We start from the raw sequence: 112,915 nt of genomic DNA on the forward strand, positions 1-112,915 counted from the left end.
CGACGTCCCCCCGCATTGAGTAGCAGGAAGGTTTAGAGTCCGGGGTCACTTTAACTGTTTCGCGTAGGCGGCAGGTGTCAAGCCGCCCAACGCTTTCTTCGGTCGTTCCTCGTTGTATTCCCGACGCCAGCGTTCGATCTCGGCGCGTGCATGCAGCAGGCTGGGAAACCAGTGTTCGTTGAGGCATTCGTCGCGCAGGCGGCCGTTGAACGATTCGATGTAGGCGTTTTGGTTCGGCTTGCCTGGCTCGATCAGGCGCAGTTGCACGCCACGCTCGTGCGCCCAGGTCACCATCGCCTTGCCGCAGAACTCCTTTCCATTGTCGCTGCGGATGACCTTGGGCAGACCACGCGTCTGCGCCAGGCGATCCATCACGCGCGTCACGCCCAGACCGGAGATGGCTCGCTCCACCTCGATGACCACCGCCTCGTGGGTGGCGTCATCAACGACCGTCAGGCACTTGATGACGCGCCCTTCGGCCGTGCGGTCGAACACGAAGTCCATCGACCAGACCTCGTTGGCTGCCTTCGGTCGAACCAGCGGCTGTCGGTCGGCGACAGGCACCTTCTTCCGCTTGCGTCGACGCACCTGCAACTTCGCCTCCCGATACAGCCGTTCCACGCGCTTGTAGTTCACCAGCAACCCCGCCTGCCGCAGCTTCAGATGGATCATTCCCACGCCATAGCGCTTGTGCCGCTGCGCCAGCGCCACGATGCGTTGTCGAAGCTCCACGTTGCGATCCGGCTGTGTCGCGTAGCGATACGCGCTGGCACTCATGCCCACGACCGCCAGCGAGCGCCGCTCGCTCAACCCCTGGTCGATCATCCGCCGCACCAACTCGCGCCGAGCCGGTGCGCTTACCACTTTTTTCGCAGGGCGTCCTTGATGACCTCGTTCTCCAGCACCTGCTCGGCCAGCAGCTTCTTCAGCCGCCCGTTCTCAGTCTCCAGCTCCTTCAACCGCCTGGCGTCGGGGACGCTCATGCCACCGAACTTGCTACGCCACAGGTAATACGAGGCCTCGCTGAAGCCGTGCTTGCGACACAGCTCCTTCACCGGCATGCCGGCCTCCGCCTCACGCAGGAAGCCAATGATCTGCTCTTCGGTAAACCGCTTCTTCACGTCCAATCTCCTTCGGATGGGGGATTGGACTCCAAACCGACGTGCTACTCAAAACCGGGGGGACGTCGNTCTGCTCTTCGGTAAACCGCTTCTTCACGTCCAATCTCCTTCGGATGGGGGATTGGACTCCAAACCGACGTGCTACTCAAAACCGGGGGGACGTCGATGTCACAGAACCTGATTTCGCTGGCCCTGACGGCCGAGCAGCTGACCGCCATCGAGGGTGCGCTGGCGACGCTGGAAGAGAACCTCACCGGGCTGATCGCCTTGCAGCCGGCGCAGCGCCGGGCGTTGGCCAAGATGGGGGACAAGTCGGAAGTGTTTTGCCGGCAGACGCTGAAGCTGCTGCAGCAGAATCCGCAGGTGGTGCCGCCCAGTCTCAATGTGACCGAAGCGGTGGCGGATCTGGTCGCGTATGACCAGGTCGGCACGTTCCTGATGCGGCTGACCCGGCTCAGCGAACGCGCCGAGGACACGTCCACGGCGCTGGGCAGCGACCTGATGAGCTTTGCGCTGGAGGGCTACGGGATATTGGGCGTCAGCGGCAAGAACCAGGGTCTGGGAGACCTGCGCCGCGAACTCGGTGCCCGCTTCAGTCGCAGCACCAACCGCACCGCGTCGGAGTCGACGCCAGTCACTGCTTGATGCTCCAAGACTGAACGCAACAGGGTGACCACACGGCCCGGTGCCTGAGACGACCTGACTCATGCACCGGGCCTTTTCATGTCCGGGCCGCCACAATCCATCCGCACGCGTGGTATCGCCATGCCACCACCGCGCTTTGCGGTAGGTGCATCGGGCAACCAACTCCACTCGCCGAGTAATTTTCTCGGCCCGCCGAGAAAAGAGCTCGGCCACCCGAGCAAAACACTCGACCCGTCGAGAAATTTTCTCCACCGCCCGAGCTTTTTTCTCGGTGCCCCGAGCAAGCGAACTTGGCCCACCGAGCTTTTTGCTCGGCCCGCCGAGAAAATTTCCCGGCGCACGGAGTTATTTTCTCGGCCGTTGCAGTTATTTTCCCGGTCCGCCGAGCTCCTGCACTCGACGCGCCAAGCAAAAAGCTCGGAGCGTCGGGCGATTTTCTCGGCAGGCGCACCCGCAAAGGTGACGGGGGAAGTCAAGAACGTCGGATTTAACTTCCTCCGTCCCGGTTTCGCCGCTCCCGCCGGCGTCCTGACCGTCGCAGCCTCGCTCGCCCGGACGCCTATACTTCGCGTACCTCTCCGCGAACCTCGTCCATGCAACAGCGCATAGAAAAACAGGGGTCAGAGTGCACTTTCTTGGAGCTTGCTCGAGGAAAGTCGACTCTGACCCCTGTTTTTCAGCTTTGGTGATTAAAAGGGACGTGGCGAATTAAATCCATGGGCGAAACCAAGGCGGAGACTGCAGGAATAGGTGTCAGGGACTTTTTTTGGGCAGGGACATTTCCGGCGTGTTCACAGTGCTCAAAAACGGGGCCAGATCAGGTTCACTTTCTGGGCCTTGGAAAATTCGACTGGCCCGTTGGGCGCGTCGGTGGCCGACCGGCGTGCGCATGGCACACTGCTGCCATCCCCACGGGTTCAAGCCCAGGAGTCGAGCCATGACTGACGTGCACATAACTCGGGAAGAACATGGCCGGCATGGCCGCTATGTCGCAACGGTGACCGGTATCGAGGCCGAAGCCGAACTGGTTTTCACCCATCGCGGGCCGGGGCTGATCAGCGCGGACCACACCTTGTCCCCGGAGAGCCTGAAGGGCACCGGCGCGGCGTCGGCGCTGGTCGATCGGCTGATCGCCGACGCGCGCGGGCAGGGCTTCCGGATCATTCCGTTCTGCCCCTACGTCCGTGCGCGCTATCTGAAGAACCCGGCCTGGCAGGACGTAATGACGGTGGCACCGGGCGTAGTGCCGGAACCCTGCACCGACGAGACGTGACGTCCGGTGCCGGCGCATCCGTGCCGCGTGGGTCGTCCGAAACGCCGACCGCTCCGTCGAATCGTTGCGCACGACGGTTTGAACCTTGCGTGCGAGGTGGATGACCCTCGCGGTCCAATGCTTCGAACCTTGCGCTTCAGGGTTGTTGGCTTGGGTGCAAGCCTGCGGCCTTCGCGCTTGGGCGTTTTCTCCTGGTGATCGGCTGGAGAACGGTCGAAGGCTCCCCGGTGAGGGGCGGCGGTGAGCCCCAGGGAGCCGGCCGCCGCTGCGCTGGTTCTCGCCACCCCACCTAGGCAAGACCACCGCATCACGGCAAGATGCAGCGGACGATAGTCGGGGATCGGTCAGGGGAAGGGGGCAGGGGAAGCTGGGCAGGTTCATTGAACCGCTTTGCTGCTCGACTGCGAGACATGGGGGACATGGCTCATCAGATTCACGAACCGTCTTCCGGGTCGGACTCGGCCGTGCCGTCCTGATTGGCCACTTTCCGTTTCGATCGGCTCGATTGCGATGCAGGTGTTTCGGAATTCCATCCACCGACAGGAGCTCCCATGCTGTTCAATCAACCCAATTCATACCGGGGCAAGATTCCCCTGGAGTTGTACGTCGAACTGCAGAACAAGTTCCCGCAGGACGAGCTGGAGTCCGATCTGGTGTGGCTTCGACGCATAAAGAAGGACCCGTCGCTGTACCAGAAGATGTTCGGGACACCGCAGTTCAAACTGGAGTTGATCCAGGCCGTGCAGCGTCGGGCGGCGATTGCAAAGATGGCCGCCGCCGGGGCGACGCGTCAGGGAAAGGACTGGAAGGCGTGGTCTCCCGCTGCGCGTTATCAGGAGGATATGGCGCGTGAGGTCCAGAAGTCCGGCAAGCAACCGTCGGAGTATGCCAAGGAAGCCTACGCACAGTTGCTGGAGCAGTTCGACGCCACGACTCCAGTCAACGGGAGCGTGTTCTGGAACGGCATCAACGAACTTGCCCTCATGAAGAAGATCGACAAGTGGAACAGCAGTGGGGAGATCTTCGGCCAGCTGGAGGCCACCACGGCCGCCCGCTATGTGAACAAGCAATTCGTGTGGGAGCCGGGCGGTGCTTTCGCCAACTACTTCACGAGTGTGTCCGGCAAACTCGGGCACGCGGCACGAGGGCATGTCACCGCAGTTTGCCGGTGTGGACTTCGCAACGATTCCATCCTGACCACGACCGAACTTCCGGCCATGGTCAAGTTGATGACTGACCAGATCAAGGCGAAGAAGGAGCCCGTCATCACCGATTTCACCATCGTCGTGATCGAGCCCATCCTGCTGCCGGACCAGCCGTACGCGATATACACCAACAATGATCTGGCGAAGGTCTCGGTCGTCAGCCCGAAGCCCGGGAAGCGCATCAGTGGTCGAGACGATTGCAACGTGGACGGCCAGCTTTCCATCAGCAATCCCTTCCTTCAATACTACTGGGCTGCCCGGGGACGCCGGCCCGAAACCGCGGCTGTGACCAAGATCAAGGAAGACCTCAAGTCCCTGATCACGTGGCCGTGACTCGGGCGAACGGAAACCGGGATCCGGTTCACTTGCGGGCGTCCGAATATTCAAGGAAATGATCGGCGCGCGCGCCGAGGAATAGATAGGGGGCGAAATAAGGAAAAATGCGCACTCTGCCGCCTGCGTTTCCCTGTTGCTTTTCAGCCTGAGAGGAGTACCCCGATGAGCGCGTCGAGGAAGTGGATGTTCGGCGTTCTAGCGATGTGTGGTTTGAATGTCTCAGGCGCGGTTCAAGCCTATCCAGAGAATTCGGTCGAGGCAGGGGCAAAGCCGGTTCCCTCGTGCGGGCCGCATCAGCTTGATGGCGTTTCTGCAGAGGACAACATCGCGGCGCATCGCCAGTTCGAGCTGCCCACGCTGTCCTACCCAGGTAATGCGGTTCCCTCCCACTGGAATGTCCCTTTTACGCTGCTTGTTGACGCGTCCGGGCGTGTTGCCTGCCAAGTGATGGATAGCGAGTTCGGGCAGCCGCGTACACTCAACAACACGCGGCGAGAACTTCTTCGGGCGATGTCTGGCTGGCGCTACCGGCCATTTTGGGTCGACGGCAAGCCCTCTGCTGTTGTCATCAGCGAGCGGGTCGCCGAGCAACAGGTCCCCTCGAAGCACCAAACATTACCCGATGTTCCGCTCGACCAAGTGACGATTTCGCTATCACGTAGCGGGTGTTTCGGAACGTGCCCAAGTTACGAAGTGAGCATTCACGGAAACGGGAAGGTGGACTATGAGGGTGTCGGCGATGTAGACGTGCAGGGAAAGCACAGCTTTTCGATTCCGCCGGCTGATGTGGCGGCGCTTGTGGAGAACGCGCGACGCGCCGATCTCTGGTCCATGAGAACCAGTTACAGCGCACTTATCACTGATAGCCCGACCTATGTGCTCATCTTGAAGATGGGACAGCAAAGGCATGAGATCGAAGACTATGTGGGTCGCATGGTTGGCATGCCTGTCTCGGTTGGCGACTTCGAGGAAGAGGTGGATCGTGTGGGACGCACGTTCGAGTGGACGAGTCTGTCCATGGCGGCTGTCGAGCAATTGCAACGTGAAGGCTTTGATTTCGACTCGCAACAGGCCGCGGACACTCTGGCGCGAGCCGTAGCCAATGAGCGGGGCAGCGACGAGGCGGCGATGTTGCGCATGATCGATCTGGGCACGCCCTTGAAAGGCGGGAATGCAGCACGGCCACCACCAGGCGTGCCCGTACTGACGGAATCAACATTGCTGAACGATGCGCTGGTTCACCATCGCGCAGCGCTGATCGGCCCGCTCGTGGCGCGTGGGTTGTTGAACACTCATGGGGTGCTCGACAGGAACAAGCTCGACAAGGCTTTTCAGGACGCGATACGGGGCGGCCGTCTGGCAGCCGTGCGGAAGATATGGAATACGGGTGATGGCAAGGTCCAACCTTCGCTTTGGTTCGTGGACGAGAGTGACGAGGGTGCAAGCGCAACCCGCAAACGGGTGCCGGTTGCCCTGCTCCTGTCGCGCTCCTACCGTGATGCGCACTGGGACGGGCAGGCAATTGCCGAATGGCTCGCTGCAAAGGGCTGCGACCTGAAGGCGCGTGCAGCTGATGGCGATACTCTTCTGCACAGAGCGGTCGATGCAGGTGATATCGGATTCGTCCGCTATCTGCTGCTGCATGGCCTGGATGCGTCAACCCCAGGAGCTTACGGGTTGCCTGCGTTGGGGAGCGCGCAGAATGAGGACATCGCGCTACTGCTGCTGAGGGCTGGTTCAAGCTGGCATATGGACGATGGTGGAGCGGGCTTCGGGCGCTACGCGAAGGAACAACATTGGGCACGAGTGCTTGCCTATCTGGAGCAGCACAAGGACGAAGCGCGCTGAAGAGAAGAGACCCCAATTAAAAGGCAATCAAAGATAGGTGGCTAATTAAACTCGGGTCAAAAAAACGGGCTCGGGTTCACTTGCAAGCGTTTTAATCCGCCAGAACCGGTATCGGGATAAAAAGGTGTCGAAAAGAAGGGTGCCGGCGTGCTCAAGCGCGGATTAGCTTCAGCCCCCGAAGGGAGGGGCGTCCTTCGTCTTGCGGCGGCGAGCTGGTGGTTGGTGGCTTTCGCCGGGCAGCTGGTGTTCGGGGCGTACATCCTCGCCACCTACGGCTCGGCGACGCTGCACGACGCCGCGGCGGCCTGGAACCGCGTCTGGCCTACGGGCTATCTGCCTGGGCAGCCGCGGGGCAATGCCATCGTGATGGTTCACGTACTGCTGGCTTCGCTTGTGGCGATCCTGGGATCGCTGCAGATGATCCCTCTACTCCGACGACGTGCGCCTTGGTTCCATCGGTGGAACGGCCGTATCTACATCTCGGTGGCCATCGTGGTGGGGGTGGCCGGTCTGGCGATGCTGGCGACCGGTCGTGCCTTCGTCGGCAGCTCGCAAAACACCGGTGTCGCCATCAACGGCGTGCTGCTTCTGATTTGTGCGGTACTGGCTTGGCGGCGCGCGCGACAGCGCGACTTCACTGCGCACCGCCGCTGGGCACTGCGGATGTTCGTGTTGGCAGCGGGGGTCTGGCTGTTCCGTATCGGTCTGGCGGCCTGGATCGCGGTCAACGGAGGCATCGCCGGGTTCGATCCAATGACGATGCGGGGACCCGCGCTCTTCACCCTGGCAATGGGCGAATGGGCATTGCCGCTGCTCGTGGTGGAAGCTTACCTACGCGTGGAAAGGGCAGCTGCGGCGGCAGGGCGCTATGCCGTGGCCGCGTTGCTGATGGCACTCACCGCCGCGACGGCCTTTGGCGCCTACCGGGCGACGCTCGGCATGTGGTGGCCAGCAATGTAAAGACGCAAAGAACAAAAAGAGAAGGCGGTTCACTGGATCGGGCTTGTCTGGACATAGTGGGAGGTATGGAAACGAGGCAGTTGCTGGAATGCCGCATGGCTGAACGTGGCGGTTTTGGCGTTTCCGCAGGGATCGCAGTTGTCGTCATCTTCGTTCGCGCGCCATGACGCCGTCTTTCCGTGGTCCATTATGCGGACCGTGTGCTACTTCACCCGCGTATCCGTCGCCACCCAGTTGACCTCCCAGGTCTTGCCGCCGTCGTCCGAAAACGCCTGCTCGAAGTGGATGGTATTGGCGTCGGGCCGGGTGATCACGAACCGGACAAAAATCGCGCGGCCATCGAAGTCCTCCTGGTCGTAGAACTCGCCGCGACCATCGATGAATTGGCCGATCGTCGGTTGCCCCAGCGTCCCGCTCCGGCTGCTGGCGAAGTTGAGGCTCCATTGCCGCGACTGCGGGTTGTAGAGGCGCAGGTTCAGGCCTTCGAAATGGCCGGCCGGACCGTCGGCCGTCAGCTCGACCAGGTTGGCGCGCCCGTCCCAGACCTTGCGCACGGTGGTGATGCCTTCGTAATGCGCCCATTCGTCCGATCCGGACAGCGGATGCACGAGCCGCTTCAGCTTCGTCTTCCAGGTGCCGATCTCGAAATCGAAATCGTGCTGGCCATCGCGCGCGGGCGCTACCGCGTGTCTGGCAACCTGCGCCTGCTGTGCGGAAACATGGGCGGACGGCAGACCGGACAGCCCCGTGCTGACTACCCAGAACAGGAACACACGAACATGGCTTGGCATGGCATCCTCCAGCACTATCGGTTGGCTGACGCTAGAGGCACCCATGTCCAGCGACAAGACGGCACGTCAAGGTGCGTATCTGTTGGCGAAGTCCCATCCGCTTGCCGAGTGTCCGCTGCACGCGGCCTTCGTGGCGGTCGGCGGCAAATGGAAGCTCACCATCCTCTATTGGCTCGCCCGCGAGACCCATCACTTCTCCGCGCTGCTGCGCCGGGTCGCGCCGATCTCGCACAAGGTGTTGACCGAGCAACTGCGGGAGCTGGAAGCAGACGGACTGGTCGAGCGCCTGGCAACAGCGCCCGTACCCGCGCCGGTGCAGTACCGCCTGAGCGATTACGGCCGCACGGTCCTGCCGCTGGTGGAGAACGCCCGGATCTGGGGGCAGTCACACCTGCAGCGCGTGCGCGGCGCGGACATGAGGTGGTCGGCGGCGACCTCGCTGAGCTGTTCGGAGGCACTCGTGACCGGCACGAGAGCAGGAAGCGCGGGCACCTCAACCTGACCGGAATGGCGCTTGCTCGTTGCACGTATTTTTCCTGGAGGGGGATGCCTGTTTGAACGAGGTGGAACTTCAACCCGGTGGTGCTGCGGCATGAGCAGCTTGAAATTTCAGGCGACAATCGAGATCAACGGGATCAACCCGTACGTGCGGGTCAGTGCAGCGCAGGCGAGCCGTTTGAAGGCGGGCTGGCGCAAGCCGCTGCCGGTTCGGGTGCAGGTGAATGGCCAGCCGGAAACGCCGTGGCGCGTCAACATGATGCCCATGGGTAATGGCGACTTTTATCTGTATCTGCATGGCCAGGTGCGTGAAGCCTCGGCAACTGTCGTGGGCGATCTCGTCGAGGTGGATGTGGCTTTTGACGAGAGCTATCAGGCCGGTCCCGCACATCCCGTGCCGGCATGGTTTGCCGAGGCGCTGGCCGCGCAGCCTGCAGCCGCAAAAGCCTGGGACGCGCTGGCGCCCAGTCGCCGGAAGGAGATCCTGCGCTACTTCGCGCAGCTCAAGTCGGTCGAGGCCCATGCTCGGAATCTGCAGCTGGCGATGCATGTGCTGTCGGGCGGGCAGGGACGTTTCATGGCGCGCTCGTGGAATGTCGAGCCCGAAGGCGCTGGCTGAAGCCGGCGAGGGAAGCCAGGTGAAAGGCCAGGCGAAAGGGGACGTGGCCAGGCAAGTCCAGTTGTTGCCTCCACCCGGGCATCGGGCAACCGCTCCTGCGTTGCCTCCACTCGGGCATCGGGCAACTGCTCCTGCGTTGCCTCAACTCGGGCATCCATGCCCTCGCCATGCCCTCGCCATGCCGTCACCATGCCCTTGCCATGCTCTCGGTCAGGTCGGGTTTCGAACTAGAAAAACTCGCAACCTCTCAGTGCGTGCCTGAGCGCAAATCGTCGAAGTACGCGGCGATCTCTTCCGGAAATGCGTAGCGCTCTTCGGGCAGTGGCGAGCCGGCGTCGATCAGGGCGTTCGCGCAGGCCAGCCAGTCGCCGCCGGGCGTGGTTTCGGCCTGGGAGGCGAAGCTGAGCGTGCCGTAGACGTTGTCGTTGAAGCCGTGGCGTTCGTCGTAGCGCGCACCGTGGGCGAGCAGGAAGCGGGCGAGCGAGGCGTTGCCGCGGAACACCGCCCAGTTGAGCGCGCTGCCGTCGATGTCGCCGCCGCGCGCCGTGATCGGCCAGCCCGCCTCGACCATCACGCGCACGGCTTCCTCGCCGTTGGCGGACGCCATTTCCGGCAGCAGACGCAATGCGACGGGCGGCAGTTTGCCGATGAGGCCCGGCTCGTCGGCCAGCATCGCCTGCACGGTGGCACGATCGCCGTGCGCGCAGGCGCCGAGGAAGGCGTCATGCGGTTGGTCGTCGGGCACGGCGCCGGCCTGCGCCAGTTGCCCGGCCACTTCGGTGAGGCCGAGGCAGCAGGCGAGGCGATAGGCGGAGACTCCGTGTCCGTTGCTGGCCGAGGCATCGGCGCCGGCGTCGAGCAGCAGGCCGATGGTCGCCGGCGAGCGACGGCGGCGGATGGCGTGCAGCAGGGGGCTGCCGCCGGGGCCGGGTTCGTTCGGGTCGCCACCGTGGGCGAGCAGCAGGCGCAGCGTGTCGGGATGCTCATGGTCGAGCGCGCGGAACAGCGCATTGCAGCCGGTCACGCGGGCGCCGGCGTCGAGCAGCAGGCGGACGATCGTGCTGTCGGCGATTTCGGTGGCGTGGTAGAGCGATTCGTTGTCGTTGGGATCGGCGCCGGCCCGCAGCAGTCGCTGCGTCAGCGCGGCGTCGTGGTTGCGACCAGCGGCGCCGTACAGGACGCTGAGCGGATCTTGCGGCAGCTGCGGATCGGTCCATCGCGCATCCGGATTCGCACCCGCGGCGAGCAGCAGCTCCACGCAGGCGCGAATGCCTGACGCGTACGCGGGCAGCGCGATCATTCCGGAGAAGGTGGCGCAGGCCAGCGGCGGCATGCCGTTGTCGGCGCGGGCCGTCGTGGCCCAGGCGGGGTCGGCGGCGAGGGCGGCCCGTACCGTGGCGACGTCGCCGATGGCGCAGGCCAGCACGGGCTCGCCGGCCAGCAGCTGCGGATGTTCGCGCAGCAGGCGCTCGGCCAAGGCCGGCCTGGCCGTCTGGTAGCCGTGGCCGAAGGCCCAATGCATCCATTGGCGCTTTCGCGTGGCCGCGTCGACCGAAGCGGCCTGCAGCGCGACGTAGTCCTTCAACTGCGACCACGAACCGAAACCGTATTCGCGCGCGATGCAGGACTGCGCGTCGTGCAGGCGCAGTGGCATCGCGGCGATGGCAGGGTGATCGAGCCGGGCGGCGGCGGGCAGGGCAAGGCGGACGCGTTCGAGCGCATCGGGTGCGCCGTGGCGGACATCCTCGAGCAGCTGCTTGGCCTGCTTCTTCAGATGATCCAGGTGCGGACGGACGGGCAGGTTCTTCATGACAACCTCCATGCAATGAATGCCGAAGGTCCGCAATCCCGGCTGCACAAAGGTTGATGGTGGCACGCCATCGACAAGTGGGTTGAACCCTTCCCGCGGACCCGGAGGCGGCTTGCGACGCCGGGTGCAAGCATAGACCAGCAGGGAAGCAATCCAAACCTCGGGGGCGGAACGCGCTTTCTTCGGGACGAATTGCAGAAAGCCGGTTTTGCCCGGGTTTCCCGTGCCACAGGAGCGCGTGCTTGCGACGGCGTTCACACCCCACGCACGGCATGACGGATGGCGGGTACCCCGGGGCTTCCCGTTGCGCGAGGATGCGTGCTGCGTGATTCCTTTGGACGAGGACATCCCCATGCCCCGACTGCTCCGCTGGCCCGCTTCGCTGGCCCTGTCGACCGCCGCCTGCCTGCTCGCACCGGTCACCCTGTCTGCCTTCGCCGCACAAGCTGGCGCTCCGCCACCGGCGCGTACGGTCGACGTGGTCGAGCACCTGTTTGGCCACACCGTGCACGATCCTTACCGCTGGATGGAGGGCGATGACAACGCCGGGTTCCAGCGCTGGCTGGTCGCCCAGGGCGAGTACACGCGGGGCAAGCTGGACGCCTTGCCTGCCCTGAAGGGCTGGCAGCAGGCGCTGGCCAGCACCGATGGCGCCACCGTCATGCATCGCCGCCAACGCCGTGCCGGCGGCAGGCTGTTCTTCATCCGCCAGGACGCGAAGGGCAGCGGCACGCTGATGGTGCGTGACGCGGATGGCACCGAGCGCGTGCTGCTGGATCCGGCGACCCTCCAGGGCGACGGCGGCCACGCCTCGATCACGCTGTACACGCCATCGCCCGATGGCAGCAAGGTGGCGGTGAACGTCGACCACGGCGGCAGCGAAGTCACCCGCCTCGAAGTGCTGGACGTGAAGACCGGCAAGCCCACCGGCGATGCGGTGGAGCCGGTGTGGGGCGAGTTCGGCGCCGAGTGGCTGCCCGACGGCAGCGGCTTCGAGTACACCCAGATGGCGCCGCCTGCGCAGCGTACCGGCGGCGACCCGGTGCAGGACATGCGCGCACGCCTGCATCGGCTGGGTACGCCCTCGTCGCAGGACCCGATCCTGCTGCGCGCCGGCCAGGGCGAAGGCGTCAATCCGTCGTTCGCGATGCCCTCGCGCAGCTTCCCGGTGATCGAATTTCCCGCCGGTTCGCGCTGGGCGCTGGGCGAGTCGCTGGGTGCGCAGGCCGACCAGCGCTACTGCGTGGCGCCGCAAGCCGAGGCGGTGAAGCCTGGCGCGGCCTGGCACTGCATCGCCGACCTGGACGACCACGTGCAGTCCGCGGCCATCCGCGGCGATACGCTGTACCTGGTCTCCACCCGTGCACGCTCCCTTGGAAAGGTGCTGGCGCTGGACTTGTCACGCCCGGGCGCGTCGATCGGGCAGGCTCGTTCCGTCCTGCCGCTGCAGGGCGACGACATGGTGGCCGGCACCAGCCTGTACGATGTCCAGCAGGTCGCGCCGGCCCGTGATGCGCTGTACGTGAAGGTCTCCCGGAACGGCATCGACGAGATCCGCCGCGTCGACTACCGCAGCGGCAAGGTGGACGCCGTGCCGATGCCATTGCCCGGCGTGGCCTCGCTGTTCCGCGCCAACCCTGGCCAGGACGGTTTCCTGCTGGAACTGCGCGGCTGGACCACGCCGCCGAAGTCCTGGCGCTACGACCCCGTGGCCGGCACCCTGCACGGCCTGGGCCAAGACGAAGGCAGCCCCGTCGACTACAGCATGGTCGAAGCCACCGAGACCGAGCTGGTCAGCGAGGACGGCACCCATGTGCCGCTCACCATCCTGCATCGCAAGGACGCCACGCTGGACGGTTCGCACCGGGCCATCGTGTTCGCCTACGGCAGTTACGGCATCTCCGTGCTGCCTTCGTTCAAGCCCGTCCGGCTGGCATGGGTCAAGCAGGGCAACGTCTTTGCCTACGTGCACATACGCGGCGGCGGCGAAAAGGGCGAGGCCTGGCACCAGGCCGGCAAGGGGCCGAACAAGCACAAGGGCGTGGAAGACTTCGTCGCCGCCGTGCAACGCCTGAGCGAGCTGGGCTACAGCCGTCCGCAACGCACCGCGCTGCTCTCCGGCAGCGCGGGCGGCCTGGTGGTCGGCGGTGCGCTGGTGCATGACCCGGACAAGTTCGGCGCGGCCGTGTGCCTGGTGGGCGAGCTCAATCCGATCCGCCTGCTGCATGCACGCAATGGCGCCAACCAGATCGGCGAGATGGGCGACCCGCGCAAGGCCTCGGACTTCCCCTGGATGCTGGCGATGGACCCTTACCAGCAGATCACGCCGCACACGGCCTACCCGGCGGTGCTGCTGGCCGTGGGCCTCAACGACAACCGCGTGTCGACCTGGCAGACCGGCAAGTTCGCCGCGCGCCTGCGCAGCGCCGACACCAGCGGACGGCCGGTGTGGATCCGCACCGATGCCAACGGCGGCCACGGCATGCAGACCTCGCTGGGCGCCGAGGCCGCGCAGTTCGCCGATATCTACGCCTTCCTCGATGCGCAGTTGCCGGCGCAGTGAGCAAAGGGATGCGGCTGGCGCCGCAGTGCTCGGCTGCGCCGGGGCTCACCACGTTCGGCAACACCGCACTGCGCCGACTACGGGAAACGGGCTCGGCTGATTCGGCGAATCATTTCGGCGTGAGGTGGTACAGGCCGCCGGGGCTGGCGTCTTCCACCATCCAGAGCGAGCCGTCCGGCGCCTCTTCGATATCGCGGATGCGTTTGCCGATCGTCCAGCGCTGGACGGCGGTGGCGCCACCCTTGCCGTCGAACGTGACGCGAATGATGCCTTCGCTGACCAGCCCGCTGAGCAAGGCGCTGCCTTGCCAGTGCGGAAACAGGCGACCCTTGTAGAACATGAGGTTGCCCGGCGCGATCACCGGCACCCAATAGATCACCGGCTTGACCAGGTCGGGCCGCGTATCGGGGCCGGGGATCGGCACGCCGTTGTAGTTGATGCCGTAGGAGACCAGCGGCCAGCCGTAGTTCTTGCCGCGCTTGATCAGATTCAGTTCGTCGCCGCCGCGCGGGCCATGCTCGAGTTCCCACAGTCGACCATCGGGGCCGAAGGCGAGGCCGTAAGGCGTGCGGTGGCCGACGCTCCAGGTTTCGGCCGGTGTCAGGTTGGGCCCGGGGAACGTATAGGTGCTGACCACCGGCGCTGTCTTGGCTTTCTCGGTGTCGGTTGCCGGATCGATCAGTGCAATGGTGCGCGCACCGACCTTGCCCGCCCACGGATTGCCCGGCGGGGGCTTGCCGTCCAGCGTCAGCCGCAGGATTTTGCCCACCGGCTGATCGGGGTCCTGCGCGGGCGTGAGGCGCTGGCGGTCGCCCACGGTGAGGAAGAGGTACTTGCCATCCGGTGAGAACGCCACCGCCGCGCCGGCCTGGCCGCCCTTGCCGGTGGGCATCTGGCGCCACAACACCTGGAAGTCGTCCAGCCGGGGCTGCTTGCCGTCCAGCACGAGCCGGCCGCGGCCCAGCGCCAGGCCGCCGCCGTAGTCGCCCGGTGCGACATAGGTGAGATAGACGTTGTGGTCTTTGGCGTAATGGGGGGAGAGGAACACGCCCAGCATGCCGTTCTGGCCCTGGAACCAGCTGGGCGGGACGCCCTCGAGTTCGGTCTTGGCGCCCTGCGGGGTGACCAGCTGGACGCGGCCGACCTTTTCGGTCACCAGCATGCGGCCATCGGGCAGGAAGGCGATGCGCCATGGCAGGTCGAAGCTCGCCACCCTGGTAATGGTGAAGGGAAGGTCGGGGTCGGCTTTCTGCTCGCCTGCATTGGTCTGCGCATGGGCGGCGCCTGTCAGCAAGGCCACAAGAAAGGCCGCGGTTGCCAGCTTCATCATGTGCATGTGTCCTTGCGTCCGGATGACCCGGGGCATCTTAGTGGTCTGAAGTTGTGTCGGTGTGACGGCGCCTTTCAATCCGGTGGCGTGGATGCCTTCCGTTTCCTTTGAGCGGGATCGGGAAAGTCCTAACATGCCCGGATGTCGCCGATCCATCCGAAGGCATCGCGAGCATGGCCTTTCCGGTTCACACCCACAGGTACGAGGGAAGCACGCCGCTTCATGCTCCCCTGGCATGGCCGACCATGCGGATCGAGCACCGGCTCCTGAACCCCGGTTTCCTTCGCCCCGTCACCTGCACATGCACCACGGTCAGTGTGGCTCTTGGCGGTAGCGCACTTGCCCGCTGGAGGGACGGCACGTTCCGGCCGGTGGCGGTGCGTCCAGGGATAGCGACCCTCCAGCCCATCGGCCTGGAAGAGACGGAAGTCGAGATCACTTCGCCCGTCGAGTCCCTCCTCATTTTTCTCGCGCCCTCGGTGACTGACTCCAGCGCGCTGGGTGATTACGATATCGATCCGGCGCGAGTGGAACTGGTGCGGTCGGCGGGAATGTCGGACACGCTTCTGTACGAGGTTGCCGCCGCCTTTCGCGACATGGGTTCCCGGCCGCCCGAGTCGACGGACCTGCTGTTTGCCGAAGGCGCGAGTTGCATGCTCGCGGCGCACCTCATAGCCAGGTACTCGAACATCTGTTCGCGCCCCGTGCCCCTCCTGCCGGGTCTTCCGGGTCACAAGCTGAAGAAGGTGATCGACCTTGTGGAGTCCCGCTTCGCGGAGGCGCTCAGCTTGAGCGAGCTGGCCGCCGAAGCCTGTCTCAGCCCGTTTCACTTCTCCCGGCTTTTCCAGGAGGCCACGGGCCTCTCGCCGCACCGATACATCACGCAGCGCCGCATCCAGGACGCGAAAGCCAGGCTTGCCGAAGGTCGACTGTCGTTGGTGGAGATCGCCCTGGAGGCGGGGTTCGGGTCGCAGGGAAACTTCAATCGCATCTTCCGGAAGCACACCGGGCTGACCCCGTGCCAGTTCCGGGCGCTGCGGCGCAATTCACCCAAGACGCACTCCTGATTGCACCGTCTGAGCAAGAACGGCCTTCGATTGCGCAAGATCGGCAAATACGGCCGCCTTTCAAGCGTGGATGCTACGGCTCGGCCCTGAGTTCAAACGCTGCCGCCGGTGGGCGTGAAAGCCACACGTCTCACGACGGCCATCTTTCGGAGGTGCAGCATGTCGAAGCAACCCACCATCGTTTTCTGTCACGGTATCTGGGCGGACGGCTCGTGTTTCAGCAAGGTGATCCCGGCCTTGCATGCTGATGGGCACGAGGTGATCTCCGTGCAATATGGCCTGGATTCGTTCGAGGAAGATGTGGCGACGGTGAAGCGGACGCTCAACCGCGTCGGCAGCCCGGTCCTGCTCGTCGGTCATTCCTATGGCGGAGCCACCATCACGGCCGCGGGCGTCGATGAGCGGGTGGTCGGCCTGGTCTATATCGCCGCGGTCGCTCCGGACGCCGGCGAGACCGTGCAGGATCAACTGGACAAGTTTCCGTCGGACATCTTCTCCCGCGTCGAAGTCGCGGACGGTCGCGCCTGGATGCTGCCGAACGGCACCGAGTTTTTCGCCGGAGATCTCTCGGACGAAGACCAGAAGCTCGTGTGGGCGACCCACTATCCGCCTGTCTTCGACCTGTTCCATCAACAGAAGCTCGGCGCCGACGACATTGCCTGGAGGTCGAAGCCGAGCTGGTACGTTCTGGCGACGCAGGACCACACCGTGCATCCCGATTTGCAACGCTGGGTTTCCGGGCGCATGGGGGCAACCGTCACCGAGGTGGCAAGCAGCCACGTGCCGATGCTTTCCCAGCCGGCCGTCGTCATCGACGTCATCCGCAAGGCCGCCGCTGCGGTGCGGGAAGCCAGCCCGCAAAAGAAGGTCGCCATCGTTTGACTTGCCGGAAGTGCACCTGACCTTTTCGTTTGGAGCGGATCCTGTCGCAGGCGCCGGACGGGGCATGTCGCAGTGAACATGGAAGGACAGCGCATCGCCAGGGTTGCGTCCTGATCGACTACAGTTCGCGCGCTTCGGCTCCCCTTGTGGGCATCGCTTTCGCTGCTTTGCGTGGCGACTTCGTGCAGGGCAGCTGCGCCTGCAAACACGCAGCTGCCCGAATGCGCCGGTGGGTCACTTCGCCGATGGGCTGATCCGTCATGCCCATGACGACGGCCCCGTACGGATCACGCAATGGGCGCCGACGGAAACGGTGTTCGGGAAAATTCTGATCGGTCAGCGAGCCATTCGGATTGTTCCCGGCGCTTTTCGTCCAGGGCCGCTGGTGAACGGTCGCCCCGGTTCCCGCTGACCTCGGGTCCTGTCCGTGCGGACGGTGTTTCTGTCCGCGGACAGTGCCGGCGCGACCGTGGGGCGCGGCCGCAGACGTCTGGAACGTTATGTGCTAGGAGCACGGGACCTCGATACCGTGGAAGCACGCCCATGTTCGTCACACCGCCACTGCCACCGCCAACCATCCCGGCCCCGGTCATCCAGGAGGATGCCCGCTACTACGTGATCGAGGGTCGAAGCGAATCCGAACTGGTTGCGCAGATGAACGCGAGGGGTTACCAGGATAAGGGTGGCCGTTACTGGGGCTACACCTCGCCGCAGCTGAAGTGGAGTTTCGACACGCAGCCCGTCGAAGGACGCTGCAATCTGGTCGATCCGAAGGTGGTGCTGACCATTACGACCACCTTGCCGGCATGGACGCCGCCTGCCGGTACGTCTGCCGCCATGACGGCCAAGTGGCGTGCGCTCGATCGGGCAATACGCCACCACGAGGCAGAGCACGCGCAGATAGCCCGCGACGCGGCCCGCGAGCTGGTTGCGTTGATGCGAGCGCATCAACGCGACGTTTCCTGCGGTGACCTCGATGCATCCCTGCAAGCGCAAGGGAGGGTGATCATGCGCAGGGCCGAAGCGGCAAATGTCGAACTGGACAAGCGCACGGGACACGGTGCAAGGGAAGGCGTGACGATGAGCTGGTGAGGTATCCGCCGCCCGATCTGATTTAAGGGGATGCGGAATCAAAGGGGAGCTGACTGATCAAACCCGGAAGTGGAGGCCGGGTTCATTGGGCTCTACTCCGACGGATGAAGCGGGTTTCCTTCTTGCCGGCCTTTCGTTCGCCTGCTGTACGATGGCCCCTGCATCGCAGCTCAGGCCCGGCGCGCAGCCTGCATGTCAAGCAACGAAGGAGGTGTATCCCGATGGGACGAAGCCCCGAGGCGCTGCTGCGCAGGCTGTCGGTGCGCCAGCGGATGATGGCCATCATCGCGTTGCTGTTGCTGCCACTTGCCGTGCTCAGTGCCGTCAGCATGATGGTGTTGAACGAACAGGAGATGGCCTTCCGCGATTCGGTCGAGGAGTCGGTACACGGGCTGCTCCCGTTGACCACGCTGGAGCACTACCTGCAGCAGGCGCTGGTGGATGAGTTGCTGGCCGAGTCGCACGACTCGGTGCCCGACTTCGCCGGACTGACCCAGAGCGTGGACAACAGCTTTTCGAGCATCCTGTTGGGCACGGACGGCAAGGACGTGCCGAAGCAGGTCATCGACGATGCGCAGAAGGCCTGGGTGCAGGCACGTCCATCGATTCGCCGCCTGGTCGAACACGTGCACGCCCAGCACGTGAGCGGGGCGGCGGCCAGCGCGAGCACGCGCGCCGAGCTGGAGCGCGCCATACAGGACGTGTCGAATGCGCGGGCCAGCCTGTCCGGCGTGCTCAAGGCGCGCTACGAGCATGCCGCGGCCCAGCGCACCCGTCAGTTGCACTGGCTGATGTGGAGCTGGCTGGTCACCCTGGCGGCGGCCGGAGTGCTGATCGTGATCTTCCTGCGCTCTCTGCTGCGGCCCCTGCAGGCCTTGACCCAGGCCGCCCGGCATATCGAGGAGGGCCAATCCGGTGTACGCGTGGACGTCGACGGCCGCGACGAACTGGCCGTGCTGGCCGAGTGCTTCAACCGGATGACGGCCAATTGGGAGACCACCCAGAGTCACCTGCAGACCGAGGTGATCAAGGACCCTCTTACCGGCGTGCTCAATCGTCGCGGCATTCTTTCGCGGCTGGACGCCGAGCTCGACCTGCATCGGCTTCGACAGCAACCGCTGAGCGTGCTGGCGATGGACCTTGATCGCTTCAAGTTCATCAACGATCACTACGGGCACAGCACGGGCGACCGTGCGCTGACCTGGGTGGCCACCACCATGCGCGGGCTGTTGCGCGAGCACGATCATCTGGGACGGCACGGCGGCGATGAATTCATCGCGGTCCTGCCGAACACGAGCCATGCCGTTGCGCTGGAAATTGCCGCGCGCATCAGCCAGCTCGTGCGCGAGGGAGCGGCGCGCGAAGCGGCGTACCCGGAAATAACCATCGGCGTCGCCACCGCGCCGGAAGATGGCGACCTGGCAGCATCCCTGCTGGAAGCGGCCGACGCCAGGCTCTACACGCAGAAGAAGCATCGCCACACGGGCAGTCCGGCGAGTGCAACGTCGCCCCCGACGCAGTAGCGCGCGAGCGGAAGGGTGCCAGTGAAAGACATCATGTGTGGCCGTACGAACACGCTGTCGAGGCTTGGATCTGCCTTTTGGGATGCCGGAGCGTAATATCCATCCGGTTCATGCAAGGGAATACGCCGAACCTGAAAAAATGTGGTCGGTGTCGAAAACGGCCCCGCGCTGGGTCGCGGCGCCCTGAGCAGGCTTCGGACATGGATCTGCCGATCCGATGGAATTGCCAATTGATCAAACTAAGGAGAGCGTGATGGCAAATATGGTGTTTCCCAGTTTTGAGCTTGCTCGCAGGAGTCTGGAAGACAACAAGTTCACGTATACCACTTGGGTGAAAGGCGAGGGCGCAAAAACAGCCACACACCCCCGTGCATCGGACTACCTCGATGGTTATGCGAGGGTCGCGGCATTTCTTTGCGATCCGGCGTCATTTGAAGCAGCACTGCAGAGGGTGTCCAGCCAGCTTTGGGATGCATACCGCTTGTTCAATCCGAACACCCGCAACAAGTTTACGCGTGCTTTGAACAAGGTGGCATCTGCCAAGGGCTTCAGCTTCCAGAACCGGTTCGGCGCCGATACCAGTCATACCAGCCCAATCGGAATCAAATTGATCGGTGGCGATCCTCAACTCGGCTTCATGTTGCGCAACAAGCTTTTCTGGAAGGACAGCATGGATCTTCGCCATGGCGAGCACACGCACAGCTTGCAATGGCTGGCCATAGCAGAGGGAAACCTGGGTACGGTGATTCCGATCGCTGATCTCTATGCCGAGACCGGCAGCTTTCGTGCTTCATCCGACGCCGATCAGGACGGCAAGCGCTCGCTGCTGATGTGGCAATGGATCGCTGATTGCTTTCCTACCGACATGAGCAATTTGGCGGCGACTTTCAAGGGGAAAAAAGGCTCGGTGCAGGAGACGCTGGAGTCACAGTCGTATCGTTCACCCCAAGTCATCACGGACTTTTTGCTCCGCCGTTCTGGAGGCCCCATAGCAGATCACTTCGTCTCCAATTATCTGTTCTATCGATACAAAAATCGGAAATGGCTGACCGTCAAGCCGGTTTGGAATCAGGATCTGAATGTTCATCAGGACAAGCTGGACAAGATTTACAGCGGCGATCCTTCGGTGGCTCGCGAAGGCAGCATGGGTGCCAAGTCCTGGAAGAAGAGCCAGGCCGTGCCAGAGGCACGGCTGCTGCGAGATCCCACGTCTTACGTTGGCAAACACGGTGCCGATGGTGTGCCAGTAGCATACGACGTGAATTTTCATGGGAACGCCGGTCAGCTTTGCTATTACTACTTGGAGTGAGGAGAAGAAGTGGCTGGTCGATAGCACGGGCCATCCAAATCGCTCGTCGTCCAGCTGACGAGTGACTCGTCGTGTTCAGTTGGCCATGACGTTTTCGGCTGTAGACGGGCCGTCCATCGTGATCCGCGATTGGGGCATGAGGATGGAGACAGGCGGATGAACAAAACGATGTCGCGCGGCTTATTGTTCCTGTTGCCGTGCTTTTCGCTTCTGCCAGTGGCCCGAAGCCCTGCGACTATTTTTCGTTTGGACGATGCACGCCATGCATCCCGACGCTTCCACGATGACCTTCATAGAGCCTTCCGACTGGGACGCGATGCGGGCAGCGCTGACCTGGACAAAGACTTCCTCGTTTCGCCACGATTGACCTGGGCAGCGCATTCACTCGCGCGTGGTCGGACGATTGGAAGGGTGGCGCCATGGCGCACGGTGCCGTGTTCAGCCATCCGTAGTTGAACCAGAGGCGTAGCCGATCAAGCGAGCGTCGCGGGATGGCGGTCGGTGGCGATTCCGGTTTTGCGGATAGGTGGATCGCGATTGACCGCCGACGGCGCGGCCGGCCGCGCTCTCGCGCGATATCGATATCGGTACCTGCAACAAGGGGAAACTGAAATGACACTCGACCGGAAGTTTCTGCTCTACGGTTTCGCCTACGCGGTCGCGGGCGTGGGTCTGGGCATGTACATGGCGGCTTCGCACGACCATGCCCGGTTCGTCGCGCACGCGAGATTGCCCTGACCCGGTCGCCATTCCTCGCTGACGGAGGCAGCCATGCGATTTGCAGGTCGGATCACGGAGTGGAACGACGACAAGGGGTTCGGCTTCGTCGTGCCGAACGGCGGCGGCACGCGCACGTTTGTGCACATCAGCCAGTTTCCGCCAGGCGCGCGTCGACCCGCGGCGGGCGATCTCATTTCGTACCTGCCCGTCGTCGATGAACGCGGACGCAGCAACGCGCAACAGATCCGCCATGCCGGAGCAAAGGCAGCCGTGGCTCGGCCGTCCCCGCGGCAACCGCGCATGCCGCGCGCCGCGCTCGGGGTCGGCTCGCTCGCGATCGGCACGGTCGCCTGGGCGGTGGGTGTCCGCTCGTGCTGCTCGGGGTCTACCTCGGCATGAGTCTGCTGTCATGCCTGATGTACCGGGCGGACAAGTCCGCGGCGCAAGAGGGTCGCCGCCGTAGCCGCACGCCGGAAAGCCATCTGCATCTGGTCGACCTCATCGGCGGCTGGCCGGGCGCGTTGATTGCCCAGCAACAGTTCCGCCACAAGACGGAAGCGCACTTTTCATTTCGCTTTCTGGGTGACCGTTGCGGTGAATCTGGCGGGCTGTGCCTGGCTGATCAAATCCGGCTTCGCAGCCGACCTGCTTCGATCGCTTGCAGGGTGACGGCGGCTGCCAAGAATAGTTGGATGCATCGCCTGTCATTGCAAATCTATCGTTTTACGATATATTGCGATCTCCAGACGATAAGTGGAGAGCGGCGATGGGGAATCTTGCGGTGCTGGCGTTGCGGGTCGTGATCGCGATCGCCCTGGCGGGTTCGCTGGTGGTGCAGGGGGTGATCGCACCGCTGTTGTGGCAGGACCTGGAATCGGCGCGGGCGGACGTGCGGATTCCGCTGGTGGTGATCGTGATCCTGGGCGTGTTGACGATGCAGGTGACCGCGGTGTGCATCTGGCGACTGCTGACCATGGTCCGGCGAGGCACGGTGTTTTCGCTGGCGGCATTCCGTTACGTCGACATCGTGATCGGCGCGATCGCGGCGGCCTCGGTGCTGACCTTCGGCATCGCGGTGGTGGCCGCGCACAGCAACCGGACCACGCCGGGCGACGAAATCGCCCCCGGCCTGGTGGCGATGGTCTGCGGCGCCTCGCTGGTGATCGGCGGCGTGGCGCTGATCGTGCTGGTGCTGCGGATGCTGCTCAAGCAGGCGGTGGCGCTGGATTCCCAGGCCAGGCATCTGCAGTCCGAACTGGACGAGGTGATTTGATGGCCATCGTGGTGGACATCGACGTCATGCTGGCCCGGCGCAAGATGGCCGTCGGCACGCTGGCCGAACGCATCGGCATCACGCCCGCGAACCTGGCGGTGTTGAAGAACGGACGGGCCAAGGCTGTTCGCCTGGCCACCCTGGATGCGCTGTGCCAGGCGCTGGACTGCCAGCCGGGCGACCTGCTGCGCTGGGAACCGGATGCCGCGCCCCTGCCGCAGCAGCAGTGAAAGCGTTCGCGTCGACCAGCGGCTGTGATCCGGCGGATCGGCCGGCGCCGAGCGGGTCGCGATTGCAGACACGGACACGGCGTTTGATGATGGACAGCATCGAACGCAGCGCATGTCGTGCGGGCGACATGGTCAAACGAACGGCGAAGGTCGGGAGGCAACGTGCATTTTCCTGTCGGAAGGTCTGCAGTCACGTCGGTGCTGATGCTGCCTTGCGTGGCGGCGTTGGCCCTGGCGCTGACCGCCTGCGGCGCGATGCCGGTGCGGGATCGCCTGGTGCCGGTGCGCGTCGACCATCATGTGCACCTGAACTCGCCGGCGATCCGCGACTTTCTGCCGGGCTACTGCAAGAGCGTCGAGCGTTATGGCGGCTGCGATCCGGCCATCACCGCGCCGCTGACGCCCGACGACTTGCTGAAGGCGATGGATCGTGCCGGTGTCCGGCGCGCGCTGGTGATGTCGACGGGCTACCTGGCCGAGAGCCCGATGATGGTGCCGCAACGCGCCGACGCCGCGGCGCTGCTGCGCGCCGCCAACGACTGGACCGTGAATCTTGCGCGCGAATCCGGTGGTCGCCTGGGCGCCTTCGTGGCCATCGATCCGCTCAGGCCCGACGCCCTGCCGGAGATCATGCGCTGGCGCAGCAACCCCGACGTGACCGGCATCAAACTCCACCTCACGGCGTCCGGGGTGAGCCTTCGACGCGACCGCGACCTGGCGGCGTTGAGGGCGGTGTTCCACGCGGCGGCCGATGCCCGGCTGGCGATCATGATCCATCTGCGCACCGCAACCATGGACTACGGCGCGCGCGACGTGCAGCGATTCCTGGCTGACGTACTTCCCGCTGCCGGCGATACGCCGGTGCAGATTGCCCACGCGGGAGGTTGGGGCGGGCTGGACCAGGCCACGCTGTCCGCGCTGGGCGCGTTTGCCGATGCTTTCGACAAACACCCCGAAAGATTCAGGCACGTCTGGTTCGATCTTGCCGACGTGTGGAGGGACAACAGCAGCCCCGCCGACAAGCAGGCGCTGGTGGCGCTGATCCGGCGCATCGGGCTCCGCCATTTCCTGCCTGCTTCGGACTGGCCGTTCAGCGGCGACCTTGCCGACTACTACAGCCGCCGATACCCGGAGCTGCCGCTGACCGCGACGGAATGGAAAACCCTGCGCAGCCAGGTGGCGCCGTACGCGAAGCGCTGAAGACGCCGGCGAACAATGGCCAGAGGCCCGATTCGATGCGAATCGTCGCTGGCCCTCCTGGCTGAAAGCGTATTCGGCGGTTCAGGGGACCAGACGAACGGAGCTGCACGCGATGCAAGGGAACGGATGCAGCAGACTACGCAGGCATCCCGTCATTGCTTCGGCGACGGGCCGAAGCGCTCGATCAGGAAGTCGATGACGGTGCGCAGCTTGGCGGTGGGATGCAGGTTCTGCGGATAGATCAGGTACATCGGCGAGGGCGCCAGCGACCACTCGGGCAACACCGGCAACAGGCGCCCGGAGGCCAGGTCATCGGCCAGCACCGCCTCGGGCTGGAGCACGATGCCGATGCCGTTCAGCGCGGCGATGCGCAGGGCATCGCCCTGGTTCGCCGTGAAGCGGCCCCGCACGGCCACGTTGCAGGTGGCTCCGCCGGGCCCGACCAGTCGCCAGAGGTCGTGCCGCCGCCAGTACGACAGGCCCAGGCATTCGTGCGCAGCCAGTTGCTGCGGATGATCGAGCTGGCCATGTCGCGCCAGGTAGGCCGGTGCCGCGGCCAGGCGTCGACGATAGGGCTGCAGCGGGCGGGCGACCAGGCCGGGCTCGTTGATGTCGCCAATGTGGATGCCCAGCTCGAAGCCTTCATCGACGAGGCTGGGACGACCATTGTCCAGCGTCAGTTCGACGCCGACTTCGGGATAGCGCGCCATGTATTCGCCCAGTGCCGGCACCAGGCTGTGGCTGCCGAAACTCACCGGCGACACCAGCCGCAGGCGGCCGCGCGGGCTGGATTGCAATTCCGACGCGCTGGCCTCGGCCAGTTCCACGTCGGCCAGCGCCTGCTTGCAGCGCTCGTAGTAAAGCCGGCCCACGTCGGAGAGCTGTTGCCGGCGGGTGGTGCGGTGGAGCAGGCGTGCGCCCAGTCGATCCTCGATGGCGCGCACGTGCTTGGCGACCATGGTGGGCGAGACCCGGCTGAGCTCGGCGGCGGCAGTGAAGCTGCCGCTTTCCACCACCCGGACGAACATCTCCATGCCGGCCAGCTTGTTCATGATTGACAACCTGCGGGTTTGAAATGGGTCAAATCATGGCATGTTTATCAAGTTGCAAGCAGGGCGCACCATGGCGCCGCCTCGATCCGGGGCCTCATCGGAGAACACCATGCCCACCTTGCACCTCGAAATGCTTCCCGGCCGCACCGTGGAACAGAAGCGCGCCTTCGTGCGCGAAGTGACCCGCGCCACCGCCGAGACGCTGGCCTGTCCGCCGGAAAGCGTGGATATTCTGATCAGCGAAGTGCCGCGCGACGGCTGGGCCAAGGCCGGCAAGTTGATGGCGGATGCGTGAGGCCGGCGAGCGGAGGATCGACATGAGCGAACACGAAGCGCCCTGGCACGCGCACATCTACTGCACGCCCGCAACGCGTGCCGCGGTCGAGGCCATGCGGCGTGACCTGATCGATCGCATGGACTCGGGTGCGATCCCCCGGCTGCTCTTCGTCGGCCAGCTCAAGGACGGCAAGGCCGGCCCGCATCCGATCCCGCAGTTCGAGATCCACTACACCGGAGAAGCACTGCCGGCCATCCTCAGGCTGATCGAAGCCTCCGGCCTGACCGCGCTGGTCCATCCGCTCACCGATGACGACCTGGCCGACCACACGACGCTGGCGCACTGGATCGGCACGCCGATCGAACTCGACCTGAGCACGCTCGATCCGCCGGGCATCAACCAGGGTGTCGCGCGTTTCGCCAGGTCGGACTTCTGAGGCCGGGGAACGTTTGGCAGTCGTCGTGCCTGCATCCCCGGAAACTTTCGCCCGATCCCGCCACGGCGGATCACCGGGACAGTTTTCAGGTGGGCGATGAACAACGGTGTCTGCCTCGCCTCGATTCGGGGGGGCAACGGCTCTGCGTTGCCTCGACCCGGGCATCCATGCCCTCCCCATCCATTGTCTTGCCGTCTCCGGCTTCGAGGCTGTGAAGTCGCAACCTCAGGGCACCAGCAGCCAGTTCGCCTGATGCGTGTTCGGCGGGGGCGGCAGCCACCAGCCGGCGGCGGGGTAGCCGTACTCGTAGGTCGTGGTGTCCTGCATGGCGAAGGAGTGCATGGGTTTGGCCTGGCAGACCACGTCGCGGGCAGGCATGTCGCCGGAGCTCAGATAGGCGAATTCCGCGTTGGTGGTGCAGGTGTTGTCGTCGAACATCACGCCGTGGGTGGTGGCGTTGTTGACCAGCACCATCCGCGCGGCGGGGCCATCCAGGAGGCGATCCTTGAGCGCCTCGGAGTAGGGCGTGGACGGATCGAATTCGTTCTGCACCATCAGGGCATGCACCCTGGTGCGCGATTCCAGCTGGCGGTCGAGCGCCGGCTGCCACGGCCAGTGCTGGCACTTGTCGATCAGGGTGGAGGCGCCGATGGCCCAGTGGGTGCGGACGTCCGCGATCTTGCGGGCGATGCTGCGCGTATCGGTGGAGCCGGAGTCGTTGCATTGCAGGACATCGGCCATCGGGTTGAAGCCGGGCTGGCTGCGCAGGTCGACCGAGGTCATCGCCCCCATCTGTTCGGCGGCGGCGATGTGGGCCGGATCGCCATCCAGCGCCTGCGACATCGCGCTCAGCGACGGCGACACCAGCAGATCCCAGAACACCCACATGCCGGTGCCATCCAGCGAAGCCAGCGCCTGGTCCGGCGTCACGCTGCCCATGCGGTGCTGCGAGGCGGCCTGGTAGATCCGCTGGAAGGTGGTCATCACCTGCTGCGGCGTCGTGCCCATGTGGAACTGGTCGTCGTGCCGCGCCACGAAGGGAATGAATGCCTGTTGCACATTCAGCTGATCCATCGACATCCGCTTCAGGTCCTGCTGCTGCCAGTCCAGGTGCAGCCAGTTCATGTTGCTGTCGAGCACCACGCGCTCGAAGCGGTCGGGAAACAGGCGGTTGGCATACGCCATCAGGCTGCTGCCGCTGGACACGCCGAGCAGGTCGGCGCGGGGGAAACCCAGCACGGCACGCACCAGGTTCAGGTCGCGGGCGTGGTTGGGCGTGTTGATGCTCTTGAGGAAGGCGGCGTGCTGTTGCAGGCAGGCGCTGATCGAACGATGCCACCAGTCCTGCTGTGCCTGCACGCTGGCGGCCGTGGGATTGCGGCTGTCGCCGTCCATGAAATTCTCGGCGCCGCTGCGCGGTGCGTAGTCGCAGCTCACCTGGGTACCCAGGCCATCGGTGATGCCGCGCAGGTCGACGCCGACCACCAGGTGATTGGCCTGGACTTGCGGCTGCAACTGCTCGAGCATCTCCGCCTGCGAAGCGCTGGAGTTGTCCGGGCCGCCGGCGTTGACCAGCAGCAGGCGTGCGCCAGGCGGTGAATGCAGCGGCCGGGAAATGCCGATGGTGATGTCGCCCTGGCTCGGATCGGCCCAGTCGATCGGCACGGTGATCAGGGCACACTGGATCGTGCTTCCATCGGTGAACAACGAGAGCGGGCAGCCGCCCCAGTTCACCGCCTGCTGGTAGTACCTGGCGTAGGCCGGATCGGTCGAGTGATCGTCCGTAGCCCTGGCATTCGCCAGCCCCGAGCACGCTACGCAACCGATCAACACCGCCAGCTTGCGTGCGGACAACTTGAACAACTTCATCGTGATGCTTCCCCGGTCAGTGGCCATGGCATGATGATCTGCAGGGTTGGCGGGGGCGTAAATGACCGGTCGCCCGCTTTTTCGATGTAACCACTTCGAGCCGCCCCGGGGAGCATGGATGGCGAACATGCGGCAAGACGACAAGCCGATGTATGTCCGGATCGCCGAGTCGATCCGGCGCGATATCGATGCCGGTCGTTTCCAGGCAGGCGCGTGCCTGCCCGGCACCCGCTCGATGACCGTCGCCCTGGGTGTTTCCCGCACGGTGGTCCTGATGGCTTATGACCAGCTGGAAAGCGAGGGCTACCTGGAGTCACGCTCGGGCAGCGGCACTTACGTGAGTGCGCGTCGCATCGATGCATCCGCCGGCGGCGCGCCGCTCGACGAGTTGGTCGCGGCGCCGGGAGAGCCCCGGCTGTCCCGCCTGGCCCGGCGCGCCGTGCTGCCAGCCACGCCCGAGAGGAATCCGCCGGCGCTTGACACAGGCGTGATCGAAGGAGGGCTGGTCGATCTGGCGCAGCCGCGCGTGAAGTCCGATCCGCGCAGCCTCAAGGCGTGGAAACAGAATCTGGTGGCGCTGCTGCGTCGTCGCGACACACCCGACTTCCCCGAACTGCAGGGTGCCATCGAATTGCGCGAGGCGGTGGCCAGCTATTTGAATGTCGAGCGGGCGATCGAGGTCGACCCGGACGACATCCTGATCGTCAGCGGCGCCCAGCAGGCACGCGATCTGATCGCCCGCGTTCTGCTCGACGAAGACGACGGTGTTGGCGTGGAGGAGCCCTGTCACTGGAGCGTGCGCCACACCTTCGAGGCGATGGGCGCGCGGATCGTGCCGTGTCCCGTCGGCCCGCACGGCGTGGACATCGACCGCCATGCCGCGGCGCTGGATGGGGTGCGACTGGTCAACCTGTCGCCGTCATTCCAGTTCCCGACCGGCGTGGTCATGCCCGAGGATCGACGCCGGGCACTGCTGCATTGGGCCTGCACCCACGACGCCGTGCTGGTCGAGGATGATTTCGATTGCGAACACCGTTTCGGTGTGCGCACGGCCCCGTCGTTGTGGTCGCTGGACCGGCATGGCCGGGTCATCCACGTCAGCAGCTTCGCCCGCTCGATGTTTCCCGCCTTGCAACTGGGCTACATGCTGGTGCCACGCCAGCTGCGCGAGCGGTTCCTGGCGGTCAAGTGGCTGGCCGATCGCGGCAGCGTATCGATGCAGCAGCACGTGCTTGCGGCGTGCATCAACAGCGGCCAGTACCTGCGCGATCTGCGACGCATCGCCCACCGCCTGGCGCCCCGCCATCGGGCGCTGCACGCAGCCCTGCATGCACGTCTCGGCGACGCGATGACGGTGACCGACGCGGTGGCGGGAGGATCGCTTTTCGTGCACTTGCCCCGGTTGCCACGCCATGCCACCGCGGCATTGCTGGCCGAGGCGCTGGCGCGCGGCGTACACATCCGTTCCGCCGAGTGCTTCCATCGGACGCCGCCCGATCACGTGACCCTGGTGCTTAGCTACGCCGGGGTGTCCGAGTCGGCCCTCAAGCGGGCCGGGGCACGGCTCGCCGAGGCCTGCCTGGCGGTCGGGGAAAAATTCGCCATGTCGCCGAAGCGAAACCGGCGGATCGAACTGGCCAGTGCCTGACGGGGCAGCGGGAGCCCGAGCGCTTCCCGATGGCTGCTTCATCCTGCGCAACGCCGGGGATCTACGGCCCCACTGCGTGTTGCGCGGGGAGCCAGGACGAATGACGGTCAGCCCGCCGCGCGGCTGTTCTCGAACACGGCCAATTGCGCTGCAAACGCCTGCCTGAACGCAGGCCGTGCTTCGGCGCGTGCCACGTAGGCGGCGAGATTCGGGTAGTCGTCCAGTATTCCCGTGGGCTTCGCCCGGAACAGCACGCCCACCATCATCAGGTCGCCCGCGCTGAACGCGCCGTCGAGCCAGTCGGCCTCGCCAAGGCGGCTGGACAGCAGGCCCAGTGTCTTGCGCACCCGCTCCTCGAGCATCGGCTGGCGTTGCTCGTACCAGGGCTTGTTGCATTCGAATACCTTGGCCATGCTGAACTCGACCAGCGGCGGCTCCACCGTGTTCAGTGCGGCGAACATCCAGGTGATCGCGCGTGCGCGGGCATTCGCCTCGCCCGGCAGCAGGCCCGGGCGCGTCTGCGCGAGGTGGAACACGATGGCGCCCGACTCGAACAGGGCGAGCTCGCCTTCTTCATAGGTGGGGATCTGCCCGAACGGGTGCAGCGCCAGATGCGCAGGCTGTTTCATCGCCGCGAACGAGACCAGCCGTACCTCGTAGGCCTGGCCGACTTCTTCCAGCGCCCAGCGGACGCGCATGTCGCGGGCCAGGCCACGGCCGCGATCGGGCGACGATTCAAAGGCGGTGATGGTGGGATTCATGGTGGGGCTCCTGTGTATCGCATGACGCCGTGTGCGTCACGGGTAGATGGCGGGAAAACTTCATGATGTTCAGAGATAGCTGAGCCACCAGTCCCTGCGTCGCCGCTTGATGTCGGCATACCAGCGACACAACGGATACAGGGCAAGCACGACGATGACCCAGAGCAGGTAGATCACGGGCAGGCTCGCGGCCCAGCCCGCCGGCGCGGTGAACGGAAAATGCCCCAGGTCCGGCGACCGGAACATGCCGTCGACGTTGCCGAAACGCAGGTAACAGGCGACCACCGCCAGCAGGTGGATCAGATAGAAGTGCAGGACGTAGAAGAACAGCGGCACCTTGCCGATGATCAGTGCGGGGCGCAGCCAGCGCGGAGCGCCACCGTCGAACACGCGCAACAGCAGCAGGGCAGGGCCCAGCGTCATCAGCAAGAACAGCAGCGACGGCGGGTATTTGTTGGTGTCGAGGAAGGACAGCAGCGTCCACAGCGGCGACTTCTGCATCGACCAGGCGAGCGGGTCGCCGTACACGTTCAGCAGTCGCAGCAGTACGAAGCCCGCGACGAGTCCGGTGCCGAATCGAAGCAGCAGTGCGCGGCGACGCTCGTCGCTCCAGCGATACGCCTGTCCCAGCGTGTAACCCAGCGCGGTCACACCCAGCCACGGAATCAGCGGATAGGCGATGAACACCACGTGCCGCGGGGTGTTGATCAGAAAGCCCGGCGCATGCAGCACTGACCACAAGGGGGCGAAGGCACCGAAGGCAGTCGCCGGGATGCCGTCCAGCAGGTTGTGGCCAGCCACCAGGATCACGCCGAACGCCACGATCGCCCGGTCCGGCAGATGGATCAGCCCTGCCAGCACGATCATCGACCAGCCCAGCGCCCACAGCACGGTGATGATGGTCACTTGGTAGTCGAGGTTGAATTGCAGCGCGAAGCGCATCACGACCACTTCGAGGAACAGCAGCCACAAGCCGCGCGTGAGCAGGAAACGCGACAGCTCGTTCTTCGACAGTCGCTGCAGCGCGAGCCGGGCGCCGGTGCCGGTGAGCAGGAAAAACACCGGCGCGCAGAAATGGGTGATCCAGCGGGTCAGGAAGAGCGGCGCCGTGGTGGTGGCCAGATCGGTGGGGTTGGCACCGGGCGCGCCGAAGAAATCGTGTACGTGGTCCAGCGCCATGATGACGATGATGATGCCGCGCAGCAGGTCGACCGATTCGATGCGGAACCGGCCGGAAGGATTGCCGGAGGCCGTCCGGCCTTCGTTGTGCATCGTGGTGATGGTCGTTGCCATGGTCAGCCGCGCACGGCGGCTTCGATCGCGGCGATGTCGATCTTGCCCATCTTCATCATTGCCTCGAACGCGCGCCGGGCAACGGCAGGGTCCGGGTGGGTGACTGCAGCGATCAGCATGCGGGGGCTGATCTGCCAGGAAACGCCCCACTTGTCCTTGCACCAGCCGCAGGCGCTGGCCTGGCCGCCGTTGTCGATGATCGCGTTCCACAGGCGATCGGTTTCAGTCTGGTCGTCGGTGGCCACCTGGAACGAGAAGGACTCGTTGTGCAGCATGCCCGGCCCGCCATTCAGGCCCACGCAGGGGATGCCCATGACCGTGAAGTCGACCATCAGCACATCGCCCTGCTTGCCGGCGGGGTAATCGCCTGGCGCGCGATGGATCGCCCCCACCGAGCTGTCCGGGAAGGTCCTGGCGTAGAACGTAGCGGCCTCCAGGGCGGCGCCGTCGTACCAGACGCAGATGGTGTTCTTGGCGAGCATGGGATTCTCCTGGCTTGGGGGTGGGATGCTTCCTTGTTGCGACGAACGAGGTTCAGACGGATCGACACCGGGATCGGGCCGTCGCAACACCATCTTCATGGAGCGCACACACCCTTGCCAGCATCTTTGGCGTCGACGCCGGCGTGGCACCGGCAGTGACGAGATGGACGGGAGCAACCCCATGCAGACGAGCAGAGGCATTTCCCTGGTCACGATCCTGGTCGTCCTGGCGATCCTGGTCGTGGTGGCGGCGTTCGCCATCCCCGCGTGGCACGACCGGGTCGCCCGCGACCATATCGAGGAGGCCATGAAGGCCACCGATGCACCCAAGCTGGTGGTCATGGAGGCGGCGACGACAAAGGGCGGCCTGGCTCATGTCACCCTGAGCGACCTCGCCTACAACGCCGGGCCGCCCAGCGACTACGTCGACAAAATCGAACTGGCGGACGGTGGCCGGATCACGCTGACCACGCGAAACACCGGCATCAAGCCCGACCCCGTGCTGGTCCTGCTGCCGGTGGAACCCGCCGCTGACAACCCCAGCCGCACCATCAGCTGGACCTGCACCATGGTGGTCGGCAACCAGTCGGCGGCACCCGGCGCATGCGCGGGCACCGGTCAGGCGGCGGCCGCGCCGCCGGCCACGGCGCCCGCGCCCGCGGCGACCAGCGTGCACTGACCGCCGCGCGCCCTGACCGCCGGGGAGTCGACTGCATCGCGGTGCGCAGCACGCGGCCCCGGCTCACGCGAGGTCCCGCCGAAAGCCCATTGCAGCCGGCTGTGCCGCGCGCGATGCTTGCGCACCTGAGAGCGTGGTTCGGAGTGAACCGGGGAGCGCAAGGTGCACGAGCATTCGGATACCTGGACGGCGGCGGACCTGCTGTCCTATGAGAAGTACATCGAATCGACCACCGGCCTGGAGCGATTGAGCCGTGTGGCCACGGCAGACGAGGAGTGGGTGCTCAGCGACTGGGATGGCGAGCGCTACACGATCCGCTTCGACAAGAATTTCTCCAAGAAGCACCTGGCCACGTTCTCCAAGGATCGCGAGCGCACCGAGCGCGAGGCGTATTTCGAATGGCTGAACTCGGGCAAGACCCGGGAGGCCGGCGAAAACTGGCAGCGGGCCGAGCATGGCTTGATGAACCAGAAGATGAAGACGACGGCGGACAATCGCAACGTCGCCGACCTCTGCGGCTGCGGCCATCGCTTCAACAGGCATCCCGGCGCCGGTGCCTGCACCCAATGTAGCTGCCCGCGATTCGTCACCACATTTGCGGCCAGCCGCATCGTCCAGGGCAAGCCGGTGGAGGATCCGCTGGCCGGCATGAAGACGGCCCGCACCACCTTCATCGTGCTCAACTGGGTGCCGAAGGCCGACTTCGAGAGTGTCGTCGTGCAATCGATCCAGGCGCACGAGAAGCCGAGCGGCTGGAAGCGTGGTGATCCGCTGGCCAAGGCGGTCAATGACGAAGCGGTGCTGAAATGGGACTTCGGCGTTGCCCGCGTCGGCGCCGTGGTCCAGGCCCAGGCCGGCACCGATCCGGCGACCTGGGTCAGGAAGCAGGGCTGCTACATCAAGGCCAGGAAAATCGCCACCGACTGGGGCCGGCAGACCTGGCAGGTCTTCCACATGGAAAGCGGGCCGGCGCATCCGGCGTTCTGAGCGGTGCGGCGGCAGGATCGTGCCTGTCACGACGGCTCATTGACGATCCACCGTAGAGGGCTGCGATGAAAGAGCACGCCGCATGAAGTCCTTTGGCAAGCCGCCGCAGGGCGAGCGGCTGGAACGGCTGCACGATCTGCCGCTGTGGGACGGCGAACGTCTGCGCAACATCCATCCGGTCCTGCCGGGACTGCGCGATCCGGATGCGCCGCGGCCCACGCTGCGGGATTTCTTCTGCGGCGACGAGAGCCGCACGCCACCCGCGCCGCTGCCTGCGCAGGACCCGCGCAGCGGCTGGGCGAGAAAGCCGGCCAGCAGCTTGCGGGCCACCTGGCTGGGCCACTCCACCGTATTGCTGGAGATCGACGGCTTTCGAGTGCTCACCGATCCGGTGTGGGGGCAGCGGGCCTCGCCCTTCACCCTGCTGGGGCCCAAGCGCTTCCAGCCGGTACCGATCGGCTTGCGCGATCTGCCGCCGATCGACGCCGTGGTCATTTCGCACGACCACTACGACCACCTGGACTATCCGACGATCCGCGCGCTGGCGAAATCGAAGGTTCCGTTCGTCACCTCGCTTGGGGTCGGCGCCCATCTCGAAAGTTGGGGCATCGCGCCGTCACGCATCACCGAACTGGTCTGGTGGCAAAGCCATCGCGTGCCGGGCACCGGGCTCACCATCACCGCGGCGCCGTCGCAGCATTTCTCCGGCCGCGGCCTGAAGGATCGCAACCAGACCTTGTGGTCATCGATGGTCATGGCCGGCGACCGGCATAGGGTATTTTTCAGCGGTGACACCGGGCTCACCACCGAGTATGAAGTCATCCGCGACCGGCTCGGTCCGTTCGATCTGGTGATGCTCGAAGTCGGTGCGTTCCATCCTTCCTGGGGCGATATCCATCTGGGGCCCGCCAACGCGCTGGCCGCTCACCGCCTGCTTGGCGGCGGCGTGCTGATGCCGGTGCACTGGGGCACGTTCGCGCTGGCCACGCATGCCTGGGACGAACCCGTCGAGGATCTGCTGAAACTGGCCGCTCCGAGCGGCACCGATCTGCTGTTGCCGCGTCTCGGCGAACCGGTCGAACCCGTCGAGCACCGGGAAGTGCAGCCTTGGTGGCGTGGCGGCAAACCCGCCGGCAACAGGCGTTCGATGGAACGGGAACCCGCCGAAGCCGCCGTCGCCGATCAGCTGGGTGACCAGTTGCCTTGGCCACTGGATTGAACACCGCGGCAGCAAAAAGCAAGGTCAGGGCGCGCGCTTTTATTTGAGCGTGGCCCGTGAAAAGTCACCTCGGATCCTGTTTTCCACCCACGACTGCTCAGTCTTCCGCACGCGATTCCTGATGCGCCGCTACTTTGTCCAGGATGCGCCGCAGCGTCTTGATGTCCGTGGCTGACAGATCCTGCAGGGCAGGTGGAGTGGCTTCGACGACTCGGCGGGTGGTGGCCATGACGCTGCGGCCCGCCGCCGTGAGCGACACCAGTTTGGCGCGCCGGTTTTCAGGGTGGGGATAACGTTCGACAAGACCACGGCTTTCCAGGTCGTTGATGGCGACGGTCGCCGCCGGTGCATCGGTGGACATGGCGTCCGCGAGGTCCTTCAGGGTCATCGGGCCGGCGCCGAGCCGCTTGAGTGCGCGGATCCGGCTGAAGGGCAGCCCGGTGGCGTCGGTGACCTTGCGGCGCCAGTCGCCGCGGCTGTCCATCACCCATGCCACCAGGGTTTGCCAGATGACGTCGGAATCATTCTGTTTCGGTACTGCCTTGCTCACACCGCTGCTCCCGAGGGCGCCTCCTCCAGCAAATGCGCAGCGTGGCGCCTGCTGTCGTGGGCCCACGATGTGCTGGAAAGCCAGCCCAGAAAAACGACTGCCGCACCGCCGGCAACGACCAGCCACCAGAACGGATGCGTTGCTTGAGGGAAGTTGCGCAGCACTCCCCGGGTTCCGGCAATGGTACCGGCAATGGCCACGCCCAGCGACGCCCCGACCTGCCGGCTGGTGGAAGCCACCGCGGCAGCCAGTCCGGCTTGTGCCTTGGGCATGCCTGAAACGGCGGTGTGGGTGATGGGCGCATTTACCATGCCGAAGCCGATGCCGAAGATCACGTAGCCCGCCACCAGCAGACCCAGCGGGGTCGTCGCGGTCAATTGCGTGAGCATCAACGCGCTGATGGTGGTCGCGGTGCCGGAGATCAACAGGGATGGCCGGGTGCCGTGGGTGCCGAGCAGTCTTCCGGAGAAGGGTGAGCAAAGGATGGTCGCAAGAGCCATCGGCAGCGTGCACAGCCCGGTTTGAAAGGCGGAGTAGCCACGAACTTCCTGCAGGTAGATGGCATTGAGGAACAGGAAGCCGGAAAACGCGGAGAAGCTGCAGATGGCGATCAGAGTGGCACTGCTGAAGGGGATGCTGCGGAAGAAGCGCAGGTCGATCAGCGGCTCTCTCCGTCGCGGTTCATAAACCAGCAACGCCACGACGGCAAGCACCGCCAGGGCGAACAGGCCGGTGATGGTCAGCGTATGCCAGCCGATGTGCGGACCCTCGATAACGGCATAAGTCAGCGCAGCGAGTGCAAGAAAGACCAGCGTCTGCCCGACCGGATCCACCCGTCGCGCCTGGGCCGCCTTCGATTCGGGTATGTAGAGGGCCGCCAGGATCATCGCCGCCGCACCGATCGGCAGGTTGACCCAGAAGATCGAGCGCCAGCCGATGCTTTGCGTGAGGGCGCCACCGATCAACGGGCCCAGCGCCATCGAGACACCGGCCACGGCACCCCATATGCCGATCGCGCGGGCGCGTGCCTTCGGCTCATGGAAGGTATTGACGATGATGGACATGGCCACCGGGTTCAGCATGGTGGCGCCCAGCGCCTGCAGGATGCGGAAGGCGATCAGGCCGTGGATGTCCGGGGCCAGGCTGCACAGCAGCGAGCCGAGCATGAAGATGGCCATGCCGGTCTGGAAGACACGTCGGCGCCCGAAGCGATCCGCCATCGAGCCTGCCAGCATCAACAGGCTGGCCACCACCATCGTGTAGGCATCGATCACCCACTGCAGTCCGGATATCGACGCGTCCAGGTCGCGGTGAATCGAAGGCAGCGCGACGTTGACGATCGTGATGTCCATTCCGACCATCAGCAGGCTGAGGCAGCAAATGGCAAGGATCAGGTTCGGGTGCGACCTGAACTGCCGGATGGGGTCATGGATTGTGTTCATACAAAAATTGTATAAATACAATTATTGTAAGTCAACAATTATTAGTGTCGAAGCGCCTGCGCCGGGAGAGGGGACGTGGACAAACGCCGGGCGAGATCTCTTGTGGATTTCCCCGCGGTGAGTGAATCTGACTTCGCTGGTGCGCATCGTCATTGATCATGCGGCCATGGGCATATCTCGGGAGATGCATGTGTCGATGGGTGGAAGATTCGCGCGCTGGCTTTTCGCGCCATCGTTGTGCTGGATTTCACTGGCTGGTGCGCAGCAGGCGCTTGCTCCGGTGGAAGCGCGCGTGCCGTTTGCCCCGGCCGCGGTGACGGGCAGCGATGACCGGATACACCTTGCCTACGAGCTGCATGTCACCAGCATCTACGATGACGCCGGCCCGCTGACGCCGCGGGAGCTGGAAGTGTATGCGGACGATGACCGTACGCCGCTCGCCCGCTTCGATGCTGAAGATCTGGCGGGGATGACTCGACCGGCACCGGCTGAACATGCGCCGGTGACCATCGACGCCGGCAAGCGCGTCGTCTACGTCTGGCTGACCCTGCCCACGGCGAGCCCGTTACCACGGACCTTGCGCCATCGGATGACCTTCGCCACCGCGAAGCAGAAGACCGAGTTGCTTGATGGCGTGCGTGTATCGTTGAGTGCCGAGGCACCCGTGCTTATCGGGCCACCGCTGCGCGGCGGACTCTGGCTGGCACACGAGGGGCCGGGCAATGCGCATTCGCATCACTGGGGCAGCCTGGTGGCAGTGAACGGGCAGGTGACCATTCCGCAACGCTACGCACTGGACCTGGTGGGGATTGATCCGCGCGGGCAGGTGGTGCGTGCAGGCGTGAAGAATGTCGGCAAGTCGCGGCATGCGGACTGGGTCGGCTACGGTGCGGACGTGCTCGCGGTGGCGGACGGGGTCGTGCGCGATGCACGCGACGGCGAGCCGGAACACCCGCCACTCAACCCGCAGTCGGAGCCGGAGTCATTGACGGCACATGGCCTGTTCGGCAATTACGTGGTGCTGGAGATCCAACCAGGCGTGTTCGCCAGCTACGCGCACCTGCAACGCGGTAGCGTAAAGCTGCGTATCGGCGATCATGTGCGCAAGGGACAGCTGCTGGCGCGTCTGGACCAGTCCGGCAGTTCCAGCGCGCCGCATCTGCATTTCCAGCTTTCCAGCGCGATGACGTTCGAAGGTTCCGAAGGCCTGCCGTTCCTGTTCGACCGCTTCGACTTGCTCGGGCCGGAAGCCGAGGCGCAGCTGTTTGGCCAGGGCGAGCCATGGGTACCGCTGCCGCTCCGGCACCGGCAAGCCGAGATGCCGCTGGACGACATGGTGATCGGATTCCCCGCCTTGCGTTGACGTCCCTGGCGGGGCGCAAGGCGACCACGCTGGCTTGGCCGATGATCCCTACAATTGCATGTAGTGGTATCCCTGTTGCTCGTACACGACCGGAGCGGTGAGCGCCGACAGGGTGACGGTGACGGCCGGATCGAGCTCATTGTCCTGGATGCCGCGTTCGGCCAGGGCCTGGCCGCAGACGAGCAGCTTGACGCCGGCCTTCTTCAGCGCGTGCAGGATTTCCAGGTTCGGATTGCCCTTCTTCAGGTGTTTGCGCGAAGCGGCATCGGTCAAGCTCGCGGCGCCCGCTCGTTGGTCGAGCAACGCCACGATGTGCATGCGCTCCGGCGGCACACCGGAGTAGGCCAGCAGATTCACCAGTCGCGCCAGGCGCTCCAGCGATGGATACGGTTTGCTCTTGTCGGTTCCGGTGGAAATCACGTCGACGAGGATCTTGTAGTCGGCCTTCGGGTCGGGCTGGGCGTCGGCATCCGGACGCGGATGCACGCCGCCGAATTTCGGGATCAGCGGATACACCCAGGTCGTGGTGGGCGAGGCCTTGGCGGCAGCCGCGGCTGGCTCCGCAGCCTGCGCCGGCAGCGACATCGCCACCAGCGCCATGCAGGACAGTACCCGGGCGAGCGAAAGCTTGATCTTCATGATTTTCCCCTTGCCGCGGGCTGCGGCTGGCGCATCATGCTAATCCCCTTGCGGCTCGTCCGGTAATCCGCTCAGCCCGACGTCGACGCACGGTCCTTCGCCCGACTGCGGTGACCGCGATGATCAGTCGTCGTCCGCGCTGCTTTCTTCGCTCTGGCGGAGGCCGCTTTCGCGTGACGACTGCTGATGCTTGACGGCGTACATCGCACGGTCGGCCTGGGCCAGCAGGGCTTTCGCGTTGGCTCCATCGTCGGGAAAACAGGCGATGCCGATGCTGGCGTCCAGCCGGAACAGGCCGTCGGGCAGGCTGAAGGGAATGGTGAGACGGGCGCGCAGGGTTTCGGCAACTGCCCGGGCGGTCTGTGCGTCGCGGCAGCCGGGCAGCAGGGCGACAAACTCGTCGCCACCGACCCGGGCCACCAGGTCGCCCTGCCGAACGCCCTGCTGCAGGCGCGCGGCCACCTCGCGCAACAGATGATCGCCGGCATCGTGGCCGCCACGGTCGTTGACGTCCTTGAACCCGTCGAGATCCAGATACAGCACCGCCACGCCATGACCGGTCTGCCTGGCGTGATCGATCGCGGACTGCAGTTCGATGCGCAGGCGGTCGCGGTTGGCCAGTCCGGTCAGCGAGTCGTGGTTGGCGCGGTGCTCCAGTTCGCGCTCCAGGCGGCGCAGTTCGGTCACCTCGCGGCCGACGCCGATGCGCACGCCATGCTGCGGCAGCCAGCGCGCCGACCACTGGATGTCGACGCTGTGGCCGTCCTTGTGCAGGTAGCGGTTGCGGAAATGCAGTTGCAGCTTGCCCGACATGACCTGCTCGGCCTGTGCGGCGGTGGCGGCGCGATCGTCGGGGTGAACCAGCTCGAAGATGCGCCGGCCCAGCACTTCCTCCGGGGTGTAGCCGAAGATGCGCTTGAAGCTCGCGTTGACGAACAGCAGGTGTCCCTCGGTGTCCACCACGCAGACGGCATCGGGCATCAGGTCGAGCACGTCGGCGAGTGGAGGAAGCGTCGGGATCATCTGCCTGCGGTGGTCGTCTGTTCCGGTGGTGTGCGCAGAAAGGCGTCATCACCATCGTGCGTCCCGTCGCAAGCTATCAGAATCACCGTGCCTGTGGGTGAAGGCAGGGCGCAGGCGCCACGCGCATGGGGCCGGAAGCCATCGGCGGCGCGATGGCTCCCGACATCATCCGGCAAACGCGGACGGTTCCCGCCGGTGGTCAGCCCGGCAGGCTGACCACCGGCACGAAGCCGCCGAAGATCATGCGCTTTCCATCGAAGGGGCAGGCGCTGGCCGCTTCCATGCGCGGGTCCTGCATGAACTTTTCCATGCCGGCATCATGGGTGGCCTTGTCGGGCCATTCGACCCACGAAAACACCACCGCTTCATCGGCCTGTGCCTGCACGGCGCGGCGGAAATCGGTGAGCTTGCCATCGGGCACATCCTCGCCCCAGCACTCCATCACCCGGGTGGCGCCGAATTCCAGGAAAATGCTGTCGAACGTGCGGGCGTGTTCGATGAACTGCGCGCGGTTGGCATGGGGAACGGCGATCACGAAACCATCGATCCAGGACATGGTTGTCTCCTTGCGGGAATGGGGGCCGACAAGGCCACCTTCACTACAGCGACGAACCGGTGCCCGGGATATCGACACGCGCGCGGCTTCCGTTGCAGCGTCGATATACTGGCCCGACCTTTGCCGGGAACAGGCTTCATGCGCAGTTTCGACGATACCAACGGCAATCCATGGCAAGCGGCAGTGCTGGATGCGTCCTACGGCAACATGCTGCTGGTGTTCTCCCACGCCGGCGACCTGACGGTTCGCAAGACCGTCATGGCCGCGGAAAACCTTCGCCTGGCGGAGCAGCAGCTGCTGGACATGGACGAGGCGCAATTGCGTGATCTGCTGGCCGAATCGGTGCCGTGGGACTAGCACGGCAGGTATCGGCAATCAGTCCGGAATGTCCACCTCGACCAGCCGGCCGAGCTGTGCCAGCGATTCCTGCCAGCCGACGTAGCACTGCTCCAGCGGAATCACTTCGGGCAGGCCTTCCTGCACCACGTGCAGTTCGGTGCCGCAGGACACGGTCTTCAAGGTGATGGTCACCGTGATTTCACCGGGCAGGTTGGGATCGTCGAACTGGTCGGTGTAGCGGATGCGTTCGAACGGCGTGAGCTCGACATAGGTGCCGCCGAAGACGTGGCTGTGGCCGGTCGAGAAGTTGGTGAAGGACATCTTGTAACTGCCGCCGACGCGGGCATCCAGATGATGCACCCTGGCGGTGAAGCCGTTCGGCGGCAACCATTTGACCTGGGCCTCGGCATCGAGGAAGGCGCGATAGACGCGCTCGGCCGGCGCGCGCAGTACCCGATGCAGGCGGACAGTGTTGGACATGGCGGTTTTCCTGGCTGGAGGAGTAGCCCTCATGGCAGCAACGAACGGGCGGGGCGGAAATCGACAGCCGGTGTGTCCGATGGGTTCATCGCCCCGGTCGATTCGATATCGCGTTGTCTGCGAGCCAGGTCCCGGCCGTTTTGCAGTAGCCTGAAGCGCGGTCACCGACACCCGCGATGACCGGCACATTCCCGCGCAGTGATGAAAGGTGGTTCCATGATCGACACTTCGATGGCAACTCATCCGCATGGCCGGCCGTGGCCGGAACCTGCAGGCGCACGACGGGCGGTGACGGCATGAGCACGCGCGAGGTCGACATCGCCATCATCGGGTCCGGCACCGCGGGCATGTCCGCCTATCGCCAGGCGCGCAAGCGCACCGACCGCATCGCCCTGATCGAAGGTGGCCCGTTCGGCACCACCTGCGCCCGGGTCGGCTGCATGCCCTCGAAGCTGCTGATCGCCGCGGCCGAGGCGCGGCACCGGCTGGCAGTGTTGCCCGCGTTCGGTATCGCCAGCGACGCGGGCAGGGTCGATGGCCGCGCGGTGATGAAGCGGGTGCGTGACGAACGCGACCGCTTCGTGGGCTTCGTGCTCGATGCGGTGGCGGGTTTCGACCCTGCCCACGTGCTGCGGGCGCACGCCGAATTCGAGGACCCGCATACGCTGAAGCTGTCGCCAGCGATGGACGGCAGCGTGCCGCCGGTCGAGCGGGTCCGTGCCGGGCGCATCATCATCGCCACCGGTTCGCGGCCGGCAATTCCCGCGGTGCTGCGGGCGGCGGGCGACCGACTGATCATCAGCGACGACGTGTTCGACTGGCAGGACCTGCCCGGCTCGGTGGCCGTGTTTGGTGCCGGCGTGATCGGCCTGGAGCTGGGCCAGGCCCTGCATCGGCTGGGGGTCCGCGTGCACCTGTTCGGTCGTGACGGACGGATTGGCGCGATCAGCGATCCGGTGGTGCGCGCCGAGGCCACGCGGCTGATCGCGGCGGAACTGCCGCTCAGCCTGGATGCCGCTGACGTGCGCGTCGAGCGGGACGGCGAGGCGGTGGTCGTGCACTTCACCGACCCGGGCAGCGCAGCGACCAGCGAGCGCTTCGATTACCTGCTGGCTGCCACCGGGCGCACGCCCAATGTCGAGATGCTGGCGCTCGAGCATTCCGGGCTCGAGCTCGATGCCAGGGGTTTGCCGGTGTTCGATCCGCAGACCACCCGGGCCGGCGACAGCCATGTCTTCATCGCCGGTGATGCCGATGCCGATCGGGTGTTGCTGCACGAAGCGGCCGACGAGGGCCACCTGGCCGGCGAGCAGGCCGCGCGGTATCCGGCGGTCTACCGGCATACCCGGCGCACCCCGCTGGGCGTGGTGTTTTCCGATCCGCAGATCGCCTACGCCGGGCGACGGCATGCGCAACTGCTTGCCGACGGCGTCGATTTCGCGGTGGGCGAGGTGTCCTTCGAGGACCAGGGGCGTTCGCGGGTGATGCTGGTCAACCACGGCCTGCTGCGCGTTTATGGCGAGCAGGGCAGCGGCCTGCTGCTGGGCGCCGAGATGATCGGCCCGCAGAACGAGCACATCGCCCACCTGCTGGCCTGGGCGATCCAGGCGCGCATGACGGTTGCCGGCGTGCTGCAGATGCCGTTCTACCACCCCACGATCGAGGAGGGCCTGCGCACCGCGTTGCGCGAGCTGCTCACCGCGCTGGGCATGGGCGCCGCGCCGCCGCTGCACTGCATCGACTGCGGACCGGGCGCCTAGGCCACGGAACCGGCGCGTGCCGGATGTATCCGGACGCTGGCTGAGGCACACTGCGCGTCGGCCGGCGATGGGGCCTGATCGGGAGACAACAGGTGGGCAAGGGCAGGCTGGAAGCATTCAGTGACGGCGTCATCGCCATCATCATCACCATCATGGTGCTGGAGCTGAAGGTGCCGCATGAAACCACGCTGGCGGCGCTCGGTCCGCTGGCGCCGGTGTTGCTCAGCTACGTGCTGAGCTTCGTCTACGTCGGCATCTACTGGAACAACCACCATCACATGCTGGCGATCACCCATCGGGTATCGGGCACGGTGCTGTGGGCGAACCTGCACCTGCTGTTCTGGCTGTCGCTGTTCCCGTTCACCACGGCATGGATGGGCGAAAACCACTTGGCCCAGGCGCCGACCGCCGTTTACGGCTTCGTCCTGCTGATGGCCGCGGTGGCCTACTGGATACTGGAGCAGGTGCTGATCGCGGTGGCGGGTCCGGACTCGGCGTTGCGCGGGGCCATCGGCTACGACTGGAAGGGCAAGATCTCGCCGCTGCTCTATCTTGGCGGCATCGCGCTGACGTTCTGGCGGCCCTGGGCGGCGCAGCTCTTCTACGCCCTGGCAGCGCTGCTCTGGCTGGTGCCGGATCGGCGCATCGAGAAGCTGGCTGCCCATTGAGCCCGCACACTTTTCAGCCGTCCATCGGGGAGGCGTCATCATGAACGCAGGAAGGCTTCTGATCGCGCTGCCGATGGTGGTGGCGCTGTGCATCGCCAGTCCGCTTCGTGCAGCCACCCCCGACGCGGACGCCGCCGCCATCCGGCAGGTGCTGAACCGGCAGCAGGCGGCCTGGAACCTCGGCGACGTCGACGGGTTCATGCACGGCTACAAGGACGCCCCCGACACGACCTTCGTGGGCAGCAGCGTGCGCAAGGGCTACCGCGCGATCCTGGAGAGCTACCGCAAGCATTACGCCGGCAAGGCCCAGATGGGCAAGCTCACTTTCTCCGATCTCGACGTGCGCCTGCTGCCCGGGCGCGATGGCGAGGTGCGTTATGCCGTGGTCACCGGCCGCTTCCACCTCGATCGCGCTGCCCACGGCGAGGTTGCCCAGGACGATGGCGTGTTCTCGCTGCTGTGGGAAAAGACCGCGGACGGCTGGAAGATCATTCTCGACCACACCAGCTGATGTCAGGGCTGATGCAGGAAGGCCAGTGAGGTGTCGCAGGGCGCGTCGACCTTCAGGCTCAGCAGCGCATCGGCGCGCGTGCGGCCGAGCGTGACGGCGGCGATCGGCTTGCCGGCGCGCGCGGCGGCATCGACGAAGCGGTAGCCCGAATAGACCATCAGCGACGATCCCACCACCAGCACGGCGTCCGCCGCCTGCCAGGCGCGCGCGGCGGCCTCCACCCGTTCGCGGGGCACTGCCTCGCCGAAGAACACCACGTCGGGTTTCAGGATGCCGCCGCAATGCGGGCAGGGCGGAACCTCGAACTGCGCGAAGTCATGGCCTTCCAGGTCGGCGTCGCCGTCCGGCGCATCGCCGGCATCCAGTGACAGCCATGCCGGGTTGCGCTCCTCCAGCATCTGCTGGAACGCGTGGCGGCCCAGTCGTGCCTCGCAACCCATGCAGCGCACTTCGTCGAGGCGTCCGTGCAGGTCCAGCACGCGCTCGCTGCCGGCGTGCTGGTGCAGACGATCCACGTTCTGCGTCACCAGCAGCTCGACCTGGCCGCGCCGCTCCAGCGCGACCAGCGCACGGTGGGTGGCGTTCGGCAGCGCACGACCGAAACGCCGCCAGCCGACCAGGCTGCGCGCCCAGTAGCGCTGGCGCGTGGCCGGCTCATGCATGAAGGCGGCGTAGTTCACCGGCGGCGGGCGTTTCCACTGGCCGTCGCGGTCGCGATAGTCGGGGATGCCCGAATCCGTGCTGCAGCCCGCGCCGGTCAGCACGAACAGGCGCGGATGGTCGTCGATGAATTGCTGAAGCGGAGTCATGGCGCAGATATGGGTGCTGGCGGTACGGAAAAACAGGCGGCCTGCAGGGCGGGCTTGCCGTGTCGGGAAGCGCCGACGATGATGGCGATGGACTGTAGCGCGTCCGCCTTGCGGCGGGCAGGGTCACGGACACGGGGAGCAGGCACATGGATCACGCTGGAACGGATGAAGTCACCGCCGCCCGGGCGGCGAAGCTTGACGATGACGCGTACAAGATGTGGCACGAGAAGCCCGCGGGGAAATTCGTGCTGGGTTTTTCCGTGTTCGTGCTGGCCGAAGTGCTGGTCTACGGAACCCTGCACTGGATCTTTCCGCTGATCTGAACCGGAAGCCAGTGAGCGACGCCAGGACGGTGGTCGACCCGAGGCATCGGCGCGTTAGCATGGCCGGATGAAGCTCATCGCGATCGACTCCGCGTTCTCCTCGCCGTGGCGAGTGCCGGCCTGGCTGTTGGCATTGCTGCTGGTCGGCTGCGCTTCGCAGCCCGTGCAGAACGCGCGCAGCCCGGCGCAGGTGCGCAGCGACCTGCTGCGGCTGATCCCGGCCAGTGCCGACGATCGCGCCGGCTGGGCCACCGACATCCAGGTGGCGTTTTCCGCCCGGCAGATCGCGCCGAGCACGGCCAACCTGTGCGCGGTGCTGGCGGTGACAGAACAGGAGTCGGGGTTCAAGGTGGACCCGGTGGTGCCCGGACTGGGCCGGATCGCGCGCCAGGAAATCGACCGTCGCGCCGCGGCGAAGCACATCCCCGGGTTCCTGGTGGATGCGGCGCTGTGGCTGAAGTCGCCCGACGGCCGGCGTTACAGCGAGCGGCTGTCGGCGGCGCGCACCGAGAAGCAGTTGAGCGGGATCTTCCAGGACTTCATCGGCATGGTGCCGCTGGGCAGGCGGCTGTTCGGCGAGCTCAATCCCGTGCATACGGCCGGCCCGATGCAGGTGAGCATCGCGTTCGCCGAGGCGCATGCCCGGGACTATCCGTATCCGATCAAGGGCTCGATCCGCGACGAGGTGTTCAGCCGGCGCGGCGGCCTGTATTTCGGCATCGCGCACCTGCTGGGATATCCGGCGGACTATCCCGCGCCGCTCTACCGCTTCGCCGATTTCAACGCCGGCTGGTACGCCAGCCGCAACGCCGCGTTCCAGCATGCAGTGAGCGTCGCCTCGGGCATCCCGTTGGCGCTGGACGGCGACCTGCTGTCGCCGGATGCCGGTTTCGGCGATCGCCCGGGAGCGACGGAACTGGCGGTGCGGACCCTGTCTTCGCAGCTGGACATGAGCGACTCGGCGATCCATCGGGCTCTGGCACAGGGCGAGCGTCAGGACTTCGTGGACAGCAAGCTCTACGCCCGCGTGTATGCGCTGGCCGAGGGCATCGAACGCCAGCCGCTGCCGCGCGCGCAGCTGCCGGGCATCACCTTGAAGAGCCCGAAGATCACCCGCAAGCTCACCACCGCCTGGTTCGCCAAACGCGTCGACGAGCGCTGGCAGCGCTGCATGCGGCGCGCCGGGAAGTCACCCGGATAACGCCGGGGCAGTGTCGGGCGCAGCCTTTGCGCGGCTTGAAGCGTTCGCCTGACGTACCCACGTTCAAGCGTTCCCCCCAGCATGCAGGAGTGTCACGTGAGCAAGCTTGTCGACTTTCCGATCACGGCGCGGTGGCCGGCCGCCCATCCCGAGCGCATCCAGCTGTACTCGCTCAACACGCCGAACGGGGTGAAGGCGTCGATCATGCTGGAGGAAACCGGGCTGCCGTACGAGCCGCACCTGGTCGACATCATGAACAACGAGAGCCACACGGCGGAGTTCCTCGCACTGAATCCGAACGGCAAGATTCCCGCGATCATCGACCCGGACGGCCCCGGCGGCGAACCACTGGCGCTGTTCGAATCGGGCGCGATCCTGCTGTACCTGGCGGACAAGACCGGCCAGTTCATCCCGGCCGATGCGGCGCGGCGCTGGGAAACGATCCAGTGGGTGTTTTTCCAGATGGCCTCGATCGGCCCGATGTTCGGTCAGGTCGGTTTCTTCAACAAGTTCGCCGGCAAGAGCTACGAGGACAAGCGTCCGCTGCAGCGCTATGTCGACGAATCGAAGCGCTTGCTCGGCGTGCTCGACGCGCAGCTGGATGGTCGCGACTGGATCATGGGCAACGACTACACCATCGCCGACATCGCCACGCTGGGCTGGGTGAACAACCTGGTGACCTTCTACGAGGCGCGCGAACTGGTGGCGTTCGACAGCTTCGGGAATGTCTCGGCCTGGCTCGAACGCGGCCTGGCGCGGCCGGCCGTGCAGCGCGGCCTGAAGATTCCGGCGCGGGCCTGAGGCCTGTCAGCATTTCGCCTCCCCGAAGGCCGCCGGGCGCCTGCCTGGCTGACTAGCCTCTGGCGTACCGGACCGCTGGCGTCCCATCACGAGGAGATCCGATGAATCGTCGAAACCTGTTGCAGGGCATCCTGCTGGGTGCGGCGGCGCTGCCGCTGCATCGCGTGGCATTCGCGATGCCGGCGGCGTCACCTGCGGTGGATGCCATCGCGGCACGCCTGGCGGCGCTGGAGCGAAAACACGGCGGGCGACTGGGCGTGGCGATGCTGGATACCGGCAGCGGGCACCACGCCGGGCGCCGCATCGACGAGCGCTTCCTGATGTGCAGCACCTTCAAGCTGCTGGCAGTGGCTGCGGTGCTGGCGCGGGTGGATCAGGGCAGCGAGCAGCTGGATCGACGCATCATTTTCGGCAAGGACGTGCTGCTGGCATGGGCGCCGGAAACGTCGCGCCACGTGGGCGCGCCGGGCATGACGGTCGGCGAGCTCTGCCAGGCCGCGATCACGGTGAGCGACAACACCGCCGCCAACCTGCTGCTGGCCAGCCTCGGCGGTCCCGCGGCGGTGACCGCGTTCGTGCGCACGCTGGGTGATCCGCTGACCCGGCTCGATCGCACCGAGCCCGAGCTCAACGTCGGCGGTCCGGGCGAGCTGCGCGACACCACCACGCCGCAGGCGATGCTGGGCGACCTGCGCGCCCTGCTGCTGGGTGATGCGCTTTCTGCCGCGTCACGCGCACGCCTGACCGGCTGGCTGCGCGCGTGCACCACGGGTTTGCACAAGTTGCGCGGCGGCCTGCCATCGGGCTGGCAGGCGGGCGACAAGACCGGCAGCGGCACGCAGGGCGAGAGCAATGACGTGGCGATCCTGTGGCCACCGCAGCGCGCGCCCGTGCTGGTCACCGCCTATTACGCACCCACATCGCCTGATGCCGACGTGGGCGCCCGCGTGCTGGCCGAGGTGGGTCGCATCGCGGCCAGCCTGTAAAAAAAGCCATTCGGGCTGCCGTGAAGGCGGCCCGGTCGCGCTCCGTCATTCTCCCGGGTGATAGACCCGCTCGGTATGCCCCTGCAACTGCTCGGGCCAGAAGTACACGGTGCGCAGGTTGCCGGTGGTGTAGCGCTCGGCCTCGTCGTTGAAGTGTTTCGAGGCGGGATGGCCGCTTTCGCCGCCGGCCGTGATCGCGCGGGCGCTGACCTTGGGGCCGAACTCGACCACCGCCACGAAGCTGTTGCCGCTGGTGCCGTAGTAACGCTTCGTGCCGGGCCAGCGATGCGCGCCGAACGAGGCCAGCGAGCCCCAGCGCGAGGAGACGAACGGCACCGGGATGCTCGGCTTGCCGTCGTCGAAGCTCTGCACGATGGCGCCGTCGTTGCGCTGGAAGCGGTTGATCTCGCCCCACGGCACGCCCCAGCTGCCGAAGTCGTGTTCCAGTCGGTCGGAGGCGGCGACCAGCGCGTCGAGGCGCGCCTTCGGGCCCGCGTCGCCGGCCATGAAGTCATACACCGACTGGTCTTCCGATTCGGCCTGGGCATGCACGCGATCCCACAGCGTGTCGCCCCAGAACACCGCCAGCGAGGTCGGCATCGAGGCGATGCCCCAGCGATAGTCCCAGCCCCGCAGCAGGGCGATCTGGCCGGCCAGGCGGGGTTTCAGCGGATCGTTGTCGGGCAGCCTGTCGTAGTCGGACACCAGCACCGGGATCAGTTGCGCGAAGGCGGGCAGATAGGAGTCGAACGCCGCGGTGATCAGCGAGGCCTTGCTGAAGTCGCGTACCCGATCGAGCACGCGGGTGGCGTGGATGCCGCGCGGGTTCTCGCCGAAGGTATCCATGTAGCGCGGGTAATCCTTCTGCTGCGGGCTGAACTTGCCCGCGGCGGAGTAGGGCCAGTTGTTGGTGTTCATGATCCAGCCGTTCGGCGGATCGAGCAGGTGCGGCGCCTCGTCCAGCGTGTGCAGGCCCTGCCAGTCGGTGGCCGGGTCGCTGCCGTCGACCGGCTGGGTGTAGTCGAAGCGGTTGTCGCGCCTGGGGATGAATTGCGGATGCATGTACGCGATCTCGCCCTTGTCGTCGGCGAAGATCGTGTTGTTCGAGGAGTTCGCCTTGAGCTCGGCCACCTTGCGGTAGCTGGCGTAGTCGCTGGCCTTGGTGCGCAGCCAGCTCTGTTCGAGCGCCTCCATCGGCTTGTTCATCAGCGCGATGGCGATCCACTTGCCGTCGGCTGCGCGCACGATCGGGCCGTGATGGGTGAAGCGGGCGGTGAAGCTGCGGCTGGCCAGCGAGCCGTCCTTCGCCCGATAGCGCAGCCTGATCGTGCGCGAGGTGAGCGGACGCAGTTCCTTGCCGTAGCGATAGAACAGCTGGTCGCCCTTGTGCACGATGGTCTCGGCGAATTCGTCGACCACGTCGGCGCCGGTGGAGGTATGCATCCAGCCGATGTGCGGATTGAAACCCTGGTAGATGAAGAACTGCCCCCACGTCACCGCGCCGTAGGCGTCCAGCCCCTCGTCGCTGGACATCTGCAGTTCGGAGCGGAAGAAGAACGAGGTGTGCGGGTTGATCCACAACAGCGCATGGCCGTCCACGGTGAGCTTGGGCGCGATCGCGAAGCCGTTCGAGCCGCTCGGCTCGACCCAGCTCGACGGCGTCTGCACGCTGGCCAGTTTCGTTCCGGCCTTGTCATAGAACGCGGCGAGCCGGTCGAGCGAGACACGCTCGATGTCGCCGCCGATGCTGCCTTCGCTGAAGCTCAGCGCCATCCACGGCTCGAACTGCCTGATCACCCGCGGATGCGCGTCGGGATGGGTGGCCAGGTAGTAGTTGAGGCCAGCCGCCCAGCTGTCCATCAGGGCCTGCAGCCAGGCCGGACTCTTCGCGTATTGGGCCTTGAGGTCGACGGGATCGATGAACAACTGCTGGCGCAGGTCGCTCCAGATCGCCGACTCGCCCTCGGCTTCGGCGAGCCAGCCCAGCGAGTTCAGGTAATTCGTCTCGACCCGGTTGAAGTCGTCCTCGGCCTGGGCGTAGGCCATGCCGAAGACGGCGTCGGCATCGGTCCTGCCGTGGACGTGGGCAATGCCCCAGTCGTCGCGGGTGATCGTGATTGCCTGGGCCTGGCGCTGCCAGTCGGCCAGCTCCGGCGGTGCGCTGCGGGCGGTGGACAACAGGGTCGTCAGCATCAGCGTGGCGGCCAGCAGGCATCGCGGCAACAGGGTGGATGGCGCCGATCGGCGCAGCTTGTTCAAGATGGTTGCATGCATCTGTTTGCGATCCCCCGGGTTCGTTGGCGCCGCCGTACCGCGTGGAGTTGAGCACTACCGGGCCGTCTGTGCAAAGCCTGGTTCGACGGAGTCGACGGCGCTCCCGGATGCCGCTGATCGAATCGCATCGCTCGCGGAGCGAACCCGCATCTGCTGGCGATCGGGACCGCAACTGAACTCGGCATTAATTCGCGCGGGCAAAATACGTCGCCGGGTTCGCAGACTGTGCAGCTTCGCTGGGGCAGGATCGGACAGGTTGTGGCGAGGCTTCGTGCATCACCGCCGCAGCATTCCGATATGAAGAGGAGAACTCCCCATGTTGAATCGATCTTCCCGAGGCGCCTGTCTCGCTCTCGCCCTGGTGGCAGTCACATCCCTTGCCGGCTGCAGCGGCTACGTCAAGCGCACCGACTTCGACGCCGCCATCAGCAAGCTGCAAAGCACCGATGTCCAGATGCAGCAGCAACTGGACGCCCTCACTGCCGACATGCAGCAGCGATTCTCCAAATACGATGCCACCCTGACGGAAATGCAGGGACGCCTGCGCGTGGACACGGTGGCCCATTTCGATTTCAACAAGGCCGACTTGAACGAACAGGACAAGGCCATGCTGAAGGACTTCGCCCAGGTGATGCAGGCGCACCACTCCAGTGCGGTGGTGACGGTGGAAGGCTTCACCGATCCGGCCGGTTCGCGTGCCTATAACCAGCGGCTGGGCCAGAAGCGCGCGGACGCCGTGCGTGACTATCTGGTTTCCAGTGAAGGCATGGCCGCCGGCCAGGTTCGGGCGGTCAGTTATGGCGAGGCGAGCAACCGCCAGGTGGAGAAGGGTGCATCGCGCGACGCAGGCACGAGCAACCGCCGCGTGGCCCTGGTGGTCGATTACGCCGGTTGATCAGGGCGGGGCGCGTGAGCCGCGCCCCGTTCCAGTGGTGCTGCTTGCCGCGCAGGCGAGCATCGTCTGCGCGGCAAGCGCGACGGCTTTCCGAGTTTCCCGAGCTGTACCGAGGCGGTTGTGGGGTTTGTCCAGACCGTCATGTAGGCGTGTGACCGGCGTCCACGCAGGACACGGCCCAATTTCGATCCGGCCTTGCGCTCGCCCTGCAAATGGGCGTTCCGGGGCCTCATGCCGTGGCTATAGTCCGCCTGATCGTGGGGACGTTCGTTTCGATGCCTTGTCGCCACGTTCTTCCGGCCGAGGATACGAACATGCCCAATTCCAGCGATTACCGGCAGAGCGCGAATTTCTTTCGCAGCCGCCTGAACACGATTGCCGCCCGCACCCGGGTGGGCAAGAGCCGCATCCATATCGATTCGGGCGGCAATCACACCCGACGCCAGCCTTCGCGGTCGATGGAAGAAAAGCTCAGGAATTACGGCGAGCGCCGCTATCACTCGGTGGCGCGCATCCTTGCCTTGTTCGAGATCGTCAGGAAGACCGAGCGGCTGAGTGCCCCGGTGCTGGTCGAAAGCAAGGGCGCGGTGTGGCAGGCCTACGTGGATCGCAGCGGCGGCGTCGACAATGCCTGCCACACCTGCCCATGCCATCTGCAGCTCGATGGCAAGCTGCCGACGATGATCGCCGGCAACAGGGGCCTGCGTCGGCATCTGGTGCTGGAGTTTGCCGACTGCGTCTCGTTGCCCCGCAGCGTGAACAACATCGACAGCATCGTCGACGAGATCGCGGGCCGGCAGGCCTTTGTCCGGGCGGCCAGTCTGGTGCTGAACCAGCCGGACACCGGCTGGGCGGAGGGGCTGGATCTGTTCCGCGAGGACATGCGCGAGTTGCTCGGCGACATGGTGGAGACGATCACCCGGCCGCCCGGGCCCGAGTACCGGGCCTCGAGCGAACTGAATCAGGAGCGGCTGGACGTGCTGCTGGCGTATTACGAAGGCATTTTCCTGACCAGCACGGCCTCCATCCGGATGGGTCATTTCATCGGGCAGGTCGAGGCGGAGATGCGCGTGCCCTGAGCGCCCGCGCTTTCCATTCGACTTTTTCGCGTGCCCTGATGCCTGCCGCTGCCTGACGGCGGGCCGGCTGGGAATGCCTGCGCCGCGGTGCCGGCCCCCGTTCATTCCGAAACACGATGCTGCCCGCCATCGGCGGTCTTCTGCATCCTCCCCCTGTCGCCGGTTTTCGCGATGCCGCGCCCGGCGCCGACGCCGCCGTGCGCGCGTCTCACGACAGGTTCAGTCGCATGGCGTGACGGTCGAAAGTACAAGTCCCGCAGGATTGCGGCATCGTAGGCCTCTGGCCTGCCTTCACGAAGGCAGTTTTCCCGCCGTGATCAGCGGCGCAGGAAAGCCGCTGCCGAAGCTGGCAGTGCCTTCGGCGAGTGGCGGATGCAGATTTTCCGGTGGTGCCCAGCGGCATGCCGGGGAAACGGCCGGCGTCGGGATTCCGGGTCGGTCGAATGACAGTGACTCATGAACCGCCCAAACCGAGGAGAACGCAATGCACAACGAATTCAAACTGACCGGCCCGCAGACCGAGCTGACCAGCTACCCCCAGTGGGCCCAGGACATGGTGGCCGATTGCGAGAGCACCAAGCGCAGCGTGATCGAGCACCCGCTGTGGGAATCCATGATCAATGGCAGCCTGGGCAAGGCCGGGACCACCAACTTCATGGTCGGCATCTGGCCGGTCATCGAACGGTTCCCGGCGTACATGGCGCAAAGCCTGCTGAAGACCCAGTTCGGCCGCAGCGCCGGTGACAACCTGGCGCGACGCTGGCTGGTACGCAACATCCGCGTCGAGCAGAACCACGCCGAATACTGGCTCAACTGGGCCGAGGGCGCGGGTATTGCCCGCGAGGAAGTGCTGCAGGGGGTGGCCCCACACGGCACCGAGACGCTGGCCAACTGGTGCGAAGACGTCAGCCGCAGGGATACACTGGCCGCGGGCATCGCCGCCACCAACTATGCGGTGGAAGGAGCTACCGGCGAATGGTCGCAACTACTCTTCGACAGCCGTCGTTATGTCGAGCGCTTCCCGGAGAAGAGCCGAGCCGGATCGCTGCGCTGGTTGCAGTTGCATGCGGCCTACGACGACACCCATCCGTGGGAGGCGCTGGAGATAGTCTGTACACTGCTGGGAACGGAACCTTCCGCCGATGAAGTGAGTCACGTCGGCGAATGCATCAAGCGCAGCTACACCAGCATGCGGATTCTTGCTGATCGCTGCGTCAAACCGCATCGTGTTCTGGATGTACTGAACGAAGCCGCAGCCTGAGGGAACCAGGTTCCGGGCAGTGTCTTGCCAGAACGTGATGTGTCGATCACGAACCAAGGGACGCCATGCGAAGTTCGCGACTCAGCTTGCAACGACCGTTGTCACGACGCTTGATGCCGTTGGTGTACGGGCTCGTGGGCATGCTGGTGCTGATCCTGGCACTGACCTGGGGCGCACTGCAGCTGCAGGTGGCTCTCGCCGGTTTTCTCAACGGCGAGAGCATCTGGTCGAAGGCGCAGAAGCAGAGCGTGATTGCGCTGGAGAGTTACGCGATCTCCGGCGATCCGGCCGACCTGGCCAACTACCGCGAGAATTACGGCGTGCTGATGGCCGATCGCTCGGCCCGCGACCAGATCCTGTCCGGCAGCTACGACTACGAGGAAGTGGCCGGCGCCCTGCGCCGCAGCAATACCGTCACCATCGCGATCCCCGGCGTCATCTTCATGCTGCATCATTTTTCCGGTGCGCCCTACATGCGCGACGCGCTGGATGCCTGGCGTTCCACCGATACCTCGATTCAGGACCTGAACACGATCGCCGACGCGCTGGCCGCCGGTTACGCGAGCGGCACGCCGGGACAGGCGGAGATTGCCCGCCAGCGCGCGCGCATCCACGCGATCAACAGTTACATCGAGCCGCGCAGCACGCTGTTCTCGCGCAAGATCGCCGATGGGGCGGTCTGGATGGGCCAGGTGCTGTTCTGGGGCGTATTCGGCGCCGGACTCATCGCCGCGCTGCTCTGGCTGGACATGGCGCGGCGGATTCTCGCCAGCGTGCGCGGCAGCGAAGAGCGCTATCGGCTGCTGTTCGACAGCGCCGCCGATGCGATCGTGATGATCGACGAGTCCAGCGGACGCATCCTGGACGTCAACCGCACCACCTCCAGCTGGACCGGCCGCAGCGCCGGCGAACTGGTCGGTGACCGTTTCGTGCACCTGTTCGTGCAGTCGATGGCCGGGCAGCAGGCCGGGCGGGCAGCCAGCAACCTGCTGCTGGGCGAGCAGGGCAGCACGCGTCCGGTGGAGTTGCAGACCAGCCTGGCCAACTGGGGCAGCCAGCCGGTGCGCCAGGCGATCATTCGCGACATCTCCGAGCGTCTGAAGATGGAGCAGGAGCGGCGCATCGCGGCAGAGGCGCTGGCGGGCATCGCCGAGGGCGTGATCATCGCCGATGCGGAACGACGGGTGCTTTCCACCAACGAAGCCCATGTGGGGCTGACCGGGTTTTCCAGCCAGGCGCTGATCGGCCGCCGCCTGGACGAGCATCGCCGCCTGCTCGATGGCAAACCGTTGCCGCAGTCGATCTGGGAGGGCGTGGCGGCCGGACAGAACTGGAGCGGGGAGGTGCTCAGCAACCGCAACGACGGCAGCAGTTACCCCGAACACCTCAGCATCAGCGCCATCCGTGACGGGGAAGGGCAGCCGCAATATTACGTGGCAGTGTGCACCGACATCCACGAGGCCAAGGCCAGCCAGCAGCGGCTGGAACACATGGCGCGGCATGACCCGCTGACTGGCCTGGTCAACCGAGCCGAATTCGAGCGCCATTGCAGCGAGGCGATCGCGGTGGCCGAACGCGAGCGGCTGGCGGTGGTGGTGCTGTTCATCGACCTGGATGCATTCAAGATCGTCAACGACAGCTACAGCCACGCGATCGGTGACCGGCTGCTGGTCAAGGTGGCCGAGCGGATTCGCCGGCAGCTTTCCGATGGCGACGTGGCTGGCCGCATCGGTGGCGACGAGTTCACCGTGCTGATCCCGCGGCTGATCCTGCGCGAAGACGCCCGCGCCATCGTCAACCGCCTGCTGGTCAGCCTGTCCGAACCCCTGCTGATCGACGATTACGAGATCGTGCTCAGCGCCAGCATCGGCGTGGCCGGCTATCCGCTGGACGGCGCCAACGCGGCGGCGCTGATCACCAACGCCGATGCAGCGATGTATGCGGCCAAGGCGGAAGAGCGCAACGCCTGCCGCTTCTATACCCCGATGATGCACGCCGACACGCGTCGGCGCCTGCAACTGGCCACCGAGTTGCGCCAGGCGCTGGCCCGCAATGAATTCCACCTGGTGTTCCAGCCCAGCGTGGAACTGCGCAGTGGGCGCATCGTGGCGGTGGAGGCCCTGCTGCGCTGGCAGCATCCGGAGCGCGGCGAAATACTGCCGGGTGAGTTCATTCCGGTCGCCGAAGGGCTGGGCCTGATCCGGCGCATCGACGAGTGGGTGATGCAGACCACCTGCGCCCAGATCCAGGCATGGGACCTGGCCGGGGTGCCGCCGATCCGGGTGGCGGTGAACATCTCGGCCCGCTGGTTCGGCCACCCCGCCTTTGTCGACGGGGTCAACCGCGCGCTGCAGTCGAGGCAGCTGTCGGCGAGCCGCCTGCTGCTGGAGATCACCGAGAGCGCGATGTTGCGCCTGGGCGACGACATCGAACGCACCATGCAGACCCTGCATGCGCTGGGGATCGAGGTGGCGATCGACGATTTCGGCACCGGTTATTCGTCGATGGCTTACCTGAAGCTGCCGGCGGTGGCCTATCTGAAGATCGACCGCTCCTTCGTCACCGGTCTGCCCGGCGACGCCAACGATGCGGCGATCACCGAAGCGATGCTGGTGATGTCCAAGAGCCTTGGCCTGATAACCATCGCCGAGGGCATCGAGACCGAGGCACAGCACGACTTCCTGTTGCGCAGTGGTTGCGTCGAGGGGCAGGGCTACCTGTATTCCCGTCCACTGCAACCGGACGAAGTACGTCATCTGTTGTGCCCGAACCAGCCGCTCGTGCCCGCACGGCTGAAGCTGGTGCCGCCCAAGCGCAGCTGATCCTTCGCGCCTGCGCGCGATTCCGCGCGCAGGCAGCGCTCAGAACCGGTTGATCTGTATCAGTGCGCCCGTGCACCGTGTGCGCGACAGTGCATGAAAACCATCGGGAGGTGGACAGACATGGTCAGCCACGATTGCATGCCACTTCGCCACCGGCCGACTCCGCGCCAGGCTGGCGCTCCCCTGATTGCGGCGCGGTTTGGTCGTGATCGCGATGCCGAAGTGCAAGCCCGCGAGCGACGCATCGACGAGGAACTGGCGCAGAGCTTTCCCGCCAGCGACCCGCCGGGCTGGGTGCAGGGTACCGCGCCCCCGCCGCATTGATACCCGTCGACGACGAGGCCGAGCCACCCCATTACGGATCATCGAGGAGGATGAAATGGACGTATTGATGTATCCGCCTGCCACGGCGGAAACCGCGCGCAAGCGGCGCGAGCTGGCGCCTGCGCCGCTGCAGGCCTTCAAGGCTTTCAGCGCGGCAGTCTTTGCCGATGGCGCCTTGCCGAATGTCACCAAGCAGCTGATCGCGGTGGCGGTGGCGCATGTCACCCAGTGTCCCTACTGCATCAAGGGACACACCGCCGAGGCGTTGAAGCAGGGCGCCAGCGAGGCGCAGATCATGGAGGCGATCTGGGTGGCTGCCGAGATGCGTGCCGGCGGGGCGTACGCGCACTCCACGCTGGCGCTGGACGTGATGTCGCACCAGCATGGAGCCGCCTGACATGGCCACGCGTTACGCCGGAGTATCTGCCAACATTCTCGACGCGGTGGGCGACACGCCGCTGCTGGAGATCGAGGGCGTCTACGCCAAGCTCGAATTCCTCAATCCTTCCGGCTCGATCAAGGCGCGCATCGCGAAATACATGATCGAGCGCGCCGAGCAGGAGGGCCTGCTCAAGCCCGGCGACACCATCGTCGAGGCGACCAGCGGCAACACCGGCAATGCGCTGTCCATGGTGGCGGCGGTGAAGGGCTATCGCATGCTGGTGGTGATGCCCGAGGGGCTGTCCAGCGAACGGGTGGCGATTTCGCGGGCATTCGGGGCCGAGGTGCTGTTCTGCGGCAACTTCCACGTCAACGAGGCGCTGAAGCGGGCGCGCGAACTGGGCCAACAGCCGGGCTACTTCGCCCCGGCCCAGTTCGAGTCGGAATGGAATGTCGAGGAAAACCGGGTGGTGCTGGGGCCGGAGATCCTGGCCCAATTGCCGAGTGGCCGGTTGCCCGATGCGCTGGTGCTGGGCGTCGGCACCGGCGGCACCCTGATCGGCGTGGCCAGGCGTTCCGCGCGGTCAATCCGGACGTGCGGCTGTTCGCGATGGAGCCGTCCGAGTCGTGCACGATCCTGTGCGGCGAGATCGCCACGCATACCATCGAGGGCATTTCCGACGGCTTCGTGCCGGGCATCTTCCAGCGCCACGCGAGCCTGGTGAACGAGGTGCTCAGCGTGTCCAGCGCCGACGCGGTAGCCGAGATGAAGCGGCTGGCACGAACCCACGGCCTGTTCTGCGGGCCGAGTTCGGGAGCGCACCTGCTGGCCGCCAAGCGGATCCGGCAGAACTTCCCCGAACTGAAGACCGTGGTGACGGCGTTCTGCGACGAGGGCGAGAAGTACCTGCCGAATACTTCATGCAGCCCGCAGCGGCCGAGGTCGACGCGACGCACTTTCGCTGAGCGGTGCCTGCGGCACTCCCGCAGGCACCGCCCGCCGGCGTTTCGAGCAGGACCTACAGCGCTGCGCAGTGGCGGTTCAGCCACTCCAGGTCCGCTTCTTCCAGCAACGGACTGAGCGCGGCGCGCACGCTGGCGTGATAGTCGTCCAGCCAGGCGCGTTCTTCCGGATTGAGCAGGCCCGGCTCCAGTGCGCGGCGGTCGAACGGGCACATGGTCAGCGTCTCGAAGGCGAGGAACTCGCCGAACTCGGTCTGCTCGGCCTCGACCACCACCGCCAGGTTCTCGTGGCGGATGCCGTGCCGGCCTGGCTTGTACAGGCCCGGCTCGATCGAGCTGATCATGCCAGGCTCCAGCGCCACCAGCGCCCCGCCAGGTACCGGCGCGCGGATGCCGTGCGGGCCTTCGTGCACGTTGAGGAAGTAGCCCACGCCGTGACCGGTGCCGTGGCCGTAATCCATCCCGGCCGCCCACAGCGGCGCCCGCGCCAGGGCATCCAGCTGCGGGCCGCTGGCGCCTTTCGGGAAGCGCGCCCGCGACAGGTTGATCATGCCCTTCATCACCAGGGTCGCATCGCGGCGTTGCTCGGCGGTGGTCTCGCCCAAGGCCAGCACGCGGGTGATGTCGGTGGTTCCGCCGAGATACTGGCCGCCCGAATCGATCAGCAGCAGGCCCTTCGCCTGCAGCGTGCTGTGCGCTTCGGGCGTGGCGCGGTAATGCGGCAGCGCGCCGTTGGCCTGGTAGCCGGCGATGGTGGCGAAGCTCTCGCCCACCCAGCCCGGCTGGGCCGAGCGCTCCTCGCGCAGCACTGTGTCCACGTCCAGTTCGGTGACCGTCATGCCCGCGGCCAGGCGCTGCTCCAGTCGGCGGAATCCGCGCACCAGGGCGGCGCCGTCACGGCGCATCACGTCGCGGACATGTTCGAGTTCGGCGGCGCTCTTCACGGCCTTGAAAGCAGTGCTGGGGTTGGCCGCCTCGATCCGGGTCACCGCTGGCGCGATTGCCGCCGCGATGGTGTCGACCACCCGACTGCTGTCCAGCAGCAGGCGCTCGTTCGCCCCCAGCTCGTTCAGCACGGAGGTGACCGAGGCGTAGTCGGCGATGGCGATGCCGTCGGCGGCCAGCCGCGCGACCAGGGCATCGGTGAGCTTGGCGCGTCCGACGAACAGCGTGGCTCGCTGATCGGCCTGGACCAGCAGGTGGGCCAGGAACACCGGATTGCACTCGACGTCGCTGCCACGCAGGTTGGTCAGCCAGGCGATGTCGTCGAGGCTGGACAGCAGGTGATGGGTGGCGCCGAGCTTGTGCATCGCCTTGCGCAGTCGGCTGAACTTGTCCGCGCGCGCAATGCACGCGTAAACGGGGTCGTGTTCGACCACCGCCGCCTGCGGCAGCGCGGGTCGATCAGGCCAGATCGCACCGGGCAGGTCCAGGTCGGTGCGCAGGCTGGCACCGGTGCCGGCCAGATGCCGTTCGATCTGCTGGCGCGTGGTGACGGACACGCTGTCGCCGGCCACGGCCAGCACGTCACCCTGGTGCAGGTGCTGCTGCAACCACGCCAGGTGTTCGGGGGTATGCGGCACGCGCAGTTTCATCAGGCGGATGCCGCTGCCCGTCAGCTGCTGCTCGGCCTGGGAGAAATAGCGCGAGTCGGTCCACAACCCGGCCTCGTCGCGGCTCACGATCAGGGTGCCGGCCGAGCCGGTGAAGCCGGACAGCCATTCCCGGGCGGACCAGTGCGCGGGCAGGTATTCGGACAGGTGGGGATCGGCGCTGGGAACCAGCACGGCGGCAACGCCATGCTGCTGCATGGCCGCGCGCAAAGCGGCAAGACGGGCGGGGACGGGGCTGTTCATCCGGTCATGCTAGCAGGCCGCCCACGGCTGTTTCACGCTCCCGGGGGGGCGCGTAAATGAACTGATCGCGAGGAAAATTCATCTGCCATCTCGCAGTGAAACGCTTCTGCAGCTAAAATGCCTAATTTCCGCACGGCTGCTTTCCATGACCCCCCTGATTTTCGTCACCGGCGGTGTGGTGTCCTCGCTTGGCAAGGGCATTGCTGCGGCGTCGCTCGCTTCCATCCTCGAAGCCCGCGGCCTCTCGGTCACCATGATGAAGCTCGATCCCTACATCAATGTGGATCCGGGCACGATGAGTCCGTTCCAGCACGGTGAGGTGTATGTCACCGACGACGGCGCCGAGACCGACCTCGACCTTGGCCACTACGAGCGCTTCCTGCGCACCCGCCTCACCGGCAAGAACTCGATCACCACCGGCAAGATCTACGAGAGCGTGATCCGCAAGGAACGCCGCGGCGACTATCTGGGCGCCACCGTGCAGGTGATCCCGCACATCACCGACGAGATCAAGCACTGCATCCACGAGGCCACCCGCGGCTTCGACGTAGCGCTGGTGGAGATCGGCGGCACCGTGGGCGACATCGAGTCGCTGCCGTTCCTGGAGGCGATCCGCCAGCTGCGCATCGAGCACGGCCCGGAGAAGGTGGTGTTCATGCACCTGACCCTGGTGCCGTTCATCAAGGCTGCCGGCGAGATCAAGACCAAGCCCACCCAGCACTCGGTGAAGGAACTGCGCTCGATCGGCATCCAGCCGGACATCCTGCTGTGTCGCTGCGAGCAGCCGCTGCCCGAAGGCGAGCGCCGCAAGATCGCGCTGTTCACCAACGTGCCGGAGCAGGCGGTGATCAGCGCCGCCGACGTGGACATCATCTACAAGCAGCCGCTGTACCTGCATGAGCAGGGGCTGGACGACATCGTGGTCAAGCGCCTGAACCTGGACGCCAAGCCGGCCGACCTGTCCGAATGGCAGCGCACGGTGGACGCGGTGGAGCATCCGAAGGACGAGATCACCGTCGCCATCGTGGGCAAGTACGTCGAGCACAAGGATGCCTACAAGTCGCTGGGCGAGGCGCTGCGTCATGGCGGCATCAAGCAGCAGACGCGGGTGAACCTGGACTGGATCGACTCCGAGCAGATCGAGGCCGATGGCGCCGCCAGCGTGCTGGGCAAGGTCGATGCGATCCTGGTGCCCGGCGGTTTCGGCAAGCGCGGTTTCGAGGGCAAGGTGCTGGCCGCGAAGTACGCCCGCGAGCACGGCGTGCCGTATTTCGGCATCTGCTACGGCATGCATGCGGCGGTGGTGGACTTTGCCCGGCATGTCGCCGGCCTGGCTGACGCCGACTCCAGCGAGAACGATCGCAATACCGCCAATCCGGTGATTGCACTGATCACCGAATGGACCACCGCCACCGGCGAGGTGGAGCAGCGCAGCGACCGTTCCGACCTCGGCGGCACCATGCGCCTGGGCGCGCAGGAATGCCGCCTGAAGGCGGGCACGCTGGCGCGCGAGATGTACGGCCAGGACGTGGTGCGCGAGCGGCATCGCCATCGCTACGAATTCAACAATCGCTATCGCCAGTCGTTCGAGGACCTGGGCCTGGTGATCTCGGGCAAGTCGATGGATGACCTGCTGGTGGAGATCGTCGAGCTGCCGCAACAGCAGCATCCGTGGTTCCTCGGCTGCCAGGCGCATCCGGAGTTCACCTCGACCCCGCGCGATGGCCATCCGCTGTTCAGCGGCTTCGTGCACGCCGCGCGCGAGTTCAAGGCCGTCCATGCAGGCGACAAACTGGCGCAGGAGTCCGTGGCATGAAGCTTTGTGGCGTTGAGGTAGGCCTGGACCAGCGACTGTTCCTGATCGCCGGCCCCTGCGTGGTCGAGTCCGAACAGTTGCAGCTGGACACCGCCGGCACGCTGAAGGAGATCACCGGCCGGCTGGGCGTCCACTTCATCTTCAAGTCCAGCTTCGACAAGGCGAACCGGTCGTCGGGCGACAGCTTCCGTGGCCCCGGCCTGGAAGAAGGCCTGCGCATCCTGGCCGAGGTGAAGCGCCAGATCGGCGTGCCGCTGCTCACCGACGTGCACGAATACACGCCGATGGACGAGGTGGCTTCGGTGGTCGACGTGCTGCAGACGCCGGCCTTCCTGTGCCGGCAGACCGACTTCATCCAGAAGGTGGCGCGCGCCGGCAAGCCGGTGAACATCAAGAAGGGTCAGTTCCTGGCGCCGTGGGACATGAAGCACGTGGTGGCCAAGGCCAAGGCCGTGGGCAACGACGACATCATGGTGTGCGAGCGCGGCGCCAGCTTCGGCTACAACAATCTGGTGTCGGACATGCGCTCGCTCAGCGTGATGCGCGAGACCGGCTGCCCGGTGGTGTTCGACGCGACGCATTCCGTGCAGCTGCCGGGCGGGCAGGGCGCCAGTTCGGGCGGCCAGCGCGAATTCGTGCCGGTGCTGGCGCGTGCGGCGGTGGCCGTGGGCGTGGCCGGCCTGTTCGCCGAGACCCATCCCGATCCCAGCAAGGCGCTGTCCGATGGGCCGAATGCCTGGCCGCTGGGCAAGATGGAAGCGCTGCTGGAAACGCTGCTGGAGCTGGATGCCGTGACCAAGCGGCACCGCTTCCTGGAGCAGGATGTTTCCTGAAACACCGGGCGCAGCGATGCGCCCGTTCCAACTCTTTCACCATCAGCTTACGGAAACCGCATGAGCACCCAGATCACCCGCATCCACGCCCGTGAAATCCTCGACTCGCGCGGCAATCCCACGCTGGAAGCCGAAGTTACCCTGGCCGATGGCAGTTTCGGCCGTGCGGCCGTGCCCAGCGGCGCCTCCACCGGTTCGCGCGAGGCGGTCGAGCTGCGCGACGGCGACAAGTCGCGCTACGGCGGCAAGGGCGTGAAGAACGCGGTGGCCAACGTCAACGGCACGATTGCCGACATGCTGAAGGGTTTCGACGCGGCCGACCAGAAGGGCCTGGACGGCAAATTGATCGCGCTGGACGGCACGCCGAACAAGGGCAAGCTGGGCGCGAATGCGTTGCTCGGCGTTTCGATGGCGGCGGCGCACGCGGTGGCCGATTCGCGCGGCGAGCCGCTGTGGAAGTACCTGTCCAGCTTCAATCAGGCTGGCGGCAAGCCCGGCGCGCTGCCGGTGCCGATGATGAACATCATCAACGGCGGCGAGCACGCGGACAACAACATCGACGTGCAGGAGTTCATGGTGCTGCCGGTGGGCATGCCCAGCTTCGCCGAGGCGCTGCGCGCCGGCGCGGAAATCTTCCATGCGCTGAAGAGCGTGCTGAAGGGCAAGGGCCTCAACACGGCGGTGGGCGACGAGGGCGGCTTCGCGCCGAACCTGCGTTCCAACATCGAGGCGCTCGACACCATCCTCGAGGCGATCCACAAGACCGGCTACAAGGTCGGCAGCGAGATCCTGCTCGGCCTGGATGCCGCCAGCTCGGAGTTCTACAAGGACGGCAAGTACGACTTGGCGGGCGAAGGCAAGCAGTACAGCTCGGCCCAGTTCGTCGACCTGCTGGCTGGCTGGGCGAAGCAGTACCCGATCGTCACCATCGAGGACGGCATGGCCGAAGGCGACTGGGACGGCTGGAAGCTCCTCACCGACACCATCGGCGATCGCGTGCAGGTGGTCGGCGACGACCTGTTCGTGACCAATCCGACGATCTTCCGCGAAGGCATCGAGAAGAAGATCGCCAACTCGATCCTGATCAAGGTGAACCAGATCGGCACGCTGTCCGAAACGCTGGAAGCGATCGCGATGGCTGACGCGGCGAAGTATTCGGCGGTGATCTCGCACCGCTCCGGCGAGACCGAGGACACCACCATCGCCGACATCGCGGTGGCCACCACGGCCACCCAGATCAAGACCGGCTCGCTGTGCCGCAGCGATCGCGTGGCGAAGTACAACCAGTTGCTGCGCATCGAGGAGGCGTTGGGTTCGGCGGCACGCTACGCCGGGCGCGACGCCTTCCCCAACCTCAGCCGCCTGCCGGGCTGAGCGGGCAGCCCGCTCCCATGCTGCGCTGGATCGCCGTCATCCTGATCCTGCTGCTGATCGGTCTGCAGCTGAAGCTGTGGACCGGCAACGGCAGCATGCGCGAGGTGGACACCTTGCGCGTGGCGGTGAAAAAGCAGACGGACGACAACGCAAAGCTGCTGCAGCGCAACCAGGCGGTCGGTGCCGATGTGCAGGATCTCAAGCACGGCGACCAGGCGGTCGAGGCGCGGGCGCGCACCGAACTGGGCCTGATCAAGCCGGGCGAAGTGTTCTACCAGGTGGTCGAGCCGCCTGCCGGTGCGGGCAGCAGCACGCCACCGCCGGTCGCCCAACCCGCCGGATCGCCATGAGCGCGGCTCGGCTGTGGTGCGTGGTGCCGGCCGCAGGGCGCGGTACCCGGGTCGGCGGTGACTGCCCCAAGCAGTACCTGCCGCTGGCCGGACGTCCGTTGATCGAGCACACCCTGGAGCGGCTCGCCGCGCATCCGCGCATCGCTGGCCTGCTGGTGACGCTGGCCGCGACGGATGCGCACTGGTCGGGCATGGAAACGCTGCACGGCAAGCCGGTGCGGGCCGCGATCGGCGGAGCGGAGCGCAGCGATTCGGTGCTGGCCGGGCTGCAGGCCTTGCCCGCATCGGTGGCGGCCGATGATTTCGTCTTGGTGCACGACGCCGCGCGGCCGTGTGTGCGCACGGCGGATATCGACAGGCTGATCGAACTGGCCAGTGCCAGGGACGGCGGCCTGCTGGGCGCGCCGCTGCGCGACACGCTGAAGCGGGCCAATGCCGGCGGGTGCAGCGAATTCACCGAAGCACGCGACCTGCGCTGGCGCGCCTTCACGCCACAGATGTTCCGTCGTGCTCAACTGTCGGCGGCGCTGCGTGACGCGGCGCGGCGCGGCGTGAATGTCAGCGACGAGGCGATGGCGATGGAACAGGCCGGCTTCGCACCGCTGCTGGTCGAGGGCGCCGAGGACAACATCAAGGTGACTACGGCAGCGGATTTCGCGCTGGCCGAATTCCTGCTTTCAAGGACTGCATGATGCGCATCGGTACAGGTTTCGATGTCCACGCCTTTGGCGAAGGCGACCATGTCGTCCTCGGCGGCGTGCGCATCGCGCATCGACGGGGCGTGGTGGCGCATTCCGATGGCGACGTGGTGATCCACGCGCTGTGCGACGCGATCTTCGGCGCGCTGGCGCTGGGCGACATCGGCCGGCATTTTCCGCCCACCGACGAACGCTGGCGCGACGCCGACAGCCGCCAGTTCCTGCGGCATGCGGCGATGCTGATGGCCCAGCACGGCTACCGGCTGGGCAACGCCGACATCACGGTGATCGGCGAGGCGCCCAAGGTCACCCCGCACGCGCAGGCGATGCGCGAGAACCTGGCGGTCGACCTGGACTGCGGGGTCGGCTGCATCAGCGTGAAGGCAACCACCACCGAGAAACTCGGCTTTTGCGGCCGTGGCGAAGGGATCGCGGCCCAGGCCTGCGTCCTGCTGGAGCGCGCGTGAGCGAGATCGAGACCCGCAGTGCAGTCGGTCGCCTGCATGACCAGCTTGAAGCCATTCAGGGCGTGCTTCACCGGCAGGACGACGATGTTCCGCTGACCGAAGAACTGCAGGCCGAGTTGCGCCTGCAACTGGATGCGCTGCATCCGGCCGATATCGCCTTCATCCTCGAATCGCTGCCGCTGGACGACCGTCTCGCGGTCTGGCAACTGGTCAAGGCCGATCGCGACGGCGAGATCCTGCTGGAAGTGTCCGACGCGGTGCGCGAGTCGCTGATCGCGGACATGGACCGGCACGAGATCCTCGCCGCGGCCGAAACGCTGGACGCCGACGAACTGGCCGACCTGGTCGAGGACCTGCCCACGGCGATGCTGCCGGAGCTGATGGCCGGCCTCGATGCGCAGCAGCGCGAGCAGGTGCAGTCGGCGCTGTCGTGGGAGGACGACCAGCTCGGCGCGTTGATGGACTTCGAGATGGTCACCATCCGCGAGGACGTCAGCCTGGAAGTGGTGCTGCGCTACCTGCGCCGCTGGGACGAACTGCCGGCGCAGACCGACAAGCTGTTCGTGATCAACCAGGACAACCTGCTGACCGGCGTGCTGCCGCTGCACTGGTTGCTGGTGAATCCGCCGGAGAAGATGGTCAGCGAGGTGATGGCGCCGGACGTCAACACCTTCCATCCGGCTGATGACGCGTACGACGTGGCCCAGGCCTTCGAGCGCTACGACCTGGTGACCGCGCCGGTGGTCGACGACCGCGGTCACCTGATCGGCCGCATCACCATCGACGCGATGGTCGACGTGATCCGCGAGGAGAGCGAAAGCGAGGCGCTCAGCCGCGGCGGCCTGCGCGAGGAGGAAGACATCTTCGCCTCGGTGTGGGCCTCGCTGAAAAACCGCTGGTCGTGGCTGGCGATCAACCTGGTCACCGCCTTCATCGCCTCGCGGGTGATCGGCCTGTTCGAGGGCTCGATCGAGCGGCTGGTGGCGCTGGCCGCCCTGATGCCGATCGTGGCCGGCATCGGCGGCAATTCCGGCAACCAGACCATCACCATGATCGTGCGCGCGCTGGCGCTGAACCAGATCACCGCCGAGAGCGCCAAGCGCCTGTGGCGCAAGGAACTGACCGTGTCGCTGGTCAACGGCCTGATCTGGGGCGGGGTGATCGGCCTGGTGGCGTGGTTGCTGTACGACAGCCTCTCGCTGGGACTGGTGATGACGGCGGCGATGACACTGAACCTGCTGCTGGCGGCGTTTGCCGGCGTCGGCATTCCCGTGCTGATGACGAAATTCGGGCGCGATCCGGCGCTGGGTTCCAGCGTGCTGATCACCGCGATGACCGACAGCGGCGGCTTTTTCATCTTCCTCGGACTGGCCACGATCTTTCTGGTCTAGTCCAGGCCTGGCGCGCCCGCCGCTGCACGCCTTCCGATTCATCGTTGCCGGGAAACCCCATGTCTGAACTTCCCCAAGCCTTCGGCCATCCTCCGCTGACTGCCCGAATGCGCGTCAGCGCCGAGGATTTCCAGGTCGAGGAAGTGCTGGGCCATGACGCCGACGGCGCCGGCGAACACGCCCTGTTGTGGGTGGAAAAGCGCGGCGCGAATACCGACTGGGTTGCCCGCGAACTGGCGAAATTCGCCGGCGTGCCCCCGCTGGCGGTGGGTTTTGCCGGACTGAAGGATCGCCACGCGGTGACCCGCCAGACCTTTTCGGTGCAACTGGCCGGCAAGCCCGATCCGGACTGGTCGGCCTTTCCCCATGCCGAGGTGAAGGTGTTGGCCGCCACCCGCCATTCGCGCAAGCTCAAGCGCGGTGCGCTGCGCGGCAACCGCTTCGTGCTAGTGTTGCGCGAGGCCGCGGGCGACCGCGCTGCCGCCGAGGTCGTGCTCGCGCAGATCGCCGCCCGGGGCGTGCCGAACTACTTCGGCGAACAGCGCTTCGGCCGGGAAGGCGGCAACGTCGCCCAGGCCCGCGCGATGTTCGGCGGGCGCCGCGTCGACCGCGACAAGCGCTCGATGCTGCTGTCGGCGGCCCGCTCGCAGATCTTCAACAACGTGCTGGCGGCGCGGGTCGAGCGCAACGCCTGGGATACGCCGCTGCAGGGCGAGATCTGGTCGCTGGCCGGCTCGCGTTCCTGGTTCGGGCCCGAGCCGTTCACGCCCGAGCTGGCCGGGCGCCTGGCCCGCGCCGACATTCATCCCTCCGGCCCGTTGTGGGGGCAGGGCGAGCCGCCCTCCGAAGATGAAGTGGGTGAGCTGGAGCGCGGGATCGCCGCGCAGGACAGTGACCTTGTGGCGGGTCTGGTGGCGGCGCGGATGGACCAGGAACGCCGGCCGTTGCGCCTGCTGCCGAAGGACTTGCGCTGGCATTGGCTGGCCGACGATGCGCTGGAGCTGTCGTTCGAATTGCCCGCGGGCGCCTATGCCACGGTAGTCGTGCGCGAGTTGGCCACGATCGTGTAGCGGATGGTGCTGCCGGGGTCAGCCCTTGAGCAGCACGACGACCGCGCCGGTGCCGCCCAACGCCGGCCGCGCCGAGGCGAACGCGATCACGTCGTCGCGCCGGCGCAGCATGCGATCGGTGAGTCCCTTCAGTACCGGCCCGGCGGATTTCGAGCGCAAGCCCTTGCCATGCACGATGCGCACGCAGCGCAGCCCGTGTTGCTTCGCTTCGGCGAGGAAGGCCACGATGCTGGCCTGTGCGGCGGCGGCGTTCATCTGGTGCAGGTCGAGGTCGTCCTGCACGCTGAACTGGCCACGCTTGAGCTGGCGCAGCAGCTTCGGCGAATAGCCATCGCGCAGGTAGGCCAGCTCTTCGCCGACTTCGAGCACGGCCGGGTCGAACGCCATGTCCAGCAGCTCGCCCGGCACGGCCGCTTCGTCGGCCTCCAGCATGTGCGGGTACGGCGCCGGCCGCGCCGCAGCCGGCGGTGCAGCCACCGGGTCGAGCACGCGCACCTCGCCGATCGCCTCGCGAAACAGCTGGCTGTCGGCATCGGTGATCGGAGCGGGCGGACGGCGCTTCATCGGGCCATGCTAACCAATGCGGCGCGGCCGGGCGAATGGCGAAAGCACCGGGGAACGGCGTGAAACCGGGGGCGCGCTCCGGTAGACTTCGAGGCTTCAGCAGTGCGCTGCCGCAGGATGGCAATGAGCACCTGCGTGTCGCTTTCCACGGAGCATCATGCGAGTTCTGGTAAGTAACGACGATGGCGTGGATGCCCCGGGCATCCGCGTGCTGGCCGAGCGTCTCGGCGAAGTGGCGGACGTGACCGTGGTCGCGCCCGACCGGGACCGGTCAGGTGCAAGCAATTCGCTGACCCTGGACGCACCCTTGCGGGTGTTGCCGATGGCCAACGGCTACTACCGGGTGGCGGGCACGCCCACCGATTGCGTGCACCTGGCGCTGGCCGGGCTGCTCGATGAAGAGCCGGACATGGTCGTGTCGGGCATCAACAACTCGGCCAACCTCGGTGACGACGTGATCTATTCCGGCACCGTCTCGGCGGCAATGGAAGGACGCTTCCTGGGGCTGCCGGCGATCGCCGTGTCGCTGGTCAGCCACGACCACAAGGGCGTGCACTACGACTCGGCCGCGAAAGCGGTGCTGCTGCTGATGAACCGCCTGCTGGTCGATCCGCTGCCCGCCGACACCATTCTCAACGTCAACGTGCCCGACCTTCCCTGGGCCGACATCCAGGGTTTCGAAGTCACCCGGCTCGGGCGTCGCCATCGCGCGGCCCCCTGCATCGCGCAGACCGATCCGCGGGGTCGGCCGATCTGGTGGATCGGCCCGGCCGGCGAGGCCGATGACGCCGGCCCCGGCACCGACTTCAACGCCGTGCGGCGGGGTTTCGTCTCGGTGACGCCGATCCACGTCGATCTGACCCGGTTCCAGGCACTGGAGAAAGTCAGCAGCTGGATGCAGCCGCTCAGCGACGAGATGAGCACCGCGATGGCCGAAGGCCGCAATCCCACGAACGAGGTGGCCTGAGCCATGACGGTCTATCCACTGCCGGCGGCAGAGCTGAAGGGCGAGGGCATGACGTCGCAGCGCGCCCGCGACCGGCTGGCCGCGATGCTCAAGGACAGCGGCATTCGCGATGCGCGGGTGATCGAAGTGATCCGCAACCTGCCGCGCCATCACTTCATCGATCAGGCGCTGCATTCGCGCGCCTACGAGAATGATGCGTTGCCGATCGGCCATGGCCAGACCATCTCGCAACCGTGGGTGGTGGCGCGCATGACCGAAGCCCTGCTCGAGCATTTCGACGCGAAGCAGGGCATGCCGCAGAAAGTGCTGGAGATCGGCACCGGCTCGGGCTACCAGGCCGCGGTGCTGGCCGCGCTGGTGCCGCAGTTGTTCACGGTGGAGCGGATCGAGGCGCTGTTGCGCCAGGCCCGGCGCCGCTTCCGCCAATTGGGCCTGACCAACCTGCGCTCGCGCCACGACGACGGCAAGCTGGGCTGGCCCGACGAGGCACCGTTCGATGCGATCATCCTCACCGCCGCCGGCGACACCATTCCCACCCGCATCCTCGATCAGCTCAGCCCGACCGGCGTGCTGGTGGCGCCGGTGGGTTCACCCAGCCGGCAAACGCTGATCCGCATGCGTGGCGACGGGCAGGGCGACTTCATCCAGGAAGAACTCGGCCCGGTCAGCTTCGTGCCCCTGCTTGGCGGTATCGGCTGATGCGCCTGTTTGCCGGGCTGTACGCGCGTGCACTGAGCTGGGCGCGCGATCGCAGAGCGTTGTACTACCTGTCCGGGCTCAGTTTCGTCGAGGCGTTCATCTTCCCGATTCCGCCGGAAGTGATGCTGGCGCCGATGATGCTGGGCAAGCGGCACAAGGCGTTCTTTTTCGCCAACATCAGCCTGCTGTTTTCGCTGCTGGGCGCCCTGGTCGGCTACGTGCTGGGCCACTGGGCCTTCCACGCGCTGCGGCCCGCGCTGGATGCGCTGCATCTGCTGACGCCGATCGAACAGGGCGTGGCGGTGCTGAGCAAGCAGATGGTCGAGCATCACTGGGGCATGTTCGGCGTGCTGATCCTGGCTGCGCTGCAGCCGGTGGTGCCGATGAAGTTCGTCACCTGGGCCTGCGGCATCATCGGCGTGCCGATCCTGCCGTTCCTGGCCTGCATCGGGCTCGGCCGCGGCAAGCGCGTGTGGCTGCTTGCCCTGTTGATCCGCCTGTTCGGCGAACGCGCCGAGCGCATCCTGCACAAATACGTCGAGTGGATCGGCTGGACGGCCTTGCTGGCGCTGGCGTTGCTGCTGGTGTGGTGGTTCGTCCTGCGCTGAAGTGGTGAATTTTCCAAGCCGGGCGAGCCTGGCGGCCTCCCGCCATGGTGACGTCGCATGAAAATCACTGTCTGCCTCGGTATGCTGATGCCCATGGATCGATATCTTCAATGGCCGGCGTTGCTGGTCGCAGCCTCGCTGCTTGCTGCCTGCGGCACCATGCGCAGCTCGGTCGTGGTTGAGCCGGCGGCCGGAACGACTTATCGCCACGCCGCCGTGGTCACCCCGCCGCCAGCTCCCGCGCGTACGCCGATACCCGGTGGCAGCTACCAGGTGCAGCATGGCGACACGCTTTATTCGATCGCGTTCCGCAAGGGCGTGGACTTCCGTGACCTGGCCCAGTGGAACGGGATTGCCGAACCGTACACGATCTGGCCGGGGCAGCGCCTGACGCTGGCGCCGCCGGGCAGGCGTGCGGTGACACCGTCGAGCGTTGCCGCGCCCGTGCAGGCGGCAGGTTCGAGCGTCGCCGCCGCGCCGGTGTTCGAGTCCGTGCCGACGCCGGCATCGCCCGCCACGGCGTCGGCCGGCGGGGTATCGGCGTCCGCGCATTCGCCTGCTGCCCCGGCAGTTTCGCCGGTGGCCACGGCGGCAAAGCCGGTCAAGCCCGTGGGTGCCGCGGCGGCGCCCAGTGTCGTGCCGGTCGCCGGCGTTGCACCGGTGGCACCGGCCGCCATGCCGCCACCGGCCACGCCGGCGGCGGGGGTTTCGCGGGTGGTCAGCGGGGTGCAGTGGCACTGGCCAGCCGAGGGCAACCTGGTGGGTCGCTTCAACAGCGCCGATGCGATTCCCGGCATCGAGATTGCGGGCAAGTCCGGCGATCCGATCCGGGCGGCCGCCGACGGCGTGGTGGTCTACAGCGGCAACGGCCTGGTCGGCTATGGCGAACTGGTGATCATCAAGCACAGCGACAGCTTCCTGTCGGCGTATGGCCACAACCGCAAGCGGCTGGTCAAGGAGGGGCAGCAGGTGAGCAGGGGGCAGCAGATCGCCGAGATGGGCTCGACCGGCACCACCCGCAACGAGCTGGAATTCCAGATCCGCAAGGACGGCAATCCGGTCGATCCGCTGGGCTATCTGCCGCAGCGTTGATGCGGCCGGTCACCGCCCGGGCCGCGGCCCGGGTGCAGCGGCAATCAGCTTGGTGGCAATCAGCCTGGCGGCAGGATGAAGGCGGCGACCACCCGGCGGCCTTCGTCGGCCAGCAGGTTGTAGGTGCGCGCCGCGGCGGCGTTGTCCATCACCTCGATGCCGATGTTCTTGCGCAGGAAGCCCGCCATGAACGCGGCCGCCGGAAAGGTCTGGCGCGCGCCGGTACCCAGCACGACCAGCTCGGGGTTCAGCGCCAGCAAGGCTTCGACATGGCTGGCATCGAGCGTTTCGGGAGCCGTGACGGGCCAGTTCTCGATCGCCCTGTCCGGTGCCAGCAGGAAGCTGGAGGTGAGTTCGCGATCAATCAGGGTGATGCCGTGCGCGGCCACCCGGCGCACGTACAGATAGCCTTCGGGGCGTTCCAGCGACAGATCCATCAGCGTGGCAGGGCGATCTTCGGTTCGTCGACATTGCGGCGGAACAACACCACGACATGGCCGATCTGCTGGATCTGCTCGGCGCCGGTGCCGCCGGTGAGCACGTCGATCTGCGCCTGGCGCTCTTCCTTGTCGCCGCCGGAAAGCTTGATCTTGACCAGTTCGTGGATGTCCAGCGCCTGGTTCAGTTCCTTCACCACGGCCTCCGTGGCGCCCTTGTTGCCCAGCAGGACGACCGCGCTCAGGTCATGGGCGAGGCTGCGCAGGTAACGGATCTGCGAGGAGGAGAGGGCCATGCGGTGGGACTCGATTCACGGTTGATGAACGGCAAAGGGTATCATGCGGGTATCCCGTTCCCCAATCGACGATTGCACGACATGGCCCGCAGCAAAAGCAGTGCAGTATGGCTGCGCGAACATTTCAACGACGAATACGTGAAAAAGGCCCAGGCCGAAGGCCTGCGCTCGCGTGCCGTCTACAAGCTGGAGGAACTGCTCGAACGCGACCGGCTGCTCAAGCCGGGCATCAACGTGGTCGACCTCGGTGCGGCGCCGGGCAGTTGGTCCCAACTGGTGCGCAACCGGCTGGGTGACAGCGGCAAGGTCTTCGCCCTGGACATCCTGCCGATGCAAAGCATCGCCGGGGTGGACTTCCTGCAGGGCGACTTCCGCGAGGAAAGTGTGTTGAAGGAGCTGGAGTCGCGCCTGGATGGCCTCAAGGTCGATCTTGTACTGTGCGACATGGCCCCCAATATGAGTGGAGTGGCCCTGGCCGACCAGATCCGCGCGATGGCTTTGTGCGAACTGGCGCTCGACTTCAGCCGGGAATGGCTGAAGCCGGGCGGATCGTTTTTGATCAAGTTGTTCCAGGGTGTCGGCTTTGACGATTACTTGCGCAGCTTGCGCGCGGACTTCAGCCGCGTGACGATGCGTAAACCTAAGGCCTCCCGCGCGCGTTCGCGTGAGGTATATGCGCTGGCGACGGGCCGCAAGCCCGTCGCGGCGTCACCGGGCGAGAACCGTGCATGAATGAAACAGCGAAAAATGTGTTGCTCTGGGTAATCATCGCGGTGGTGCTGTTCACCGTGTTCCAGAACTTCAACCCGCGTGGCGCCGCTTCCACGGACATGGCCTACAGCGCGTTCGTGCAAAGCGTGGACAACGGCAACGTGGCCAACGCCACGATCGGCGCCGACCAGCCCGCCACGATCAGCGGCAAGCTGAAGGATGGCAGCGCGTTCCGCACCGTCGCCCCGATCCTGGGCTTTTCCACCAGCCAGGTGGTCAAGCAGATGCAGGACAAGGGCGTCGAAGTCCGGCAGGACCCGTCCGAAGGTTTCTCGCTGATCGGCCTGCTGGTGAGCTGGCTGCCGGTGCTGCTGATCGTGGGCGTGTTCATCTGGTTCATGCGCCAGATGCAGTCCGGTGGTGGCGGCCGCGGCGCGATGAGTTTCGGTCGTTCGCGCGCGAAGCTGCAGGGCGAGGACCAGATCAAGGTCAACTTCGGCGACGTGGCCGGTTGTGACGAAGCCAAGGAGGAGGTCGGCGAACTGGTCGAGTTCCTGCGCGATCCGTCCAAGTTCCAGAAGCTCGGCGGCAAGATTCCCCGTGGCGTGCTGATGGTCGGTCCTCCGGGCACCGGCAAGACCCTGCTGGCGAAGGCCATCGCGGGCGAGGCCAAGGTGCCGTTCTTCTCGATTTCCGGTTCGGACTTCGTCGAGATGTTCGTCGGCGTCGGCGCCAGCCGCGTGCGCGACATGTTCGAGCAGGCCAAGAAGCATGCGCCCTGCATCATCTTCATCGACGAAATCGACGCGGTCGGCCGTCATCGCGGCGCCGGCCTCGGTGGCGGGCACGACGAGCGCGAGCAGACCCTGAACGCCTTGCTGGTCGAGATGGATGGCTTCGAGGGCAGTGAAGGCATCATCGTGATCGCGGCGACCAATCGTCCCGACGTGCTCGACCCGGCCCTGTTGCGTCCGGGCCGCTTCGACCGCCAGGTCGTCGTGGGGCTGCCCGACGTGCGCGGTCGCGAGCAGATCCTCAAGGTGCACATGCGCAAGGTGCCGACCGCCAGCGACGTCAACGCCATGACGATCGCCCGCGGCACCCCCGGTTTCTCCGGTGCCGATCTGGCCAACCTGGTCAACGAGGCCGCCCTGTTCGCCGCGCGCGAGAACGCGCGTGAAGTGCGCATGAGCCACCTCGACAAGGCGCGCGACAAGATCCTGATGGGTACCGAGCGTCGCTCGATGGCGATGAGCGAGGACGAGAAGAAACTGACCGCCTATCACGAGGCAGGTCATGCCATCGTCGGCCGCCTCGTCCCCGAGCACGACCCGGTCTACAAGGTCACGATCATTCCGCGAGGGCGCGCGCTCGGCGTCACCATGTACCTGCCCGAAGGCGACAAGTACAGCATCAACCGGGTGGCGATCCAGTCGCAGCTGTGTTCGCTGTATGGCGGCCGCGTGGCCGAGGAGCTGATTTTCGGCGCCGACAAGGTCACCACCGGTGCCTCGAACGACATCGAGCGGGCCACCAAGATGGCGCGCAACATGGCCACCAAGTGGGGCCTGTCGGACGAACTTGGGCCGATCACCTACGGCGAGGACGAGGACGAGGTCTTTCTCGGCCGCTCGGTGACCCAGCACAAGAGCATCTCCAACGAAACCGCGAGCAAGATCGACGGCGTGGTGCGGGGCATCCTGGATCGCGCCTATGCGCGCAGCACGGAACTGCTGACGGCGAACCTGGACAAGCTGCACATGATGGCCGACGCCCTGCTGCAGTACGAGACGATCGACGCACACCAGATCGACGACATCATGGCCGGGCGCGTTCCCGGACCGCCGGCGGACTGGACGAAGAGCGCCTCCACCGGCAGCACGCCGCCACCGCCGCCGCCGAAGGGCGACACCGGCTCGGCCGTGGGCAAGGTCGGTGATCCGGCGCCGCAGAGCCGCGACAGGTGGAATGGCTGATCGTCGTTTGGACGGCTATTCGGGCAACAGGGAAAGGGCGGCCGATGGTCGCCTTTTTCATGGCCGGACCATCGGCGACGAATTTGATGAAGAAATTTTGCGAAAAGGGTTGACGCAAGAGGTCGGAGTCTGAATAATTCCGCTTCTGGCTTCGCCGGCTTGTTCCCCAGACAACCGCCGGTTCGGCTGAAAAGTTTTACAGTGCGCCCGTAGCTCAGTTGGATAGAGTACCTGGCTACGAACTAGGTGGTCGGGAGTTCGAATCTCTCCGGGCGCACCATTTTTATTCCGGGACAGGGTGTCTGCATCCGTCCTGTTTTCAACCAGGAGCCTGCAAGGTCCGCGTTGGAAACGGTGGTGAGGAAATACCAAGGTGTGCTTCGATACGATTGACTGGGCGAGGCGTCACCCGTAACATTTCAAGGCTTCGGTGGCGACATGACCGGGGATTCGAAAGCGGGGTATAGCTCAGTCTGGTAGAGCGTTGCGTTTGGGACGCAAAAGTCGGGGGTTCGAATCCCTCTGCCCCGACCAGCGACACGTTCTGCCGACAGGACGGCGCCTGTAGCTCAACCGGATAGAGCATCGGCCTTCTAAGCCGACGGTTGCAGGTTCGAGTCCTGTCTGGCGCACCAGTATCAAACGATGGTGGATGTAGCTCAGCTGGTTAGAGTCCCGGATTGTGATTCCGGTTGTCGTGGGTTCGAATCCCATCATCCACCCCAGTTTCAAATCCGTCCATGCGGATACAATCAGTTCATGGGCCGTTAGCTCAGTTGGTAGAGCAGTTGACTCTTAATCAATTGGTCCACAGTTCGAATCTGTGACGGCCCACCAATAAAACAGCCACCCAGGGAAACCCGGGTGGCTGTTCTCTTTGCGGAATCCGAAAGCCGCGACCGTGATGAAGTCACGAGGCTGGCGGTGCGGGGCGAACCCGAGGGTTCGCTCTGCACCGCCATGGCCGAGGTGGTGGCCTCGTCCTCAGATGGTCTTTGCCAGTCCGTCGGCCACGCCGATGTAACTGCCAGGCGTCAGTTCCAGCAGCCGCTGTTTCGCCTCGGCCGGAAGATCCAGGCCGGCGATGAATTCGCGCATCGAGTCCCTGGTGATGCCGTGGCCACGGGTCAGCGCCTTGAGTTGTTCGTAGGGCTGCGGCAGGCCGTAGCGGCGCATCACGGTCTGCACGGCTTCGGCCAGCACTTCCCAGCTGGCGTCGAGGTCGGCGCCGATGCGCTCGGCGTTGACGTTGAGCTTGCCCAGACCCTTCTTCAATGACTCCAGCGCCACCAGGCCGTGACCGAACGCGGTGCCCAGCGCACGCAGCACGGTGGAGTCGGTGAGGTCGCGCTGCCAGCGGCTGATCGGCAGCTTTTCGGCGAAGTGGCCGAGCAGCGCATTGGCGAGACCGAAGTTGCCTTCGGCGTTTTCGAAGTCGATCGGGTTGACCTTGTGCGGCATGGTGGAGGAGCCGACTTCGCCGGCCTTCAGCGTCTGCTTGAAGTAACCCAGCGAGATGTAGCCCCAGATGTCCCGGGCCAGGTCGATCAGGATGATGTTGGCGCGGCGCACCGCGTCGCAGTATTCGGCCACGTTGTCATGCGGCTCGATCTGGGTGGTGTAGGCGTTGTAGTCGAGGCCGAGGCTTTCGACGAAGCGCTGCGAGAACGCGCGCCAGTCCACTTCCGGGTAGGTGATGACGTGGGCGTTGTAGTTGCCCACGGCGCCGTTGATCTTGCCGGAGACTTCGACCGCCACCAGCTGCCGGCGCTGGCGCTCCAGCCGCGCCACCACGTTGGCGATTTCCTTGCCCAGCGTGCTGGGCGAAGCTGTCTGGCCGTGGGTGCGCGAGAGCAGCGGCAGGTTCGCGTTGTCGTGGGCCATCTCGCGCAGCTTGCCGATCACGGCGTCGAGCTGCGGCAGCAGCACGCCGCTGCGGGCGTCGCGCAGCATCAGCGCGTAGGACAGGTTGTTGATGTCCTCGCTGGTGCAGGCGAAGTGCACGAATTCCTTCGCCTGCGCCAGGCTGGCGTCGGCGCCGATCTTTTCCTTGATGAAGTACTCGACCGCTTTCACGTCGTGGTTGGTGGTCGCCTCGATCGCCTTGATCCGCTCGCCGTCGGTCTCGCTGAAGTTGTCCGCGATGGCCTTCAGGGTAGCGATCTGGGCGTCGTCGAAGGCCGGCAGCTCGACGATCTTCGGTTCGGCGGCCAGCGCCAGCAGCCATTCGATCTCCACCTGCACGCGGCGGTGCATCAGGCCGAATTCGCTGAAGATCGGGCGCAGCGCTTCGACCTTGCTGGCATAGCGGCCATCCAGCGGCGACAGGGCGGTGAGGGCGTGGTTGGACATCGGGGCGTTCCGGCGAGGGGAAACCGCCATTTTACATTGACGGCGCGTCCGTGCCCGGCGGCTTATAGTGGACGGATGTATCCGTTCTCCCTTGTATCCCGAACGTGGCGCCGCCCCGATCCATCCATTTCCCAAGGATCTTCCCATGAGCAATTTCCGCATCGAACACGACAGCATGGGCGAGCTGAAAGTCCCCGCCGACGCGCTGTACGGCGCGCAGACCCAGCGCGCGATCGACAATTTCCCGATTTCCGGCCTGCACCTGCCGCGTCCGTTCATCCGTGCCCTGGGCCTGATCAAGGCGGCCGCGGCCGAGGTCAACGTCGCGATGGGGCATTTGAAGAAGAACCAGGCCGCGGCGATCCGCAAGGCGTCGATGGCAGTGGCGGAAGGCCAGTATGACGCGCAGTTCCCGATCGACATCTTCCAGACCGGCTCGGGCACCAGCACCAACATGAACGCGAACGAGGTGATCGCGCACCTGGCGGTGGCGGCGGGCGCGAAGGTGCATCCGAACGACCACGTCAATTACGGGCAAAGCTCGAACGACGTGATCCCCACCGCGATCCACGTCAGCGCCACGCTGACCACCAGCGAGCAATTGCTGCCCGCGCTGAAGCATCTGAAAAAGGCGATCGACCAGCGCGCCCGCGAGCTGAAGAACACGCCCAAGACCGGCCGTACCCACCTGATGGACGCGATGCCGATCACCTTTGGCCAGGAGCTGTCGGGCTGGGCCGCACAGATCGGCTCGGCGATCGAGCGCATCGAGGATGCCCTGAAGCGCATGCGCCGCTTGCCGCAAGGTGGCACGGCGGTGGGCACCGGCATCAACGCCGACCCGAAGTTCGGTCCGGCGATGGCGCTGCAGTTGAAGAAGCTGACCGGCGTGAAGTTCGAGTCGGCGGGAAATTATTTCGAGGGCATGGCCGCGCAAGACGCAGCGGTGGAACTGTCCGGCGCGCTGAAGACGCTGGCGGTGGCGCTGATGAAGATCGCCAACGACCTGCGCTGGATGAACTCGGGTCCGCTGGCTGGCCTGGGCGAGATCGAGCTGCCGGCGCTGCAACCGGGTTCGTCGATCATGCCGGGCAAGGTCAACCCGGTGATTCCCGAGGCGGTGGCGATGGTCGCCGCCCAGGTGATCGGCAATGATGCCTCGATCACCATCGCCGGCCAGTCCGGCAACTTCCAGCTCAACGTGATGCTGCCGCTGATCGCGCACAACCTGCTGCAGTCGATCGGGATACTGGCCAACGTCAGCGTGCTGCTGGCCGACAAGGCGATCGCCGGGTTCAAGGTCAACAAGGCGCGGGTCGACCAGGCACTGGCGATGAACCCGATCCTGGTCACTGCGTTGAACCCGGTGATCGGCTACGAGAAGGGCGCCGCCACGGCCAAGCTCGCCTACAAGCAGCATCGGCCGATCATGGACGTGGCGTTGGAAACCACTGGGTTGTCGAAGAGCGAATTGAAGAAGCTGCTTGATCCGCTGACGCTCACCCGCGGCGGCATTCACGGCGAAGGCAAGTAGCCTGTCTGCTGCCTGGAAAGAAAGTGGCCCGCACCATGCGGGCCACTTTCGTCGACTTGTCGTTGTCTTCAGTTGATCAGCAACGGACGCAGCGTGGGCCATGCGTTGTCGAGCATGCGCACTTGGGCGACCGCCGTCGGATGCACGCCGTCATCCAGCAGCAGGGTGGGCTTGTCCGAAATGCCGGCCATCAGGGACGGCAGCAGCGTGACGTGCTGATCCTTCGCAACCCGGGCATAGACCTGCCGCAGGGTGTCTGCGCAGTGATCCTTGTCGAGCTTGGGCGGAATCTCGAAACCCAGTACGGCGACCTTCGCTCCCGAGGCCTGGGCCAGGTCGATCAGCTGGGTCATGTGCTGTTCCAGCGTTTGCCGATTGGCGCCGAGGATGGCGTCGTTGGCACCCAGCTCGAGGATGATCAGCCGCGGGTGGTGGGCGGTGATCAATGCGGGCAGTTCCTTCAGCGCGTCATCCATGGTCTTGCCACCGCGGCTGGCGTTGACGATCGAAGGCGGAGTCGTCGTGGCGTGGTCGACGCGTTGCTGCAGCAGGTTTACCCAGCCTGCCTCGGCCGGGATGCGGTGCGCCGAGCTCAGGCTGTCACCGACCAGCAGAACGGTCCCGGTCCGTGCCGTGGCATCGCTGGCGGGGGATGGCGAGGCTTGCGCCAGCGGTGCGGCGAGAGTCAGTGCAAACAGGAGGCAGGGGAGGAGGCGCATGGTGGTTCCTCGGGGTGCGGGAGGCCGACGCAGTCGGGACGACTTCGTGGAATGAACGGTGGAGCGGAAGGGGTGGATACAGGCGGTATCCGCGCGGGAAGGGTCCCGTCCGGCACACGTGCCGGATGGTCCGTCGTCAGTCCTTGGCGTCGCTCTCGCAATCGGCCACGTCGGATGAGCTGACGATCGAAGCGTAGGGCTTGAAGGACGCCAGTTGCGTGGCCAGCTGATCCTGCGCGGTCTTGATCGAAGCCTGCGCTTTGCAGATGTCGAGGCTCAGCTGCTGCATTTGCCCGGCTCCCGCCTCGGCTGTGTCGTCCGCATTGCCCGGCGCGGAGGACGTGCTGGCCACGACCGCTTTGGCCGCCATGCGGACGCCGGCCTTGCCCATGGCCAGGCCGGTTTCATGCACCGAGCGCACGCACTGGGCCAGCAGGCTGCGTTCGGCGGGCGTGGTGACGACAGGCTTGCCGTCGACGGTGAACGCGCCGTCGGCATCGATCGTGGCCTTCGACGCGCCGATGACGCGCAGGGTCACCTGGTTTCCATCCAGAGTGATCGCACCATTGGCCATGATGGCGTCGGGCGTATTGCAGGCAGCGAGCGTGCATGCCAGTACGGCGAGAAGGAGCGGGCGGGCGAGAGCTTTCATGACAGGTCCGTTGTTCGGTTCAAGAGAGCGCCTGTGATCATGGTGCAACTCCGCCCGCCGCCGGGGCGGCCGACGGAGGCGGGTTCGCTCAGTCGGAGAACACGGCAAAGCCCTTCTTGCCATCCTTGTCGGTCATCTCCTTGCCGCAGTCGTCGATGTCCTTTTGCGTCATCGTGGCGTAGGGCCTGAATGCCGGCATCGCCGCGGCGAGCTTCTGCTGCGAGACCAGCAGGTCCGGCAGCCGCTTGCACAGGGCCATGGCGGCGGCCTGGATCTTGTCGGTCTGCGGCTTGATGCTCGCCTCGATCTCCTTGTCGTCCTTGCCGCTGAGCGCACCCCAGATGGCCTGCTTCGCCGCAGTGACGCCGATGTCCGCGCCCTGTGCACCGATGTCCATGCCGGCCTCGGCGATGCCGAGGACCTGCTGTCGGTAGTCGACCAGCATGACGTGCTGCTCCGGCGTGGCATCGATCGGCTTGCCCGCGATCACCAGGTTGCCTTGCGGGGTGATCGCCGCCTTGGGCAGGGAGGAGTCGTGGTGGACGCCCGGTTCCGTGTTGAAGTGGACGTCGCCGATGCTGATGTCCTTGGTGGCCAGTTCCTGCTTGGCCTGCTCGATGCCCTCACGGACTTTGGCGGCGATCGACGAGGACGAGGTCTGGGTGCTGGCTTCCTTTGCCGCCGGGATGTCCTGGTCCGAGTGGCTGCAGGCGGCCAGCGGCAGCAGCAGAGCCGATGCGAGGATGCCGCTGGCGAAGAGATGGCTTTTCATCGTGTGTTCTCCCTTGTGATTCGTCAGGATGGGTCAGCTGTCGTCGCGCCAGCGGCGGAACCAGGTCGCACCGGCCAGCAGGGCGGCGCCGATCACCACACCGATCCACAGGTTCGGCGAGGCTGCCAGGTGCCAGGTGTTGACCAGGTCCAGGACGTCGCTGCCGTTGCCGGTGACGTGGCTGACCATGTTGTCGCTGTCCGCGCTGAAGATGCTGCCGGTGCCGGGGAACACGCTGAACAGGGCGCGCTGCACGATGTTCTTCCAGAACCAGGTGGCCGGCAGGTTGAACAGGCCCATGATGCCGAACCAGCTCACCAGCAGACCGGCGCCGACCGGCAGTGCCACCGCCCACAGGAACGGCTTGCTGCGTGCCCAGGCCGAACAGATCAGCAACCAGCCCACCGCGGGCGCAGCCCACAACACATACAGCGGGATGTAGCCGATCAGGTTGAACATGACCTTGAACGGGTGCGCCAGTACCAGCAGCTGCCACACGTTGACGCCGTGGAAGGACAGCGTGATCGCCACGATCAGCAGTTGCAACATGCCCACGATGATGCCCACGATCACGGCCACGATGGGTGCGACGACGGTGGCGCTGACGACCTTGGACAACACGGTGCTCGCGTCGGAGATCGGCAGCGATTTCCAGAACAGGATGCTGCGGTCACGGCGATCGTCGTACAGCGCGCCGAGGCAGTAGAAGAACACCACGAAGCCGAGCACCACGATCAGCAATCCCATTGCCGAGTACATCGCGATGTCCAGGGCGAACCCGACCTTGCTCATGTCGCCGGCGTCCATGCCCTCGATGACCTTGCGCAGTCCGCCGCTGGCGCCGAAGCTGATGCCCTGGCGGGCGCCGAGCACCTCGGCGGTGATGATGCCCATGATGTTCAGCAGCAGGAAGATGCCGCCGGTGATGATCGGCGCCCAGAAGAAGCCGCCCCGATGTTCCCAGAATTCGCGCTTTACCAGCCAGTAGAAGGTTTTCATGCGTAGGTTCCCTTCATGGTGGCGACGAACAGGTCGCTGATGGACGGCCGGCGGGTTTCGCCCAGCTGTTCCAGCACCGCGCGGTTCGCGCCGTCAAACAGAAAAATGCTCTTGCCGAAGACCTGGCGTTCGTCGATGGGCTTCAATGCCCGGGCCGCATCGGCCTTGTCGGCGCCCACCATCACCTCGATGAAGCGTTCGCCCACCGCGTCCATGTCCGCATCCAGCACGATCCTGCCATCGCGGATGAACATCAGGTCGGTGAGGATGTGTTCGACTTCCTCGACCTGGTGGGTGGTGACGATGATCGTCTTGTTCTCGTCGAAGTAGTCTTCCAGCAGGTTCTGGTAGAACTGCTTGCGGTAGAGGATGTCCAGGCCCAGCGTGGGTTCGTCCAGGATCAGCAGGCGGGCGTCGATCGCCATCACCAGCGCCAGGTGCAGCTGCACGATCATGCCCTTGGACATCTGCCGCACGCGCTGGTCGGGCTGCAGCTTGGTGCGAGCCAGAAAGGCCTCGCACTTCTTGCGGTCGAAGCGCGGATGCACGTTGGCGACGAAGTCGATCGCCTGGCTCACCTTGATCCAGCGCGGCAGCACGGCCACGTCGGCGATGAAGCAGACTTCGCCCATCAGCTTGTCGCGCTGCTTGCGCGGGTCGAAACCCAGCACGTTCAGCTCGCCGCTGAAGTCGGTCAATCCCAGGATGGCCTTCAGCGCGGTGGTCTTGCCGGCACCGTTGGGACCGATCAGGCCCACGATGCGGCCGGGCTCGATCTGGAAGCTGGTGTTGTCCAGCGCCAGCGCCGACTTGTACCGCTTGGTCAGGCCGTTGGCCGTGATTACCGCGCTCATGATCCTTCCTCCTTGTCCGTGGCGGCTTCGCGCAGCAGTGTCTTGAGATCCAGCCCCATCCGCTGCAGCCGTGCAAACAGCGCCGGCCACTCTTCGCGCAGGAAGCGCTCGCGTTCCGATTTCAGCAGCGCCTCGCGAGCGCCTTCAATGACGAACATGCCCAAGCCCCTCCGTTTCTCAACCAGTTGTTCGTCGACCAGTTCCTGGTATGCCTTGGATACCGTCAGCGGATTGATCTGATATTCCGCTGCCACCTGGCGTACCGACGGCAGCGGGTCGCCCTCGTTCAAGGCGCCGTCCAGGATCATCGCCACGACACGCTGGTGCAGTTGGCGATAGATCGGGACGCTGTCGTTCCAGGTAATGGTCATGTCTTATTCCTTGCTGATGCGACCGAATTTGTTGCCAAACGAATAGTAGGGCATGGCCAGTTGCGACCCGAGCAGGCTGAATTGCCCGGCGCCGTCGGACTCGCCCAGGTTGCCCAGCACCGACATCGTGGCGATGGTGGCGGTGTCGTTCCCGGGCAGCAGGGCCGCGCTGCGCATTTCCGCTGCGCTGGGGCGAACCTGGACCGGTGCCAGGTTGGTGACGCGGGCGGCGCCCTGCTGGGCAGCTGCGGCCGGCTGGCTGTCGACGTTGTAGTTGACGACGCTCAGGCTCGCGACGGTGAGCAGGACGGCGGCGGCGCTGGCGATCAGGTTGTGCGCTTTCATGACGGGCCTCCTTGGTGACCTCGTTGGGTGGTGTTGTAGTGAACTATAACACCGAGTTTTAAGCCGTCAATAGGCCGGAGGCACATTGGCAACATGACTGATGGCAGGGGGGCGCCGATCGCCCGTGCGGGCCATCCATCCGGCGGAGACGGTTGCGCCGTTGGCCCGCGCTGCGCGGGCTTCATGCTTCAATACCCGGCGTCAATCCGGAGGTGAACGTGGATCTTGAACTGGCTGGTCGCATCGTCGTCATCACCGGCGCAAGCAAGGGCATCGGACTGGCTTGCGCGATCGCCTTCGCCCGCGAAGGCGCCAGCGTGATCGGCGTTTCCCGCAATCCGGCCAACCTGTGTGTCGCGCAGGAGCAACTGGCGTCGCTGGGCCTGGCCATGGATGTCGACCCGGCAGATCTCAAGGACAGCGTGGCGGCGCAACTGGTGATGGAACGCATCGTCAACGACCACGGGCCCATCGACGTGCTGGTCAATTGCGCGGGTGCCGCCCGGCGCACGCCGCCGGACGAACTGGACGCGACCGCCGTGCTCGCGGCGATGCAGGCGAAGTACCTCAGCTACATGCACGCAATCGATCCGGTGATTCGTGCGATGGCGGCGCGTGGCACGGGAAGCATCGTCAACGTGATCGGGCAGGGCGGTCGCCAGGCCAATCCGCAGCACATCGGCGGCGGTTCGGCGAACGCCGCCCTGATGCTGGCCACCGTGGGCTATGCCAATGCCTACGCCGGCAGGGGCGTGCGGGTGAATGCGATCAATCCGGGGATAACCCGTACCGGCCGCGTCGACGAAGGACTGGACGCCGCGGTGCGGGCGAGCGGGCAAGCGCGCGAGGCGCTGCTGGCAAGTCAGCTGGCCGGCATTCCACTGGGGCGCATGGCCGAGCCCGCCGAGATTGCCGATGTCGCGGTTTTCCTCGCCTCGGCGCGGGCCAGTTATGTCACCGGCGCCATCATCCCGATGGATGGCGGCAAGACCTCGACGATCTGAGCGCCACCACGGCAAGGGCAGGCACGGACGCCGGCCCTTGCGGGCCGATGGTCAGTCCCTGGCGACGTAGACCTGCTTGCCGCCGACCCAGGTCTGCAAGACCTTCGTGTTCCAGATCTTGCTGGAAGGGTCCTTCATCACGTCGTGATCGATCAGGATGAAGTCGGCCCACTTGCCCGGTTCCAACGTGCCCAGGGTCTTCTCGGCATGCTCGGCGTAGGCCGCGTCCAGGGTGAAAGCACGCAGGGCCTCGGTCAGGCTCAGGTCCTGCTGCGGGTACCAGCCACCCGGGGGCTGACCCTGATGGTCCTCGCGGGTCACCGCCGAATACAACCCGTAGAACGGATCGGGCGATTCCACGGGGAAGTCCGAGCCGGCGGCGATCACGGTGCCCTGCTTGAGGAAACGCTGCCAGGCATAGGCACCCTTGATGCGCTCGTGGCCGATCCGGTCCTCGGCCATGTTCATGTCCGAGGTGGCATGGGTGGGCTGCATCGAGGCGATCAGGTGCAGGCTCACGAAGCGCGGGATGTCCTGCAGCGAAACGATCTGCGCATGTTCGACGCGGTTGCGCAGGGCCACCGCATCCGGATGGGTCTTGTAGGCGGCGGCGAAGCTGTCCAGCACCTCGCGGTTGGCGTGGTCGCCGATGGCATGGATGCCGACCTGGTAGCCCTTGCCGAAGGCCTTCTCGATCTTCGAAGTCATCACCGCCGGCGACAGGAACAGCAGGCCGCTGTTGTGCGGATCGTCGGAGTAGGGCTTCAGCATCGCCGCGCCGCGGCTGCCCAGTGCGCCGTCGGCGAACAGCTTGACCGAGCGTACGGTGAGGAAGTCGTTGCCGTAGCCGATCAGCGGGCCGTCCTTGCTGATCGCGTCGAAGGCCTCGCCGGTGTCGCGGATCATCGCGTAAATGCGCGCGGTGAGCTTGTGCGCGTCGGCGTACTGCCGATACAGCTGGTAGTTCTCCAGATCGATGCCCGCATCGCTGACGCCGGTAAGCCCGACGCTGGCCATCTCGGCCAGCGCGGTGTCCAGCGCCTCGATCCGGTCCTGCTGCGTCAACGCCGGCACCACGGCGTTGACCAGGTCCACGGCGCCATCGACGAAGACACCGGACGGGTTGCCGTGGGCGTCGCGCTCGATGCGTCCGCCGCTGGGGTCCCGGGTGGTCTTGCTGACGCCGGCCAGCTTGATCGCCGCTGAGTTAGCCCATGCGGCATGGCCATCGATGCGGCTCAGCCATACCGGTCGGTCGGACACCACGGCATCAAGCTCTTTCGCAGTGGGGAAACGCCCCAGCTTCCAGATTTCCTGGTTCCAGCCGCCGCCGCGTATCCACTTCGCGTCAGGATGGGCCGCGGCATACGCCTTCACTTTCGCCAGCGCTTCGTCCAGCGATTTCGTGGTGCTGAGATCCACGCTGTTGCGGGCGTAGCCGAGTTCGAGCACGTGGCCGTGAGCGTCGATCAGCCCCGGCAGCAGGGTCCGGCCGTGGCCGTCGACGACCTTCGCGCCACCGGCGCGCTTGATCAGGTCGGCGCTGGTGCCGGTGGCTACGACCTTGCCCTGGTCCACCAGCAAGGCCTGGAAATGCTGCAGCTTGCCATGGCTGTCGAGGGTGTAGCCGTTGACGTTGCTGACCAGCAGGTCGGCGGCCGAAGCCACCGGTGCCAGCACCAGCAGGGCCAGCAGGGAAAAGCGGAGCGAACGGATCATGGGTGGGGTCCGATGATGGGTGGGCGAAGCTCCAGTGTGTCTGCCCCGGCCCGTTTTTTCCACCGCGTGCAAACGGTCGCGACTTGATTGACCGTCGATGCAAAGCGGATATATTCGGAACAATCTGACGGTGGATGTGTCCTTTCTGATCAATCGTCCCCAAATGGAAACGACGATGACCGTATTGAGCGGCGCCCTGCAGGACCTCAACGACCTTTACTTCTTTGCCGCCGTGGTGGAGCACGCCGGCTTCTCCGCCGCCGGCCGCGCTCTGGGTGTGCCGAAGTCGCGTCTCAGCAAGCGGGTCGCGCAGCTGGAGGAACGGCTCGGCGTGCGCCTGTTGCAGCGGACCACCCGGCGCTTCGTGGTGACCGAGGTGGGCGAGCGCTTCTATGCGCATTGCCGCGCCGTGCTGGAAGAGGCGCAGGCGGCGCAGGACGCAGTGGACGAGTTGCGCGCCGAGCCGCGCGGCGTGGTGCGTCTGAGTTGCCCGGTGTCCCTGACCCAGACGGTGCTGGCCTATCTGCTGCCCGACTTCCTGGCGCAGTATCCGAAGATGCAGGTGCGCCTGCTTTCCAGCGATCGCCGGGTCGACGTGATCGGCGAGGGCTACGACCTGGCGATCCGCGTGCGCAACAAGCTGGATACCGATGCGAACCTGGTGGTGCGCAGTTTTGGCAACTCCCGCACCAAGCTGGTGGCCAGTCCTGCATTGCTGAAGGCGCAGGGGCGACCGACCTCCCCGGACGAACTGGCCAGGCTGCCGGCGTTGTCGATGCGCGAGCACGAGGGCGCGCAGACGTGGGAGCTGACTGACGCGGGCGGCGCCCAGGTCAACGTGGAGGTGCATGCACGCCTGATCACCGGTGATTTCGCCGTGTTGCTGGAAGCCGCCCGCCGCGGCATGGGCGTGGCGCTGCTGCCGGAGTTCGTCTGCGCGCCGGCGATCACGGCGGGCGATCTCGAAGTGGTGCTGCCGGACTGGAGCATGCCCGAGGGCACCATGCATTTCGTCTACCCCAGCCGGCGCGGCATGCTACCCGGCGTGCGGGCGCTGGTGGATTTCCTGGCCGAGCGCCTGCCGGTCACCACCCTGCTCAAGCACGAACAGTGCAAGCAGCGCCCACTCGATGCGCTGCCGAAGTCCTGATGCGCTACGCTTGAACCTTTATGGACATCCATACGGCCGAATGACAATGATCGAAACCAAGCTTCCGAAAGTCGGCACCACCATCTTCAGCGTGATGAGCCAGCTGGCGCTGGAGCACAAGGCGGTGAACCTGGGCCAGGGTTTTCCCGACTTCGAGCCGCCGCAGGCATTGCGCGACGCGCTGAACCACGCGATGAACGACGGCCGCAACCAGTACGCGCCGATGCACGGCACCGCGGCGCTGCGCGAGCAGATCGCGCTGAAGACCGAACGCCTGTATGGCCGCAAGCTCAACGTCGATACCGACATCACGGTGACCTCCGGCGCCACCGAGGCGATCTTCGCGGCAATCGCCGCCATGGTGCGCGCGGGCGAGGAAGTGATCGTGTTCGATCCGGCCTACGACTGCTACGAGCCGGCGATCGACCTGCAGGGCGCGCGTGCGGTGCACATCCCGCTGACCGTGCCGGCGTTCTCGATCGACTGGCAGCGCGTGCGCGAGGCGGTGACGCCGAAGACCCGCATGATCATGATCAACACGCCGCACAACCCGTCCGGTGCGGTGTTGTCGGCGGCGGATCTGGACGAATTGGCGGCGATCGTGCGCGACACGGAGATCGTGGTGCTGTCCGACGAGGTCTACGAGCACATCGTCTACGACGGCGCCCAGCACGAAAGCGTGCTGCGCCGTCCGGAACTGGCCGAGCGCAGCTTCGTGGTGTCCTCCTTCGGCAAGACCTATCACTGCACCGGCTGGAAGGTCGGCTACGCGGTGGCGCCGGCCGCGCTGAGCGCCGAGTTCCGCAAGGTGCATCAATACCTCACCTTCTGCACCTTCCATCCGGCGCAGGTGGCGTTCGCCGAATTCATGGCCAGCACGCCGCAGCATTACCTGGAATTGCCGGCGTTCTATCAGGCCAAGCGCGACCGTTTCCGTGCACTGCTGGCGCCTTCGCGATTCAAGCTGCTCGACGTGCCGGGCGGCTATTTCCAGCTGGTCGACTACTCGGCGATCCGCGACGAGGACGACCTCGGCTTCAGCCGCTGGCTGGTCGAACAGGGCGGGGTGGCGGCTATCCCGTTGACGCCGTTCTACGAACAGGCGCCGGGAACGCGATTGCTGCGCCTGTGTTATGCCAAGAGCGACGCCACCATGGAAGCGGCGGCGGAACGCCTGTGCAAGCTATGAGCATGCAACCACTGCAGGTTTCGCTGGTGCAGGGCGCCACCCGCTGGCACGACGCGCCGGCCAATCGCGACTATTACGGTGCGCTGGTACGCCAGGCCAGAGGCAGCGACCTGATCGTGCTGCCGGAGACGTTCCTGTCCGGTTTCAGCAACGACATCCAGGCCAGCGCCGACAGCATGGACGGCGAGGGCGTGGCCTGGCTGCGCGCGCTGGCGATCGAGGTCGGCGCGGTGATCTGCGGCAGCCTGGCGATCCGCGAGGATGGCGTGGTCTACAACCGCCTGTTGTGGATGCAGCCGGATGGCAGCTTCCAGCAGTACGACAAGCGCCACCTGTTCCGCATGGCCGGCGAGCACACCCGCTACGGCGGTGGCAACGAGCGGCTGATCGTGGAGCTGAAGGGTTGGCGCATCCTGCCGCAGGTCTGCTACGACCTGCGCTTCCCGGTGTGGCTGCGCAACCGCCGGCTGGCGTCTGCCACCGGCGGCATGGACTACGACCTGGCCGTGTTCGTGGCGAACTGGCCGTCACCGCGCCGGCAGCCGTGGCGTACCTTGCTGCGCGCCCGCGCGATCGAGAACCTCAGCTACGTGGTCGGCGTGAACCGGGTCGGCGTGGACGGCAACGAGATCCCGTATGCCGGCGACAGCGCGGTACTCGATCCGGTCGGCGAACCGCTGGTGGAACTGGGCGCGCAGGAACAGGTGGTGACGATCACGCTGGATCCGGCGCCGCTGCTGGCCCATCGCGAACGCTTCCCGGCATGGATGGATGCCGACGCGTTCTCGCTCGACCCGGGTTGACCGACTCGCCGCATGGTCGTTCGCCTGGCAACAAAAAGCCGCCTCGAAGGCGGCTTTTGTCGATGGGTCGGTGACGGGTTCAGAGTATCGCCAGCACGGCCTCGGGCGGACGGCCGAGCGCCGCCTTGCCGTTGGCGACCACGATCGGTCGCTCGATCAGTTTCGGATGCGCGACCATCGCGGCGATCAGGGCCTGGTCGTCGAGCGAGGGGTTGTCCAGGCCCAGGGTCTGGTAATCGTCCTCGCCCTGGCGCAGCAACTGGCGTGGCGTCATCCCCAGTTGCTGCAGCAAGGTCGAAAGCTCGGCGGCCGTCGGCGGCCTGTCGAGGTAGTTGACCACCTCGACGTCGGCGCCGCGTTCCTGCAGCAGCGCCAGCGTGGCGCGCGATTTCGAACAGCGGCTGTTGTGATAGATCCGCACCATCGGTCAGGCCTCAGCGATTGCCCGAACGGTTGCCGCCGCGGCCTGGCGGACGTCCACCGCCGGAGCCCGCGGGCCGCGCGCCGCCATGCGGACGGTTGCCGCCCTGACCCTGCGGTCGACCGGAACCCTGGGGGCGATTGCCACCCTGTCCTTGCGGGCGAGCCTGGTTGCCATGCGAACGGTTGCCCTGGGCCTGTCCCTGTCCTTGTCCCTGCGGACGCGGACCACGATTGCCCGGAGCGCGATTGCCTCCTGCGCTGTTGCCCCGTGATTCGCCGCCAAAACCGCTGTACGGACCGGCGGCGCCGGCGCTGCGGCCTTCGCCCGCGGAACGTGCGCCGAACGGCTTGCCACCGGCCGGGCGACGATTGCCCGGGGCGCCGGCATTGCCGCGCGGTGCGCCGGGACGACCGGCACCGCCTTCGCGACTTTCGCCGGCGAACCAGGTGCGCACCGAGGGCAGTTCCTGGCCCGGCGCCACACGGCGACTCTTGCCGCCTCGGGCGCCAGCGCCCGCGCCACGTTCGGGGCGCGCCACGTTGCCGTTCACTTCCCGGCCGTCACGTCGCGGCGGCTTGCGGCCGCGGACCGGTTCCTCGCGGATGCGGTCGTAGGCACGCAGTTCGCGCGCTTCGTCCTGGCCGCCGGTCCAGGCCGTGCCGGCGCCACGTTCGGGACGATATTCGGTGACGCTGCGGCTGGCGCGACGCTGGTGCAGCACCGGACTCAGCGTGAGCACCGGCTGCGCCGCACCCAGGCCGGTGGTCTGGCGCAGCTGCTTGACGCTTTCGGCGTCCAGCGCTTCGCACTCGCCACGGCGCAGGTTGCGCGGCAGTTCGATCTTGCCGTAGCGGATGCGCTTCAGGCGGCTGACCAGGAAACCCTGCGAGTCCCACAGCCGGCGCACTTCGCGGTTGCGGCCTTCGCGGATCACCACGCGGAACCAGCTGTGGCTGCCACCGCGGCTGATCACCGCGATCTCGTCGAAGCGGGCGGGACCGTCTTCCAGCTCCACGCCGGCCTTCAGCCGCTCGATGATCTCGTCGGGCACTTCGCCATGCACGCGGCACAGGTATTCGCGCTCGAGGCCGCTCTTGGGATGCATCAGGCCGTTGGCCAGTTCGCCGTCGGTGGTCAGCAGCAGCAGGCCGGTGGTATTGATGTCGAGGCGACCCACGGCGACCCAGCGCGCGCCCTTCAGGCGCGGCAGCTGTTCGAACACGTTGGGGCGGCCGTCGGGATCGTCGCGGGTGGTCAGCACGCCTTCGGGCTTGTGGTAGATCAGCACCTCGGCGTCGTCGCGGCTGTCGGTGGCCACGACGAACTGCTTGCCGTCCATGACCACGCGGTCACCGGCCTTCACGCTCATGCCGATCTCGGCAGGGGCGCCGTTGAGCTCGACTTCGCCGGACTGGATGCGTTGCTCCAGCATGCGGCGCGAGCCCAGGCCGGCGTTCGCCAGCACCTTGTGCAGGCGCTCTTCCAGCGCGGGTGCGTCGGTGTCGATGCGCGGTTCGCGCTTCAGGGACAAAACGGATTTTTGCGGCGCAGTCATGCGCGGTACTCCTCGGTATCTTGGCTGGCGGTGCCGGTGTCGGCATCCGCGGCGGGGTTCGCTGCCTCGTCGGCAGTGGCAATCGGTTGGTCGGCAAGTGGGCCCGATTCTGGGCCAGGCTCGACGGCCTCGGGTGTCGTGGTCGGCGCATCGGCGTCGGCCGTGGTGTCGCTGTGATCGGTATCCGCGACGTCGGCGGATACCGGGTGTTCGTGTTCGTCGTCGATCGCGCCGTCGTTGTCCGGGCTGCTGTCGTCCGGCATTTCCTCGTCCGGGTCGATCGGCAGGTCGCGTGCGACGCGGGCGGGCAGGGGTTCGGGCTCGAAGCGCATCTGCGGGTCTTCCATGTCGCGGATTTCCGACAGCGGCGGCAACTGGTCCAGCGATTTCAGGTTGAAGTAGTCGAGAAAGGCGCGGGTGGTGCCGAACAGCGCCGGCTTGCCGGGCACGTCGCGGTAGCCCACCACGCGAATCCACTCGCGCTCTTCCATCGTCTTGATGATGTTGGAGGACACCACCACGCCACGGATCTGCTCGATTTCGGGCCGGGTGATCGGCTGGCGGTAGGCGATCAGCGCCAGCGTTTCCAGCAGCGCACGTGAATAGCGGCTGGGTCGCTCGGTCCACATCCGCGAGATCCACGGATGCACGTCCTGGCGTACCTGGTAGCGGAACCCCGACGCCACTTCCTTCAGCTCGACGCCGCGGCCGTCACAGTCCCCGGCCAGCGACTCCAGCGCCCGGGCGATCAACTCGCGCGTGACCTCGTCAGCCTCGACGAACAGGTCGCCCAGCTGCTGCACGGTCATCGGCTGGGTGGAGGCCAGCAGGGCGGCCTCGATGATGGATTTGAGTTGCTCGATCTGCATAACCTTGGGTCGGATGCCGTTTCGGTCGCTGTCGTTCAAAGGGTGTCGTTCATTCGCCGGATGCCTCGATCACGGCCGGTTCGCCGTCTTGTGCTGCATCCAGCGGCAATTCGGCGGCTTCCTCGATGTGGCTCGCTTTCGCCTTCACGTAGATCGGCGCCAGCGGTTCCTCCTGGACGATCTCGACCAGCATCTCCTTGGCCAGCTCCAGCATCGCCAGGAAGGTCACCACGATGCCGAGCCGTCCCTCGCTGATGTCGAACAGGCTCTCGAAGCGGTGGAAGCTGCTGTCGTCGAGCCGGCTCAGCAATTCGCCCATGCGCTGGCGCACGCTGAGCGCCTCGCGCTTGATCGCGTGGTGCCCGAACAGTTCGGCCCGGTGCATCACGTCCTTCAGTGCCAGCAACAGCTCGGTCAGCTCCAGTGGCGGCGGCAACTTGATGACGTTGCGCTCACCCACGTCGGCGTGGACCACCACGCTGTCGCGTTCCTGCCGCGGCAGCGCCTCGATGTCCTCGGCGGCCCGCTTGAATCGTTCGTACTCCTGCAATCGCCGTACCAGTTCGGCACGGGGATCCTCTTCCAGCCCTTCCTCGGTCGGCGGTCGCGGCAACAGCAGCCGCGACTTGATCTCGGCCAGGATCGCGGCCATCAGCAGGTATTCGGCGGCCAGTTCCAGCCGCATGACATCGCGCATCAGCTCGATGTAACTCATGTACTGCCGGGTGATCTCGGCAACCGGGATGTCCAGGATGTCCAGGTTCTGCCGGCGGATCAGGTACAGCAGCAGGTCCAGCGGACCCTCGAACGACTCCAGGATGACTTCCAGTGCATCCGGCGGGATGTACAGATCCTGCGGCATCTGCAGCATCGGTTCGCCGCGCACGATGGCCAGCGGCATTTCCTGCTGCTGCGGCACCGACGCGAAGGCGTCCTGCGTTGCAGGTACCGGACTCTGCGGCTCGACGACGGGCTCAGTGCTCATCAATGCATGTCATGGGGCCGCTTTCGGCGGCTGGCAGTGCGTTCTACGGGATCGGAGTCATTCACATGCCGTCACGGCATGCGGATGTCCGTACTCGGAACACGGCGGTAAGGCGGCATTCCCGGGTGCTGCATTCGTCAAAATCATACAAATCGAGGCGTGGCGTACGCACTCGTCACGACGGGCATGATGAAGCCACGCGTTCGTGGTTCGGTCAGGCAGGTCGCCAGCGACCAATCGCGCCAACTGCGGGTTGTCAGCCACGGCAGGTGCGCCTAGCCGATGACGGCGGAATCACATCGCGCCAGTTCACCGGTCGGGTCGAAAGCCATCGAATGGAAGCCAAGGTGCGCCGCTGTCGCTCGGCGAGCAGTTTCCGTGGTGCCATGCGTGGGCCAAGAGTAGCGGCTGGCCGGCTTCAAGTCCAGCGCAGGCAGACATGACTGATGGAACGAGGAAGGCCGGACTGCAAGGTGGCAGCTTCGCATCACGGCCGCAGGCAGGCACAATATCCGGATTGTGCCTTCGAAGCGGGTTGTACGGGAAGGCGAGGGCGCCATGTGACCTAATGCGTCGACTTGCGGTCAGCTTGCGTCAGGGCTGACGCCCTCGTCGGCAGGTGGCGGAAGACGCGACCGAGGATGCCTGGGCGCGGCGCAGCGGAAGAACGCCGCGCGGTGGCGTTGGCTCGCTGGTCCGCGCCGTTTTTCCCCGAGCATCAGGGCTGCTGGCGGTGGTGGGATAAACCAGGGGACGGACTGGCACGTTGGTTGCTTTCCAACAGCTCGACTGGTGCAATCGCTGGCGGTTGCATCGTCCCACAGGGAGCGACACGACGATTTCAGGAAGAAGGTGAAACAGCGTTTGCGGAAAACAAGAGCAACAGCAGGCGCAAGCACAAACGGATGGTGGAGTTGATGGTGACCGACAAGAATGGACAAGGCGGACCGGAGCAGTTGCGTCCGGCGCGCATGCAGATCGAGACGACGGTGCTGATGAGTCGTCATGGCGAGTCGCACCCGACCGAACTGGTGGACATATCGGCGACCGGCGCATTGCTGCGGCGCCCGCTGGGGTGGTCGGGAGACGTGGGCCAGAGCTGGGTGCTCGACATGATCTTCGGTCACAACCTGCACATTCACCTGGAGGCTGCGGTCGCCCGCATTTCCGACCATCACATCGGCTTTTCCTACAGCCGCATTCCCGAGGACAAGCAGGTCCCGCTGTGGAACCTGCTGGGCGGCTACGCCGACATCCTCGAATACTGGAAGGACGGCTGAGCCGCGCCGCATCCCACGCATGGCGCAAACGACAACGCCCGCCTGATCCAGGCGGGCGTTTCTGTTCGCGAAGCAGGAATCAGGCGGCGGGTTTCTTCTCGTCGCGCAATTCGCGGCGGAGAATCTTGCCCACGTTGCTCTTGGGCAGTTCGGTGCGGAATTCGATCTGGCGCGGCCGCTTGTAGCCGGTGAGGCGGTCGTGGCAGAACTGCTTGAGCGCTTCCTCGGTCAATTGCGGGTCCTTGCGCACCACGAACAGTTTCACCACTTCGCCCGAATGTTCATCGGGAACCCCGACGGCGGCGACCTCGAGCACGCCCGGGTGCTCCATCACCACGTCTTCGACCTCGTTCGGGTACACGTTGAAGCCGGACACCAGGATCATGTCCTTCTTGCGGTCGACGATGTAGAAGTAGCCGTGCTCGTCCATCCTGGCGATGTCGCCAGTGTGCAGCCAGCCATCCGCACCAAGCACGTTGGCCGTCTCTTCCGGTCGCTGCCAGTAGCCCTTCATCACCTGCGGACCGCGCACCATCAGTTCACCGACTTCGCCGGCGGGCAGCGGCTGGCCTTCCTCGGACCAGATGGCGACATCGGTCGACGGCACCGGCAGGCCGATCGAGCCGTTGTATTCCTTCAGGTCCAGCGGGTTGATGCAGACCGCCGGCGAGGTCTCGGTCAGGCCATAAGCCTCGGCCAGGGTGCAGCCGGTGGTCTTCTTCCAGCGTTCGGCCACGGCACGCTGCACGGCCATGCCGCCGCCGAGGGTGAGGTGCAGCTTCGAGAAATCCAGCTCGGCGAAGCCGGGCGTGTTGAGCAGGCCATTGAACAGCGTGTTGACGCCGGTCAACGCGGTGAAACCGGACTTGCGAAGTTCCTTCACGAATCCCGGCATGTCACGCGGATTGGTGATCAGCCAGTTCAATCCGCCAAGGCGCATGAAGACCAGGCCGTTCGCGGTCAGCGAGAAGATGTGATACAGCGGCAGGGCGGTGATGATCACCTCTTCGCCGGGCTTGGCGCTGCCGCCGATCCATTCGCTGGCCTGCAGCATGTTCGCGATCATGTTGCCGTGGGTCAGCATGGCACCCTTGGCCACGCCGGTGGTGCCGCCGGTGTACTGCAGGAACGCGATGTCGCCGTGCTCCAGCGTGACGGTCTGCAACGGGTGCGCCGCGCCGCGAGCCAGGGCATCACGGAAGCGCATGGCCTGCGGCAGATCGTAGGCCGGCACCATCTTCTTCACGTGCTTCAGCACGAAGTTGATCAGCGCACCCTTGGGGAAGCCGAGCAGATCGCCGATGCCGGTGGTGATGACATGCTGCACGCCGGTTTCCGCCACCACCTGCTGCAGGGTGTGGGCGAAGTTGTCCAGCACCAGGATGGCCTTCGCGCCGGAGTCCACCAGCTGGTGTTTCAGTTCCCGCGCGGTGTACATCGGATTGGTGTTGACCACGATCAGGCCCGCGCGCAAGGCGCCGAACAGGGCGATCGGATACTGCAGCACGTTGGGCATCATGATGGCGATGCGATCGCCCTTGCCCAGCTTGAGCACGCCGGTGAGATAACCGGCGAACTGGCGACTCATCGCATCGATCTGGCCATAGCTGAGCTGGCGGCCGAAGCTGGCGAACGCCGGGCGATCGCTGAAGGCGGCGAAGGCCTCTTCCAGCACCGCAGGAACCGAAGCGTACTGACTGACGTCGATCTGCCCGGACACGCCGGCTGGATACTGCTCCAGCCACGGACGCTCATTGCTCATGCTTGGAATTCCCTGTTGGTCGAGGACGACGGATCAGATGATGGAATCAGGATCGGCTTTGCATCCATCATGGATCATGCGTCAGGTGATTTGAGCATACGCCCGCGTACAGCGGCAAGCCGCACTGCAACGAGTAGCCCGATGATGATGACGAAAAACATGCTTTGCCGATGGCTTGCCTGCGTGGTGTTCGCGCTGACCCTGGTGGCCTGTCGACACGACTCCGACGAGGCGCGGGTGAGGGCGGCGATTGCGGCCGTCGCCCAGGCGGCGGAGGCGGGTTCCGCCAGCGATCTCGGCGAGCCGATCAGCGAGGACTTCGAAGGCAATGACGGTGCACTGGACCGGCGCAGCCTGACGTCGATGGTTCGCCTGCTGGCGCTGCGCGGGGAGCACGTCGGCGTGACCATGGGGCCGGTCTCGATCGAGCGGCGTGGCGAGCGCATGGTGGCCACGTTCACGGTCACCCTGACCAGTGGCGGCAGGTTGCTGCCGGACCAGATGGGTCTGTACCAGGTCGAATCGGCATGGCGCCAGGAAGAGGGTGAATGGCGTTGCTACACGGCAAGCTGGAAGCATGCGCTCTGACGATCTTTCGGTGAGCTGATGCAAGACCGCCCCGGTATCCGGGGCGGTCTTGCTGTTGCAGAAAGTCACGCCTGGACTCAGGCGGCCTTCTTGCCCGCCAGCTGACGCAACACGTACTGCAGGATGCCGCCGTGACGGAAGAAGTCACGCTCCTTCGGGGTCAGCAGCATCACGTGCACGCTGAACTGCTTCTTGCTGCCGTCGGCGGCGGTAGCCACTACCGTGGCCTCGCGGGCATTGCCGTTGTCCAGACCGGTGACGTCGAAACTTTCGTTGCCGGTCAGGCCCAGCGACTTGGCGCTTTCGCCATCCTTGAACTGCAGCGGCAGCACGCCCATGCCGACCAGGTTGGAGCGGTGGATGCGCTCGAAGCTCTCGGTGATCACGGCCTTCACGCCCAGCAGCAAGGTGCCCTTGGCCGCCCAGTCACGCGATGAACCGGTGCCGTATTCCTTGCCGGCGATGACCACCAGCGGGGTGCCGGCTTCCTTGTACTTCATCGCCGCGTCGTAGATCGCCAGCTGTTCGCCGCTGGGCACATGGCGGGTGAAGCCGCCTTCGACGCCATCCAGCATCTGGTTCTTGATCCGGATGTTGGCAAACGTGCCGCGCACCATCACATCGTCGTTGCCGCGACGCGAGCCGTAGGAGTTGAAGTCGATCGGCTGCACGCCACGCGAGATCAGGAAGCGGCCGGCAGGCGAATCCTTCTTGATCGAACCGGCTGGCGAAATGTGGTCGGTGGTGATCGAGTCGGCGAACAGGCCCAGGCAACGCGCGGCGTGGATGTCCTCGACCTTGCCCACTTCCATGGTCATGCCGTCGAAGTAGGGCGGGTTCTTGATATAGGTGGACGCTTCGTCCCACGCGTACAGCGCACCGTCCGGCGAAGCGATCGCGCTCCAGCGCTCGTCGCCCTTGAACACGTCGGCGTAGTTCTTCTTGAACATGTCCGAGGTGACCGCGCTGGCCAGCAGGTCGCTGATTTCCTGGTTGCTCGGCCACACGTCCTTGAGGAACACGTCCTTGCCATCCGAACCCTGGCCCAGCGGCTGGGTGGTGAGGTTGATGTCGAGCGAGCCGGCCAGCGCGTAGGCGACCACCAGCGGCGGCGAAGCCAGGTAGTTCATCTTCACTTCGGCGTGCACGCGGCCTTCGAAGTTGCGGTTGCCGGAAATCACGGCGCCCACGGTGAGGTCGCCGGCGCTGATCGCCTGGCTGATTTCCTGCGGCAGCGGGCCGGAGTTGCCGATGCAGGTGGTACAGCCATAACCGACCAGGTAGAAGCCGGTCTTCTCGAGCTCGGTCAGCAGGCCGGTCTTTTCCAGATAGTCGGTAACGACCTTGGAACCGGGCGCCAGCGAGGTCTTCACCCACGGCTTGGCCTTCAGGCCACGCGCAGCGGCCTTCTTCGCGACCAGGCCCGCGGCCAGCATCACGGCGGGGTTGGAGGTGTTGGTGCACGAGGTGATCGCGGCGATCACCACCGAGCCGTCGCCGACGCGGAAGTCCTGGCCGTTCATCGACACGTGCTGGCCCGGCGCGTTCTGGCTCTGGTCGTGGCCGACCGCGGTGTCGCCGCCTTCATTGGCGAAGCGGGCTTCGGCACCGTTGCGCTTGGTAGTGGTGGCGCCGAGGTTGTCGTTGTAGTTCTGCTTGACGTCGGTCAGCAGCACGCGATCCTGCGGGCGCTTCGGGCCGGCCATCGACGGCTTCACGTCGGCCAGGTCCAGTTCCAGCGTGGCGCTGAAGTCGGCGTGCACGCTGTTTTCGTCGTGCCACAGGCCCTGGGCCTTGGCGTATGCCTCGACCAGGGCGACCTGCTCCTCGCTGCGACCGGACAGGCGCAGGTAGCGCAGCGATTCCGCGTCGACCGGGAAGATGCCGCAGGTGGCGCCGTATTCCGGCGCCATGTTGCCGATGGTGGCGCGATCGGCCAGTGCCAGGTGCTGCAGGCCCGGGCCGAAGAACTCGACGAACTTGCCGACCACGCCCTGCTTGCGCAGCATCTGCGTCACGGTCAGCACCAGGTCGGTGGCGGTGGCGCCCTCGGGCAGGCGACCGGACAGCTTGAAGCCGACCACCTGCGGAATCAGCATGGAGGAGGGCTGGCCCAGCATCGCGGCCTCGGCCTCGATGCCGCCCACGCCCCAGCCCAGCACGCCCAGGCCGTTGACCATGGTGGTGTGCGAGTCGGTGCCGAACACGGTGTCCGGGTAGGCCCACTGCTGGCCGTCGACTTCATTGGCCATCACCACGCGGGCCAGATGTTCCAAATTCACCTGGTGCACGATGCCGGTGCGCGGCGGCACCACCTTGAAGTCGGCCAACGCCTTCTGGCCCCAGCGCAGGAAGCTGTAGCGGGCCTGGTTGCGCTCGAATTCGATCGCGACGTTCTTTTCCAGCGCGTCCTCGCTGCCGAACACGTCAACCTGCACCGAGTGGTCGATGACCAGCTCGGCCGGTGACAGCGGGTTGATCAGGGTCGGGTCGCCGCCCAGTGCCTTCATCGCGTCGCGCATCGCCGCCAGGTCGACCACGCACGGCACGCCGGTGAAGTCCTGCAGCAGCACGCGTGCGGGCATGAAGGAGATTTCGGTATCCGGCTCCTTCTTCGCGTCCCAGTTGGCGACCGCTTCGATTTCCTTCGAGGTCACGTCCACGCCATCCTCGTGGCGCAGCAGGTTTTCCAGCAGGATCTTCATCGAGTACGGCAGCCGCTTCAGGTCGAAGCGCTGGCCGAGCTTGGCCAGGCTGGCAAAGGCGTACTGCTTGCCGTTGACCTCGAGGATGTCGCGTGCGGAAAAGGTATCTTTCATGGGGAAGCTCCTGGCTGAATCCTGCGGCTGGGATGACTGAACGACGCCGGACGGCGCGTGGGGTCCACCAGTCCGGTAAAAAACGCAATTATCGCGCAAACCCCGCATCTCCGCGAACTGGACAAGCGACCTGGACGGGATGACATGGCCGGTCTGATGCCTTTTGGCTCATGCCGCCAAGTACACTGCGCGAACGGCGCGTGGCCGCACTTCACCGCACAGGATGGCCCCGATGATCACCGCAAGCAAACGCCTTTGATGACATGCAGCATTCGATGATTTCGATGGGCCTGGCGGCTGTCTCGCTGCGCGACCTCGCGCTGGTGCAGGCGGTGCATCGCCACGGCAGTTTCAACAGCGCGGCGCGGGCGATGCACATCAGTCCGTCCGGGTTGTCGCACCAGGTGCAGAAGGTGGAGCAAGCACTGGGTGCACCGTTGTTCGAGCGCGGCGGGCGGAAGATCGTGCCGACCGCCGGCGGCCAGCGGCTGCTGCAGCAGATCGACGCGGTGCTGGCTGCGGGGGAGCACCTGCAGCAGGTCGCCCGCGCCGGCGAAGTCGCCTTCGGTGGCGAATTGCGCCTCGGCGTACCGGCCTCGCTGGGCCCTTACCTGCTGCCGCACCTTATCGCGCCGTTCCCGCAGCATTTTCCCGGTGCGCGGCTGGGCATCTCCGAGGGCAAGCCGCGTGGCCTGCTGCGCCGCCTGAGCGAAGGCGAACTCGACGCGGTGCTGGCGCCGCCGACCGCGACGGTCAGCGGCATCGCATTACGCCCGCTGTTCTTCGAGCCGTGGGAACTGATGCTGCGCGCCGACCACCCGCTGGCCGGGCAGCAGGACATCGCGATGACCCAGCTCGACCCAGCCGAGGCCACGCTGATGGCCGAGAGCCACGCCGACGGCCTGCATTGCGAAGGCAGCGAGCACGGTCACGTGCAGGACGTCAGTCTGGAAAGCCTGGCCGCCCTGGTCAGCCTGCGTGGTGGTTACGCGCTGGTGCCGGCGCTGGCCCGCGAACGATTGGCCTCGATGCCGAACATCGCGCTGGCGACCTTGAAAGGCCCCGCGAGCGGCCGCGAGATCGCCCTGTACTGGCGCGACGCCTCGCCCTGGCACGACGACCTGCAGGCATTCGCCGAATTGCTGCGCAAGCTGGCGCGGCAACGGCCCGGTTTGCGGGTGCGCGGCAGCAAGGCTTGAGGTACCGGTTCCGGCGGGCACGAATGCAGAAGGCCGCCTTGCGGCGGCCTTCTGTTCAATCCCTCACTTGACGATGCAACTCAACCGCGCGAAGCGCGCTTGCGGTCGTTCTCGGTGAGGTGCTTCTTGCGCAGGCGGATTTCCTTCGGGGTGATCTCGACCAGCTCGTCGTCGTCGATGAAGTCCAGTGCCTGTTCCAGGGTGAACTTGATCGCCGGGGTCAGCTGGATCGCATCGTCCTTGCCGGAGGCGCGCATGTTGGTCAGCGGCTTGGGCTTGATCACGTTGACGGTGAGGTCGTTGTCCTTGGCGTGGATGCCGACCAGCTGGCCTTCATACACGTTGTCGCCTTCGGCGGCGAACAGCTTGCCGCGATCCTGCAGCGGCCCCAGCGAGTAGGCCGGGGTGGTGCCGCCGGCATTGGCGATCATCACGCCGTTGAGGCGCTTGGCGATCTGGCCGTCTTCCTTCGGACCGTAATGGTCGAACACGTGGAACAGCAGGCCCGAACCCTGGGTCAGGGTCTTGAACTGGTTCTGGAAGCCGATCAGGCCGCGCGCCGGGATCTCGTAATCCAGGCGCACGCGACCCTTGCCGTCCGGCTCCATGTTCTTCAGCTGGCCCTTGCGCACGCCAAGGCGTTCCATCACGGCGCCCTGGTGGATCTCTTCCACGTCGACCACCAGCTGTTCGATCGGCTCCATCTTCTGGCCGTCGATTTCCTTGATGATGACTTCCGGGCGCGACACGGCCAGCTCATAGCCTTCGCGACGCATGTTCTCGATCAGCACCGACAGGTGCAGTTCGCCGCGGCCGGAGACCAGGAACTTGTCGGCGTCGGAGCCTTCCTCGACCTTCAGCGCCACGTTGTGCACCTGCTCGCGTTCCAGGCGGTCGCGCAGCTGGCGGCTGGTGAGGAACTTGCCGCCGGAGAGGTCCTTGTTGCCGGCGAACGGCGAGTTGTTGACCTGGAAGGTCATCGAGATGGTCGGCTCGTCGACGGTCAGCGCGGGCAGCGCTTCGGGGGTGTCCAGCGCGCAGACGGTGTCGGAGATGGTCAACTCGGCGATGCCGGAGATGGCCACGATGTCACCGGCCTCGGCGCTGTCCTGCTCGATCCGCTCCAGGCCCAGGAAGCCCAGCACCTGCATCACCTTGCCCTGACGCTTCTTGCCGTGGCGGTCGATCACGCTGACCGGCATGCCCTTCTTCAGGGTGCCGCGCTGGATGCGGCCGATGCCGATCACGCCCACGAAGCTGCTGTAGTCGAGCTGGCTGATACGCATCTGAAACGCGCCTTCCGGGTCCACGTCCGGCTTGCTGACGTGCTGCATGATCGCTTCGTACAGCGGGGTCATGTCGCCTTCGCGCACGTTCTCGTCGAGACTGGCATAGCCGTTCAGGGCCGAGGCGTAAACGATCGGAAAGTCCATCTGCTCCGGCGTGGCGCCCAGCCGATCGAACAGATCCCAGACCTGTTCCACCACCCACTCGGGGCGCGAACCGGGACGGTCGACCTTGTTGATCACCACGATCGGCTTGAAGCCCATCGCGAACGCCTTCTGCGTCACGAAGCGGGTCTGCGGCATCGGGCCATCCATCGCGTCGACCAGGATCAGCACCGAGTCGACCATCGACAGCACGCGCTCCACCTCGCCGCCGAAGTCCGCATGTCCCGGCGTGTCGACGATGTTGATGCGGTTGCCCTGCCAGGTGATGGCGGTGTTCTTCGCCAGGATGGTGATGCCGCGCTCCTTTTCCTGGTCGTTCGAGTCCATCACGCGCTCGGCCAGCACGGTGCGCTCGTTGAGCGTGCCGGACTGTTTGAGCAGGCAATCGACGAGGGTGGTCTTGCCGTGGTCGACGTGGGCGACGATGGCGATATTGCGCAGATTTTCGATGGACATGGGATCGACTCGGGTGGCGCTTGGAGCCACCACTTGGGTTATCAGAGGGTTAACCCGTCGATTATACGGATTTATGCGACAACTTGCCCGCATTCGTTGAACAGGGCATTCAGGGGCGCGATGGTCCGCCTTTGGGGCGGGTGGCCGTGGCCGGCCACCCGCCGGTGCCTCATTCCAGCAGACTGACCTGGTCGGCGGCGGTCAACCACAGCAGCTGATAGTGGCCGTAGGGATAGTCGAAGCTGTAATCCTCACCGGGGATCGTCGAGGTATGCACGCCGTAGACGAGGCAGCTGCCGTAGCAGTTGATCTCGTCGCTCCACGATTTCATCGAGTACATGTGCGCGCCGAAGCGGTGCCCGGCCAAGCCTTGCAGCAGCGGGCTGCCCACGGACAGGCCAGACGAGCCGCAGGTGGCGGTGGCCACGTTCCATGGATACATGCCGCACGACCACAGCCCGTGCACCGCGCCGGCGATGCCGATGAACACGTCGACCTTGCCGCCCACGCCGAGCCTGTCGATCTCGCGCATCGCCAGGGTCACGCCCATCGAATGGCCGATCACGTCGATATGCCCGCTGCACGAGCCGGCGATGGCGCTGCTGATCGCGTTCCTGACCGGGGTCTCCTCGCTGCCGCTGTGATCGTTGCAGGCGGCGCAGTAGGCGTTGCCCCAGGCGGGCGCAACGATCTGCGCGTCGCTCCAGCCCTGCTGGCGCAGCCGGTCGTAGGTGTTCTGGAAATCGGCGGGGCTGCCGGTATTGCCGTGCACCAGCACCACGGTGTCATGGCAGGTGGCCCGCGCAGACAGCGCGGGCAGGAACAGCAGCACGGCCAGCAGGCCCAGTCCATACGTCTTGATCGACATCGCTCATGTCTCCCTTAGCTTCACGACAGTCCCGCTCGCGCGGAACGGAAGGAGCCACCCCACATGCAGGCGGCCCCGGATCGGTCGGCGTCGGCAACCGGCAACGCCGGTCGGGGGAGGCGACGTCGTTCGGGTGGTGGTCTAGACCACGCCGAGGAAGTAGTACGCCGCGATCACCACCAGCACTGCCAGCGTCTTGATCACGGTGATCGCGAAGATGTCCTTGTAGGCCTGCCGATGGGTCAGTCCGGTCACCGCCAGCAGGGTGATCACGGCGCCGTTGTGGGGCAGCGTGTCCATGCCGCCGGAGGCCATCGCGGCGACCCGGTGCAACACTTCCATCGGGATGCCGGCGGCGTTCGCGTTGGCGATGAAGGTATCGGCCATCGCCCCCAGCGCGATGCTCATGCCGCCGGAGGCCGAGCCGGTGATGCCGGCCAGCGCGGTGACGGTGACCGCTTCATTGACCAGCGGATTCGGGATCGTGTGCAGCGCGTCGGCCACCAGCTTGAAGCCGGGCAGGGCGGCGATCACCGCGCCGAAGCCGTATTCGGATGCCGTGTTCATCGAGGCCAGCAAGGCGCCGCCGACCGCCGCCTGGCTACCCGCGGCCAGCCGCCCCAGCACCGCGCGCCAGGCGAACACCAGCACGCACGCAATGCCGACCAGCAGGGCGCCCTCGACCGCCCAGATCGCGGCGACCTTGGACACCTCCTGCACCACCGGCTTCGCATTGCCGACCACGCTGGGCAGGAACGACTGGGTTTCGCCATACACGCGCGGGATCAGGTCGGTGAACAGCTTGTTGCACACGCCGACCAGCACCAGCGGCAGCAGGGCGATCAGCGGATGCGGCAACCGCGCAGCCTCGAACGGCTCCGGTTCGTTGAGCAGGTTGTCGCCGTAGCCTTCGCCGGCCGTGGCGGCCTTGCGCCGGCGCCAGTCCAGATAGCCCAGGCCCACGATCAGGATGAACACGCCGCCGATCGTTCCCAGCCACGGCGCGGCCCAGGTATTGGTGCCGAAGAACGAGGTGGGAATGATGTTCTGGATCTGCGGCGTGCCCGGCAGCGAATCCATGGTGAAGGTGAACGCGCCCAACGCGATGGTGCCGGGAATCAGCCGCTTGGGGATGTCCGACTGGCGGAACAGTTCCGCCGCAAACGGGTATACCGCGAACACCACCACGAACAGCGACACGCCACCGTAGGTCAGCAGCGCGCAGACCAGCACGATCGAGAGCATCGCGCGGCTGCGCCCGACCAGGCCGATGGTCGCGGCCACGATCGATTTGGAAAAGCCGGACAGTTCGATCAGCTTGCCGAACACCGCACCCAGCATGAACACCGGGAAATACAGCTTGAGGAAGCCGACCATTTTGTCCATGAACAGGCCGGTGAACATCGGCGCGACCAGCGACGGATCGGTCAGCAGCACCGCGCCCAGCGCAGCGATCGGCGCGAACAGGATCACGCTGTAGCCGCGGTACGCCGCGAACATCAGGAAGCACAGCGCGGCCAGCACGATCAGGAACGCCATCCGTGAATCTCCCCGTTTCAACCCTAACGACAGGCGCCGAGTATCCCGAAGCGCCGGTCATGCGGGCACTGTACGAAGGTACAAGTGTTGCTGCGGCAAGGCCCGCCTAAGCTCGCTTCATCAGCATTCGCGCGAGCGATGCATTCACTAGCAAGGGGACGTCATGAAACGCACGCATCTGAGTTCGGCGATCGGTCTGGTTCTGGGCCTGGCCCTGGTGGCGCCGCTGCAGGCGCAGCAGGCGAACGAGGATGCCGGCGCGAAAACCACGGCAGCGAAGCAGGCCGACGCCAAGCAGCTGCAGGAAGTGACGGTCAGCGCGCGGCGCCGCGACGAATCGCTGGAAAAGGTGCCGGTGGCGATCACCGCGTTCAGTGGCGAGGACATGAAGGACCTGCAGGCGAACAGCCTCGACGGCCTGCAGGGCGCGGTGCCGAACATGAACATCGTGCAGGGCCGCGGTTCGTCCTCGGCGGTGAACATCTTCATCCGCGGCATCGGCCAGCCCGACGCGCTGCAGACGTTCGACCCGGGCGTGGGCATGTACGTCGACGACGTCTACTACTCGCGCATCCAGGGCGGGCTGATCAACCTGTTCGACGTCGAGCGCGTCGAGGTGCTGCGCGGTCCGCAGGGCACGCTGTACGGCAAGAACTCCACCGGCGGCGCGGTCAAGGTGGTGACGAAGAACCCGGGCGACAGCACCGAAGGTTCGGTCGAGGCCGGCTTCGGCAACTACGGCCGGCGCGAAGGCAAGTTCTACCTGGGCGGCCCGCTCGGTGGCGCGTGGTCGGCGTCGATCGCCGGCGGCGTCACGCAGACCGACGGCTACGTCACCGACCCCTCCACCGGCCACAAGTACAACGACGAGGACACCAAGTCGGTGCGCGGCAAGCTGCGCTACCACCCGTCGGAGAATTTCGATGCCGTGCTGAGCCTCGACTACACCAAGCAGGACACCGGGCTCACCTTGGGCCAGCCGGTCTCCACGTTGAAACGCACCGACTTGGTGTTCGGTTCGGTGGCGCTGTACACCCCGACTCCGGACCAGAAGTACGACTTCAAGACGCGCACCTCGTTCAGCCCGGACAAGGGCCAGCAGCTTGAACACAAGGGCGCTGCGCTCAGCCTCGACTGGAAGCTGTCCGAGCAGTGGAACCTCAAGAGCATCAGCGCGTTCCGCAAGCTCGACAGCGACTCCTACATCGACATCGACGCCTCGCAGTTCGAGCTGGGCGACGTGCTGGTCGACTTCCACCAGAAGCAGGCCAGCCAGGAACTGCAGCTGCAGTACGACAACGGCAGCAACCTGCAGGCGGTCTACGGCTTGTATTACCTGCGCGAGACCGTGCCGTCGCACCAGGAAGCGTACGCCGACGACCTGTTCGCGCTGGCCGGCACGCCGATCACCTTCCTGCGCACCATCGACGACGACCTCACCACCACGACGTATGCCGGCTTCGCCCACGCGAACTGGCAGTTCGTGCCCAGCTGGACGCTGGCCGCTGGCGTGCGTTACAGCAGCGACCACAAGGACTACGACCGCAGCACCAGCACTTTCTGGGGCCAGCCCTTCACCGCGATCAACGAGACCGTCGCCTTCACCGGCGACAAGCGCTGGAATGCGTGGACGCCGACGATCAGCCTGCAGAAACAGTTCAACCCGCAGACCATGGGTTATGTTTCCGCCAGCCGCGGCTTCAAGTCCGGCGGCTTCAACGGCCGCGCCAACTCCGCCGCGGAAACGCGCACCGCCGAGTACAACCCCGAGTACGTGTGGACCTACGAACTGGGCCTGAAATGGCGCTCGGCCGACAACAAACTGCAGGCCAACCTGGCCGCGTTCCACAGTGACTACACCGACTTCCAGGCCCGTGTGTCCGAAGTGCAGAACCCCGGCTCGATCACCCCGACGTTCGCCTTCCCGGTGATCAACGCGGCCAAGCTGAAGATGGACGGCTTCGAGTTCGAGGGCGCCGCCGTGTTCGACGACGGCACCCGGCTGTCGGCCCAGGTCGGCTATCTGGATGCCCGCTACGCCAAGTTCGTCGACCATCGCCTGGACCCCAGCGACCCGCTGTACAACCCCAGCCTGCATGACCACGTGCCGTTCTCGCCGACCTGGACCTCGCGCGTCGCGGCCACCCATGCGTTCAACCTGGGCAGCGGCAGCGCCATCACCATCGGCGCCGACTGGTCGTACCGCAGCGAGACCTGGTTGAGTGTGGACAACTACGACGCCCTGAGCCAGAAGGCGTACTCGGTCACCGGCCTGTTCGGCATCTATGACTCGGCCGACGGCCACTGGCAGTTCCGCACCGGCGTGCGCAACCTGGGCGACAAGGTCTACAAGACAGACGGACAGGAGTTCTCCAGCGTGGGCAACATCCGCACGGCTTACTACGGCATGCCGCGCAACTGGTACGCCAACGTGCGCTATAACTTCTGACGAGGCCGTCCTGCGGGGTGGGTGGTGCCCGCCCCGCAGCCCACCTCGAATCGAGCCCATGGAGCGACCGATGACTACCCGCTGGACAACCCGCGTGCTGTGGCTGGCCTTGCTGGCCAGCGCCGGCAGTGCCTGCGCCAAAAGCCCCGACGCCAGTTTGCCGAAGCTGAAGATCGATCTGGCACGCACCGCGGTGGTCGGTCTTTCCTCCGGTGCCTACATGGCCACCCAGGCGCAACTGGCCTATCCGGAGCTGTTCCCGAACGCGGCGATGGTCGCCGGCGGACCTTACGGCTGCGCCGGCGGCAAGCTGGACGTGGCGCTGGGCAGTTGCATGAAGGGCGTGCCCGCACCGGATGTCGCCGCACTGGTGGCCAGCGCCGGCAAGCGTTCGGCCGCCGGCGAGATCGGTGCGTTGAAGGACCTGGCGCATGCTCGCGTCTACCTGCTGCACGGCAGGGACGACGCCCTGGTGGCGCCGGCCGTGGCCGAAGCCGGCGCCCACTTCTATGAACAACTGCGCGATGGCACGCCGGGCCTCGGGGACATGCAGGTGCATGACGATGGCCAGCGCGCGTTCGCGCACAATTTGCCGGTGGCGGGCACCGGCGACGATTGCGACAAGTCGGTCACGCCTTACCTCGGCCACTGCGGTTTCGACGCCGCGGGCGAAATCTTCGCGCAGATGTTCGGCCAGCCGGCGCATGTCGCGACCACGGCCAAGGGCGAGCTGCGCAGCTTCGACCAGGACGCGCTGCGTCCCGACGGCGCCGACGCGTTCATGGCCGATACCGGCTACGTCTACCTGCCACCCACCTGTCTCGCCGGCAAGTCCTGCGGCGTGGTAGTGGCGTTCCACGGTTGCAAGCAGAACGCCGACGCGGTGGGCGAGGCGTTCGTCAAGGACGCCGGCTTCAACCGGTGGGCCGACGTGTACGACGTGGCGGTGCTATATCCTCAGACCCGCGCAAGTTTCGCGCCCTTGAATCCGCAAGCATGCTGGGACTGGTGGGGTTATTCCGGAGCAGACTACGACACACGCCACGGCGTGCAGTTGCGCTGGCTGGTGAACGCGGTACGCGCACTGGGGCTGCCTGCCGGCCATTGATGGCCCCGCACGCCGATGGCCTCGACGTTACTGTAGGAGCGCACCCTGTGCGCGATGCTCTTGCTTTATTCGAAGCCAGAAGCTTCAGGGCGAAGAGCTTTCGTCCTCCTTCGGAGGGCGAGTCACTTTCTCTTGAGTGGCCAAGAGAAAGTAACCCAAGAGAAGGCCACCCCGCTTCCGCGCTTTCCGGGCGTCGGGCAACCGCTCCTGCGTTGCCTCAACTCGGGCATCCATGCCCTCGCCATGCCCGGAAAGTCCGCGAGCCGGGGCCGGGCTTTTCGACAGGGCATCCTGCCCTGGCGAAAAGGAGCCGACATCCCTGTCGGCTCCCGCTACGCGGCCTGTCGGCCCCGCCTCGCCGCTGCAGAGGGGCCCCGGGTAGAGCGACGCGCATCCTGCGCGTACTTTTCAGAAGAGCCGGATCAAGAGCAAAGCCGCGGCGACTCGGAGCTTTCGCTCGGCTTCTGGCTTTTGCTTCTTCTTTTGCTCTTCAGCTTCATCACCGAGTGCGGGCCACGATGGCCCGCTGCTCTACCGGGGTCCCTTGTGCGGCGGTGAGGCGGGGTCGACAGGCCGCGCAGCGGGCGTTGCTAGGGATGGCAACGCCTTTTCGCACGGGCAGGATGCCCGTTCGAAAAGCCCGGCCCCGGCTTACGGACTTGTTGGGCAGGATGCCCAACAAGCGCCAAGCGGGGTGTCATTTTCTCTTGGTTACTTCTCTTTTGGACAAGCAAAAGAGAAGTAACTCGCCCTCCGAAGGAGGACGAAAGCTCTTCGCTCCAAAGCATCCAGCTGCGACGCGAACATCGCGACGGAAGTCGCCCCCACGGATGTGCTTCGCATGCTGAGCGCCAGCGTCATCGCCATCGCCGCCTTGTGCTGGCTGGGCCTGCTGTTCGGCGTGGCGTTGCTCGGCGAACGCCGCCCGCACATTTTCGAGAAGCGCTGGGCGATCGTGTATGCGCTGTCGCTGGCGATCCACTGCACCTCGTGGACGTTCTACGGCACCGTGACCCAGGCCAGCCGTTCGGGCTGGTGGCTGCCGCCCACGTTCGTCGGGGCGATCCTGATGTATCTGTTCGCGCTGAAATTTCTGGGCCGGCTGGTGCAACTGGTGCGCGAGTACAACGCCGGATCGCTGGCCGACCTGATCGCGGTGCGGCTGGGGCGACATTCGGGGCTGGCGGCGCTGGTCACGGCGGTGGTGGTGATCGGGATCGTGCCGTACATCGCGCTGCAGCTGAAGGCGGTGGCGATGAGCTACGGCATCCTCAGCCAGGGCCAACTGGCCGAATCCGATCCGTGGCAGGACAGCGCGTTGTACGTGGCGCTGCTGATGGCGCTGTTCGCGATGCTGTTCGGCACCCGCCGGGCGTCGACCATGGCGCACAACCGCGGGCTGGTGCTGGCGATGGCATTTGAGTCGCTGTTCAAGCTCGGCGCGATGCTGGCGCTGGGTACGCTGCTGTTCGCGGCGTTGCCGCCCGGCTTGCCGGTGAATGTGCCGCAGGCGCCCGACAGTGGCGGGTTCCCCGCCTTGATCCTGCTCGGCGCGCTGGCGATGTTCACCATGCCGCACCAGTTCTACGCGGGCATCGTGGAATGCCGCGACGATGGCCAGCTGCGCACCGCGCGCTGGCTGTTCCCGTTGTACCTGCTGCTGATCTCGCTACCGATCCTGCCGCTGGCGCGGCTGGGCGATGCGTGGCTGGGCGCGAGCGGGGTGTCGTCGGACATGTACGTGCTGGCGCTGCCGCTGGCCCGTGGCGAACATGGGCTGGCGCTGATCGCGTTTCTCGGCGGCCTGAGCGCGGCGACCAGCATGGTGGTGATCGCCACGCTGACGCTGAGCCTGATGGTGGTCAACCATTTCATCGCGCCGCTGCGAGTGCGTTCCGGCTGGGGTCGCGACGAACATGGCGACCTGCGCGGCGAGCTGCTGAACCATCGGCGCGTGGCGATCCTGCTGGTGATCCTGCTGGCCTGGGCGTATAGCCGGTTACTGGCGCGCAACGAGGCGCTGGCCGACATCGGCGCGATCTCGTTCTCCGCGCTGGCCGGGTTGACACCGGCCTTGCTGGCGGCGGTGTATCGGCCTCAGCTCGGGCCGCGCGCGGTGATGGCCGGGCTGGCCGCGGGCACCCTGGTGTGGATGTATGCCGTGCTGCCGGCCCTGTTGCCGGCCGCGCCGGCGTGGTTGCACAGCGGTCCGTTCGGCCTGCACTGGCTGGCGCCGGATGGCCTGCTGGGGCTGGGCAACTGGAACCGGCTGGGACGCGCGGTGGTGGTCAGCCTGCTGGTCAACATCGTGGTGATGCTGGCGCTGGCCGGCTCCCGTTACGGCCGTTCCGCGCACGCCGTCAGCGTGGGCGACGTGGGCCTGGTCGAACTGCGGGCGCTGGCGGCGCGCTTCCTGCCGCCGGAGCGGGTCGCGCTGCTGTTTGCCAGCGCGCCGGCGGCCGGTTCCGCCGGCAGTGCGCGGGTGGCCCAGGTCGAGCACGAACTGGCCGCGGTGATCGGCGCGGCATCCGCGCGCCTGCTGCTGGAAGTGGTGCATCGGCAGGGTCGCGACGACCTGGACACGGTGGTCGCCATCGTGGGAGAGGCGGCGCAGGACCTGCGTTTCAACCAGCGCGTGCTGGAGGCGGCGCTGGAGAACATGAGCCAGGGCATCTGCGTGGTCGATGCGGAATTGCACCTGGTGGCGTGGAACACGCCGTATGCGCGCCTGTTCGACTATCCGCCCGGGATGCTGCAGGTAGGGCGGCCGGTGGCCGAGCTGACCCGCCACAACATCGACGCCGGCATGCTGGGTCCGGGTGAAGTCGAAGCGCGCGTGCAGCGCCGGCTGGCGCACATGCGCACCGGCACGCGGCATTTGTCCGAGCGGCGTTTTCCCGACGGCACCATCGTCGAGATTCGCGGCAACCCGATGCCCGGCGGCGGCTTCGTGGCCACCTTCACCGACGTCACCGCCTTCCGCCAGGCCGAGGCGGCGCTGAAGCGCGTCAACGAGACACTCGAGCTGCGGGTGGAGGAACGCACCCGCGAACTGGCCGCAGCCTCGGCCGAAGCGCAGGCGGCGAACGCCTCGAAGAGTCGTTTCCTGGCCGCGGTCAGCCACGACCTGATGCAGCCTCTGCACGCCGCGCAGCTGTTCGCGCACTCACTGACCGAGCGCGGCGGCGATGCCGCCATCGCGCAGCATCTCAACGGTGCGCTCAGCGCCACCGAAGGCCTGCTCACCGGCCTGCTCGACGTGGCCCGGCTGGAGGGCGGTCGCCTGCATCCGCAGCCGCGCGCGTTTGCGCTGGCTGAAGTGCTCGATCCGCTGGCTGCCGAGTTCAGCGCCATCGCGCTCGACCGCGGCGTACGGCTGGACGTGGTCGGCACGCGCGCGTGGGTGCATTCCGACCCGCAGCTGCTGCGCCGGGTGCTGCAGAACTT

104 protein-coding genes, 5 tRNA genes and 2 pseudogenes (1 of these 111 cut by a window edge) are annotated in these 112,915 nt (G+C 65.9%); 72 read left to right on the forward strand and 39 right to left on the reverse strand.

Going from position 1 to position 112,915, the window contains the following annotated elements:
- Window positions 1-32: 32 nt before the first annotated feature.
- A pseudogene (locus tag ASD55_RS06565) lies at window positions 33-1,061 on the reverse strand (IS3 family transposase).
- Between the two features lie 225 nt (window positions 1,062-1,286).
- Between ASD55_RS06565 and ASD55_RS06575 the strand changes: the two are divergent.
- The 5 genes from ASD55_RS06575 to ASD55_RS06595 all read left to right on the forward strand — a co-directional run bounded on the left by ASD55_RS06575 (window position 1,287) and on the right by ASD55_RS06595 (window position 7,388).
- On the forward strand, window positions 1,287-1,766 hold the full coding sequence (locus ASD55_RS06575) for a hypothetical protein (RefSeq protein WP_056764642.1): 480 nt from the start codon (window positions 1,287-1,289) through the stop codon (window positions 1,764-1,766).
- 937 nt (window positions 1,767-2,703) lie between these two features.
- Window positions 2,704-3,039 (forward strand): GNAT family N-acetyltransferase, encoded by a 336-nt coding sequence (locus tag ASD55_RS06580; RefSeq protein WP_056764644.1) that lies wholly within the window; start codon window positions 2,704-2,706, stop codon window positions 3,037-3,039.
- Between the two features lie 551 nt (window positions 3,040-3,590).
- Window positions 3,591-4,577, forward strand: a complete 987-nt coding sequence (locus tag ASD55_RS06585) for a hypothetical protein (RefSeq protein ID WP_056764646.1) — start codon at window positions 3,591-3,593, stop codon at window positions 4,575-4,577.
- A 165-nt stretch (window positions 4,578-4,742) separates the two neighbouring features.
- The gene (locus ASD55_RS06590) at window positions 4,743-6,428 is read left to right on the forward strand and encodes an ankyrin repeat domain-containing protein (RefSeq protein ID WP_157598877.1); all 1,686 of its coding nucleotides are present in this window, start codon (window positions 4,743-4,745) and stop codon (window positions 6,426-6,428) included.
- 147 nt (window positions 6,429-6,575) lie between these two features.
- On the forward strand, window positions 6,576-7,388 hold the full coding sequence (locus ASD55_RS06595; protein WP_162248781.1) for a DUF2306 domain-containing protein: 813 nt from the start codon (window positions 6,576-6,578) through the stop codon (window positions 7,386-7,388).
- 203 nt (window positions 7,389-7,591) lie between these two features.
- Here the strand turns inward: ASD55_RS06595 and ASD55_RS06600 are convergent, their stop codons facing one another.
- The gene (locus ASD55_RS06600; protein ID WP_056765318.1) at window positions 7,592-8,179 is read right to left on the reverse strand and encodes a hypothetical protein; all 588 of its coding nucleotides are present in this window, start codon (window positions 8,177-8,179) and stop codon (window positions 7,592-7,594) included.
- Between the two features lie 43 nt (window positions 8,180-8,222).
- Between ASD55_RS06600 and ASD55_RS06605 the strand changes: the two genes are divergently transcribed.
- Both ASD55_RS06605 and ASD55_RS06610 read left to right on the forward strand, forming a co-directional pair.
- The gene (locus ASD55_RS06605) at window positions 8,223-8,681 is read left to right on the forward strand and encodes a helix-turn-helix domain-containing protein (RefSeq protein ID WP_056764648.1); all 459 of its coding nucleotides are present in this window, start codon (window positions 8,223-8,225) and stop codon (window positions 8,679-8,681) included.
- Window positions 8,682-8,771: 90 nt separating this feature from the next.
- Window positions 8,772-9,296: a DUF1905 domain-containing protein gene (locus ASD55_RS06610; protein ID WP_056718324.1), complete on the forward strand. Its 525-nt coding sequence runs from the start codon at window positions 8,772-8,774 to the stop codon at window positions 9,294-9,296.
- Between the two features lie 247 nt (window positions 9,297-9,543).
- Here the strand turns inward: ASD55_RS06610 and ASD55_RS06615 are convergent, their stop codons facing one another.
- A complete protein-coding gene (locus ASD55_RS06615) occupies window positions 9,544-11,106 on the reverse strand; it encodes an ankyrin repeat domain-containing protein (RefSeq protein WP_056764650.1) in 1,563 nt (520 codons plus the stop codon).
- A 352-nt stretch (window positions 11,107-11,458) separates the two neighbouring features.
- Between ASD55_RS06615 and ASD55_RS06620 the strand changes: the two genes are divergently transcribed.
- Window positions 11,459-13,669 carry a prolyl oligopeptidase family serine peptidase gene (locus ASD55_RS06620; RefSeq protein WP_056764652.1) on the forward strand — a complete coding sequence of 737 codons (2,211 nt, stop codon included), beginning with the start codon at window positions 11,459-11,461 and terminating at the stop codon, window positions 13,667-13,669.
- Window positions 13,670-13,778: 109 nt separating this feature from the next.
- On the opposite strand, the gene ASD55_RS06625 is transcribed toward ASD55_RS06620, so the two are convergent.
- On the reverse strand, window positions 13,779-14,999 hold the full coding sequence (locus ASD55_RS06625) for a PQQ-dependent sugar dehydrogenase (protein ID WP_056765321.1): 1,221 nt from the start codon (window positions 14,997-14,999) through the stop codon (window positions 13,779-13,781).
- 173 nt (window positions 15,000-15,172) lie between these two features.
- On the opposite strand from ASD55_RS06625, the gene ASD55_RS06630 reads away from it, so the two are divergent.
- From ASD55_RS06630 to ASD55_RS06675, 11 genes are all read left to right on the forward strand, one after another.
- A complete protein-coding gene (locus ASD55_RS06630; protein ID WP_056764654.1) occupies window positions 15,173-16,066 on the forward strand; it encodes an AraC family transcriptional regulator in 894 nt (297 codons plus the stop codon).
- A 159-nt stretch (window positions 16,067-16,225) separates the two neighbouring features.
- Window positions 16,226-16,948: an alpha/beta hydrolase gene (locus tag ASD55_RS06635; RefSeq protein ID WP_056764655.1), complete on the forward strand. Its 723-nt coding sequence runs from the start codon at window positions 16,226-16,228 to the stop codon at window positions 16,946-16,948.
- Window positions 16,949-17,491: 543 nt separating this feature from the next.
- Window positions 17,492-18,040, forward strand: coding sequence for a DUF922 domain-containing protein (locus ASD55_RS06640; RefSeq protein ID WP_056764657.1), 549 nt, complete (start codon window positions 17,492-17,494; stop codon window positions 18,038-18,040).
- Between the two features lie 221 nt (window positions 18,041-18,261).
- A complete protein-coding gene (locus ASD55_RS06645; protein ID WP_056764658.1) occupies window positions 18,262-19,563 on the forward strand; it encodes a diguanylate cyclase in 1,302 nt (433 codons plus the stop codon).
- A 217-nt stretch (window positions 19,564-19,780) separates the two neighbouring features.
- The gene (locus ASD55_RS06650; protein WP_056764660.1) at window positions 19,781-20,872 is read left to right on the forward strand and encodes a LirA/MavJ family T4SS effector; all 1,092 of its coding nucleotides are present in this window, start codon (window positions 19,781-19,783) and stop codon (window positions 20,870-20,872) included.
- 537 nt (window positions 20,873-21,409) lie between these two features.
- Window positions 21,410-21,610, forward strand: coding sequence for a hypothetical protein (locus ASD55_RS18710; RefSeq protein ID WP_056764661.1), 201 nt, complete (start codon window positions 21,410-21,412; stop codon window positions 21,608-21,610).
- 33 nt (window positions 21,611-21,643) lie between these two features.
- A complete protein-coding gene (locus ASD55_RS06660; RefSeq protein ID WP_056764663.1) occupies window positions 21,644-21,991 on the forward strand; it encodes a cold shock domain-containing protein in 348 nt (115 codons plus the stop codon).
- A complete protein-coding gene (locus ASD55_RS18005) occupies window positions 21,988-22,395 on the forward strand; it encodes a DUF1294 domain-containing protein (RefSeq protein ID WP_157598879.1) in 408 nt (135 codons plus the stop codon). Before ASD55_RS06660 ends, ASD55_RS18005 begins: the two co-directional genes overlap by 4 nt.
- On the forward strand, window positions 22,359-22,865 hold the full coding sequence (locus ASD55_RS06665; protein ID WP_056764665.1) for a DUF2975 domain-containing protein: 507 nt from the start codon (window positions 22,359-22,361) through the stop codon (window positions 22,863-22,865). The genes ASD55_RS18005 and ASD55_RS06665 overlap by 37 nt, the downstream gene beginning before the upstream one ends.
- The gene (locus tag ASD55_RS06670; protein ID WP_056718331.1) at window positions 22,865-23,095 is read left to right on the forward strand and encodes a helix-turn-helix transcriptional regulator; all 231 of its coding nucleotides are present in this window, start codon (window positions 22,865-22,867) and stop codon (window positions 23,093-23,095) included. Before ASD55_RS06665 ends, ASD55_RS06670 begins: the two co-directional genes overlap by 1 nt.
- 162 nt (window positions 23,096-23,257) lie before the next feature.
- A complete protein-coding gene (locus ASD55_RS06675; protein WP_235577743.1) occupies window positions 23,258-24,295 on the forward strand; it encodes an amidohydrolase family protein in 1,038 nt (345 codons plus the stop codon).
- Between the two features lie 152 nt (window positions 24,296-24,447).
- On the opposite strand, the gene ASD55_RS06680 is transcribed toward ASD55_RS06675, so the two are convergent.
- Complete coding sequence (locus ASD55_RS06680; RefSeq protein ID WP_056764669.1) at window positions 24,448-25,347, reverse strand: LysR family transcriptional regulator; 900 nt, start codon at window positions 25,345-25,347, stop codon at window positions 24,448-24,450.
- A 40-nt stretch (window positions 25,348-25,387) separates the two neighbouring features.
- Here ASD55_RS06680 and ASD55_RS06685 point away from each other — a divergent pair, with 40 nt between their 5' ends.
- Complete coding sequence (locus ASD55_RS06685; protein WP_082542680.1) at window positions 25,388-25,642, forward strand: 4-oxalocrotonate tautomerase; 255 nt, start codon at window positions 25,388-25,390, stop codon at window positions 25,640-25,642.
- 22 nt (window positions 25,643-25,664) lie between these two features.
- Window positions 25,665-26,060, forward strand: a complete 396-nt coding sequence (locus tag ASD55_RS06690) for a DOPA 4,5-dioxygenase family protein (RefSeq protein WP_056764671.1) — start codon at window positions 25,665-25,667, stop codon at window positions 26,058-26,060.
- Window positions 26,061-26,285: 225 nt separating this feature from the next.
- Here ASD55_RS06690 and ASD55_RS06695 read toward each other — a convergent pair whose 3' ends face one another.
- Window positions 26,286-27,929, reverse strand: coding sequence for an alpha/beta fold hydrolase (locus ASD55_RS06695; RefSeq protein ID WP_056764673.1), 1,644 nt, complete (start codon window positions 27,927-27,929; stop codon window positions 26,286-26,288).
- 127 nt (window positions 27,930-28,056) lie between these two features.
- On the opposite strand from ASD55_RS06695, the gene ASD55_RS06700 reads away from it, so the two are divergent.
- Entirely contained in the window at window positions 28,057-29,577 is a 1,521-nt protein-coding gene (locus tag ASD55_RS06700; RefSeq protein WP_235577745.1) for a PLP-dependent aminotransferase family protein, read from the forward strand.
- Between the two features lie 107 nt (window positions 29,578-29,684).
- Here ASD55_RS06700 and ASD55_RS06705 read toward each other — a convergent pair whose 3' ends face one another.
- The 3 genes from ASD55_RS06705 to ASD55_RS06715 form a co-directional block, all read right to left on the reverse strand.
- Window positions 29,685-30,338 (reverse strand): glutathione S-transferase family protein, encoded by a 654-nt coding sequence (locus tag ASD55_RS06705; protein ID WP_056764678.1) that lies wholly within the window; start codon window positions 30,336-30,338, stop codon window positions 29,685-29,687.
- Between the two features lie 69 nt (window positions 30,339-30,407).
- Entirely contained in the window at window positions 30,408-31,631 is a 1,224-nt protein-coding gene (locus ASD55_RS06710; RefSeq protein ID WP_056764680.1) for a heparan-alpha-glucosaminide N-acetyltransferase domain-containing protein, read from the reverse strand.
- 2 nt (window positions 31,632-31,633) lie between these two features.
- Complete coding sequence (locus ASD55_RS06715) at window positions 31,634-32,113, reverse strand: VOC family protein (protein WP_056764682.1); 480 nt, start codon at window positions 32,111-32,113, stop codon at window positions 31,634-31,636.
- A gap of 181 nt (window positions 32,114-32,294) precedes the next feature.
- Here ASD55_RS06715 and ASD55_RS06720 point away from each other — a divergent pair, with 181 nt between their 5' ends.
- The 3 genes from ASD55_RS06720 to ASD55_RS06730 all read left to right on the forward strand — a co-directional run bounded on the left by ASD55_RS06720 (window position 32,295) and on the right by ASD55_RS06730 (window position 34,998).
- Entirely contained in the window at window positions 32,295-32,792 is a 498-nt protein-coding gene (locus ASD55_RS06720) for a hypothetical protein (RefSeq protein WP_056764684.1), read from the forward strand.
- Window positions 32,793-32,954: 162 nt separating this feature from the next.
- A complete protein-coding gene (locus tag ASD55_RS06725) occupies window positions 32,955-33,779 on the forward strand; it encodes a hypothetical protein (protein WP_056718342.1) in 825 nt (274 codons plus the stop codon).
- Between the two features lie 82 nt (window positions 33,780-33,861).
- Window positions 33,862-34,998, forward strand: a complete 1,137-nt coding sequence (locus ASD55_RS06730; RefSeq protein WP_056764685.1) for an MBL fold metallo-hydrolase — start codon at window positions 33,862-33,864, stop codon at window positions 34,996-34,998.
- A gap of 97 nt (window positions 34,999-35,095) precedes the next feature.
- Here ASD55_RS06730 and ASD55_RS06735 read toward each other — a convergent pair whose 3' ends face one another.
- Entirely contained in the window at window positions 35,096-35,548 is a 453-nt protein-coding gene (locus tag ASD55_RS06735) for a MarR family transcriptional regulator (protein ID WP_200946097.1), read from the reverse strand.
- Window positions 35,545-36,990 carry an MFS transporter gene (locus ASD55_RS06740; protein ID WP_056764687.1) on the reverse strand — a complete coding sequence of 482 codons (1,446 nt, stop codon included), beginning with the start codon at window positions 36,988-36,990 and terminating at the stop codon, window positions 35,545-35,547. Before ASD55_RS06740 ends, ASD55_RS06735 begins: the two co-directional genes overlap by 4 nt.
- 292 nt (window positions 36,991-37,282) lie before the next feature.
- On the opposite strand from ASD55_RS06740, the gene ASD55_RS06745 reads away from it, so the two are divergent.
- A complete protein-coding gene (locus ASD55_RS06745; protein WP_162248782.1) occupies window positions 37,283-38,353 on the forward strand; it encodes a M23 family metallopeptidase in 1,071 nt (356 codons plus the stop codon).
- A 48-nt stretch (window positions 38,354-38,401) separates the two neighbouring features.
- Here ASD55_RS06745 and ASD55_RS06750 read toward each other — a convergent pair whose 3' ends face one another.
- The 3 genes from ASD55_RS06750 to ASD55_RS06760 form a co-directional block, all read right to left on the reverse strand.
- A complete protein-coding gene (locus ASD55_RS06750) occupies window positions 38,402-38,992 on the reverse strand; it encodes a DsrE family protein (protein ID WP_056764691.1) in 591 nt (196 codons plus the stop codon).
- 123 nt (window positions 38,993-39,115) lie between these two features.
- Complete coding sequence (locus tag ASD55_RS06755) at window positions 39,116-40,015, reverse strand: sensor domain-containing diguanylate cyclase (RefSeq protein WP_056764693.1); 900 nt, start codon at window positions 40,013-40,015, stop codon at window positions 39,116-39,118.
- 199 nt (window positions 40,016-40,214) lie between these two features.
- On the reverse strand, window positions 40,215-40,571 hold the full coding sequence (locus tag ASD55_RS06760; protein ID WP_056764695.1) for a DUF1428 domain-containing protein: 357 nt from the start codon (window positions 40,569-40,571) through the stop codon (window positions 40,215-40,217).
- A gap of 138 nt (window positions 40,572-40,709) precedes the next feature.
- Here ASD55_RS06760 and ASD55_RS06765 point away from each other — a divergent pair, with 138 nt between their 5' ends.
- Complete coding sequence (locus ASD55_RS06765) at window positions 40,710-40,928, forward strand: hypothetical protein (protein ID WP_056718349.1); 219 nt, start codon at window positions 40,710-40,712, stop codon at window positions 40,926-40,928.
- A gap of 18 nt (window positions 40,929-40,946) precedes the next feature.
- On the opposite strand, the gene ASD55_RS06770 is transcribed toward ASD55_RS06765, so the two are convergent.
- A complete protein-coding gene (locus ASD55_RS06770) occupies window positions 40,947-41,390 on the reverse strand; it encodes an SRPBCC family protein (protein WP_056764697.1) in 444 nt (147 codons plus the stop codon).
- Between the two features lie 296 nt (window positions 41,391-41,686).
- On the opposite strand from ASD55_RS06770, the gene ASD55_RS06775 reads away from it, so the two are divergent.
- The 3 genes from ASD55_RS06775 to ASD55_RS06785 all read left to right on the forward strand — a co-directional run bounded on the left by ASD55_RS06775 (window position 41,687) and on the right by ASD55_RS06785 (window position 44,329).
- Window positions 41,687-43,150: a dihydrolipoyl dehydrogenase gene (locus ASD55_RS06775; protein WP_056764699.1), complete on the forward strand. Its 1,464-nt coding sequence runs from the start codon at window positions 41,687-41,689 to the stop codon at window positions 43,148-43,150.
- A 92-nt stretch (window positions 43,151-43,242) separates the two neighbouring features.
- The gene (locus tag ASD55_RS06780) at window positions 43,243-43,818 is read left to right on the forward strand and encodes a TMEM175 family protein (RefSeq protein ID WP_056718352.1); all 576 of its coding nucleotides are present in this window, start codon (window positions 43,243-43,245) and stop codon (window positions 43,816-43,818) included.
- A gap of 40 nt (window positions 43,819-43,858) precedes the next feature.
- The gene (locus ASD55_RS06785; protein ID WP_235577747.1) at window positions 43,859-44,329 is read left to right on the forward strand and encodes a nuclear transport factor 2 family protein; all 471 of its coding nucleotides are present in this window, start codon (window positions 43,859-43,861) and stop codon (window positions 44,327-44,329) included.
- Window positions 44,330-44,331: 2 nt separating this feature from the next.
- Here the strand turns inward: ASD55_RS06785 and ASD55_RS06790 are convergent, their stop codons facing one another.
- The gene (locus tag ASD55_RS06790) at window positions 44,332-45,147 is read right to left on the reverse strand and encodes an NAD-dependent protein deacetylase (protein WP_255357473.1); all 816 of its coding nucleotides are present in this window, start codon (window positions 45,145-45,147) and stop codon (window positions 44,332-44,334) included.
- A 137-nt stretch (window positions 45,148-45,284) separates the two neighbouring features.
- Here ASD55_RS06790 and ASD55_RS18370 point away from each other — a divergent pair, with 137 nt between their 5' ends.
- The 4 genes from ASD55_RS18370 (at window position 45,285) to bla (ending at window position 48,449) form a co-directional block, all read left to right on the forward strand.
- A complete protein-coding gene (locus ASD55_RS18370; RefSeq protein WP_157598883.1) occupies window positions 45,285-45,461 on the forward strand; it encodes a hypothetical protein in 177 nt (58 codons plus the stop codon).
- A 67-nt stretch (window positions 45,462-45,528) separates the two neighbouring features.
- On the forward strand, window positions 45,529-46,662 hold the full coding sequence (locus tag ASD55_RS06795) for a DUF1615 domain-containing protein (RefSeq protein ID WP_056764703.1): 1,134 nt from the start codon (window positions 45,529-45,531) through the stop codon (window positions 46,660-46,662).
- A 96-nt stretch (window positions 46,663-46,758) separates the two neighbouring features.
- Complete coding sequence (locus ASD55_RS06800) at window positions 46,759-47,463, forward strand: glutathione S-transferase N-terminal domain-containing protein (RefSeq protein ID WP_056764704.1); 705 nt, start codon at window positions 46,759-46,761, stop codon at window positions 47,461-47,463.
- A 101-nt stretch (window positions 47,464-47,564) separates the two neighbouring features.
- The gene (bla, locus tag ASD55_RS06805; protein ID WP_056764705.1) at window positions 47,565-48,449 is read left to right on the forward strand and encodes a class A beta-lactamase; all 885 of its coding nucleotides are present in this window, start codon (window positions 47,565-47,567) and stop codon (window positions 48,447-48,449) included.
- Between the two features lie 45 nt (window positions 48,450-48,494).
- Here bla and ASD55_RS06810 read toward each other — a convergent pair whose 3' ends face one another.
- The gene (locus ASD55_RS06810; protein ID WP_056764706.1) at window positions 48,495-50,723 is read right to left on the reverse strand and encodes a penicillin acylase family protein; all 2,229 of its coding nucleotides are present in this window, start codon (window positions 50,721-50,723) and stop codon (window positions 48,495-48,497) included.
- Window positions 50,724-51,039: 316 nt separating this feature from the next.
- Here ASD55_RS06810 and ASD55_RS06815 point away from each other — a divergent pair, with 316 nt between their 5' ends.
- The 7 genes and pseudogenes from ASD55_RS06815 to ASD55_RS06845 all read left to right on the forward strand — a co-directional run bounded on the left by ASD55_RS06815 (window position 51,040) and on the right by ASD55_RS06845 (window position 58,566).
- Window positions 51,040-51,618 carry an OmpA family protein gene (locus ASD55_RS06815; protein ID WP_056764707.1) on the forward strand — a complete coding sequence of 193 codons (579 nt, stop codon included), beginning with the start codon at window positions 51,040-51,042 and terminating at the stop codon, window positions 51,616-51,618.
- Window positions 51,619-51,932: 314 nt separating this feature from the next.
- Window positions 51,933-52,697 carry a hypothetical protein gene (locus ASD55_RS06820; RefSeq protein WP_056764708.1) on the forward strand — a complete coding sequence of 255 codons (765 nt, stop codon included), beginning with the start codon at window positions 51,933-51,935 and terminating at the stop codon, window positions 52,695-52,697.
- Between the two features lie 484 nt (window positions 52,698-53,181).
- Window positions 53,182-53,958, forward strand: a complete 777-nt coding sequence (locus ASD55_RS06825; RefSeq protein ID WP_056764711.1) for an iron-containing redox enzyme family protein — start codon at window positions 53,182-53,184, stop codon at window positions 53,956-53,958.
- 113 nt (window positions 53,959-54,071) lie between these two features.
- A complete protein-coding gene (locus tag ASD55_RS06830) occupies window positions 54,072-56,780 on the forward strand; it encodes an EAL domain-containing protein (RefSeq protein ID WP_056764714.1) in 2,709 nt (902 codons plus the stop codon).
- 138 nt (window positions 56,781-56,918) lie between these two features.
- A complete protein-coding gene (locus ASD55_RS06835) occupies window positions 56,919-57,104 on the forward strand; it encodes a hypothetical protein (protein WP_157598885.1) in 186 nt (61 codons plus the stop codon).
- A gap of 55 nt (window positions 57,105-57,159) precedes the next feature.
- Complete coding sequence (locus ASD55_RS06840; RefSeq protein ID WP_056764718.1) at window positions 57,160-57,501, forward strand: carboxymuconolactone decarboxylase family protein; 342 nt, start codon at window positions 57,160-57,162, stop codon at window positions 57,499-57,501.
- 1 nt (window position 57,502) lies between these two features.
- Window positions 57,503-58,566, forward strand: a pseudogene (locus tag ASD55_RS06845) (cysteine synthase family protein).
- Here the strand turns inward: ASD55_RS06845 and ASD55_RS06850 are convergent.
- Window positions 58,505-60,304 carry an aminopeptidase P family protein gene (locus tag ASD55_RS06850; RefSeq protein WP_056764720.1) on the reverse strand — a complete coding sequence of 600 codons (1,800 nt, stop codon included), beginning with the start codon at window positions 60,302-60,304 and terminating at the stop codon, window positions 58,505-58,507. The pseudogene ASD55_RS06845 and the gene ASD55_RS06850 sit on opposite strands and share 62 nt — an antisense overlap.
- Window positions 60,305-60,449: 145 nt before the next feature.
- Between ASD55_RS06850 and ASD55_RS06855 the strand changes: the two genes are divergently transcribed.
- Genes ASD55_RS06855 through truD form a run of 8 tightly spaced genes read left to right on the forward strand, consistent with a single transcriptional unit; the run spans window position 60,450 to window position 68,303 of the window.
- The gene (locus ASD55_RS06855; RefSeq protein WP_056718366.1) at window positions 60,450-62,120 is read left to right on the forward strand and encodes a CTP synthase; all 1,671 of its coding nucleotides are present in this window, start codon (window positions 60,450-60,452) and stop codon (window positions 62,118-62,120) included.
- A complete protein-coding gene (gene kdsA, locus ASD55_RS06860) occupies window positions 62,117-62,953 on the forward strand; it encodes a 3-deoxy-8-phosphooctulonate synthase (RefSeq protein WP_007809120.1) in 837 nt (278 codons plus the stop codon). Before ASD55_RS06855 ends, kdsA begins: the two co-directional genes overlap by 4 nt.
- A gap of 60 nt (window positions 62,954-63,013) precedes the next feature.
- Entirely contained in the window at window positions 63,014-64,327 is a 1,314-nt protein-coding gene (gene eno, locus ASD55_RS06865) for a phosphopyruvate hydratase (RefSeq protein WP_056764722.1), read from the forward strand.
- A 17-nt stretch (window positions 64,328-64,344) separates the two neighbouring features.
- A complete protein-coding gene (gene ftsB, locus ASD55_RS06870) occupies window positions 64,345-64,677 on the forward strand; it encodes a cell division protein FtsB (RefSeq protein WP_007809116.1) in 333 nt (110 codons plus the stop codon).
- On the forward strand, window positions 64,674-65,369 hold the full coding sequence (gene ispD / locus ASD55_RS06875; RefSeq protein WP_056764723.1) for a 2-C-methyl-D-erythritol 4-phosphate cytidylyltransferase: 696 nt from the start codon (window positions 64,674-64,676) through the stop codon (window positions 65,367-65,369). The genes ftsB and ispD overlap by 4 nt, the downstream gene beginning before the upstream one ends.
- On the forward strand, window positions 65,369-65,842 hold the full coding sequence (ispF, locus tag ASD55_RS06880; protein WP_056718403.1) for a 2-C-methyl-D-erythritol 2,4-cyclodiphosphate synthase: 474 nt from the start codon (window positions 65,369-65,371) through the stop codon (window positions 65,840-65,842). The genes ispD and ispF overlap by 1 nt, the downstream gene beginning before the upstream one ends.
- Complete coding sequence (mgtE, locus tag ASD55_RS06885; protein ID WP_056718369.1) at window positions 65,839-67,233, forward strand: magnesium transporter; 1,395 nt, start codon at window positions 65,839-65,841, stop codon at window positions 67,231-67,233. Before ispF ends, mgtE begins: the two co-directional genes overlap by 4 nt.
- A 59-nt stretch (window positions 67,234-67,292) precedes the next feature.
- Window positions 67,293-68,303: a tRNA pseudouridine(13) synthase TruD gene (gene truD / locus ASD55_RS06890; RefSeq protein WP_056764725.1), complete on the forward strand. Its 1,011-nt coding sequence runs from the start codon at window positions 67,293-67,295 to the stop codon at window positions 68,301-68,303.
- 18 nt (window positions 68,304-68,321) lie between these two features.
- On the opposite strand, the gene ASD55_RS06895 is transcribed toward truD, so the two are convergent.
- Entirely contained in the window at window positions 68,322-68,867 is a 546-nt protein-coding gene (locus tag ASD55_RS06895) for a Smr/MutS family protein (protein ID WP_056764726.1), read from the reverse strand.
- A 157-nt stretch (window positions 68,868-69,024) separates the two neighbouring features.
- Here ASD55_RS06895 and surE point away from each other — a divergent pair, with 157 nt between their 5' ends.
- The 4 genes from surE (at window position 69,025) to ASD55_RS06915 (ending at window position 72,233) form a co-directional block, all read left to right on the forward strand.
- Window positions 69,025-69,834, forward strand: coding sequence for a 5'/3'-nucleotidase SurE (gene surE, locus ASD55_RS06900; protein ID WP_056764728.1), 810 nt, complete (start codon window positions 69,025-69,027; stop codon window positions 69,832-69,834).
- Window positions 69,835-69,837: 3 nt separating this feature from the next.
- Window positions 69,838-70,533, forward strand: coding sequence for a protein-L-isoaspartate(D-aspartate) O-methyltransferase (locus ASD55_RS06905; protein ID WP_056764729.1), 696 nt, complete (start codon window positions 69,838-69,840; stop codon window positions 70,531-70,533).
- Entirely contained in the window at window positions 70,533-71,141 is a 609-nt protein-coding gene (locus ASD55_RS06910; protein WP_007809099.1) for a VTT domain-containing protein, read from the forward strand. The genes ASD55_RS06905 and ASD55_RS06910 overlap by 1 nt, the downstream gene beginning before the upstream one ends.
- Window positions 71,142-71,222: 81 nt before the next feature.
- Window positions 71,223-72,233, forward strand: coding sequence for a peptidoglycan DD-metalloendopeptidase family protein (locus ASD55_RS06915; protein WP_056764731.1), 1,011 nt, complete (start codon window positions 71,223-71,225; stop codon window positions 72,231-72,233).
- A 59-nt stretch (window positions 72,234-72,292) separates the two neighbouring features.
- Here ASD55_RS06915 and ASD55_RS06920 read toward each other — a convergent pair whose 3' ends face one another.
- Together ASD55_RS06920 and yhbY are read right to left on the reverse strand one after the other, a co-directional pair.
- The gene (locus ASD55_RS06920) at window positions 72,293-72,670 is read right to left on the reverse strand and encodes an Mth938-like domain-containing protein (protein WP_056764733.1); all 378 of its coding nucleotides are present in this window, start codon (window positions 72,668-72,670) and stop codon (window positions 72,293-72,295) included.
- Complete coding sequence (gene yhbY, locus ASD55_RS06925; RefSeq protein ID WP_056718376.1) at window positions 72,670-72,966, reverse strand: ribosome assembly RNA-binding protein YhbY; 297 nt, start codon at window positions 72,964-72,966, stop codon at window positions 72,670-72,672. Before yhbY ends, ASD55_RS06920 begins: the two co-directional genes overlap by 1 nt.
- 81 nt (window positions 72,967-73,047) lie before the next feature.
- On the opposite strand from yhbY, the gene rlmE reads away from it, so the two are divergent.
- The 8 genes from rlmE to ASD55_RS06960 all read left to right on the forward strand — a co-directional run bounded on the left by rlmE (window position 73,048) and on the right by ASD55_RS06960 (window position 76,490).
- Entirely contained in the window at window positions 73,048-73,698 is a 651-nt protein-coding gene (rlmE, locus tag ASD55_RS06930) for a 23S rRNA (uridine(2552)-2'-O)-methyltransferase RlmE (protein WP_056764735.1), read from the forward strand.
- Window positions 73,695-75,653 carry an ATP-dependent zinc metalloprotease FtsH gene (gene ftsH / locus ASD55_RS06935; protein WP_056718378.1) on the forward strand — a complete coding sequence of 653 codons (1,959 nt, stop codon included), beginning with the start codon at window positions 73,695-73,697 and terminating at the stop codon, window positions 75,651-75,653. The genes rlmE and ftsH overlap by 4 nt, the downstream gene beginning before the upstream one ends.
- Window positions 75,646-75,786, forward strand: a complete 141-nt coding sequence (locus ASD55_RS18375) for a hypothetical protein (protein WP_157598887.1) — start codon at window positions 75,646-75,648, stop codon at window positions 75,784-75,786. Before ftsH ends, ASD55_RS18375 begins: the two co-directional genes overlap by 8 nt.
- A 70-nt stretch (window positions 75,787-75,856) precedes the next feature.
- Window positions 75,857-75,933: transfer RNA gene (locus ASD55_RS06940), tRNA-Arg, on the forward strand.
- Between the two features lie 177 nt (window positions 75,934-76,110).
- A tRNA-Pro gene (locus ASD55_RS06945) sits at window positions 76,111-76,187 on the forward strand.
- 24 nt (window positions 76,188-76,211) lie between these two features.
- Window positions 76,212-76,288 (forward strand) — tRNA-Arg (locus ASD55_RS06950).
- A 13-nt stretch (window positions 76,289-76,301) separates the two neighbouring features.
- Window positions 76,302-76,378, forward strand: a tRNA-His gene (locus ASD55_RS06955).
- A 36-nt stretch (window positions 76,379-76,414) separates the two neighbouring features.
- Window positions 76,415-76,490: transfer RNA gene (locus ASD55_RS06960), tRNA-Lys, on the forward strand.
- Between the two features lie 147 nt (window positions 76,491-76,637).
- On the opposite strand, the gene purB is transcribed toward ASD55_RS06960, so the two are convergent.
- Entirely contained in the window at window positions 76,638-78,005 is a 1,368-nt protein-coding gene (gene purB, locus ASD55_RS06965) for an adenylosuccinate lyase (protein ID WP_056764737.1), read from the reverse strand.
- A 145-nt stretch (window positions 78,006-78,150) separates the two neighbouring features.
- Between purB and ASD55_RS06970 the strand changes: the two genes are divergently transcribed.
- The gene (locus ASD55_RS06970; RefSeq protein ID WP_056764739.1) at window positions 78,151-79,539 is read left to right on the forward strand and encodes a class II fumarate hydratase; all 1,389 of its coding nucleotides are present in this window, start codon (window positions 78,151-78,153) and stop codon (window positions 79,537-79,539) included.
- A 68-nt stretch (window positions 79,540-79,607) separates the two neighbouring features.
- Here the strand turns inward: ASD55_RS06970 and ASD55_RS06975 are convergent, their stop codons facing one another.
- From ASD55_RS06975 to ASD55_RS07005, 7 genes are all read right to left on the reverse strand, one after another.
- Window positions 79,608-80,258, reverse strand: a complete 651-nt coding sequence (locus tag ASD55_RS06975) for a GDSL-type esterase/lipase family protein (protein WP_056764741.1) — start codon at window positions 80,256-80,258, stop codon at window positions 79,608-79,610.
- Between the two features lie 136 nt (window positions 80,259-80,394).
- Complete coding sequence (locus tag ASD55_RS06980; RefSeq protein ID WP_157598889.1) at window positions 80,395-80,958, reverse strand: hypothetical protein; 564 nt, start codon at window positions 80,956-80,958, stop codon at window positions 80,395-80,397.
- Between the two features lie 40 nt (window positions 80,959-80,998).
- Window positions 80,999-81,682 carry a hypothetical protein gene (locus tag ASD55_RS06985; protein ID WP_056764744.1) on the reverse strand — a complete coding sequence of 228 codons (684 nt, stop codon included), beginning with the start codon at window positions 81,680-81,682 and terminating at the stop codon, window positions 80,999-81,001.
- A gap of 33 nt (window positions 81,683-81,715) precedes the next feature.
- Entirely contained in the window at window positions 81,716-82,681 is a 966-nt protein-coding gene (locus ASD55_RS06990; RefSeq protein ID WP_056764747.1) for a hypothetical protein, read from the reverse strand.
- Window positions 82,678-83,535, reverse strand: a complete 858-nt coding sequence (locus ASD55_RS06995) for an ABC transporter ATP-binding protein (RefSeq protein ID WP_007809082.1) — start codon at window positions 83,533-83,535, stop codon at window positions 82,678-82,680. The genes ASD55_RS06990 and ASD55_RS06995 overlap by 4 nt, the downstream gene beginning before the upstream one ends.
- Window positions 83,532-83,906, reverse strand: a complete 375-nt coding sequence (locus tag ASD55_RS07000; RefSeq protein WP_007809080.1) for a GntR family transcriptional regulator — start codon at window positions 83,904-83,906, stop codon at window positions 83,532-83,534. Before ASD55_RS07000 ends, ASD55_RS06995 begins: the two co-directional genes overlap by 4 nt.
- 3 nt (window positions 83,907-83,909) lie before the next feature.
- Window positions 83,910-84,251: a hypothetical protein gene (locus ASD55_RS07005; protein WP_056718385.1), complete on the reverse strand. Its 342-nt coding sequence runs from the start codon at window positions 84,249-84,251 to the stop codon at window positions 83,910-83,912.
- Between the two features lie 218 nt (window positions 84,252-84,469).
- On the opposite strand from ASD55_RS07005, the gene ASD55_RS07010 reads away from it, so the two are divergent.
- On the forward strand, window positions 84,470-85,255 hold the full coding sequence (locus tag ASD55_RS07010) for an SDR family oxidoreductase (protein WP_056765327.1): 786 nt from the start codon (window positions 84,470-84,472) through the stop codon (window positions 85,253-85,255).
- Window positions 85,256-85,306: 51 nt separating this feature from the next.
- Here ASD55_RS07010 and ASD55_RS07015 read toward each other — a convergent pair whose 3' ends face one another.
- On the reverse strand, window positions 85,307-86,974 hold the full coding sequence (locus ASD55_RS07015; RefSeq protein WP_056764749.1) for an amidohydrolase: 1,668 nt from the start codon (window positions 86,972-86,974) through the stop codon (window positions 85,307-85,309).
- Window positions 86,975-87,149: 175 nt separating this feature from the next.
- Here ASD55_RS07015 and ASD55_RS07020 point away from each other — a divergent pair, with 175 nt between their 5' ends.
- The 3 genes from ASD55_RS07020 to ASD55_RS07030 are packed head-to-tail and all read left to right on the forward strand — an operon-like array spanning window position 87,150 to window position 90,116.
- On the forward strand, window positions 87,150-88,124 hold the full coding sequence (locus tag ASD55_RS07020; RefSeq protein ID WP_056718405.1) for a LysR substrate-binding domain-containing protein: 975 nt from the start codon (window positions 87,150-87,152) through the stop codon (window positions 88,122-88,124).
- A gap of 46 nt (window positions 88,125-88,170) precedes the next feature.
- The gene (locus tag ASD55_RS07025) at window positions 88,171-89,313 is read left to right on the forward strand and encodes a pyridoxal phosphate-dependent aminotransferase (protein WP_056764752.1); all 1,143 of its coding nucleotides are present in this window, start codon (window positions 88,171-88,173) and stop codon (window positions 89,311-89,313) included.
- 2 nt (window positions 89,314-89,315) lie between these two features.
- Window positions 89,316-90,116, forward strand: coding sequence for an amidohydrolase (locus tag ASD55_RS07030; RefSeq protein WP_200946105.1), 801 nt, complete (start codon window positions 89,316-89,318; stop codon window positions 90,114-90,116).
- Between the two features lie 79 nt (window positions 90,117-90,195).
- Here ASD55_RS07030 and arsC read toward each other — a convergent pair whose 3' ends face one another.
- From arsC to ASD55_RS07050, 4 genes are read right to left on the reverse strand one after another with little or no spacing between them, the layout of a single operon-like run.
- The gene (arsC, locus tag ASD55_RS07035) at window positions 90,196-90,540 is read right to left on the reverse strand and encodes an arsenate reductase (glutaredoxin) (protein ID WP_056764755.1); all 345 of its coding nucleotides are present in this window, start codon (window positions 90,538-90,540) and stop codon (window positions 90,196-90,198) included.
- Window positions 90,541-90,550: 10 nt separating this feature from the next.
- Entirely contained in the window at window positions 90,551-92,095 is a 1,545-nt protein-coding gene (locus ASD55_RS07040; protein ID WP_056764758.1) for a pseudouridine synthase, read from the reverse strand.
- A complete protein-coding gene (gene scpB / locus ASD55_RS07045; protein WP_056718391.1) occupies window positions 92,092-92,964 on the reverse strand; it encodes an SMC-Scp complex subunit ScpB in 873 nt (290 codons plus the stop codon). The genes ASD55_RS07040 and scpB overlap by 4 nt, the downstream gene beginning before the upstream one ends.
- Before the next feature lie 49 nt (window positions 92,965-93,013).
- The gene (locus ASD55_RS07050) at window positions 93,014-93,865 is read right to left on the reverse strand and encodes a ScpA family protein (protein WP_235577764.1); all 852 of its coding nucleotides are present in this window, start codon (window positions 93,863-93,865) and stop codon (window positions 93,014-93,016) included.
- 1,001 nt (window positions 93,866-94,866) lie between these two features.
- On the opposite strand from ASD55_RS07050, the gene ASD55_RS07055 reads away from it, so the two are divergent.
- A complete protein-coding gene (locus tag ASD55_RS07055) occupies window positions 94,867-95,229 on the forward strand; it encodes a PilZ domain-containing protein (RefSeq protein ID WP_056718406.1) in 363 nt (120 codons plus the stop codon).
- A 79-nt stretch (window positions 95,230-95,308) separates the two neighbouring features.
- On the opposite strand, the gene ASD55_RS07060 is transcribed toward ASD55_RS07055, so the two are convergent.
- Entirely contained in the window at window positions 95,309-96,991 is a 1,683-nt protein-coding gene (locus ASD55_RS07060) for a long-chain-fatty-acid--CoA ligase (RefSeq protein WP_056764759.1), read from the reverse strand.
- A gap of 141 nt (window positions 96,992-97,132) precedes the next feature.
- Between ASD55_RS07060 and ASD55_RS07065 the strand changes: the two genes are divergently transcribed.
- Window positions 97,133-97,579, forward strand: a complete 447-nt coding sequence (locus ASD55_RS07065; protein WP_056764761.1) for a hypothetical protein — start codon at window positions 97,133-97,135, stop codon at window positions 97,577-97,579.
- Window positions 97,580-97,656: 77 nt separating this feature from the next.
- On the opposite strand, the gene acnA is transcribed toward ASD55_RS07065, so the two are convergent.
- Entirely contained in the window at window positions 97,657-100,398 is a 2,742-nt protein-coding gene (gene acnA / locus ASD55_RS07070) for an aconitate hydratase AcnA (protein ID WP_056764763.1), read from the reverse strand.
- 263 nt (window positions 100,399-100,661) lie between these two features.
- Between acnA and ASD55_RS07075 the strand changes: the two genes are divergently transcribed.
- Complete coding sequence (locus ASD55_RS07075; protein ID WP_056718396.1) at window positions 100,662-101,597, forward strand: LysR family transcriptional regulator; 936 nt, start codon at window positions 100,662-100,664, stop codon at window positions 101,595-101,597.
- Window positions 101,598-101,677: 80 nt separating this feature from the next.
- Here the strand turns inward: ASD55_RS07075 and typA are convergent, their stop codons facing one another.
- The 3 genes from typA to ASD55_RS07090 form a co-directional block, all read right to left on the reverse strand.
- Window positions 101,678-103,504, reverse strand: coding sequence for a translational GTPase TypA (gene typA, locus ASD55_RS07080; RefSeq protein WP_056718397.1), 1,827 nt, complete (start codon window positions 103,502-103,504; stop codon window positions 101,678-101,680).
- A 169-nt stretch (window positions 103,505-103,673) separates the two neighbouring features.
- Window positions 103,674-104,372, reverse strand: a complete 699-nt coding sequence (locus tag ASD55_RS07085; RefSeq protein WP_056764765.1) for a lipase — start codon at window positions 104,370-104,372, stop codon at window positions 103,674-103,676.
- A 141-nt stretch (window positions 104,373-104,513) separates the two neighbouring features.
- Window positions 104,514-105,911, reverse strand: coding sequence for a GntP family permease (locus tag ASD55_RS07090; RefSeq protein ID WP_056764767.1), 1,398 nt, complete (start codon window positions 105,909-105,911; stop codon window positions 104,514-104,516).
- A 163-nt stretch (window positions 105,912-106,074) separates the two neighbouring features.
- On the opposite strand from ASD55_RS07090, the gene ASD55_RS07095 reads away from it, so the two are divergent.
- The 3 genes from ASD55_RS07095 to ASD55_RS07105 form a co-directional block, all read left to right on the forward strand.
- Complete coding sequence (locus ASD55_RS07095; protein WP_056764769.1) at window positions 106,075-108,360, forward strand: TonB-dependent receptor; 2,286 nt, start codon at window positions 106,075-106,077, stop codon at window positions 108,358-108,360.
- 70 nt (window positions 108,361-108,430) lie between these two features.
- Window positions 108,431-109,468, forward strand: a complete 1,038-nt coding sequence (locus ASD55_RS07100) for a PHB depolymerase family esterase (RefSeq protein ID WP_157598891.1) — start codon at window positions 108,431-108,433, stop codon at window positions 109,466-109,468.
- Between the two features lie 841 nt (window positions 109,469-110,309).
- On the forward strand, window positions 110,310-112,915 hold the 5' portion of the coding sequence (locus ASD55_RS07105) for a PAS-domain containing protein (protein WP_056764771.1). The gene runs 703 nt beyond the window's last position; the window shows 2,606 of its 3,309 coding nt (coding positions 1-2,606); the start codon lies at window positions 110,310-110,312; its stop codon lies beyond the right edge, outside the window.

The sequence above is a fragment of the Rhodanobacter sp. Root561 genome, from assembly GCF_001427365.1.
In the GTDB taxonomy this organism is placed as follows: Bacteria; Pseudomonadota; Gammaproteobacteria; order Xanthomonadales; family Rhodanobacteraceae; genus Rhodanobacter.

Coding starts and splice junctions, on each gene's coding strand:
- ASD55_RS18375 (WP_157598887.1), top strand. CDS start 75,646: ATGGCTGATCGTCGTTTGGACGGCTATTCGGGCAACAGGGAAAGGGCG.
- ASD55_RS06825 (WP_056764711.1), top strand. CDS start 53,182: ATGCACAACGAATTCAAACTGACCGGCCCGCAGACCGAGCTGACCAGC.
- ASD55_RS06680 (WP_056764669.1), bottom strand. CDS start 25,347: ATGAACAAGCTGGCCGGCATGGAGATGTTCGTCCGGGTGGTGGAAAGC.
- ASD55_RS06605 (WP_056764648.1), top strand. CDS start 8,223: ATGTCCAGCGACAAGACGGCACGTCAAGGTGCGTATCTGTTGGCGAAG.
- ASD55_RS06895 (WP_056764726.1), bottom strand. CDS start 68,867: ATGAAGCGCCGTCCGCCCGCTCCGATCACCGATGCCGACAGCCAGCTG.
- ASD55_RS06715 (WP_056764682.1), bottom strand. CDS start 32,113: ATGCTCGCCAAGAACACCATCTGCGTCTGGTACGACGGCGCCGCCCTG.
- ASD55_RS06670 (WP_056718331.1), top strand. CDS start 22,865: ATGGCCATCGTGGTGGACATCGACGTCATGCTGGCCCGGCGCAAGATG.
- ASD55_RS06775 (WP_056764699.1), top strand. CDS start 41,687: ATGAGCACGCGCGAGGTCGACATCGCCATCATCGGGTCCGGCACCGCG.
- ASD55_RS06840 (WP_056764718.1), top strand. CDS start 57,160: ATGGACGTATTGATGTATCCGCCTGCCACGGCGGAAACCGCGCGCAAG.
- ASD55_RS06730 (WP_056764685.1), top strand. CDS start 33,862: ATGAAGTCCTTTGGCAAGCCGCCGCAGGGCGAGCGGCTGGAACGGCTG.
- ASD55_RS07060 (WP_056764759.1), bottom strand. CDS start 96,991: ATGAGCAATGAGCGTCCGTGGCTGGAGCAGTATCCAGCCGGCGTGTCC.
- acnA (WP_056764763.1), bottom strand. CDS start 100,398: ATGAAAGATACCTTTTCCGCACGCGACATCCTCGAGGTCAACGGCAAG.
- ASD55_RS06990 (WP_056764747.1), bottom strand. CDS start 82,681: ATGAAAACCTTCTACTGGCTGGTAAAGCGCGAATTCTGGGAACATCGG.
- ASD55_RS07100 (WP_157598891.1), top strand. CDS start 108,431: ATGACTACCCGCTGGACAACCCGCGTGCTGTGGCTGGCCTTGCTGGCC.
- ASD55_RS06770 (WP_056764697.1), bottom strand. CDS start 41,390: ATGTCCAACACTGTCCGCCTGCATCGGGTACTGCGCGCGCCGGCCGAG.
- ASD55_RS06795 (WP_056764703.1), top strand. CDS start 45,529: ATGAAGCTCATCGCGATCGACTCCGCGTTCTCCTCGCCGTGGCGAGTG.
- bla (WP_056764705.1), top strand. CDS start 47,565: ATGAATCGTCGAAACCTGTTGCAGGGCATCCTGCTGGGTGCGGCGGCG.
- ASD55_RS06905 (WP_056764729.1), top strand. CDS start 69,838: ATGACGGTCTATCCACTGCCGGCGGCAGAGCTGAAGGGCGAGGGCATG.
- purB (WP_056764737.1), bottom strand. CDS start 78,005: ATGTCCAACCACGCCCTCACCGCCCTGTCGCCGCTGGATGGCCGCTAT.
- ASD55_RS07030 (WP_200946105.1), top strand. CDS start 89,316: ATGCAACCACTGCAGGTTTCGCTGGTGCAGGGCGCCACCCGCTGGCAC.
- ASD55_RS06765 (WP_056718349.1), top strand. CDS start 40,710: ATGCGCAGTTTCGACGATACCAACGGCAATCCATGGCAAGCGGCAGTG.
- ASD55_RS07015 (WP_056764749.1), bottom strand. CDS start 86,974: ATGATCCGTTCGCTCCGCTTTTCCCTGCTGGCCCTGCTGGTGCTGGCA.
- yhbY (WP_056718376.1), bottom strand. CDS start 72,966: ATGGCCCTCTCCTCCTCGCAGATCCGTTACCTGCGCAGCCTCGCCCAT.
- ASD55_RS18370 (WP_157598883.1), top strand. CDS start 45,285: ATGGATCACGCTGGAACGGATGAAGTCACCGCCGCCCGGGCGGCGAAG.
- ASD55_RS06620 (WP_056764652.1), top strand. CDS start 11,459: ATGCCCCGACTGCTCCGCTGGCCCGCTTCGCTGGCCCTGTCGACCGCC.
- typA (WP_056718397.1), bottom strand. CDS start 103,504: ATGTCCATCGAAAATCTGCGCAATATCGCCATCGTCGCCCACGTCGAC.
- ispF (WP_056718403.1), top strand. CDS start 65,369: ATGCGCATCGGTACAGGTTTCGATGTCCACGCCTTTGGCGAAGGCGAC.
- ASD55_RS07085 (WP_056764765.1), bottom strand. CDS start 104,372: ATGTCGATCAAGACGTATGGACTGGGCCTGCTGGCCGTGCTGCTGTTC.
- ASD55_RS06785 (WP_235577747.1), top strand. CDS start 43,859: ATGAACGCAGGAAGGCTTCTGATCGCGCTGCCGATGGTGGTGGCGCTG.
- ASD55_RS06815 (WP_056764707.1), top strand. CDS start 51,040: ATGTTGAATCGATCTTCCCGAGGCGCCTGTCTCGCTCTCGCCCTGGTG.
- ASD55_RS18005 (WP_157598879.1), top strand. CDS start 21,988: ATGAGTCTGCTGTCATGCCTGATGTACCGGGCGGACAAGTCCGCGGCG.
- ASD55_RS06705 (WP_056764678.1), bottom strand. CDS start 30,338: ATGAATCCCACCATCACCGCCTTTGAATCGTCGCCCGATCGCGGCCGT.
- ASD55_RS06615 (WP_056764650.1), bottom strand. CDS start 11,106: ATGAAGAACCTGCCCGTCCGTCCGCACCTGGATCATCTGAAGAAGCAG.
- ASD55_RS06830 (WP_056764714.1), top strand. CDS start 54,072: ATGCCGTTGGTGTACGGGCTCGTGGGCATGCTGGTGCTGATCCTGGCA.
- ASD55_RS07095 (WP_056764769.1), top strand. CDS start 106,075: ATGAAACGCACGCATCTGAGTTCGGCGATCGGTCTGGTTCTGGGCCTG.
- ASD55_RS06600 (WP_056765318.1), bottom strand. CDS start 8,179: ATGCCAAGCCATGTTCGTGTGTTCCTGTTCTGGGTAGTCAGCACGGGG.
- ASD55_RS06915 (WP_056764731.1), top strand. CDS start 71,223: ATGCTGATGCCCATGGATCGATATCTTCAATGGCCGGCGTTGCTGGTC.
- eno (WP_056764722.1), top strand. CDS start 63,014: ATGAGCACCCAGATCACCCGCATCCACGCCCGTGAAATCCTCGACTCG.
- ASD55_RS06610 (WP_056718324.1), top strand. CDS start 8,772: ATGAGCAGCTTGAAATTTCAGGCGACAATCGAGATCAACGGGATCAAC.
- truD (WP_056764725.1), top strand. CDS start 67,293: ATGTCTGAACTTCCCCAAGCCTTCGGCCATCCTCCGCTGACTGCCCGA.
- ASD55_RS07025 (WP_056764752.1), top strand. CDS start 88,171: ATGATCGAAACCAAGCTTCCGAAAGTCGGCACCACCATCTTCAGCGTG.
- ispD (WP_056764723.1), top strand. CDS start 64,674: ATGAGCGCGGCTCGGCTGTGGTGCGTGGTGCCGGCCGCAGGGCGCGGT.
- ASD55_RS06975 (WP_056764741.1), bottom strand. CDS start 80,258: ATGCGCCTCCTCCCCTGCCTCCTGTTTGCACTGACTCTCGCCGCACCG.
- ftsH (WP_056718378.1), top strand. CDS start 73,695: ATGAATGAAACAGCGAAAAATGTGTTGCTCTGGGTAATCATCGCGGTG.
- ASD55_RS06740 (WP_056764687.1), bottom strand. CDS start 36,990: ATGAACACAATCCATGACCCCATCCGGCAGTTCAGGTCGCACCCGAAC.
- rlmE (WP_056764735.1), top strand. CDS start 73,048: ATGGCCCGCAGCAAAAGCAGTGCAGTATGGCTGCGCGAACATTTCAAC.
- ASD55_RS06700 (WP_235577745.1), top strand. CDS start 28,057: ATGCGGCAAGACGACAAGCCGATGTATGTCCGGATCGCCGAGTCGATC.
- ASD55_RS06650 (WP_056764660.1), top strand. CDS start 19,781: ATGGAATTGCCAATTGATCAAACTAAGGAGAGCGTGATGGCAAATATG.
- ASD55_RS06720 (WP_056764684.1), top strand. CDS start 32,295: ATGCAGACGAGCAGAGGCATTTCCCTGGTCACGATCCTGGTCGTCCTG.
- ASD55_RS07050 (WP_235577764.1), bottom strand. CDS start 93,865: ATGCCGCTGGCCATCGTGCGCGGCGAACCGATGCTGCAGATGCCGCAG.
- ASD55_RS06690 (WP_056764671.1), top strand. CDS start 25,665: ATGAGCGAACACGAAGCGCCCTGGCACGCGCACATCTACTGCACGCCC.
- ASD55_RS06920 (WP_056764733.1), bottom strand. CDS start 72,670: ATGGATCTGTCGCTGGAACGCCCCGAAGGCTATCTGTACGTGCGCCGG.
- ASD55_RS06640 (WP_056764657.1), top strand. CDS start 17,492: ATGTTCGTCACACCGCCACTGCCACCGCCAACCATCCCGGCCCCGGTC.
- ASD55_RS07090 (WP_056764767.1), bottom strand. CDS start 105,911: ATGGCGTTCCTGATCGTGCTGGCCGCGCTGTGCTTCCTGATGTTCGCG.
- ASD55_RS06695 (WP_056764673.1), bottom strand. CDS start 27,929: ATGAAGTTGTTCAAGTTGTCCGCACGCAAGCTGGCGGTGTTGATCGGT.
- ASD55_RS06580 (WP_056764644.1), top strand. CDS start 2,704: ATGACTGACGTGCACATAACTCGGGAAGAACATGGCCGGCATGGCCGC.
- arsC (WP_056764755.1), bottom strand. CDS start 90,540: ATGGTGCGGATCTATCACAACAGCCGCTGTTCGAAATCGCGCGCCACG.
- ASD55_RS06755 (WP_056764693.1), bottom strand. CDS start 40,015: ATGATCCCGACGCTTCCTCCACTCGCCGACGTGCTCGACCTGATGCCC.
- ASD55_RS07065 (WP_056764761.1), top strand. CDS start 97,133: ATGATGATGACGAAAAACATGCTTTGCCGATGGCTTGCCTGCGTGGTG.
- ASD55_RS06820 (WP_056764708.1), top strand. CDS start 51,933: ATGCCCAATTCCAGCGATTACCGGCAGAGCGCGAATTTCTTTCGCAGC.
- ASD55_RS07075 (WP_056718396.1), top strand. CDS start 100,662: ATGCAGCATTCGATGATTTCGATGGGCCTGGCGGCTGTCTCGCTGCGC.
- ASD55_RS06995 (WP_007809082.1), bottom strand. CDS start 83,535: ATGAGCGCGGTAATCACGGCCAACGGCCTGACCAAGCGGTACAAGTCG.
- ASD55_RS06625 (WP_056765321.1), bottom strand. CDS start 14,999: ATGATGAAGCTGGCAACCGCGGCCTTTCTTGTGGCCTTGCTGACAGGC.
- ASD55_RS06850 (WP_056764720.1), bottom strand. CDS start 60,304: ATGAACAGCCCCGTCCCCGCCCGTCTTGCCGCTTTGCGCGCGGCCATG.
- ASD55_RS06910 (WP_007809099.1), top strand. CDS start 70,533: ATGCGCCTGTTTGCCGGGCTGTACGCGCGTGCACTGAGCTGGGCGCGC.
- ASD55_RS06855 (WP_056718366.1), top strand. CDS start 60,450: ATGACCCCCCTGATTTTCGTCACCGGCGGTGTGGTGTCCTCGCTTGGC.
- ASD55_RS06630 (WP_056764654.1), top strand. CDS start 15,173: ATGGCCTTTCCGGTTCACACCCACAGGTACGAGGGAAGCACGCCGCTT.
- ASD55_RS06710 (WP_056764680.1), bottom strand. CDS start 31,631: ATGGCAACGACCATCACCACGATGCACAACGAAGGCCGGACGGCCTCC.
- ASD55_RS06635 (WP_056764655.1), top strand. CDS start 16,226: ATGTCGAAGCAACCCACCATCGTTTTCTGTCACGGTATCTGGGCGGAC.
- ASD55_RS06985 (WP_056764744.1), bottom strand. CDS start 81,682: ATGAAAAGCCATCTCTTCGCCAGCGGCATCCTCGCATCGGCTCTGCTG.
- scpB (WP_056718391.1), bottom strand. CDS start 92,964: ATGCAGATCGAGCAACTCAAATCCATCATCGAGGCCGCCCTGCTGGCC.
- ASD55_RS06835 (WP_157598885.1), top strand. CDS start 56,919: ATGCCACTTCGCCACCGGCCGACTCCGCGCCAGGCTGGCGCTCCCCTG.
- ASD55_RS06665 (WP_056764665.1), top strand. CDS start 22,359: ATGGGGAATCTTGCGGTGCTGGCGTTGCGGGTCGTGATCGCGATCGCC.
- ASD55_RS07040 (WP_056764758.1), bottom strand. CDS start 92,095: ATGACTGCGCCGCAAAAATCCGTTTTGTCCCTGAAGCGCGAACCGCGC.
- kdsA (WP_007809120.1), top strand. CDS start 62,117: ATGAAGCTTTGTGGCGTTGAGGTAGGCCTGGACCAGCGACTGTTCCTG.
- ASD55_RS06685 (WP_082542680.1), top strand. CDS start 25,388: ATGTTTATCAAGTTGCAAGCAGGGCGCACCATGGCGCCGCCTCGATCC.
- ftsB (WP_007809116.1), top strand. CDS start 64,345: ATGCTGCGCTGGATCGCCGTCATCCTGATCCTGCTGCTGATCGGTCTG.
- ASD55_RS06660 (WP_056764663.1), top strand. CDS start 21,644: ATGCGATTTGCAGGTCGGATCACGGAGTGGAACGACGACAAGGGGTTC.
- surE (WP_056764728.1), top strand. CDS start 69,025: ATGCGAGTTCTGGTAAGTAACGACGATGGCGTGGATGCCCCGGGCATC.
- ASD55_RS06750 (WP_056764691.1), bottom strand. CDS start 38,992: ATGAAGATCAAGCTTTCGCTCGCCCGGGTACTGTCCTGCATGGCGCTG.
- ASD55_RS06810 (WP_056764706.1), bottom strand. CDS start 50,723: ATGCATGCAACCATCTTGAACAAGCTGCGCCGATCGGCGCCATCCACC.
- ASD55_RS07005 (WP_056718385.1), bottom strand. CDS start 84,251: ATGAAAGCGCACAACCTGATCGCCAGCGCCGCCGCCGTCCTGCTCACC.
- ASD55_RS06760 (WP_056764695.1), bottom strand. CDS start 40,571: ATGTCCTGGATCGATGGTTTCGTGATCGCCGTTCCCCATGCCAACCGC.
- ASD55_RS06970 (WP_056764739.1), top strand. CDS start 78,151: ATGAGCAATTTCCGCATCGAACACGACAGCATGGGCGAGCTGAAAGTC.
- ASD55_RS07055 (WP_056718406.1), top strand. CDS start 94,867: ATGGTGACCGACAAGAATGGACAAGGCGGACCGGAGCAGTTGCGTCCG.
- ASD55_RS06645 (WP_056764658.1), top strand. CDS start 18,262: ATGGGACGAAGCCCCGAGGCGCTGCTGCGCAGGCTGTCGGTGCGCCAG.
- ASD55_RS06585 (WP_056764646.1), top strand. CDS start 3,591: ATGCTGTTCAATCAACCCAATTCATACCGGGGCAAGATTCCCCTGGAG.
- ASD55_RS06575 (WP_056764642.1), top strand. CDS start 1,287: ATGTCACAGAACCTGATTTCGCTGGCCCTGACGGCCGAGCAGCTGACC.
- ASD55_RS07000 (WP_007809080.1), bottom strand. CDS start 83,906: ATGACCATTACCTGGAACGACAGCGTCCCGATCTATCGCCAACTGCAC.
- ASD55_RS06590 (WP_157598877.1), top strand. CDS start 4,743: ATGAGCGCGTCGAGGAAGTGGATGTTCGGCGTTCTAGCGATGTGTGGT.
- ASD55_RS07020 (WP_056718405.1), top strand. CDS start 87,150: ATGACCGTATTGAGCGGCGCCCTGCAGGACCTCAACGACCTTTACTTC.